The organism is Geodermatophilus sp. SYSU D01180 (assembly GCF_054050415.1).
Map to the genome: position 1 here is coordinate 55,939 of NZ_JBJGZH010000004.1, position 115,343 is coordinate 171,281.

Here is a 115,343-nt window from a genome sequence, read left to right on the forward strand (position 1 = left end):
GAAGTCGTCGCGCAGCGAGGCGTGCCCGGCGGTGAGCACCGGGCCGACCTCCCGCGGGTCGCCGCCGGCGCGCAGCAGGCCGACGACCTCCTCGACGCGGGCGTCCTCGGTGACCACGTGGCGGGCCCGGCGCAGCAGCAGCGCGCCGCGCGCGGTGCCGTCGTCCAGGACCGCGAGGGCGTCGACGCCGTGCACCTCGCAGAGCAGGCCGACGCCGAGCCGCCGGGCGGCCTCCTCGCACTCGCGGCGCCGGTCGCCGTAGCCGCCGTCGGCGTGGCTGTGGGTGGTGCCCGAGTCGACCACCAGCAGCGCCAGGCCGGCCGCCTCAAGGTCGAGGGGCACCTGCTCGCTGCCGCGGTCTCGGGTGTCCAGGTGCAGCGCGTGCCCGGCGGTGCACAGCACCGACGCGGACTGGTCGAGGATCCCGGTGGGCGCGCCGACGAAGTCGTTCTCCGCCCGCCGGGCGACGTCGACCAGCTCGTCGGGGCCGAGGCCGAGGTCCAGCAGGTCGCGCAGGGCCACGGCGACGGCGCACTCCAGCGCCGCCGAGGACGACAGCCCGGCGCCGGCCGGGACGTCGCCGTCGACCAGCAGGCTCAGGCCCCCGGGCACGGCCTCGCGCAGCTGGTGGACGACGCCGGCCGGGTAGCCGGCCCAGCCGCCGGGGGTGCCGGGCTCGAGGTCGGCGACCGCGACGTCGGCGTCGGCGCCGGGGTGCTGGGCGGAGACGAGGACGAGGCGGCCGTCGTCGCGGCGGGCGACCGCGGCCCGGGTGGTGTGCGGCAGGGCGACCGGCAGCACGTGCCCGCCGTTGTAGTCGGTGTGCTCGCCGATGACGTTGACCCGCCCGGGCGCGGCCCAGACGCCCTCGGGCGCGGCGCCGAACCGCTCGGTGAACGCGGCGACGGCGCGGGCCGCGGCCTCCTCGTCGGTCGGCAGCCCGCTCACGGGACCACCACGTTCCGCAGCTGCTCGGCGACGTCCTCCGGGTTGGTGTCGGTGATGAACGCGCCCATCCCCGACTCCGAGCCCGCCAGGTACTTGAGCTTGCCCGGGGCGCGGCGCAGCGAGAACAGCTGCAGGTGCAGCCACCAGTCCTCGCGGCCGGTGCGCACCGGCGCCTGGTTCCACGCGGCGATGTAGGGCATCGGGGTGTCCATGCGGTGCGCGAAGCGCCCCAGGACGTCGAGGTAGACCTCGGCCAGCGCGTCCCGCTGCGCGTCGTCGAGGGCGGGCAGGTCGGGCACCCGGCGGGTGGGGAACAGCTGCACCTCGTAGGGCCAGCGCGCCGCGGCCGGGACGAAGGCCACCCAGTGCTCGTTCGCCGCCACCACCCGCGGCCCGGTGCGCTCGGACTCCACCACCTCGGCGAACAGGTCCCCGCCGGTCTCCTCGCGGTGCCGGCGCACCGAGGCGAGCACCTTCTCCACCCGCGGGGTCACGAACGGGTAGGCGTAGATCTGCCCGTGGGGGTGCGACAGCGTCACCCCGATCTCCTCGCCGGAGTTCTCGAAGCAGAACACCTGCTCGACGCCGTCGATGCCGCCGAGCTCCGCGGTGCGGTCGGCCCAGACGTCGATCACCAGCCGCGCGCGGTCGCGGCCCAGCCCGGCGAAGTGCTGGTCGTGGTCGCTGGTGAACAGCACCACCTCGCAGCGGCCGAAGCCGGGCCGCAGCTCGGCCAGCGGGGCGCCGGGCGCGGTGGGCGGCACGTCGCGGTCGACGGCGGTGGACAGCGACGGGAAGCGGTTCTCGAAGACGGCGACCTGGTAGTCCGCCTCGGGCACCTCGGTGGGCCGGCCGGGCCGCGACGGGCACAGCGGGCACTGGTCGGCCGGCGGCAGGAAGGTGCGCGTCTGCCGGTGGGCGGCGATCACGACCCACTCGCCGAGCAGCGCGTCCCGGCGCAGCTGCGAGCGGGTGCCGACGGGCGGCAGGTCGCGGGTGTCCTCGGCGACGCGGGCGGGCGTGCCGTCCGCGTCGAAGTAGACGATCTCGCGGCCGTCGGCCAGCCGTCGACTGGTCCGGATCACCTGTGTCCGCCTCCGTTCCCGGCCCGGGATGGGGCCCTGGGAACGCTACGTCCGCTCGCGATCATGGGCCACTCGGGGTCCCCGGGACGGCGCAGGGCCCCCGGCCGGGTGGCCGGGAGCCCTGCTGCGCTGTAGCCCCGAAGGGATTCGAACCCTCGCTACCGCCGTGAGAGGGCGGCGTCCTGGACCGCTAGACGACGGGGCCGGACGGCGACCATCCTGCCACGCCCCCCGCCGGCGCCTGCGACCGGGGCCGCGCCGCGGGTCCCCGGGAACGGCGAGAGCCCCCGGTCGGTGACCGGGGGCTCTCGCTGCGCTGTAGCCCCGAAGGGATTCGAACCCTCGCTACCGCCGTGAGAGGGCGGCGTCCTGGGCCGCTAGACGACGGGGCCGTGCGGTGGTGCTGGTCGTGCTGTTGAGGAGGTGGTGCTTCCTCGCTGGGGTACCAGGACTCGAACCTAGACTAACGGAGCCAGAATCCGTCGGGCTGCCAATTACCCCATACCCCAAGGTTTGGCGGGCACCTCGCGGCGCCGGAGAAGACGATACCCGACGTTCCCGGAGCCCGTGTCACCACCCCCCGGTCCGCGGGTCGCCGGCCGGGACGCGCAGGTCCAGCGCCCCGGTCTGGGTCTCGACCCGCAGCCGGCGGCGGGAGGCGGCCACGACCGCGACGTAGGCGCCCATCGACACGAGCGTGACCAGCAGGTACAGCAGCCCGACGCCGGCCGGGACCTCCTCCGTGGCGACGTCCTCGCCGAGGGTCCCGGCCAGGACGAACACCAGCACGTTGTTGACCGCGTGCAGCACGATCGCCGCCTCGAGGCCGCCGGTGAGGAAGACCACTGCCGAGGCGGCCAGCCCGAAGGCGAACCGGTCGAGGAAGGTGACGACGTCGCCCGGCGCGTGGGCCAGCGAGAACAGCGCGGCGGTGACCACGGCGGCCACCACCGCGCCGGTGCGCGGACTGCGGATCCAGCCGGCGATCGCCTGGCTCAGGTAACCGCGGAAGACGTACTCCTCGGCCGCCGACTGCAGCGGTGTGGTGAGGACCACGACCAGCAGCAGCCAGCCCAGGTCGTCGACCGGCCCCGTGACCTCGCCGTCGTCGAGCAGGTAGCCGAAGGTGACCGACAGGGCGATCCCGACGCCGAGGGTGGCCAGCGCGCGCAGGGTGAGCGGCGCGAACAGCCGCCAGCGCAGCCGGGCGAGCACCGACGACGACCACCCCGGCGCCATGCCGTGGGCGGCCACCCAGGCCAGCCAGACGATGGGGATCGCCACGATCAGCGAGAGGTTGGTGAGCAGCAGCACGCCGGGGTCGACCAGGTCGAGCAGCTGCAGGTCCGGCGAGACGCCGGTGAGGAGCACGGCCAGGACGACGACGAACGCGGCGACGCCGTAGGCGACGGTGAACAGCAGCAGGCCCAGCAGCGGCCGCCACCAGCCCCAGTCCCGCGCGCGCATCGCGAGCAGGTAGGGCTGCGGCTCGTCGTGCGGCGGCGTCCCGGGCGGCGGCGCCAGCGCCACACCGGGCGGGAACGGCGCGGGCGGGAACGGCGCGGGCGGGAACGGCGCGGGCGGGGACGGGGCCGGCGGATACGGCCGGGGCGGGACGGGGCCGGGCGGGAACGGGCCCGGCGGGTACGGGCCGGCCCCGGCCGGGCCGTGCGGCCCGGGCGGAAGCGGCACCGGGCCCAGCGGCCAGGGCACCGGCCCGGCCCCGCCTCCCCCGGCGGGCGCCCACGGGGGCGCCCCGCCCCCGTACGGCGTGCCCGGGACCTGCGGCGGCGCCCCGTACGGGCCGGTGGCCGGCGGGCCGGTGTAGGGCTCGTCGTCCGGGGTCGGCGGGCGGTCCGGGGGCGGCGGTCCCCAGGGCGGGACGGTCACCCCGCCGTGTCCCCCGTCGTCGCCCGGGCCGCCGCCAGCCGGGCCAGGGTGCGCTCGCGGCCGAGCAGCTCGATCGACTCGTACAGCGGCGGGGAGACCGTGCGGCCGCTCACCGCCACCCGCACCGGCCCGAACGCCTGCCGCGGCTTGCGGCCCAGGCCCTCGACCAGCGCGGCCTTGAGCGCCTGCTCGATGCCGGCGGGGCTCCAGTCGGTCAGGTCGCGCAGCGCGTCGGCGGCGGCGTCGAGCACCGCGGCGTCGTCGGGCCGCAGGTTCTTGGCCGCCGCGGCCGGGTCGACGGCCACCTCCTCGGTGAAGAGGAACCCGAGCAGGCCGACGGCGTCGGAGAGGACGACCGTGCGCTCCTGCGCCATCGGGGCGATCGCCCTCAGCACCCGGTCCTGCTCGGCGGTCGGCGGGTCGGCGACCAGCCCGGCTCCGGCGAGGAAGGGCACCACGCGGGCCACGTACTCCTCCACCGGCAGCTCGCGGACGTGCGTGGCGTTGATCGCCTCGGCCTTCTTGACGTCGAAGCGCGCGGGGTTGGCGCTGACCCGGGTGACGTCGAAGGCCTCGACCATCTCGGCGGTGGAGAACACGTCCCGGTCCTCGGCGATCGACCAGCCCAGCAGCGCCAGGTAGTTGGCGAACCCCTCGGGCAGGAAGCCGCGCTCGCGGTAGACGTCGACGTTGGACTGCGGGTCGCGCTTGGACAGCTTCTTGTTGCCCTCGCCGGTCACGTAGGGCAGGTGGCCGAAGCGCGGGGTGCCGCCGGCGACGCCGACGTCCTGCAGCGCCGCGTAGAGGGCGAGCTGGCGGGGGGTGGAAGGCAGCAGGTCCTCGCCGCGCAGCACGTCGGTGATGCCCATCAGGGCGTCGTCGACGGGGTTGACGAACGGGTACAGCGGCACGCCGTTGCCGCGCACGAGGACGAAGTCGGGCACCGAGCCCGCGGCGAAGCGGACCTCGCCGCGGACCAGGTCGGTCCACACCAGGTCCTCGTCGGGCATCCGCAGCCGCAGCACCGGGTCGCGGCCCTCGGCGCGGAAGGCCCCCTTCTGCGCGTCGGTGAGGAAGCGGTCGGCGTTGTCGTAGCCGAGCTTGGGGTCCTGGCCGGAAGCCAGCCGCCGCGCCTCGACCTCCTCGTTGGTGGAGAACGACTCGTAGGCGTGCCCGGCCGCGAGCAGCTTCGCGGCGACCTCGCGGTAGACCTCGTGCCGCTCCGACTGCCGGTAGGGGCCGTGCGGGCCGCCGACCTCGGGGCCCTCGTCCCAGTCCAGGCCCAGCCAGCGCAGGCAGTCCAGCAGGTGCCGGTAGGACTCCTCGGAGTCGCGGGCGGCGTCGGTGTCCTCGATGCGGAAGACGAACGTGCCGCCGGTGTGCCGCGCGTGCGCCCAGTTGAACAGCGCGGTGCGCAGCAGGCCGACGTGCACCATGCCCGTCGGCGACGGGCAGAAGCGGGTGCGGACGCCGCTCATCGCGCGCCGCCGGCGGTGGAGGCGGTGTCGGCGCCGCTGACGCCGTTGGTCAGCGAGCCCAGGCCCTCGATCGCGCACTCCACGCGCTGGCCGGGGCGGATCGGCCCGACCCCGGCCGGGGTGCCGGTGAGCACGACGTCGCCGGGCAGCAGCGTCATCACCTGCGAGATGTAGGAGACCAGCGTCGGGACGTCGAACAGCAGCTGGCTGGTGCGCCCGGCCTGCCGCGGCTCCCCGTCGACGGTGCAGGTGATCTCCAGATCGGCCGGGTCCTTGCCCAGGCCGCGCAGGTCGGTCTCGATCCACGGGCCCAACGGGCAGAACGAGTCGAAGCCCTTGGCGCGGGTCCACTGCCCGTCGGCCTTCTGCATGTCCCGCTCGGTGACGTCGTTGGCGATCGTGTAGCCGAAGACGCTGCCCGGGACCTGCTCCGGGGTGAGGTTGCGGGCGCCGCGGGCGCCGACGACGACGGCGAGCTCCACCTCGTGGTGCACGTTGGTGCTGCCGGCCGGGATGCGGATGGCGTCGCCGGGGCCGATGACCGACGTCGAGGGCTTGAGGAACAGCAGCGGCCGCTCCGGGGCGTCGCCGGTGTTCATCTCCTTCACGTGGTCGGCGTAGTTCTTGCCGACGCAGACCACCTTGCTCGGCAGGATCGGCGAGAGCAGCCGGACGTCGGCCTGGGCGAACCGCTGGCCGGTGAAGGAGATGGTCCCGAACGGGTGGCCCTCGATCTGGGCGACCTGGCCGTCGCCGTCGAGGACGCCGAAGGACATGCCCGAGGGCGAGGCGAAGCGGACGATGCGCACGACGTCGAGGCTACTGACCCCGCGCGCACCCGCCGCCCGCCCTACGGTGACCGGGTGGCCTGCCGTCTGAGCGAGATCGTCGTCGACAGCAGGGACCCCGAGCGGCTCGCCGCCTGGTGGGCCGAGGTGCTCGGCTACCGGGTGCTCGGCCGCGACGACGACGGAGCGGTCGAGATCGGCCCGGAGGCCGGTTTCGGCGGCGCCGCCCCCACGCTGGTGTTCGCCCCGGTGGCCGAGCCCGACCCCGGCAAGCCGCGGCTGCACCTGGACGTCAACGCCACCGACCGCGACCAGGACGCCGAGCTCCAGCGCCTGCTGGACCTCGGCGCCACCCGGGCCGACGTCGGGCAGACCGGGGAGGAGAGCTGGCACGTGCTCGCCGACCCGGAGGGCAACCCCTTCTGCCTGCTGCGCCGCCGGCTCGACCCGCTGTGACGCCGGGCCCTCGAGCAGCCCACCCCCTGAGAAGCCGACCCCCGAGGAGCACCCGTGATCCTGATCGTCATCAAGTTCCCCGTCCGGCCCGACAAGATCGACGAGTTCCGGGCGAAGGCCGACGAGTACGCCGCGGCGGTGAACGCCGAGGAGGGCAGCCTGTTCTTCGAGTGGTCCCGCAGCGTGCTGGACCCGAACACCTTCGTCTGCATCGAGGGCTTCCGGGACGCCGACGCCGGCGCCTCGCACGTGGCCACCCCGCACGCCAAGGCCGCCTTCGACTGGATGTCGGACCTCGTGGCCGAGCAGCCGCAGATCATCTACATCGACGAGCCGTCGGTCCCCGGCTTCGGCCCGATGGGGGAGGTCGAGCCGAGGAGCTGATCCCCGACGGCGGACCGGTCGCGGGGCCGGAGGCTCCCGACCGGGACGTCGTGGCGTGGCTCAGCGGAGCAGGGGACGGCACCTGGCCGCGGTGTCGGCCGGAGGCCGGCGATGTGGTTGACCCCGGCGCGGCGACGGCGCGACAGTGACCGGGTGACCCGCGCGCTCGCGGTGCTGACCCTGCTGGCGCTGCTCACCGTCGCGGTCGAGGCCACCGACGACCCCCACCCGCTGCTCGCCGTCGCCCTCGGGACGACGTACGCGGCGCACAGCCTGGTGGCGTTCCCGTGGCTGTCCCGGCAGCCCGCCCCGCGCCGGTACTGGCTCACCGCCGGGCACGTCTGCCTGCAGCTGCCGCTCGGGGTCCTGCTGTTCGGCGCGGCCCACGCCGGCGTCGGGGCGACCCTCCTGCTGCTGGTGCTGGTGGCCCAGTGCGTGCTGCTGCTCCCCCTGCCCGCCGCCGCGGCCGTGACGCTGGTCGTGCCGCTGGTGCACCTCGGGATGGGGTGGGCCGACTTCGCCCGCAACGCGCTCGGGCTGCTCGGCGCCGCGGTGTTCACCGCCGTCGTGACCGCGCTCCTGCAGCAGGCGCAGCGGGCGCGGGCGGAGCTCGCCGAGGCCAACGAGCTGCTCCGCGGGTACGCCGCCCAGGCCGGGGAGCTCGCCACCACGCGCGAGCGCAACCGGCTGGCCCGCGACATCCACGACGGCCTCGGCCACCACCTGACCGTCGTCCAGATGCAGGTGCAGGCCGCCCGCGCGGTGCTGCCGACCGATCCCGCGCGCGCCGACGAGGTGCTCGCCAAGGCCCAGTCCCAGGCGAGCGAGGCGCTGGCCGAGGTGCGCCGGTCGGTGGCCACGCTGCGGGCGCCGGTCCCGCGCCCGCCGCTGCGCGTCGCGCTGGAGACGCTGACCGGCGAGGCCGCGGCCGCGGGGCTCCCCGCCACGCTCGAGGTCACCGGGCCCGAGCGACCGCTGCCGGAGGAGACCGAGGAGTCGCTGTTCCGGTCGGCGCAGGAGGGGCTGACCAACGTCCGCAAGCACGCCGGGGCGACCTGCGCGCGGGTGACGCTGACCTACGGCGGGGACGGCACCGTGCGGCTGGCGGTCCGCGACGACGGCCGCGGCATCGCCGACACCCCCGGGGACCGGCCCACCTTCGGCCTGCTCGGGCTGCGCGAGCGCGCCGCCCGCGTGGGCGGCCGGGTCACCGTCGGGCCGTGCGGCGGGTCGGGCACCGAGCTGCTGGTCGAGGTGCCCGGGTGAGCGCCGTCCGCGTGCTCGTCGTCGACGACCAGGCGCTGTTCCGGGAGGCGCTGGTCACCCTGCTCGGCGCGCGCCCGGAGGTCGAGGTGGTCGGCGAGGCCGGCGACGGGCACGAGGCGCTGGAACGGGCGGCGGCCGTGCGTCCCGACGTCGTCCTCATGGACCTGCACATGCCGGTGCTGGACGGGATCGGCGCGACCCGCCGGCTGCGCGTGGAGCAGCCGCACGTCCGGGTGCTGGCGCTGACCACCTTCGACGACGACGAGGACGTCTTCGCCGCGCTGCGGGCCGGCGCGCTGGGCTACCTGCTCAAGGACGTCTCCTCCGACCGCCTGGTCGAGGCCGTGCTGTCGGCCGCCCGCGGCGAGTCGGTGCTGCAGCCGTCGGTCGCGGCCAAGGTGGTGGCCCGCTTCGCGCAGCTCGACGACGCCCCGCGACCGCGCCCCCAGCCGCTGGTCGTGCCGCTGTCGGACCGCGAGCTCGACGTCCTCCGGCTGCTCGCCGAGGGCCGCAGCAACCGGGAGATCGCGCGGGCGCTGTACCTGGCGGAGGGCACGGTCAAGAACCACGTGACCAACGTGCTGGGCAAGCTCGGCGCCCGGGACCGCACCCAGGCGGCGCTGCGCGCCCGCGCGCTCGAGCTCATCTGAGACCGGTCACGCCGCGACCGTGACCGGCGGCCGTGACCTCCGGCACGTGGCGGGGACGGCGCCGCGCCCGAACCTCCCTGCATGACGACGCAGACCCCTCCCGAGCAGACCTCCACCCGCACGCGGCACACCTGGCACCTGGTCCGCCACTACCTGGAGATGGTCGTGGCGATGGTCGCCGGCATGGTGGTCCTCGGCCCGGTCGGCACCTGGCTCTGGCCGGGGCTGGACGACCGCGCCGACGTCCACGCGATCGTGATGGCGACCGAGATGGCCATCGGGATGGCCGCCTGGATGCGCTTCCGCCGGCACTCCTGGCCGGCGATCGCCGAGATGTCCGTGGCGATGTACGTGCCGTTCGTCGTCCTGCTGGTGCCGTACTGGACCGGGACGATCTCGGCGTCGGCCCTGTTCACCGCCGGGCACGTGCTGATGCTCCCGGCGATGGCGCTGGCGATGTGGTGGCGCCTCGACGAGTACGCCCACCACTGAGCCCTCGTCCCGCCTCTCGCGCGCGAAAGGCGGGACGGGCGCGTCGTCAGCGGTGGCGGACGGCGTAGGTCAGCGCGTCGACCAGCGCGTGCCAGGAGGCCTCGACGATGTTGTCGTGGACGCCGACGGTGGTCCACTCCCCCACGCCGTCGGTGGTGTCGACCAGCACCCGGGTGGTGGCGCTCGTGCCGCCCTTCCAGCCGAGGATGCGGACCTTGTAGTCGGCCAGCGAGACGTCGGCCAGCCGTGGGTACCGGCTGACCAGCGCCTGGCGCAGCGCGTTGTCCAGCGCGTTGACCGGGCCGTTGCCCTCGCCGGTGCTGATGATCCGCTCGCCGTCGACGTGGACCTTCACCGTCGCCTCGCTCATGACGACGCCGTTGGCCCAGTGCTCGACCGTCGTCCGGTAGCTCTCCAGCTCGAACAGCGGGGCGGGGGCGCCGGGGAGCTGGGAGCGCAGCAACAGCTCGAACGAGGCGTCGGCGGCCTCGAACGACCAGCCCTCGGCCTCGAGCACCTTGACCTGGTCCACCACCCGGCCGACGGCGTCGGCGTGCCCCTCGAGGTCGACGCCGAGCTCGCGGCCCTTGAGCTCCACCGAGGCGCGGCCGGCCATCTCGGTGACCAGGATGCGCATGTCGTTGCCGACGACGGCCGGGTCGAGGTGGTTGTACAGCTCCGGGCTGACCTTGATCGCGCTGGCGTGCAGGCCGGCCTTGTGCGCGAACGCCGAGGCGCCGACGAAGGGCTGGTGGTCGTCGGGGGCGATGTTGGCCAGCTCGGCGATCGCGTGGCTGACCCGCTGCAGCTCGGCCAGGCAGTCGGCGGGCACGACCGGCAGGCCCATCTTGGTGACCAGGTTGGCCACCAGCGCGAAGGTGTCGGCGTTGCCCGCCCGCTCGCCGTAGCCGTTGGCAGTGCCCTGCACGTGCGTCACCCCCGCCTCGACGGCGGCCAGCGAGTTGGCGACGGCGCACCCGGTGTCGTCCTGGCAGTGGATGCCCAGCCGGCCCTCCACCCGCGACCGGACGTCGGCGACCACCCGGGCCACGCCCATCGGCAGCATCCCGCCGTTGGTGTCGCACAGGACGCCGACCTCCGCGCCCGCGCCGAACGCCGCGCGCAGCACCGCCACGCCGTAGTCGGGGTCGGCGGCGTGGCCGTCGAAGAAGTGCTCGCAGTCGAGGAACACCCGCCGCCCGTGGGAGACCAGGTACGCGACGGTGTCGGCGACCATCGCGAGGTTCTCCTCGAGCGTGGTGCGCAGCGCGTCGCGCACGTGCCGGACGTCGGACTTGGCGACCAGGCAGACCACCGGCGTCTCCGCGTCGAGCAGCGCACGCACCTGCGGGTCGTCCCCGACGCGGACCCCGGCCTTGCGGGTGGCGCCGAACGCGACCAGAACCGCGTGCCGGAGCTTGAGCTCGTTGCGGGCGCGGGCGAAGAACTCGGTGTCCTTGGGCAGCGCCCCTGGCCAGCCGCCCTCGATGTAGCCGACGCCGATCTCGTCGAGCAGGCGGGCGACGGCGAGCTTGTCGGCGACGGAGAAGCTGATCCCCTCGCGCTGGGCGCCGTCGCGCAGCGTGGTGTCGAAGACGTGGAAGTCGGTGCTGACGGCGGTCGGGCTGTCGGTGGCCACGGGTGCTCCCGGGGGTTCGACGGCGATCAGGCCCCTGACACGAGAAAGACCCCCCGGGTACGGAGGGTCTGCGCGCGGTCGGGGGTGCTGACCGCGCGCTAGGCGATGATGATCGTGCCGGACAGGTGCATCGCCGCGGAGTCTAACGCCGTCAGCAGCGCGCGGCGGTGCCCGACCTCACCGTGCGGGGCGGGGCCGGGCACCACACGGTGCGGTCCGTGCCGGTCGAGCCGCGGGTGGAGCTGCCGGTTCAGCCGCCGGCGAGGGCGGCCAGGCGGTCGCCGACCTCGGCGGTGCGGACCTGCGCCTGCGGGTCGCGGGTCGACAGGTCGAAGGCCACGGCGGCGTTCACCTTGCGGGCGAGGTCGGCGGAGCCGAGGTGCTCGAGCAGCAGGCCCACCGACAGCACGGTCGCCGTCGGGTCGGCGATGCCCTTGCCCGCGATGTCCGGGGCCGAGCCGTGCACGGGCTCGAACATGCTCGGGTTGGTCCCCGAGGCGTCGAGGTTGCCGCTGGCGGCCAGGCCGATGCCGCCGGTGACCGCGGCGGCGACGTCGGTGACGATGTCGCCGAAGAGGTTGTCGGTGACGATGACGTCGTAGCGGCCGGGGTCGGTGATGAAGAACATCGACGCCGCGTCCACGTGCTGGTAGGCGACGGTGACCTCGGGGAACTCCGCCGACACCTCCTCCACCGTGCGCGACCACAGCGACCCGGCGTGGGTGAGCACGTTGGTCTTGTGGATCAGCGTGAGGTGCCGGCGCGGCCGCGCGGTCGCGCGCTCGAAGGCGTAGCGGACGACCCGCTCGACGCCGAAGGCGGTGTTGAGGCTGACCTCGGTGGCCACCTCGTGCGGGGTGTCGCGGCGCAGCACGCCGCCGTTGCCGACGTAGGGGCCCTCGGTGCCCTCGCGCACGCAGAGCATGTCGATGGTGCCGGGGTCGGCCAGCGGGCTGCGGACGCCGTCGTAGAGCTTGGCCGGGCGCAGGTTGACGTGGTGGTCGAGCTCGAAGCGCAGCCGCAGCAGCAGCCCGCGCTCGAGGATGCCCGGCGGCACGCCCGGGTCGCCGATCGCGCCGAGCAGGATCGCGTCGTGCCCGCGCAGCTCCTCGAGCACGGAGTCCGGCAGCAGCTCGCCGGTCCGCTGCCAGCGGGCGGCGCCGAGGTCGTAGGGCGTCGTCTCCAGGTCGGGGGCGACGGCGCCCAGGACCTTGAGGCCCTCGGCCACCACCTCGGGACCGATGCCGTCCCCTGCGATCACAGCCAGGCGCATGGCGACGACCCTAGGTCAGCGCGGGTCGAGGTCCGCGGAGCGGGCCTCGCGCGCCCCGATCCGGCCGGCGATGTCGGCGAGCAGGTCGGCGGCCACCGGGCTGTCGACGACGACCGCCATGAGCGCCTCGCCACCGCGGGTCGTGCGGCTGACCTGCGCCCCGGCGATGTTGATCCCCGCCTCCCCCAGCGCCGCGCCGACGGTGCCGACGACGCCGGGCCGGTCGGTGTAGACGAAGAACAGCAGGTGGCCGGACAGGTCGAGGTCCATGTCGAAGCCGTCGACCTCGACCAGCTTGGGCACCTGGTTCTTGCCGAACAGCGTGCCGGAGACGCAGATCTCGCGGCCGTCGGCCATCGCGCCGCGCACCCGGACGAGGTTGCGGTAGTCGGGGCTGTCGAGGTCGCTGGTGAGGGTCACGTCGAGGCCGCGCTGCTGGGCCAGGAGCGGCGCGTTGACGTAGGTGACCTGCTCCTCGACGACGTCGGCGAAGACGCCCTTGAGCACGGCCAGCTGCAGCACCGAGTCGTCGAACTCGGCGAGCTTGCCGCGCACCTCGACGGTGACCGACTGGGCCAGCCCGCCGGCGACCGCGGTGAAGACCGTGCCCAGCCGCTCGGCCAGCGGCAGGCCGGGCCGCACGTCCTCGGCGACGACGCCCCCGGCCTGGACGTTGACCGCGTCCGGCACGAACTCGCCCTGCAGCGCCAGCCGCACCGAGTGCGCGACGGCGGTGCCGGCCTTGTCCTGCGCCTCCGTCGTCGAGGCGCCCAGGTGCGGGGTGACGACCGTGTTGGGCAGCTCGAACAGCGGGCTGTCGGTGGTGGGCTCGGTCGCGAAGACGTCGATGCCCGCGGCGCGGACCCGGCCCGAGCGCAGCGCGTCGGCGAGCGCCGCCTCGTCGACCAGCCCGCCGCGGGCGGCGTTGACGACGATCACCCCGCGCTTGGTGGTGGCCAGCTGCTCGGCGCCGATCAGCCCGACGGTCTCCGGCGTCCTCGGCAGGTGGACGGTGATGAAGTCGGCCTCGCGGAGCAGCTCCTCCAGCGACACCATCCGCACGCCGAGCTGCGCCGCCCGGCCGGGCTGGATGTAGGGGTCGTAGGCGATGAGCGTGGTGCCGAAGGCGGCCAGCCGCTGGGCGACCAGCTGGCCGATCCGGCCCAGCCCGACGACGCCGACCACCTTGTCGGTGACCTCGACGCCCATGAACCTCGACCGCGCCCACCGGCCCTCGCGCAGCGACGCGTCGGCCGCGGGGATCTGTCGGGCGGCGGCCAGGAGCAGCGCGACGGCGTGCTCGGCGGCGCTGACGATGTTCGACGTCGGGGCGTTGACCACCATGACGCCGCGCTCGGTGGCGGCGGCGACGTCGACGTTGTCCAGGCCGATGCCGGCGCGGGCGACCACCTTGAGGTCCGGTGCGGCGGCGAGGGCCTCCGCGTCGATCCGTGTGGCGCTGCGGATCATGACCGCGGCCGCGTCGGCCAGCGCCGGCAGCAGGGCGGACCGGTCGGCGCCGTCGACGTGGCGGATCTCGACGTCGTCGCCGAGCACCTCCAGCACGCTCGGGGCCAGTTCCTCGGTGATCAGGACGACGGGCGCGCTCGCGGTCACGGGTCCACAGCCTAGGGACGCGGGTGACCGGGCGGGGTCGCGCGTCGCGGTCCCCGTGATCACCGGGCGGTGACGGTACGCACCAGCCGCCCCGACACCCCCGCCCCGGAGGGAGGGCCGCTTGCCCTGCCGGGTGGCCCCCCGCACGCTGGGGCGCGACGCGCCGGGACGAGCCGGCGCCTCCGGAGGAGACCATGACCGACTTCAGCAAGGACAGCGGCGGGGCCTCGGCCTCCGGCCAGGGTCAGCCCCAGGACCCGTCGTACGGCCAGCAGTACGGCCAGCAGGGCCAGGGGCAGGGCCAGCAGGGCTACGGCCAGCAGTACGGCCAGGGGGGCTACGGGCAGCAGCAGGGCCACGGCCAGCAGGGGTACGGCCAGACCCAGCCGTACGGGCAGCAGGGGTACGGCCAGCAGGGCTACGGGCAGGCCCAGCCCTACGGCCAGCAGTACGGCCAGTACGGGCAGCCGGGTCCCTACGGCCAGCAGTACGGGCAGTACGGGCAGGGCGGGGTCCCGGCCAAGCCGGGCGGCGTCGTGACCGCGGCCGTGCTGGGCTTCGTGCTGGGCGCGATCGGCGTCCTGATCAGCCTGCTGCTGGTCTTCGCGGGCGCCGTGGCCAGCAGCGCCGGCGACGAGCTGGACAGCGAGATCCCCGGCTTCGGGTCGGTCGCCGGCACGGTCGGCGGCGTGATCCTGGTGTTCGGCCTCATCGCGCTGGTGTGGACCGTCGTCACGATCTGGGGCTCGGTGTGGGCGCTGACCGGGCGCAGCCGCGTGATGCTCCTGGTCGGCGGCTCGATCGCGCTGGCCTTCACCCTGTTCGGCCTGATCGGCAACCTCGCCGACGCCGACACCGCCGGAGCCGGCGGGATCGTCACCAGCCTGCTGTTCTTCCTGGCCGCGCTGGCGATCGTCGTGCTGCTGTCCCTGAAGCCCGCCGCGGCCTTCTTCGCGGCACACCGCGCCCGCCGCGGTCGTTGAGTCCGTCCGTGGGGGGACGCCGCGTCGGCGGACCCCCACGGATGCCAGCGAGCCCCTACACTCCGCCGCCGACCGCCGACAGGGCGGAGCCACCTCCAGGAGGAACCCGAGCATGACCAACCCCAGCTTCGACAAGAACACGCCGCCGGGGGGGCAGCCCGGGTACGGCGCGCCCGGCGCGCAGCCCTACGGCCAGCAGCCCTACGGCGCCCAGCCGTACGGCCAGCAGGCGCCCGGCAACCCGGCCCCCTACGGCGGCGGCTTCGGCGGCCCCTCCCCCTACGGCGGCGCCCCGGCCGGGCAGCGTCCCGGGCAGGTCACCGCGGCTGCGGTGATCGGCGTCGTCATCGGCGGCCTGGGCTCGCTGTTCGGCCTGATCGCCATCCTGGGGATCGGCCTGCTGTTCGCGCTCAGCCCGCTGCTCGGGATCGTCACCCTGCTGGCGGTCGCCACGGCCGTCGTCGTCCTGGTCGGCGGCATCCAGGTGCTCACCGGCAAGTCGCCGCGGCTGCTGCTCCTCGGCAGCTACGCCTCGATCGGCATCCAGCTGCTGACGCTGGTCATCTCGCTGGCCGTCGGCGGCGGGTTCGAGTTCTCGGCGCTGCTCGGCTTCGTGCTGCCGGGCCTGATCGTCTTCTTCCTCCAGCAGCCGCAGTCCAGGCAGTACTTCGCCTCGCGGGGCCTGGCCTACTGACCTCCCCGCACACGCGAACGGCCCCCGCTGCCGGCAGGCAGCGGGGGCCGTTCGCGTTGCCGGACGCTACGAGCGGGCGGCGGTGCCGGTGTAGTCGTCGGAGGCCGACACCCAGCTCATCAGGCCGCGCAGCTTGCGGCCGGTCTCCTCGATCGGGTGCGCCTCGGCCTCGGCGCGGCGGCGCTTGAAGTCCGGCGCCCCGGCGTCCTGGTCGGCGATGAAGGCCGCGGCCCACGAGCCGTCCTTGATCGCGGCGAGGACCTCCTTCATCGACTCCTTGACGCGGGCGTCGATGACCTTCGGGCCGGAGGTGTAGTCGCCGTACTCGGCGGTGTCGGACACCGACCAGCGCTGCTTGGCGATGCCGCCCTCGTACATGAGGTCGACGATCAGCTTCAACTCGTGCAGGCACTCGAAGTAGGCGACCTCGGGCTGGTAACCGGCCTCGGTGAGGGTCTCGAACCCGGCGGTGATCAGCGCGCTGGCGCCGCCGCAGAGGACGGCCTGCTCGCCGAACAGGTCGGTCTCGGTCTCCTCGGCGAAGGTGGTCCTGATGACGCCGGCGCGGGCGCCGCCGATGGCCTTGGCGTAGGACAGCGCGAGCTGGAGGGCCTGCCCGCTCGCGTCCTGCTCGACGGCGACCAGGCAGGGCACGCCCTTGCCGTTCTCGAACTCGCGGCGGACGAGGTGGCCCGGGCCCTTGGGGGCGACCATCGCGACGTCGACGCCGGCCGGGGGCTTGATGTAGCCGAAGCGGATGTTGAAGCCGTGGCCGAAGAACAGCGCGTCGCCGTCCTGCAGGTTGGGCTCGATCGACTCGCTGTACAGCGTCCGCTGCACGTGGTCCGGCGCCAGGATCATGACCAGGTCGGCCTCGGCGGCGGCCTCGGCCGGCGTGACGACCCGCAGGCCCTCGGCCTCGGCCTTGGCCCGGCTCTTGCTGCCCTCGGGCAGCCCGACGCGGACGTCCACCCCGGAGTCGCGCAGCGACAGGGCGTGCGCGTGGCCCTGGCTGCCGTAGCCGATGACGGCGACCGTGCGCCCCTGGATGATCGACAGGTCGGCGTCGTCGTCGTAGAAGATCTCGGCCATGCGGTGCGTGCTCCTTCGGTTGTTCTCGTGCGGGGGTGCGGGGACTGGGCGCCGCGGGGACCGGGCGCTGCGGGGCTAGGCGCTGCGGTCGACCGGGCGCAAGGTACCGGCGCCGCTCATCGAGCGCGGACCCCGGCCGAGGGCCACGGTGCCCGACTGCGCCATCTCCTTGATCCCGAGCGGGGCGAGGACGGCGAGCAGGGCCTGCAGCTTGTCCGGGGTGCCGGTGGCCTCGAGGGTCACGGTGTCGGTGTTGACGTCGACGACGCGGGCGCGGAACAGCTCGGCGGTCTGCAGCACCGTGGTGCGCTCGGCCATCGGCGCGCGCACCTTGACCAGCAGGAGCTCGCGCTGGACCGCGGCGCCGCCGTCGAGCTCGACGATCTTGATGACCTCGACGAGCTTGTTGAGCTGCTTGGTCACCTGCTCCAGCGGCGCGGACTCGGCGTCGACGACGATCGTCATCCGCGACAGGTCGGGGTTCTCGGTGGGCCCGACGGCCAGCGACTCGATGTTGAACGCGCGCCGGCTGAACAGCGCCGAGACGCGGGCCAGCACACCGGCCTTGTTCTCGACCAGGACCGACAGGGTGTGGCGGGTCATCTGAGGGGAACCTGCTTCCGATTCGTCGTTCGGCCCGGTTCCAGGGGCCCGCCGCGAGCGTGCGAGCGGCGGGGAGGAACGGGGTCCTTCATCAGACCTGGTCGTCGCCGAAGACCGGGCGCAGGCCGCGCGCGGCGAGGATGTCGTCGTTGCTGGCGCCCGCGGCGACCATCGGCCACACCTGGGCGTCGTGGCCGACGACGAAGTCGATGACCACCGGCGCGTCGTCGATCGCCATGGCCTTCTGGATCACGGCGTCGACGTCGTCCTTGCTCTCGCAGCGCAGCCCGACGCAGCCCATCGCCTCGGCCAGCATCACGAAGTCGGGGATGCGCACCGGCTTGGGCCGGCCCTCGTCGTCCACCGGGTGCAGCTTGGTGTTGGAGTAGCGGCCCTCGTAGAAGAGGGTCTGCCACTGCCGGACCATGCCGAGGTTGCCGTTGTTGATGATCGCGATCTTGACCGGGATGCCCTCGATGGCGCAGGTGGCCAGCTCCTGGTTGGTCATCTGGAAGCAGCCGTCGCCGTCGATCGCCCAGACCGTGGTCCCGGGGCGGCCGTACTTGGCGCCCATGGCCGCGGGGACGGCGTAGCCCATCGTCCCGGCGCCGCCGCTGTTGAGCCACGTGCCGGGCTTCTCGTACCGGATGAACTGCGCGGCCCACATCTGGTGCTGACCGACGCCGGAGGCGTAGATCGCGTCCGGGCCGGCGATCGCGCCGAGCCGCTCGATGACGTACTGCGGCGACAGCGAGCCGTCCTCGGGCCAGTCGTAGCCCAGCGGGTAGCGGGCCCGCCAGTCGTCGAGCTGGGCCCACCAGGCGGCGAGGTCGGGCGTGCGGCCGGCGGCGTGCTCGGCGCGCAGCGCGGTCACGAGCTCCGCGATCGTCTCCTTCGCGTCGCCGACGATCGGCACGTCGGCCCGGCGGTTCTTGCCGATCTCGGCCGGGTCGATGTCGGCGTGGACCACCAGCGCGCCGGGCGCGAAGGAGGACAGCTGGCCGGTCACCCGGTCGTCGAAGCGGGCGCCGAGCGCGACGAGGACGTCGGCCTTCTGCAGCGCGGTGACCGCGGCGACGGTGCCGTGCATGCCGGGCATGCCCAGGTGCTGCGGCGAGCTGTCGGGGAACGCGCCGCGGGCCATGAGGGTGGTGACGACCGGCGCCCCGGTGAGCTCGGCGAGCTCGGCGAGCTCCTCGGTCGCGCGGGCCTTGAGCACCCCGCCGCCGACGTAGAGGACCGGCCGGCGGGCGCCGGCGATCAGCGCGGCGGCCTCGCGGACCTGCTTGCCGTGCGGGCGGGTGGTCGGCTTGTAGCCGGGCAGGTCCAGCCGCGGCGGCCAGGAGAAGTCGGTGGTCGCCTGCAGCACGTCCTTGGGGATGTCGACCAGGACCGGGCCGGGGCGGCCGGTGGCGGCGAGGTGGAAGGCCTCGGCGATCCGCTGCGGGATCTCCGCCGGGTCGGTGACCAGGAAGTTGTGCTTGGTGATCGGCATCGTGATGCCGCGGATGTCCGCCTCCTGGAAGGCGTCGGTCCCGATCGCCCCGCTGGGCACCTGGCCGGTGATCGCGACGATCGGCACCGAGTCCATGTAGGCGTCGGCCAGCGGGGTGACCAGGTTGGTCGCACCCGGGCCGGAGGTGGCCATGCAGACGCCGACCCGGCCGGTGGCCTGCGCGTACCCGGTGGCCGCGTGCCCGGCGCCCTGCTCGTGCCGGACGAGGACGTGCCGCACGCGCGAGTCGAACAGCGGGTCGTAGGCGGGCAGGATCGCGCCGCCCGGGATGCCGAAGACCACCTCGACGCCCGCGGCCTCGAGCGAGCGGACCAGGCTCTGCGCGCCGGTGATGCCGGTCGCGGGCTCGGCGGCGGACTCGGCGATCGAGCGGGCCGTCGTCTCGACACCGGCGAGGGCCGCGGCGGCCTCTCGGGTGGCGGACTCGCTCGGGGTGCTGGTCATGCGGGGCGTCTCCTGTGCCGGACGGGCGGGACGGGCGTGCGGTTCCGGGTGTCTGCTCGGTGTCGCCCGGGTGCGGGGAGGGTCCCGGCTGTCCGCCGGGCCGGCCCCGCCCCGGGCCTCGTGCCAACAAAAAACCCCTCGTGCCGTGGGCACAGAGGGGCGTAGCGCGTCGGTCGGGCGACCGGCGCGCTAGGCGACTACGAGGAGCAGGCGGGCGGAGGTCACGCGGACACTGTGCGCCTCGACCGCCGCGACGTCAACCAGGCTGTCCCACACAGTGGGATCGTGTCGTCCGTGTCATGGGACGGCGACGGGCACCGGGCCGGTCGGCAGGGCGGGATCGAAGGCGTCGACCAGCGCCGGCAGGGCGGCGCCGGGGACGGGCCGGCCGATCAGCCAGCCCTGCAGGAACCGGCAGCCGAGCGCGGTGAGGACCGCCATCTGCTCGGGGGTCTCCACGCCCTCGGCGACGACGTCCATGCCGAGCGTGCGGCCGAGGTCGACGACGCTGCCGACCAGGGCCGCGCCGCGCGGGTCGGTGTCGATGCCGGACACGAAGCCGCGGTCCATCTTCAGCACCTGCACGGGCAGCCGGGCGAGGTAGGCCAGCGACGAGTAGCCCTTGCCGAAGTCGTCGAGGGAGACGATGCAGCCCAGCGCCGACAGCTCGGCGAGCTCGGCGAGCAGCCGCTCGTCGTCGTCCATGAGGACGCTCTCGGTGACCTCGACCATCAGCAGGTGCGCGGGCAGGCCCGAGCGCTGCAGGGCGCGGGTGACGTCCTCGACCAGGCAGCGCGCCTGCAGGTGGCGCACGGAGATGTTGACGCCGAGCTTGAGGTCCCGGCCCTGTGCGACGAGGCGGGCGTGCTCGGTGGTCGCCGTCTGCAGCACCCACCGCTGCAGCGGCACGATCAGCCCGTCCTCCTCGGCCAGGCCGATGAACTCCTCCGGCGGCACCGGGCCGAGCACCGGGTGGTCCCAGCGCACCAGGGCCTCGACGCCCAGGACGCGGCGCTCCTCCACTCCGGCGACGGGCTGGTAGACCACCCGCAGCTGGCCCCGCTCGATGGCGGCGGGCAGGTCGCGGGCCAGCCGGCTGCGCCGAGCGGACTCCTCCACCAGCGCCTCCCCCGAGGCCCGGACGCCGTTCTTGCCCTGCGCCTTGACCGTGCGCAGCGCGAGGTCGGCCTCGCGGACGGTCGCCGAGGCGTCGGCGCCGGCCACCACCTCGGTGACGCCGACGCTCGCAGAGGTGCGCAACACCGGGCCGGCGCCCTCCGGGTCGCCCGGGGCGGCGTAGCGCTGGGTGCGGTCCAGCCGCGCGACCAGCCGCTCGGCCAGGGCCAGCGCCTCGTCAGGGCCGGCGTCGACGACGAGGGCGAACTCGTCGCCGCCGAGCCGGGCGACCAGGTCCCCGGCGCGGGCCTCGGCGCGCAGCGAGTCGGCCACCTCGCACAGCAGCCGGTCCCCCGCGTCGTGCCCGGCGACGTCGTTGACCGCCTTGAAGCCGTCGAGGTCGAGCAGCAGCACGCAGGAGCGCCGGCCGCGGGACACCTGGGTCAGGGCGCCGTCCAGGGCGGCCATGAAGCGGGCGCGGTTGGGCAGCCCGGTGAGCGAGTCGGTGTAGGCCAGGCGCTCGAGCTCGCGCTGCCCGGCGCGGCGCTCGGTGACGTCGCGCAGGTGCAGCACCAGCCCGTCGCCGGAACGGCGGCCCGCCGCGGGGGCGGCGCCGGTGACCTCGACGTCGCGCCACGTGCCGTCGGTGGCGCGCAGCCGGCCGGTGGCGGGCAGGCCGTCGGGCGTGCCGTCCCGGAGCGCGGCGGAGACGCGGTCGAGCAGGTCCCGGTCCCCCGGGTGCAGGAGGGCCAGCAGCACCTGGCCGCGCAGGTCCTCCTCCGCGACGCCGAGCCGCTCGGCGACCGGGCCGGTCGCGGAGGTGACGCGGCCGGAGCCGTCGAGGACCAGCGTGACGGCGTCGCCGCTGTGCACCAGCGCGCGGAACCAGCCCTCGGTCCGCTCGAGCCGGCGGGTGAGCGCCGCGGCGTCCAGGGCCCAGTAGAGCGTCCGCGCCGAGGTGAGCAGGAGGAGGACGACGGTCGCGGCGGCCTCGGCCGCGGGCAGCGGGCGGCCGGCGACGGCGCCGCCGGCGACCGCGAGCAGCGCGGCGGTGGCCGCGCCGTGGGCGAGGACGCCCCCGCGCAGGGGCAGCGCGCGGCGGCCGGCGCCGGTGTCGGCGTGCGCGCCGGCGTCGGCCCGGGCGGCGCACAGGCCGGCGGCGAGCATGGCCAGCCAGCCGAGCACGACGACCACGCCCCAGCCCGGGGCGGTGCCCGCCGAGGTGCGGCCCAGCGCGCCGGCGAGTGCGACCAGTGACATCGCGACGAAGGCGGCGAGCAGCCAGCCGGCGGCGCGGCGGCGGCCCTCGGGGACGGCGGTGAGGGTGACCAGGCCGATGCCGCACAGGAGCGCCCCGACCAGGGGGGAGCCGGCCGTGATCAGCCCGCTGCCCGGCCCGGTGGTCCGGGCGACGAGGTCGCCGAGCAGCACGCTGCCGAGCAGGGCGACGGCGACGGTGACGACCACGCCGTCGAGCAGCACCCGCGTGCCCAGCCGCCGGTGCGATCGCGGCGGCAGCAGCAGGAGCGCCACCGAGACGGCGACCGGGACGCCGAGCAGCGTCAGGAGGTCCTCGACGCCGCCGGTGGCGAGGTCGCGACCGGGTGCGGCGAGGGCCAGCGCCTGGCCGAGGGCGAGCAGCGCGCCGGCGGCGGACAGCGCCCGCCAGGGCCGGCCGGCGCGCCCGGGGAGCCGGGCGGCCCAGCGGGCGAGCACCGCGGCCGAGGCGGCGGACGCCGTCCCGAGCGCGGCGGGCACCAGCCAGTCGGGCGCACCGGTGAGCAGACCGGCGACGGCGGCGACGCCGAGGACTGCCAGCAGGACGTGGACCGCCGGGGCGGCGCGGTCAGCCACGGCGGCCGGCCCGGACGGTGGAGGGCTCGGCCGGCGCCGGGACCGGGTCGGCCGAGGACCCGACCAGCCCCGGCCACAGCAGGCCCGCGCCGTCGCGCAGCAGCGCCACGAGGTCGGCCAGCGGCAGCGGGCGGGACAGCAGGAAGCCCTGCGCCTGGTCGACGCCCAGGCCGCGGAGCACGCCGAGCTGGGCCGGCGTCTCGACGCCCTCGGCGACGACCTGCAGCCCCAGGGACCGGCCGACGGTCACGACCGCCTCGCACAGCGCGCGGCTCTGCCGGTCGCGGTCGACGCGGGAGACGAAGGACCGGTCGAGCTTGAGCACGTCGACCGGGAGCCGGGTGAGCAGGCCCAGCGACGACGAGCCGGTGCCGAAGTCGTCCAGGGCCACGTGCACGCCCATGAGCCGCAGCGCCTCGGCGTCGACGGCCACGGAGTCGCCCTCGGCCAGCACGGTCGACTCGGTGACCTCCAGGACCAGCCGCTCGGGCGCCAGGCCGGAGGCGGACAGCGCGCCGGCGACGTCGTCGACGAGGGTGCGCTCCGCCACGTGCGCGGCGGAGACGTTCATGCCGATCCGCAGGGGCCCGCCGTCGCCGGCCGGCAGCACGGCGGCGGCCGCGGTGATCTCCCGCAGCGCCCAGCGCTGCAGCTCGCCGACGACCCCGGCTCGCTCGGCGATCGGGACGAACTCCCGCGGCGGGACCTCCCCCAGTTCCGGGTGCCGCCAGCGCAGCAGCGCCTCGACGCCGGAGACCCGCTTGTCGGCCATCGACACCACCGGCTGGAACGCCAGCCACAGCTCCCCGCGGCCGGCGGCGCCGGGCAGGTCCGCGCGCAGCCGGTCGCGGCGGGCGGCGGCCGCGCCGAGCGCCGGTGTCCAGCAGGTGGCGCGCGCCGAGCGGGAGGCCCGGGCGGCCGCGACCGCGAGCTCGGCGCGGGCGCCGACCTCGGCGGCGCCGGTCCCCGGCTCGACGACGACCACGCCGACGGTGGCGGTGAGGTCGAAGACGCCGGCGGCGGTGGTCACCGGCTGCTCGAGCAGGGCCAGGCAGCGGTCGGCGAGCAGCGCGGCGGTGTCGTCGTCGCCCTCGGCCAGGACCGCGTAGGTGCCGCCGACCAGCCGGGCGACGACCTCGTCGCCGCGCACGGCGGCGCGCAGCCGCCGGCCCAGCTCGACGAGGACGGCGGCGACGGCGTCGCGGCCGGCGTGCTCGCGGACCTCGTCCAGGCCGGCGACCTCGACGAGCAGGACCGCGGACCCGGCGCGGGCGGTCGCGGGCTCCAGGGCTGCGTCCCAGCCGGCCCGGTTGGGCAGGCCGGTGAGCGCGTCGGTGAACGCCAGCTCCTCCAGCGCCCGCTCGCGGGCCTCCCGCTCGGTCACGTCGCGGCAGTGCAGCACCACCGAGGCGACCGCGGGGTCGCTGCGCAGGTCGGAGACGCTGGCCTCGAGGCAGCGCCGGGCGCCGCCCGCGTCGCGGACGTGCAGCGTCACCAGCCCGCCGGTGCCGGCGTCGGTGCCGGCGTCGAGGACCCGGCGCAGCGCGGCGGCGTCCGCGGGCTCCAGGGTCCCGGGCCGGCCGGCGGCGCCGGAGAGCACGTCGCGGCCGAGGAGCTGCTGCGGCGTGGCGCCGACGAGCGCGGCCATCGCCGGGGAGACCCAGCCGACGCGCAGCCGGGCGTCGAGGACGAGGACGGCGTCGCGGCCGGAGTGCAGCAGGTGGCGGAAGTAGGCCTCGTCGCGGCGCAGCCGGGCGCCGCGCTGGTGGTCCTCGCGGGCGGTGACCCAGCGGTGCGCGGCGGCCAGGCCCACGCAGGCCAGGGCCCCGGCGAGGGTGACCGCGGTCGGCCGGGTGCCCAGCGCCAGCGGAACGACGACGAGCGCCACCACGGCCACCAGCGCCAGGTGCGGCAGGACCGAGCGCAGCGGGTCGGCGCGGCCGTCGGCCGCGCGGCGCGGGACGTCCGGGCCGGTGCCGGGGTCGAGCAGGCGGGCGAGGACCAGCAGCGCCAGGCCGACGACGACGGCCACACGGGTGGCCGGGACGACCTCGTGCGCGCCGAGCAGCGTGGCGGAGGTGGCGGTGCCGCGCGCGGCGCACAGCAGGACGAGGCCGCCGAGCAGCACCGCGGCCATGCGCCGGCGGTGCGCCTCGACCGCCCCGAGGACGGTGAGGCCGGCGGCCATGGTGGCGGCCGCGGCCACGACCGCGGCGCCCAGGACGAGCTGCGCGCCCAGGGACAGCGCGGACCAGCTGTTTCCCGGGCCGACCAGCAGGAACTGCATGACGGCGAGCGCGGCGACGCCGAAGAGGGCGAGCTCGAGCGTCGTCCGCCGGCAGGTGCGCCGCAGGCTGGACCGCTCGACCATGCCGAGCAGGGCCACGACCACGAGGACGTAGCCGGGGACGGTGGGCAGCCAGCGCAGCACCACCGCGGACAGCACCGTCTCCGGCCGGGCCGCGGTGGCGAGGACCAGGCCGAGGACGGGGAACAGCGCCGCGGCGGCGAGCACCCGCCACGGCGGGGTGGAGGGGTCACCGGGCCGGCTCAGCGCCAGCAGCGCGAGCGCGGTGAGCACCCCGGCCAGGCCGGTGACGGCGTCGGAGACCGGGTCCAGCGCGGGCACGGCGACCGCCAGGGCGCACGCCGCTGCGGCCGGCACGGCACACGCCAGCAGCCACCTGATCCGCCTGTCCACACCGGGGGTGTCGGCAGCGGCGCTCCCCGGGACCAGTTCCCGGGGAGCGCCGTCACCCCATCGGGGGGACTAGCCGCAGATGGCGCCGTTGGCCGCGGAGCCGACCAGCTTGGCGTACTTGCCGAGGACGCCGGTGGTGTAGCGCGGGGGCAGCGGCGCCCAGTCCGCGCGGCGGCGGGCCAGCTCGTCGTCGTCCACCAGCAGGTCCAGCGTGCGGGTGGTGAGGTCCAGCCGGACCGGGTCGCCGTCGCGGACCAGCGCGATCGGGCCGCCCTCGGTGGCCTCCGGCGCGACGTGGCCGATGCACAGCCCGGTGGTGCCGCCGGAGAACCGGCCGTCGGTGAGCAGCAGGACGTCCTTGCCCAGGCCCGCGCCCTTGATCGCGCCGGTGACGGCGAGCATCTCGCGCATGCCCGGGCCGCCCTTGGGCCCCTCGTACCGGATGACGACGACGTCGCCGGCCTGCAGCGTGCCCTCGGTGACGGCGTCCATGGCGCCCTGCTCGCCGTCGAAGACCCGGGCGGTGCCCTCGAACACGTCGCGGTCGAAGCCGGCCGACTTCACCACGGCGCCCTCCGGCGCCAGCGAGCCGTGCAGGATCGTCAGGCCGCCGGTGCGGTGGATGGGCTGGGACATCGCGTGGATGATCGCGCCGTCGGGGTCCGGCGGGGCGATCTCGGCGAGGTTCTCGGCCATCGTCTTCCCGGTCACGGTGAGCGTGTCGCCGTGCAGCAGACCGGCGTCGAGCAGCGCGCGCAGCACGACCGGGACGCCGCCGATGCGGTCGACGTCGGTCATGACGTACCGGCCGAAGGGCTTGACGTCGGCCAGGTGCGGCGTGCGGTCGCCGATCCGGTTGAAGTCGTCGAGGGTGAGCTCGACCTGCGCCTCGTGCGCGATGGCCATGAGGTGCAGGACCGCGTTGGTGGAGCCTCCCAGCGCCATGACCACGGTGATCGCGTTCTCGAACGCCTGCCGGGTCATGATCTGCCGCGCGGTGATGCCCTTCCGCAGCAGGTTGACCACGGCCTCGCCGGAGGCGACGGCGAAGGCGTCGCGGCGGCTGTCGGGCGCCGGCGGGGCGGCGCTGCCGGGCAGGCTCATGCCCAGCGCCTCGGCGACGCTGGCCATCGTGTTGGCGGTGTACATGCCGCCGCAGGAGCCCATGCCGGGGCAGGCGGCCCGCTCGACGGCGGCCAGCTCGTCCTGGGTGATCAGCCCGCGGGCGCAGGCGCCGACGGCCTCGAAGACGTCGATGATCGTCAGGTCGTCGCGGTCGCCGAGCTTCCCGGGCAGCGTGGAGCCCGAGTAGAGGAAGACGCTGGCGAGGTCCAGCCGGGCGGCGGCCATGAGCATGCCGGGCAGGGACTTGTCGCAGCCGGCGAGCAGCACCGAGCCGTCGAGCCGCTCGGCGAACATGACCGTCTCCACCGAGTCCGCGATGACCTCCCGGCTGACCAGCGAGGCGCGCATGCCCTCGTGGCCCATGGAGATGCCGTCGGAGACCGAGATGGTGCCGAACTCCAGCGGGAAGCCGCCGGCGGCGTGCACGCCCTCCTTGGCCCGCTTGGCCAGCCGGTCCAGCGAGAGGTTGCACGGGGTGATCTCGTTCCACGACGAGGCCACGCCGATCTGCGGCTTGTCCCAGTCGTCGTCGCCCATGCCGACGGCGCGCAGCATCGCGCGGGCCGGGGCCCTGGTGATGCCGTCGGTCACCTCGCGGCTGCGCGGCTTGACGTCGGCGGTGGTGCGGGGGTCGTCCACGGTCGTCACGCCCGCGAGCGTAGGCGCGGTCCCGGGGCGCTCCCAGACGCCGTCGATACTGGTACCGACACCACCACCCGGGAGCCGCCGTGTCCGCCACCGCCCGCCGCGAGCTCGGCGAGTTCCTCCGCTCGCGCCGCTCCCAGGTCGACCCGCGCGACACCGGCCTGCCCGCCGGCGGCCCCCGGCGCACGCCGGGGCTGCGCCGCGAGGAGGTCGCGCTGCTGTCCGGGGTGAGCTCCACCTGGTACACGTGGCTGGAGCAGGGCCGCGACATCCGCCCGTCCCGGCAGGTGGTCGACGCGCTCGCCCGCACGCTGCGCATGACGCCGGCCGAGCACGGCTACGTGCTGCGGCTGACCGGCCACGGCGGCGCCGCGCCCGGCGACCCCGGGGGCGGGATGCCCGGGCACGTGCAGCGCCTGCTCGACGCGCTCGGCCCCTCCCCCGCCTACGCGATCACCGCCGACTGGTGGATCGCCGGGTGGAACCGCGCCTACCAGCGCTTCTACCCCGGGGTGGCCGCCGCCCCCGCGGACCGGCGCAACCTGCTGGAGCTGGTGTTCACCGACCCGGCGGTGCGGGCGCTGCTGGCGGACTGGGCCGGGGACAGCCGCCGCTTCCTCACCCAGTTCCGCGCCGAGGTGGGCCCGCGGCTGGCCGACCCGGCGGTCGTCGACCTCGTCGCCCGGCTCGAGGCGGCCAGCCCGGAGTTCCGTGCCGGGTGGGCCAGCCACGACGTCGACCGGTTCAGCTCCGCCGAGCGCCGCTTCGAGCACCCCGAGGTGGGCAGCCTGCTGCTCGAGCACCACCAGCTCACGCCGGCCGACGCCCCCGGGCTGCAGCTGGTCGTCTACACCGCGGCCGAGGGCAGCGAGTCGGCCGGGCGGCTGCGCGCGCTCGCGGGCTAGGCGGCAGGCGGCGCCGGGACGTCGAAGCGGCCGCCGGACCACCCGGCCAGCCGCGGCAGGTCGCGGGCGCGCAGGACCGGCAGCCGCACCTCCCCGCCGCCGGTGGTGACCAGCACCAGTCGGGCGTTGCGGCCGACGCGGATGCCGGCCAGGTCGTCCCAGGCCACGCGGCGCTGCCCGAGCAGCCCGCGCGTGGTGATCGCCTCCTCGTCGACGTCGACGCCCACTCGCAGCACCCAGACCGCCGCTAGCAGCGGCAGCAGCAGGACCAGCGCGGCCCACGGCGAGGCGGCGGCGAAGGGCAGCACGCAGACGGCGAGGAAGACGACGGGGAGCAGCGCGACCCGGCTCAGCCGCATGCGCGCGAGGGTTGTCACGTCCCCATGATCCCGCGTGGCCGGACCACGATCCCGAGGTCCGGCGTCAGTAGTCGCCGACGACGTCGGCCAGGGGCTCCCCGGCCAGAACCCGGCGCAGCTGCGCGAGGACGGCGGCCTCCGACCGCGCGGCCGTCTGCGGCACCGCCCCGCCCACGTGCGGGGTGAGCAGCAGTCCCGGCGCGGACCACAGCGGGTGCCCCTCGGGCAGCGGCTCGGGCTCGGTGACGTCGAGCGCGGCGCGCAGCCGGCCCGCGGTCAGCTCGGCCACCAGCGCGTCGGTGTCGACGACGACCCCGCGGGCGGCGTTGACCAGCAGCGCGCCGTCCTTCATCGCGGCGAGGAAGCCCGCGTCGACCAGGCCGGTGGTCTCCGGGGTGACCGGCACGACGAGGACGACGACGTCGGCGTCGGGCAGCAGCCGCGGCAGCTCGTCGGTGCCGTGGACGCCGTCGCGGGCGGTGCGCGCGACGTAGGTCAGCTCGACGTCGAAGCCGGACACCATCGCGCCGATCCGCCGGCCGATGTCCCCGGCGCCGACGACGAGCACCCGCGCCCCGACCAGCGAGGAGAACGTGCCCGGGCTCCACCGGCCGGCGTCCTGCGCGCGGACCAGCTCGGGCAGGCCGCGCTGGGCGGCCAGCGTCGCGGCCAGCACCCACTCGGCGGTCGAGGGCGTGTGCGCGCCGCGGGCGTTGCACAGCACGACGCCCTCGGGCAGCCGGCCGACGAACCGCTCGGCGCCGGCGCTGACCAGCTGGACCAGCCGCAGCCGTGGGAGCGCGGCGAGGAACGCCTCGTCGGGGCTCGCGCCGCCGCTGGGCGGCACCCACACCTGCGCCTGCGCGGCCTCCTGCGGCGGCGGGCCGTCGGCGGGGTCGGCGCGGAACGCGCGCACGCGCGGGGACAGCGCCTCCACCGCCGCGGCCATCGCCCGCGAGGGCACCAGGACGGTCAGGGTCTCGTCGGGGCCGACGACGTCGGTGCCGCGGATCTCGGGGGCCACGGCCCCCGACCCTAGGAGGCGCCGGCGGCGACCTCCGGGCCGGGAACCGCCTGCGGCGCGAGGCCCTGGGCGGTGGCGATGCGCGCGTCCTCGGGCCGGACGACCGACAGCTGGGTGGACTCCGGCGGCAGCACCGTCTGGAACAGCCAGTCGGCCGCGACCCGCACCCGGTTGGCCATCGCCGGCATCGCGTAGAGGTGGTAGCCGCGGGTGACGACCTTGGCCAGCGGCCCGGTCAGCGGCACGCCCAGCGGCCGGGCCACGGCGTCCCAGCCGCCGAGGTCGGCGACCAGGCCGAGGTCGCGGTGCCGGTACCGGCGGGGCCGGCCGACGCCGAGGCTGGCGGCGACGTTGCGGCCGAGGACGGCGCCCTGCCGCTGGGCGTGCTGCGCCGTCGGCGGGGTGTCCGGCAGCTCGCCGTCCTGCTCCCCGGCGGCGAGGTCGGGGACGGCGGCCGCGTCGCCCGCGGCCCACACGCCGGCCACGCCCGGGACGGCGAGGTCGGGATCGACGGCGAGCCGCCCCCGGCGCAGCGGCAGCCCCAGCCGGCCGACCAGCGGGTGCGCGACGACCCCGGCGCCCCACACCAGCGTGCGGGTGGGGATCGTCTCGCCGTCGGTGAGGACGACGGCGTCCTCGTCGGCGGAGACCACCGACGTGCGGAGCCGGACGTCGACGCCGCGGCGGGCGAGCACGTCCAGCGCGCGGCGGCCGAGCTCGGGGCCCAGCTCCGGCAGCACCGCGGGCGCGAGGTCGACCAGCACCCACCGCACCTCGGCGGCGCGGGTGCGGTCCCACCGGCCCTCGATCCGGCGCAGCCAGCGCTGGGTCTGGGCGACCACCTCGGTGCCGGTGTAGCCCGCACCGACGGCGACCACGGTGAGCCGCGCGGCGCGCTCCGCGCGGCCGGCCGGGGTGTCGGGCAGGGCGTCGGCGAGGTCGAGCTGCTCGAGCAGGTGGTCGCGGAGGAACACCGCCTCGACCAGCGTCTTGAGCGCCCGGCCGTGCTCGGGGACCCCGGGGACCGGCACCTGGCGGGTCACCGCGCCCGGCATGAGCAGGAGCCGGTCCCACGACATCGCCGTCGGCGTCCCGTGCGCGGGTCGCAGCGTGAGCGAGCGCGCGGCCAGGTCGACGTCCTCGACCCGGCCCAGCACCAGGCGCACCCGGGGCAGCAGCCGCCGCAGCGAGACCGCGATGTGCCGCGCCTCGACCACGCCGGTGGCCACCTCGGGCAGCAGCGGGCTGTAGAGCAGGTAGTCCGTCGGCGTGACCAGGACCAGGTCGGCGGCGTCCGGGGGGAGCAGCCGCTGCAGCCGGCGCAGGGCGGTGAGCCCGGCGAAGCCGCCGCCGACCGTGACCACCCGCGGCCGCCCGCCGCCGTCTCCCGCGATGCGCATGCCGGCCTCCGCTGCTCGCCCGGGTGAGGTCGGCAACCTACCGGGGACCGGCACCGCTCCGGGGCGCTGCGCGCGTGGCCGGACGGTGCCCGGCGTGCGGCTGCCGGCGGCGTTCCGCCCGTACTGTGGAGCGGGTGAGGCGGCAGCGGGGACGGCGCGGCGCCGCGGCGGGCTGCGCGGTCGCCCTGGCGCTCGTGCTCGCCGGGTGCGGCGAGGACGGCTACGAGCCGGCCGGGCCGTTCCGGCCGCTGCCCGAGGGGGCGCCGCCCGAGGTCGGGCCGCCCACCGAGTCCTCCCCCGCGCCCTCGCCCGGCGACCCGGCCGACCCCGGCTCGGGCACCACCGCCGGCGACCCGAACGTCGTCGCCACCGACCTGCTCGTGCCCACCGGGCTGGTCGTGCTGCCCGACGGCACCGCGGTCGTGGGCGAGCGCGAGACCGGCCGGCTGCTGCACGTCTTCCCCGACCGCTCGCCCGCGCAGGAGCTCATGGTCCTGCCGGGCGTGGACACCGGCGGCGACGGCGGGCTGCTGGGCCTGGCGCTGTCCCCCACGTTCGACGAGGACGGGCTGTTCTACGCCTACGTCTCGACGGCCACCGACAACCGCATCGTCCGCTTCCCGCTCGGCGGCACCCCGAACCCGGTGCTCACCGGCATCCCCCGCGGCGAGGTGCACAACGGCGGCGGGCTCGCGTTCGCCCCCGACGGCACGCTGTTCGTCGGCACCGGGGACACCGGCGACCCGGCGCTGGCGCAGGACCCGGCGTCGCTCGGCGGCAAGGTGCTGCACGTCGACGTGTTCGGCCAGCCCGCGACCGCCTCGGGCCCGGTCTACAGCCGCGGCTTCTCCGACGTCACGGCGGTCTGCCCGTCCGGCGACGAGGCGGGCACGCTCTACGCCGTCGACGAGTCCACCGCCGGGCCCGACGAGCTCAACGAGCTGGTCGAGGGCAGCGACCACGGCTGGCCGGCCGCGGGCCCCGGGACGATCGCGCCGCTGTTCGAGGTCGGCAACGCCGAGGGCGGCCTGGGCGGCTGCACCGCGGCGGGGACCACGGTGTTCCTCGGCGCCCTCGACGGGCAGCGGGTGCACGTCGTCCAGCTCGACGGCGACGGCGGGGTCAGCGAGGACCCGACCGAGCTCATCAGCGGGCGCTACGGCCGGCTGCGCACCGTCGTCCTCGACAGCGAGGGCGGGCTGTGGGTGACCACGTCCAACCGGGACGGCATCGGCGCCCCCGCCGAGGACGACGACAAGGTGCTGCGCATCCTGCCGCCGTCCTCGACCGGCTCCTCCCCCGTCTGAGGCCGCACCCCCGCGGACCTCCGCGGGGGGCTCCGGCCTCCGGCATCAGCCGCCGAGGACGCGCTCCTCGAGCATCCGCCGCACGGTCGGGGCGTCGGCCTGGCCGCGGGTGGCCTTCATGACCTGCCCGACCAGCGCGCCGAGCGCCTGGACCTTGCCCGAGCGCACCTTCTCCACGACGTCGGGGGCGCCGGCGATCGCGGCCTCGACGGCGGCGACGAGCTCGTCGGACTCCCCCATCACCGCCAGGCCGCGGGCCTCGACGACGGCGCGGGGGTCGCCCTCGCCGGCCAGGACGCCGTCGAGCGCCTGCCGGGCCAGCTTGTCGTTGATCGTGCCCTCGGTGACCAGCGTGGTCAGCTCGGCCACCTGGGCCGGGGTGACGGCGAGGTCGGCGAGCTCGACACCGGCGTCGTTGGCCCGGCGGGCGAGCTCGCCCAGCCACCACTTGCGGGCGTCGGCCGGCGTGGCGCCGGCGGCGACGGTCTGCTCGACCAGCCCGAGCGCCCCGGCGTTGACCAGCCAGGTCATCTCGGTGGCCGACAGGCCCCACTCCTCCTGCAGCCGGCGGCGGCGGGCGGCGGGCAGCTCGGGCAGCCCGGCGGCCAGCTTCTCCACCCACTCGGCGTCGGGCGCGAGCGGGACGAGGTCGGGCTCGGGGAAGTACCGGTAGTCGGTCGCCTCCTCCTTGCTGCGGCCCGGCGAGGTGCTGCCGGTGTCCTCGTGGAAGTGCCGGGTCTCCTGCAGCACCCGCCCGCCGGCGTCGAGGACGGCGGCCTGCCGGCGCATCTCGTAGCGCACCGCCCGCTCCACCGACCGCAGCGAGTTGACGTTCTTGGTCTCGGTGCGGGTGCCCCACTCCAGGCTGCCGATCGGCGCGAGCGAGGTGTTCACGTCGCAGCGCAGGCTGCCCTGCTCCATCCGCACGTCCGAGGCGCCGAGGGTCTGGATGATCTCGCGCAGCTCGGTGACGTAGGCGCGGGCGACCTCGGGGGCCTTGGCGCCGGCGCCGGCCACGGGGCGGGTGACGATCTCCACCAGCGGGATGCCGGCCCGGTTGAAGTCGACCAGCGAGTGGTCGGCGCCGTGGATGCGGCCGGTGGCGCCGCCGACGTGCAGGTTCTTGCCGGTGTCCTCCTCGAGGTGCACCCGCTCGATCTCCACGCGGTAGGTCTCGCCGTCCACCTCGACGTCGAGGTGCCCGGCGGTGCACAGCGGCTCGTCGTACTGGCTGGTCTGGAAGCCCTTCGGGATGTCCGGGTAGAAGTAGTTCTTCCGGGCGAAGCGCGACCAGGACGCGATCCGGCAGCCCAGCGCCAGGCCGATCCGGATGGTCGACTCGACGGCGGCGGCGTTGGCCACCGGCAGCGAGCCGGGCAGGCCGAGGCAGACCGGGCAGGTCTGGGTGTTGGGCTCGGCGCCGAACGTCGTCGAGCAGCCGCAGAACATCTTCGACTCGGTGCCCAGCTCGACGTGGGTCTCCAGGCCGATCACCGGCTCGTAGCGGGTGAGGACGTCGTCGAGGTCGACGAGAGACTCGGTCACGGGGTGGGCCCTCCCTTCGGGGTGGTGCTGCGGCCGGTGACCCAGGCACCGAGGCCGGTCAGCACGCCCAGGACGATGAAGACGGCGAAGACGGCCCGGCCGGTGGTCAGCCACAGCACCAGCCCGGCGAGGACGACGAACGCGGTCAGGCCCCAGGCGGCCTTGAGCGCGCCGTTCACGCGGCACGCTCCGGGAGCCGGTCGGCGAGCGGCGCGCCCTGGGCGGCCTCGACGGCGGCGGCGACGCGGTAGCAGCGGTCGTCGGACAGCGCCGGCGCCATCACCTGCAGGCCGACCGGCAGCCCCTCGGACAGCCCGCACGGCACCGAGATGGCCGGGACGCCGGCCAGGCTCGCGGGCAGCGTGCACAGGTCGGCGGCGTACATGGCCAGCGGGTCGTCGACGCGGGCGCCCAGCGGCCAGGCCACCGTCGGGCTGGTCGGGCTGACCAGCACGTCGACGCCGCCGTCGAAGGCGGCGGAGAAGTCGCGGGTGATCAGCGAGCGGACCTTCTGCGCCTGGCCGTAGTAGGCGTCGTAGTAGCCCGCCGACAGCGCGTAGGTGCCGAGGATGATCCGGCGCTTGACCTCGGCGCCGAAGCCCTGCTCGCGGGTGAGCGCCATGACCTCGTCGATGTCGCGGGTGCCGTCGTCGCCGACCCGGATGCCGAAGCGCATGCCCTCGAAGCGGGCCAGGTTCGACGACGCCTCGCTCGGCGCGATCAGGTAGTACGCCGGCAGGGCCAGCCCGAACGAGGGGCAGGACACCTCGCGCACCTCGGCGCCGGCCGCCTCCAGCAGGGCGACCGCCTCGGCGAAGCGCTCGAGCACGCCGGCGTCGTAGCCCTCGTGCGCGCCCTCGCCGCCCAGCTCCCGGACGACGCCGACCCGCAGGCCGGACAGGTCGCCGCCGGCGCCGCGGCGGGCGGCCTCGACGACGGTGGGCACCGGGGCGTCGATGCTCGTGGAGTCGCGCGGGTCGTGGCCGCCGATCGCCTCGTGCAGCAGGGCGGCGTCCATGACCGTGCGGGCCATCGGGCCGGCCTGGTCGAGGCTGGAGGAGAACGCGATCAGCCCGTAGCGCGACACGGAGCCGTAGGTGGGCTTGTGGCCGACCAGGCCGGTGACCGCCGCGGGCTGGCGGATCGAGCCGCCGGTGTCGGTGCCGAGCGCGAACGGGGCGAGCCGGCCGGCCACCGCGGCGCTGGAGCCACCCGACGAGCCGCCGGGGATGCGGTCGCGGTCCCACGGGTTGCGGGTGACCTGGTACGCGGAGTTCTCGGTGGACGAGCCCATCGCGAACTCGTCCATGTTGGTCTTGCCGAGCAGCACCGTGCCGGCCTCGTGCAGCCGGGTGGCGACGGTGGCCGAGTACGGCGGGCGCCAGCCCTCGAGGATCCGCGAGCCGCTGGTGGTGGGCACGCCCTCGGTGACGAAGACGTCCTTGAGCGCCACCGGGATGCCGGCGAGGCCCGTGCCGGCGGTGCCCGAGGCGTCGATCTCGCCGGCCCGCCGCAGCGCGGCCTCGGCGTCGACGTGCAGGTAGGCGCCGAGGTCGCCGTCCTCGGCGGCGATCCGGTCCAGGTGGGCGCGGGTGACCTCGACGGCGGAGGTCTCGCCGGCGGCGAGCGCGCTCTGCAGCGCGGTGACCGGCAGCCCGGTGAGGTCGCTCACTCCTCCTCCCCCAGGATGCGCGGCACGCGGAACCGGTCGTCCTCGGCGGCGGGCGCGCCGGCCAGGACGGCCTCGCGCGGCAGGCACGGGGTGGCGACGTCGTCGCGCAGCACGTTGGTCAGCGGGACGGCGTGGGTCATCGGGGCGACGTCCTCGACGTCGGCGCGCTGCACCTGGGCCACCGCGTCGAGGACCGCACCCAGCTGGCCGGCGAAGCGGTCGAGCTCCTCGTCGGTGACGGCCAGCCGGGCCAGTCGCGCGAGGTGCGCGATGTCCTGGCGGCCGAGGGCGGGCGACGCTCCGCGGTCGGGCGTGGTGGGGCTCATGCTGGGAGAGGACTCCTGTCGTCGGCGCCGGCCGGCGCCAGGGACGCAACCTGTTCACTGTACGTGGGGCGGGTGCGGCGCCGGTCCGGCCGGGCGCGGTGCTCGACCCGGGGCCGCGCATGCGGGAAGCTGCTCGGACCACGATCGACGGAGATCGGCTCACCTCGTCGCCTGCGGAGGCACCCGTGTCCTATCTCCTGCGGCTGGTCGTGCCCGACCGCCCCGGTCTGCTCGGTGCGGTGGCGACCGCCCTGGGCACGGCGGGCGTCGACATCGTCTCGGTGGACGTGCTGGAGCGCGGCGGGGGTGTCGCCGTCGACGACGTCGTGGTCGACCTCCCGCCCGGCCGGCTGCCGGACAGCCTGATCACCGCCGTGCAGTCGGTGCCCGGCGTGCAGGTGGAGACGCTGCGCCCCTTCGCCGGGCCGCTGGACACCCACCGCGAGCTCGACCTGCTCGAGGGGCTGGCGCGGGCGGCCGAGGGCACCGCGGTCAAGCTGCTGGCCGCCGAGCTGCCGCGGGTGTTCCACAGCGGCTGGGCCGCGGTGCTGCACGCCGACGGCGACGGCGGCTGCGAGGCGCTGGCCGCCTCCGACGCGGCGCCGGCGTTCGAGGGCATGCGGCCGCCGTGGCTGCCGCTGCCCTCGCCGCGGCTGCTGCCCAGCGAGGACGACTGGCTGCCCGAGCGCTGGCGGGAGATGGCCGTCGAGATGATGGCCGCGCCGTTCGGCGACCCGCGCACCGCCGTCGTCCTGGGGCGCTCGGGCGGGCCCGCCTACCGCCGGTCGGAGCTGCTGCGGCTGACCCACCTCACCGGGATCGCGGCGAGCGTCGCCCACCTGCCGCCGGCCTGACTCACTCCGCCGCCGGCTCGCTCCCGTCGCCGGTGGTCGCGACGGCGCGGGCGGCCTCGGGGCCCTCCTCGAGCAGCACGCGCAGGCCGTCGTCGTCGAGGATCGGCGCCTTGACCTGCACGGCCTTGTCGTACTTGCTGCCGGGGTCGGCGCCCACCACCACGAAGCCGGTCTTCTTCGACACCGAGCCGGTCACCTTGCCGCCGCGCGCCTGGATGGCGGCGATCGCCTGGTCGCGGCTGTGGTCCCGCAGCGAGCCGGTGACGACGACGGTGACGCCGGTCAGCGGCCCGGGCGGGGCGTCCTCGCCGGCGTCGGCCAGCTTCACGCCGGCCCGGCGCCACTTCTCCACGACCTCGCGGTGCCAGTCGACGGCGAACCAGTCGCGCACCGAGCGGGCGATGGTGGGGCCCACGCCGTCGGCGGCGGCGAGCTCCTCCTCCGACGCCTCGGCGATCCGGTCCAGCGAGCGGAAGTCGCGGGCCAGCGCCTGCGCGGCGGTCGGGCCGACGTGCCGGATCGACAGCCCGACCAGCACCCGCCACAGCGGGACGTCCTTGCGCGACTGCAGGTTGGCCAGCAGCCGCTGCCCGTTGGCCGAGAGGTTGCCGTCCTTCCTCGTGAAGAAGGACGTGCGGCAGAGCTTCTCCTCGGTCAGGTCGAAGACGTCGCCCTCGTCCTCGAGCAGATGCTCGGCCAGCAGCGCGATCGCGGCCTCGTAGCCGAGCACCTCGATGTCGAAGGCCCCGCGCCCGGCGACGTGGAACACCCGCTCCCGCAGCTGCGCGGGGCAGGACCGCGCGTTGGGGCAGCGGATGTCGGCGTCGCCCTCCTTCTCGTGCCGCAGCTCGGTGCCGCACTCGGGGCAGTGCGTCGGCATGACGAACTCGGTCTCGTCGCCGGTGCGCGCGGCGACCACCGGCCCGAGGACCTCGGGGATGACGTCGCCGGCCTTGCGGATGACGACCGTGTCGCCGATGAGCACGCCCTTGCGCTTGACCTCGCTGGCGTTATGCAGCGTGGCCAGCTGCACGGTGGAGCCCGCGACCTTGACCGGCTCCATGTAGGCGAACGGCGTGACGCGGCCGGTGCGCCCGACGTTGACCCGGATGTCGAGGAGCTTGGTGGTGGCCTCCTCCGGCGGGTACTTGAACGCGATCGCCCAGCGCGGCGCGCGCGACGTCGAGCCGAGCCGCCGCTGGAGCGCGACCTGGTCGACCTTGACGACGACGCCGTCGATCTCGTGCTCCACCGAGTGCCGCTGCTCGCGGTAGCGCTCGACGTAGGCCCACACCGCCTCGAGGTCGTCGACCACCGCGAACCGGTCGCTCACCGGCAGGCCGAGCGCGCGCAGCCGCTCGTAGGCCTCCGACTGCCGCTCCGGCTCGAAGCCGCGCCGCGCGCCGAGGCCGTGCACCACCAGCCGCAGCGGCCGGGAGGCGGTGACCCGCGGGTCCTTCTGCCGCAGCGAGCCCGCCGCGGCGTTGCGCGGGTTGGCGAACGGCGGCTTGCCCTGCTCGACCATGCCGGCGTTGACGTCGGCGAAGGCGGCCGTCGGGAAGTAGATCTCGCCGCGGACCTCGAGCAGCGCGGGGACGTCGTCGCCGGTGAGCTGCTGCGGGACGTCGGCCATCGTGCGCACGTTGGGGGTGACGTCCTCCCCCGTCGTCCCGTCGCCGCGGGTGGCCGCGCGGACCAGCCGGCCGTCCTCGTAGACCAGGGCGACCGCGACGCCGTCCACCTTGAGCTCGCACAGCCAGCGCACGCCCGCCCCGGCGTCGCGGGTGACCCGGCCGGCCCAGGCCGCCAGCTCGTCGCCGTCGAAGACGTTGTCCAGGCTCTGCATGCGCTCGAGGTGCTGGACCGGGGCGAAGGTGGCGGTGAACCCGCCGTTGACCTTCTGGCTCGGGGAGTCCGGCGTGACCAGCGCCGGGTGGTCGGCCTCGATGGCCTTGAGCTGGGCCATGAGCTCGTCGTACTGGCCGTCGCTGACGAGCGGCTCGTCGCGCACGTAGTACGCGAAGGCGTAGCGGTCGAGTTCCTCGGACAGGTCGCGGTGGCGCGTGCGCGCGTCGTCGGGGACCTCGGTGAGGTCCTCCCGGTCGGCGACCGCGGCGACCTGCGGGGTGTCCAGCTCGGCGTCCGTGCTCACGCGGGCACGGTATCCGCCGGGGGTGACTCCGACGCCGGTCTGCCCGATCGGGTGTCGGTCACTCCGGCAGCAGGTACCGCGCGGCCTCCCGGACGTGGGTCATGACCGCCCGCGCGTACGCGGGGCTGGCGCCGGCCAGCCCGCAGGCCGGGGTGAGGGTGACCGCCTCGTGCAGCGACTCGGCCGGGAAGCCGAGCTCGCGCCACCAGGCGCGCAGCCGCGAGGCGGTGGCCTTCGGCGCGGGCAGCGGCGCGTCGGTCCCGGGGACGACGCCGGGCAGCAGGTGGGTGCCGGCCTCGACGGCGGCGCCGACGGCGTCGAGGTCCTGGACCAGCCCGAGGTCGAACGACAGCCCGGCCGCGCCCGCGGCGCGCAGCAGGTCCAGCGGCGCCCGGTTGGCGCAGCAGTGCACGACCACCGGGCCGGGCAGCGCGGCCACGACGGCGGCGAGCTCCGCCTCGACGTCGGGCGCGGCGACGGCGGGCAGCCGGCCGAAGCCGCTCGCCGTCGGCAGCGCGCCCTGCAGGACCGCCGGCAGCGAGGGCTCGTCGAGCTGGACCACGACCCGGGCGCCGGGCACGCGCGCGGTCACGGCCGCGACGTGCGCGGCGATGCCCTCGGCCAGCGACTGCCCGAGGTCGCGCCGGGCGCCGGCGTCGACGACGGCCCGCTCGCCGCGCTCCCGCTCGAGACCGGCGGCCAGAGTCCACGGGCCGGTGGCCTGGACCTTGAACGGGCCGCGGTGGTCGCCGGCGACGTCGTGCAGGGCGTCGAGGTCGCGGGCGAGGAACTCCTGGGCGCGGCGCAGGTCCGTGCCGGGGCGCGGCACGAGGCGCCAGCCGGCGGGGGTCAGGTCGACGGCGAGGTCGACGAGGAGGGCGGCGCTGCGGCCGAGCAGGTCGGCGCCCGCGCCGCGGGCGGGCAGCTCGGGCAGGTGCGGCAGGCCGGGCAGCTCGCCCAGGACGACCCGCAGGGCCTCGGCCGGGTCGGTGCCGGGCAGCGACCCGACGCCGGAGGCCGGCCCCCACGGTGCGGGAGCCGGCCTCGGGTCGGTGCTGGTCGGGTCGGGCTCGGTCGGGGTGGCCACGGCGGCGACGGTAGTACCGCCGCCGCCGTGACCGGCCGCGCCCGGGGATGCGTCGGTCAGACGGTCAGCAGGGCTTGCGGCCGCTGAGGTCGTCGTCGTACGTGTTGGCCGGGTCGAGCGACACGGCACGGTCCAGCGCCGGCGGGGTGACCGGGGTGGTCTGCGCCGCCACGTACGCGTTGAACGCGTCGACGTCGTTCGGCCCGGTGGCCACGGTGGCGCCGGCCGGACGGCCGCTGACGAAGGCGCCGAAGGAGTCACCACCGGCGATCAGGAAGGAGTTCGCCACGACCGTGTACGTGGCGTTCAGGTCCAGCGGCTGGCCGCCGATCCGGATCGACGCCGGGTCGACCCGGCTGCCGGCCGGCAGGCGCGGGTCGAAGGAGTACGTCAGTCCGGACACCGACAGCTGCAGGAAGCTCGGCGAACCGCTGCGGACCGCCCACTGCTGCTCGAGGACCTGCTCGATGCCGGCGCCGGTCAGCTGGACGGTGTTGACCGTGTTGCTGAACGGCTGGACGGCGAAGGTCTCGGCGTAGGTGATCGTCCCGCTCGGGTCGGCCGGGCCGGAGGAGGCGCAGTTGATGTCGGCTCGCAGACCACCCGGGTTCATGAACGCGACGTCGGCGCCGGCGATTGCCGCCCGCTGCGCGTCCGCCACCAGGTTGCCCAGCGCGGACTCGGAGTCCCGCACCGGTTGACCGGACCGGTAGGCGCGATCCAGGTCCGCCGTCTGCCGGCCGACCGGGACGTTGCCGGCCTCGGCCGCGCGCGCCTCCCAGTAACTGACGATCGACTGGACCGCCGGGTCCGGCGAGGTCTGGCGCACCGGCACGTTGGTTGCGGTCGCGGTCGACCGGATGACGTCACCGTCGCTGCCGACGCGGAACCGGATGTCGGTCAGCGCCTTGCCGTAGAACCCGGCCTGAGTGACCAGGCGGGGGTTGCCGGCCGGATCGGGCAGCACGCAGTCGTAGGGCACGTGGGTGTGCGCGCTGATGATGACGTCGACCGCCGGGGCGACGGCGGCGTTGATCGCACCGATCGGGGTGCCGGCCATGTTCCCGACGCAGCGGTCGTAGCCAGCGCCGGTGCCCTGGGTGCCGCCCTCGTGCACCATCACGACGATCGCCTGCACGCCCTGGGCCTGCAGCTCGCGGGCGTAGCGGTTGATCGCGGTCGCCTCGTCGCCGAACGTGAGGCCCTCGATGCCGGAGGCGTCGACGATGTTCGGGGTGTCGTCCGTGACGACACCGATCAAGCCGACGCGCTTGTTGCCGGTGGTCTGCACGACCTCGTACGGCGGGAGGATCGGCTTCCCCGTGGCCGTGTCGGTGACGTTCGCCGCGAGGTAGGGGAACTGGGCGCCCTCGAACGCGTGCTCGCCCGCACCGAAGCACCCGTCGACGCCTGGGACGATCCCCTCGCAGGCGCTGACGTCGTCGGAGAACCGGCCGTCGGTGGCGCCGGAGATGCGGTACAGCTCCTCCTGGCCGCGGTCGAACTCGTGATTGCCGACGGCGGAGAAGTCGAGGCCGAGGGCGTTGAGCACCTCGATGGTCGGCTCGTCCTTGAAGACGCTGGAGTTGAACGGGGACGCGCTGACGAGGTCACCGGCGCCGACGAAGAACGTGTTCCTCTCGGGGCCACCCCAGTCCTCGCGGACGTCGGCGAGGGTGGTCGCGATGTTGGCCGCACCACCGACCTTGTCGACGACGTTGTCCGCCGCCGTGGCGTAGTCCCCGTCGGGACCCGGCGAGGTGGTGAGCTCGCCGTCACCGCCGGACTGCGGGCTGATCCGGCCGTGGAAGTCGTTCATGGCGACCAGCTGGACGGGCAGGCCGCCGTTGCCGCTGCCGGGTGCCGCCTGGGCGGCGGCCGGGACGGCCAGCAGGCCGGCCGTGGTGGCGGCCGCGAGGGCGGTCGCCAGCGTGGAGCGCGTTGGGCGCAAGGAGTCCTCCGGAGGACATGCGGAGCAGGCCACCGGAGACGATGGCCCGGGCGGGGGTGGCGAGCCGAGCTGTGTAGCCGTGCTCAGGAAGTGGCTCGGACGACACGGTAGGTGACGGACGGTTCCGACACCAGGTCCCCCGGGTGACGATCAGGTGACCGGCGATCAGCCGCTGACGGTCCCCTGACCGAGCACCAGGTCGCCCCGCTCGGGATCGGGCGAGTAGAGGACGGCCGACTGCCCGGGCGCGACGCCGCGCTGCGCCTCGTCCAGCGCGATGACCAGGCCGCCGTCGGGACCGGCGGTCACCGTGCACGGGACGGCGGTGGCGTGCGCCCGCAGCTGCACCTCCGCGCGCAGCGGGAGCTCCGGCGCCGCCCCGGTCCACGTCGGCCGGCCGGTGCGCACCTCGGCGACGCCGGCGAGCTCGGCGGTCCCCACGGTCACGGTCCGGGTGACCGGCTCGATGGACAGCACGTAGCGGGGCCGCTGGTCGCCGACGGCGATGCCCAGCCCGCGCCGCTGCCCGACGGTGAACCCGTGCGTGCCCTCGTGCGTGCCGACGGTGGCGCCGGTGGCGGCGTCGACGACCGGCCCGGGCGCCGTCCCCAGCCGCCGGGTGAGGAAGCCGCGGGTGTCGCCGTCGGGGATGAAGCAGATGTCGTGCGAGTCGGGCTTGGTGGCGACGGCGAACCCGCGCTCGGCGGCGATCGCGCGCACCCGCTCCTTGGTCATCGAGCCCAGCGGGAACACCGCCCCCGCCAGCTGGCCGGGGGTGAGCACGCCGAGCACGTAGGACTGGTCCTTGGCCGCGTCCACCGAGCGGCGCAGCCGGCCGTCCGCCAGCCGCGCGTGGTGGCCGGTGACGACGGCGTCGAAGCCCAGCGCCAGCGCCCGGTCGAGCACCGCGGTGAACTTGATCTTCTCGTTGCACCGCAGGCACGGGTTGGGCGTGCGGCCGGCGGCGTACTCGGCGACGAAGTCCTCGACGACGTCCTCGGTGAAACGCTCGGCGAGGTCCCAGACGTAGAACGGGATGCCGAGCTCGTCGGCGACCCGCCGGGCGTCGTGGGCGTCCTCGACGCTGCAGCAGCCGCGGGCGCCGCTGCGCAGCGTCTGCCGGTCCGGCGAGAGCGCGAGGTGCACCCCGGTGACGTCGTGGCCGGCGTCGACCGCCAGCGCCGCGGCGACCGCGCTGTCCACTCCCCCGCTCATCGCGGCGAGCACGCGCACCGCCGTCACCTCCCCGCCCCGCGGGCGCGCTCGACCACGGGGGCGATCACGGCCAGCAGCGCGTCGACGTCGGCGCCGGTGCTCGGCGAGCCCAGGCTGAACCGCAGCGAGCTGCGCGCCCGGGCGGCGTCGGCGCCGACGGCGGTGAGCACGTGGCTGGGCCGGGCCACCCCGGCGCTGCACGCCGACCCGGTCGAGCACTCGATGCCGCGGGCGTCGAGCAGCATGAGCAGCGCGTCGCCCTCGGCTCCGGGGAAGGACAGGTGCGCGTTGCCGGGGAGCCGGCCCGGCCCGCCGGCGACGACGTCCTCCAGCGGGGCGCCGTTGAGCTCGACGTCGGGGACCTGCTCGAGCACCCCGGCCACCAGCCGGTCGCGCAGCGCGGCCAGCCGGGCGGCGCGCTCGGGCCGGGAGCCGGCGGCGGTGGTCACGGCGACGGCAAGACCGACGATGGCCGCCACGTCGAGGGTGCCCGAGCGGACGTCGCGCTCCTGCCCGCCGCCGTGCAGCAGCGGCATGCACTCGGCGTCGCGGCGCAGCAGCAGCACGCCGGCGCCCATCGGGCCGCCGAGCTTGTGGCCGGTCATGGTGAGCGCGTCGACGCCGCTGGCGGCGAAGTCCACCGGCACCTGCCCGACGGCCTGCACCGCGTCGGTATGCAGCGGCACCCCCGCCGCGTGCGCCACCTGCGCCAGCGCGGCGACGTCGCTGACCGTGCCGATCTCGTTGTTGGCCCACATGACGCTGGCCATCGCGACGTCGGTGCCGTCGCCCAGCGCCTCGGCCAGCGCGTCCGGCGTCACCCGCCCGGTGGGCTCCAGGCGCAGCCAGGTGACCTCCGCGCCCTCGTGCTTGGCCAGCCACTCGGCGCTGTCGAGGACGGCGTGGTGCTCGGCGGGGCTCACCACGAGCCGCCGCCGGCGCGAGTCGGCCTCCCGCCGCGCCCAGTACAGGCCCTTCACCGCGAGGTTGTCGCTCTCGGTGCCACCGCCGGTGAACAGCACCTCCGACGGGCGGGCGCCCAGCGCCTCGGCCAGCCGCTCCCGGGACTGCTCGGCGGCCCGCCGCGCGGCCCGGCCGCTGGCGTGCAGCGAGGAGGCGTTGCCCACCCGGCCGAGCTGCTCGGTCATCGCGGCCAGGACCTCGGGGAGCACCGGCGTGGTCGCCGCGTGGTCGAGGTAGGTCACTCCGCCCAGGTTAGTCGCGCACGACGGACTCGCCCGGGTGACGCCGGTGACCCCGGAACGCCGACGGGCGCCGACCCCCGGAGGGGATCGGCGCCCGTCGGACGTGAGCGGGATCAGCCGCGGCGGGCCGCGATCTTCTCGGTGGCGGCCGGGACGACCTGGAACAGGTCGCCGACGACGCCGAAGTCGGCCAGCTCGAAGATCGGGGCCTCGGGGTCCTTGTTGACGGCCACGATGGTCTTCGAGGTCTGCATGCCGGCGCGGTGCTGGATCGCGCCGGAGATGCCGACGGCGATGTAGAGCTGCGGCGAGACGGTCTTGCCGGTCTGCCCGACCTGGAAGCTGTGCGGGTAGAAGCCGGAGTCGACCGCGGCGCGGGAGGCACCGACGGCGGCGCCGAGCGAGTCGGCCAGGGCCTCGATGATCGAGAAGTTCTCCGCGCTGGCCACACCGCGGCCACCGGAGACGACGATCGAGGCCTCGGTCAGCTCGGGCCGGTTGCTCTTCTGCTCCACGACCCGGTCGACCACGCGGGTCTGCTTCGCCTGGTCGGACAGGCTGACCTCGACCGGGACCTCCTCGCCGGCGGCGGGGGCGGGCTCGGGGGTGACCGAGTTGCCGCGCAGCGTGTAGACCGGCGTGCCGGTCGTCACCTTCGAGTGCACGATCTGCTGGCCGGCGAAGACCACCTGGGTGGCGGTGCCGTCGGCGGCGATCTCGCTGACGTCGGTCAGGAAGCCGCTGCCGGTCTTGAGCGCCAGCCGTGCGGCGATCTCCCGGCCCTCCGGGGAGGACGGGATGACGACGGCGGCCGGGGACGCCTGCTGCACCAGCTGGGCCAGCACCTCGGCCTTGGGGGCGACGAGGTACTCGTCGATCTCCGGGGACTCGGCGACGTAGACCTTCGCCGCGCCGTACTGGGCGAGCTGCTCGCGGGCGCCGGCGGCGACGCCGGGGCCGCCGGCGACGACCGCCGAGACCTCACCCAGCGCGCGTGCGGCGGTGAGTGCCTCGAGGGTGCCCTTGCGGACGGTGCCGTCGGCCGGGTTCAGCTCGACGAGGACCAGGACCTCTGCCATGGCTGTTCAGTCTCCTCTTCGCTTCGGATCCGGGCCGGGTCAGACGAGCTTCTGGCCGGCGAGGAAGCCCACGAGCTCCTCGGCGCCGTTGCCCTCGTCGGTGACCTTGACGCCCTCGCCCTTCGGCGGGCGGCCGGCGAAGTCGAGGACCTGGCTGGTGGCGGTGCCGAGGCCGACGGCCGAGGCGTCCACGCCCAGGTCGGCCAGGGACCGGCTCTCCACCGGCTTCTTCTTCGCGGCCATGATCCCCTTGAAGGAGGGGTAGCGCGGCTCGTTGATGGTGTCCCAGGTGGACACGATGGCCGGCAGCGGGGCCTCCAGGGCCCAGTAGCCGCCGTCGGTCTGCCGCTCCACCTTCACCGTCGAGCCCTCGACGGTGAGCTTGCGGGCGCCGGAGACCTGCGGGATGCCCAGCCGCTCGGACAGCAGCGCCGGCATGACGCCCATCTGGCCGTCGGTCGACGTGGCGCCCATGAGCACCAGGTCGTACTCGAGCTGCTGCAGCGCCGCGGCGAGGACCGCCGAGGTCTGGATGGCGCACGAGCCGTGGATGGCGTCGTCCTGCACGTGGACGGCCTTGTCCGCGCCCATCGAGAGGGCCTTGCGGATGGCGTCGGTGGCGCTGCCGGGGCCGACGGTCAGCACCGTGACCTCACCGCCCTGCGCCTCCTTGACCTGCAAGGCCTCCTCGATCGCGTACTCGTCGATCTCGTTGATGACGTTGTCCGCGGTGGCGCGGGCGACGGTGTTGTCCGACGGGTCCAGCGAGCGCTGGGTGCCCGAGTCGGGGACCTGCTTGACCAGAACGACGATGTTCATCGCCAGACCTACCTCCGCAGTCGGTCATGGGGGACGCGGGCCGCGGCCCGCCTGGCTCCGATAGTGGAGGTTACTGCGGGGTAACGGGGCGGCGGACCGGGGTGCCGGTGAGCCCGGTCACGCCGTCCAGCGGCCGGTGGCGGTGAACTCCTCGAGGACCGCCCGGTGGGGCTCGAGGTCCAGTCCGTGCTCGGCCACCCAGACGTCGGAGTGGTAGGTGTGCGCGTACCGCTCCCCGCCGTCGCAGAGCAGGGTGACCACGCTGCCGGTCCGCCCCTCGGCGACCATCTCCGCGACCAGCCGGAACGCGCCCCACAGGTTGGTGCCGGTCGAGCCGCCGGCCAGCCGCCCGGTCACCCGCTCCAGGTGCCGCACGGCGGCCAGCGACGCGGCGTCGGGGACGCGGATCATCCGGTCGACCACCGACGGCAGGAACGACGGCTCGACCCGTGGCCGGCCGATCCCCTCGATCCGCGAGGGCATCCCCGTCGTCCAGGCCGGCTCGTCCTCCACCCAGCCGGGGAAGAACGCCGAGTTCTCCGGGTCGACGACGGCCAGCCGGGTGGGGTGCCGCCGGTAGCGCAGGTACCGGCCGAAGGTCGCGCTGGTGCCGCCGGTGCCCGCCCCGACGACGACCCACTCCGGCACCGGGTGGCGCTCCAGAGCCATCTGCTCGAACACCGACTCGGCGATGGTGTTGTTGCCGCGCCAGTCGGTGGCCCGCTCGGCGTTGCTGAACTGGTCGAGGTAGTGCCCGCCGCACTCGGCGGCCAGACGGCGCGCCTCGTCGTAGACGTCGGGGGCGCGGTCGACGAAGTGGCAGCGCCCGCCGGCGAACTCGATGAGCGCGACCTTCTCCGGGCTGGTCGAGGCGGGCATGACCGCGACGAACGGCAGGCCCAGCATCCGGGCGAAGTAGGCCTCGCTGACCGCCGTCGACCCGCTGGAGGCCTCGACGACGGTGCTGCCCTCGGTGATCCAGCCCGAGCACAGCGCGTGCAGGAACAGCGAGCGGGCCAGCCGGTGCTTGAGGCTGCCGGTCGGGTGCGTCGACTCGTCCTTGAGATAGAGGTCGACGCCCCACTCCGGGGGCAGCGGGTAGACGAGCAGGTGGGTGTCGGCGCTGCGCACCGCGTCGGCCTCGACGACGGCGATCGCCCGCTCCACCCACGCCCGCCCGGCGGGGTCGGACCGGTCGACGTCGCTGACCTCGGGCTCCGGGCGCTGGCTCACCCGGCCATCCTCGTGCACCTCAGCCGGCGGCCGGGTCCTCCCCCGCGGGCTCGACCAGGGCGGGGCGCTGGGCCGGGGTGACGGTGACCGCCGTCCCGGGCGTGAGGCCCTGGCTCGCGGCGCTGGGGACGTCGGCCTGCACCTCGACGCCGTCGGGCAGCGCGACCGCCAGGCGGGTGGTGGCGCCGGAGAACGTGCGGGTGACCACCCGGCCCACCCCGCGCGGGTCCTCGACGACCTCCAGCGCCTCGGGCCGCACCAGCGCGAACGCCGGGCCGGACGGCGGAGCGGCGCCGAGCACCTCGCGGCGCACGCCGAGGAAGTCGACGTCGCCGTCGCCGAGGACGGCCGGGATGCGGTTCATCGTGCCGACGAAGCCCGCCACGAACGCCGTCGCCGGGCGCTCGTAAAGCTCGTCGGGCGTGGCCACCTGCTCCAGCCGGCCGGCCCGCATGACGCCGACCCGGTCGGCCACCGACAGCGCCTCGGACTGGTCGTGGGTGACGAACACCGTGGTGATGCCCAGCTCCAGCTGGATGCGGCGGATCTCCTCGCGCAACTGCACGCGCACCTGGGCGTCGAGCGCCGACAGCGGCTCGTCGAGCAGCAGCACCTGCGGCGCCACGGCCAGCGCGCGGGCCAGCGCCACCCGCTGCTGCTGGCCGCCGGAGAGCTGGTGCGGGTAGCGGCCGCCGCGGTCGGCCAGCCCGACCAGCTCCAGCAGCTCCGCGGCCCGGCCGGCCCGCTCGGCCCTGTCCCGGCGGCGCACCCGCAGGCCGTAGGCGACGTTCTCGGCCACCGTCATGTTCGGGAAGAGGCTGTAGGCCTGGAACACCATGCCGACGTCGCGCTTCGACGGCGGGATGCCGGTGACGTCGCGGCGGTCGAACCAGACGCGGCCGGCGTCGGGGACCTCGAAGCCGGCGATCGCGCGCAGCGCCGTCGTCTTGCCGCAGCCCGAGGGCCCCAGCAGGGCGAGGAACTCCCCGCCCGCGACGTCCAGGTCCAGCCCGTCGAGGGCGAGCAGCGAGCCGTAGCGGCGGGTCAGCCCCTCCAGGCGGACGCCGACGCCGGGTGCCTCCCGGAGGTCGGCGGGGGCGGCGGCGCGGACGGCGGTCATGCGGGGTCCTCCTCGCGGCGCCGGCGGTCCAGCGCGGAGATGAGCAGCAGCAGCACCCAGGTCAGCAGCAGCGAGAGCACCGAGACGGCGACCGACAGCCGCGGCTGCGAGCCGGAGATGCGCACGATCCAGGTGGGGAAGGTCTCGAAGCCGAGGATGGCGGCGACGGTGAACTCCCCCAGCACCAGCGCCAGGGTGAGGAAGGCGGCGTTGAGCACCGCGGTCCGCAGCACCGGCAGCACGACCGAGGTCATCACCCGCGGCCAGGAGGCGCCGAGCACCCGCGCGGCCTCGGTGAGCGTGCGCAGCTGGGCGCCGCGGACGCCGGCGTCCAGGGCCCGGTAGACGAACGGCAGCGCCAGGACGACGTAGACGAGCACGAGGATCCAGGGCAGCGCCGGCTCCTGGAGCGCGAAGAACGCCTCGGCGAGCGGGGTGCCGTAGAAGTGGTCCGGCGCCCAGGCCAGCACGCTGCGCACGCCGACCACCAGCGCGATCGGCGGCAGCAGCAGCGGCACGAGGGTGAGGAACTCGACCAGCGGGCGCAGCCGCGGCAGCCGCAGCTCCACGAGCACCACCGTGGGCACCATGAGCAGCAGCGCGACGAGGACGGTCAGCGCCCCGAGCAGCAGCGAGCGGCCGAAGGTCTCGGCGAACCCCTCGGCGGTGGGGATGCCCGTGTAGGCGTCGGCGGTGACCCCGTCGCGGCCCCGGACGGTGAACCACACCGAGGCGCCCAGCGGCACGAGGAAGTACAGGCCGAGGACGGCGAACACCGCCCACCGCCACCGCCCCCGTCCGCGCTGGACGGACCGGACCGGGGTCTCCGGCTCCACCCCGCCGGCGCCCGTCACCGCCGCGGTGGAGACGCCGGCCGTCGTCGCGCTCACGCCAGCCACCGCGACGTGCGCCGCTGCACCCAGGTGTAGAAGACCATCACCAGCCCGACGAGGACGACCATCCCCAGGGCCAGCGCCTTGCCGAGGTTCTCCGCGCCGACGACGACGTTGCTCGACAGCGAGTCGGCGATCTGCAGCGTCACCAGCGGCAGGCTCGAGCCGACCAGCGCCTTGGCGGTGGCGTAGGCGGCGAACGCGGAGGCGAACAGCAGCATCGTGGCGCCGAGCACCGGCGGGGCGAGGACGGGCCCGCCGACGTGCCGCCAGTACTGCCAGCGGCTGGCGCCGAGGACGTCGGAGGCCTCCCGCCACTGCGGCCGCAGCGCCTCGACCGCGGGGACGATGGTCAGCACCATCAGCGGCACGAGGAAGTACAGGTAGACCAGGGCGAGGCCGGTCATCGAGTACAGCGAGAAGCCGTCGAGGCCGAGGGTGTCGGTCAGCAGGGCGGTGACCACGCCGGAGGTGCCGATGGTGGCGATGAAGGCGAAGGCGAGCGGGATGCCGCCGAAGTTGGCCAGCACGCCCGAGGCGGTGAGCACCAGGCGGCGCAGCGTCCGGCCGCGGCGGGTGCCGACCACGGCGAAGGCCAGCGCCAGGCCGAGCACCGCGCCCAGCACGGCGGTGACCGCCGACAGCCGCAGGCTGCCGAGGTACGCACGGGCGTAGGCGCCGCCGGTGACCGTGCCGATGTTCGCCGTCGACCAGCTCTCCTCGAAGGTGACCGGGTCGGTGGCGCGGAACGCCTCCACGGCCAGCACGCCGACCGGCAGCAGCAGGAACACCGCGACGTAGAGCAGGAAGGGCAGGACGCCCAGGACGGGCAGCAGGCCACCGCGCCGGCGCCCCGTGCGGGGCGCCGGCGCGGCGGCGGCGGGTGCGGTGCTCAGCCGGACATCTCCTGGTTCCACCGGGTGGCGACCACCTGCTGGGCGGCGCTCTCCTGCTCCTGGGTCGGGAAGTCCGCGGTGCCCTCGACCGGCGGCAGGGCGGCCAGCGCCTCGGCGTCGGCGGTCCCGGCCTCCTCCATCACCGGCAGCCGGACCGGCCGGGCGCCGCCCCTCAGCCAGATGTTCTGGCCCTCGTCGCTGTAGAGGAACTCCTGCCACAGCCGCGCGGCGGCCGGGTGCGGGGCGTAGGCGCTGACGGCCTGGCTGTAGTAGCCGCCGAAGAGCCCGTCGGTGGGGACGTTCACCTGCCACTCGACGCCCTGCTCGGCGAACGTCGCTGTCTGCGCGGCGTTGAGGTAGTCCCAGTCGATCGCCAGCGGCGTCTCACCGCTCTGGACGGTGGCCGGGGTGATCTCGACCGGGTTCCAGTTGCCGGCCTCCTTGACCTGGGCGAAGAAGTCGATGCCCGGGCCGATGTCGTCGAGGCTGCCGCCGCTGGCCAGCGACGCCGCCCAGACGCCGGCGAAGGCCGCCGCGGCCTGGGTCGGGTTGCCGTTGAGCGCGACCTGGCCGGCGTACTGCGGGTCGAGCAGGTCCGCGAAGGTCGTCGGGCACTCGGCGATCACGCTGGCGTTGCAGCCGATGGAGACGTAGCCGCCGTAGTCGTTGTACCAGTGGCCCTCCGGGTCCTTCTGGTCCTCGGGGATGTCGTCCCAGGTCTCCACCTGGTAGGGCGCGAGCAGGTCCTGGGCCTGCGCCTGGCGGGCGAAGGCGGTGCCGAGGTCGAGCACGTCGGGCGCCCGGTCCTGGCCGCGCTGGCTCTCGACGGCGTTGAGCTCGTCCTGGCTGGAACCGGTCGGGTTGGCCTCGTTGACCTCGATGCCGTACTTCTCGCTGAAGGTGTCGAGCATCTCGCCGTAGTTGGCCCAGTCGCGGGGCAGCGCGATGACGTTGAGGGCGCCCTCCTCCTGCGCGGCCTCGATCAGCGCGTCCATGCCGCCGAGGTCCTCGGCCGAGCGGGCACTGGCCGCGTCCGAGCCGCCGCCACCCCCTCCCGAGCCGCCGTCGTCGCCGCCGCCGCAGGCGGTCAGCACGAGGGTCGCGGCCGCCAGGACGGTCGCGCTCCTCAGGGTGGGGGTGGATCGCACGGGGGTCCTCCTCGGGAGCTGTCGGACGGGCCCTGCCGGCAGGGCGGTGTGCCGTGCGGGGGGCCCGACGGATGGTGACAGAACCGGACCGTCCGGAGGGCCGGTTCCGGTGACGGTCCGGAGAACGTTCGGGGGACCGCGGGGGTCAGCGCCCGGTGAAGGTCGCCTTGCCGGGCCCGCTCTCGAGGAAGGAGCGCATCCCGGTCTTCTGGTCCTCGGTGTCGAACAGCTCCGCGAACAGCCGGCTCTCCAGCGCCAGGCCCTGCTCGATCGGCCCGTCGAGGCCCTCGTCGATCGCCTGCTTGGCCGCGGCCAGCGCCAGCGGCGGCCCGGCGGCGAACTTCCGCGCCATGGCGACGGCGGTGTCGTACACCTCGGCGTCCGGGACGACGGCGTCGGCCAGGCCCATCTCCAGCGCCTCCTCGGCGCCGACGTGCCGGCCGGTGAAGACGAGGTCCTTGGCCTTGGCCGGGCCGACCAGGCGGGCCAGCCGCTGGGTGCCGCCGGCGCCGGGGATGACGCCGAGCAGGATCTCGGGCTGGCCGACCTTCGCGCCGGCGCCCATGACCCGGAAGTCGGCGCAGAGCGCGAGCTCGTAGCCGCCGCCGAGGGCGTAGCCGGTGATGGCGGCGATGACCGGCTTGGGGATCCGGGCGACGGTGGTGAAGCTGTGGGTGAGCTCGCGGCCCCAGGCGACCATCGAGCTGCCGGTCAGCTGCGACATCGCCTTGATGTCGGCCCCGGCGGCGAACACCCGCTCCCCGCCGTACATCACGACGGCGCGCACGTCGGCGCGCTCGGTCGCCTCGATCGCCGCGGCGCGCACCTCGGTGTACAGCTGCTCGTCGATCGCGTTCATCTTGGGCCGGTCGAGGCGGATCGTGCCCACCCCGTCCTCCACCGACAGGGTCACGAACTCGGGCGCTGCCATGCACGGCCTCCAGCGAGGGGACGACGTCGTCGCCTGGACCCTAACCAGAGGACCGCAGGTCACCCCCGGCGACGGGCGGTGAAGCGGCCGTCGGAACGCTCGAGGGCCAGCGGCAGGCCGAACGTCTCCGACAGCAGCTCGGCGGTGATCACCTGCCCCAGCGGGCCCGCGGCGACCACCGCGCCCTGGCGCAGCAGCAGCGCGTGCGTGTACCCGGGCGGGATCTCCTCGACGTGGTGGGTGACCAGCACCTGCGCCGGGGCGTAGAGGTAGGTGGCGAGGTCCGACAGCCGGCTCACCAGGTCCTCGCGGCCGCCCAGGTCGAGGCCCGCGCCGGGCTCGTCGAGCAGCAGCAGCTCCGGGTCTGGCATCAGCGCGCGGGCGATCTGCACCCGCTTGCGCTCCCCCTCGCTGAGCGTGCCGAAGGGCCGGTGCGCGATCCGCTGCACGCCCCACTGCTGCATGAGCGTCGCGGCGCGGGTGAGGTCGTGGATGTCGTAGCGCTCTCGGGCGCGGCCGACGATCGCGTACCCGGCGGACAGGACGACGTCGCCGGTCCGCTCCCCCGACTCGATCCGCTGCGCCAGCGCCGCGCTGGTCAGGCCGATCCGCGGGCGCAGCTCGAACACGTCGACCGCGCCCATCGTCTCGCCGAGCAGCCGCACCTCGCCGCGCGTGGGGTGCATGTGCGCGCCGGCCAGCTGCAGCAGCGTCGTCTTGCCGGCGCCGTTGGGCCCGAGCACGACCCAGCGCTGCTCGGGCCGGACCGTCCAGTCCACCCCCCGCAGCAGGTGCGACTGCCCGCGGACGACGTCCACGCCGCGCATCTCGACGACCGGTTCTGCTCCGCCGACGGCGGCACTGCTCGACACGGCCCCATCCAACCAACCCGCCCGCCTGCACCCGGGGAGGTGGCGGTCTTGGCACGATCGCCGGGTGAGGACCACCAGCGAGGACGTCGAGGTCTGGCCGGGCTCCCCCGCCCCCCTGGGCGCGCACTGGGACGGCACCGGCACGAACTTCGCGCTGTGGTCGGCCGGCGCCACCGCCGTCGACCTGTGCCTGTTCGACGAGGGCGGCTTCGAGCACCGCCACCGGCTGCAGGAGACCACCCACCAGGTCTGGCACGGGCGGCTGCCCGGCGTCGGGCCCGGGCAGCGCTACGGCTACCGGGTGCACGGGCCGTGGGACCCCGGCGCCGGGCACCGGTGGAACCCGGAGAAGCTGCTGCTGGACCCCTACGCCCGCGCCGTCGACGGCGACCTGACGCTGCACCCGGCGCTGTTCGCCTACCGCGCCGACGGCCCCGACACCGGCCCGGCCGACCCGCGGGACTCCGCGCCGTACGTGCCGCACGGCGTCGTCGTCCACGACTCCTTCCCGTGGGACGGCGACCGGCGGCCGGCCACCTCGTGGTCGGACACCGTCGTCTACGAGGTGCACGTCAAGGGCGCGACCATGCGCCACCCGGGCGTGCCGCCGGCGCTGCGCGGCACCTACGCGGGGCTGGCGCACCCGGCGTTCGTCGAGCACCTGGTGTCCCTGGGCGTCACCACCGTCGAGCTGCTGCCGGTGCACCACTTCGTCAGCGAGCCGCACCTGCTGCGCCGCGGGCTGACCAACTACTGGGGCTACAACACCCTCGGCTACTTCGCCCCGCACGCCGCCTACAGCTCGGCCGGGTCCGGCGGGGCGCAGGTCACCGAGTTCAAGGCGATGGTGAAGGCGCTGCACGCGGCCGGCATCGAGGTGGTCCTCGACGTCGTCTACAACCACACCGCCGAGGGCGACCACACCGGGCCGTCGCTGTCGCTCAAGGGCATCGACAACGCCGGCTACTACCGGCTCAACGGCGAGAACCCGGCCCGCTACACCGACTACACCGGCTGTGGGAACACCCTCGACGTCCGCCGGCCGCAGGTGCTCGCGATGCTCATGGACTCCCTGCGGTACTGGGTCACCGAGATGCACGTGGACGGCTTCCGGTTCGACCTCGCCGCCGCGCTGGCCCGGTCCTTCCACGACGTCGACCGGCTCTCGGCGTTCTTCGACGTCGTCCACCAGGACCCCGTCGTCAGCCAGGTGAAGCTCATCGCCGAGCCCTGGGACATCGGCGAGGGGGGCTACCAGGTGGGCAACTTCCCGCCGCTGTGGACCGAGTGGAACGGCCGCTATCGCGACACGGTGCGCGACGTGTGGGCCGGCTCGCACGTCGGCGTGCGCGACCTGGCCTACCGGCTGACCGGCTCCTCGGACCTCTACCGCTCCGACGGCCGCCGCCCGTTCGCGAGCGTCAACTTCGTCACCGCCCACGACGGGTTCACCCTCCGCGACCTGGTCACCTACGAGCACAAGCGCAACGAGGCCAACGGCGAGGAGAACCGGGACGGCGAGAGTCACAACCGCAACTGGAACTGCGGCGTCGAGGGGCCGACCGACGACCCGGAGGTGCAGGCGCTGCGCGGCCGCCAGGTGCGCAACCTGCTGACGACGCTGCTGCTGTCGACCGGCGTCCCGATGCTCACCGCCGGCGACGAGCTCGGCCGCACCCAGGGCGGCAACAACAACGCCTACTGCCAGGACAACGCGGTGTCCTGGATCGACTGGGACGCCGCCGACGGGGACCTGCTCGCGTTCGTCCGCCGGCTGCTGCGGGTGCGCCGCGACGCGCCGGTGCTGCGCCAGGAGGCGTTCTTCGAGGGCCACGAGATCCCGGGCACCGGCGGCACCCGCGACGTGGCCTGGTTCGCGCCCGGCGGCGGGCAGCTGACCACCGCGGACTGGTTCGACACCGGCCTGCAGACGGTCGGCATGTACCTCGACGGCCGTGGCATCCGGCACCGGGACGAGCGCGGCCGCCCGGTGGTCGACGACTCCTACCTCGTGCAGCTGCACGCCGGGCCGGAGCCGGTGACGGTCCAGCTGCCGGGGGCGCCGTGGTCCGACGGCTACGAACTCGTGCTGAGCACCGAGTACCCGACCGGGGCGCCGCCGCGGCCGGCCGTCGTCGCGCCCGGGGCGATCGAGGTGCCGCCGCGCACCGTCTGGCTGCTGCGCGTCCTGCGCCGCCCGCACGATCAGGCGAGCTGATCGTGCGGCGTCCCGGCTCACCGTCGAGGCCGAGCCAGGACGCGTCCCGGTGAGCCAGGACGCGTCGAGGTGAGCCAGGAGACGCCGCGGGCCCGGTCCCCTCGGGGAACCGGGCCCGCGGCGGGCGGTGCGCTCAGTCCTGGGGCTGCTCGTAGGTGATGACCGTCCAGCCGAGCAGGAGGCGGTCGCCGTCGGAGAGCGGGTGGGCGACGCCGGGCTCCAGCTGGGTCCACTCGGTGGCCTCGGGGCCGGCGACGTGGGTGCCGTTGAGCGAGCCGAGGTCGGTGAGGGTGACCTCGCGGCCGGAACGCTGGATGGCGGCGTGCGCCGAGGAGAGCACGTTCTGCGTGTCGGCGATCGGCACCGGGCGGGCGTTGCCCGCGGTCACCAGCTCGTGGCTGTCGGGGCGGCGGCCGAGGACGAGGTCCTCGTCGACGGTGACGACCAGGCCGTCGTCGAAGCGCAGCACCGGCGCGGCGGCGGCGTCGGGCTTCCAGAACGCCGTCTCCTCGCCGCCGTCGTCGACGCGCGTGGACCCCTGCCCCGACGCCGAGGCCCCGACCGAGGCGCCGTAGGACGGCGCGGCGGCGAAGCCGGCGTCCGAGCCCGCGCTGAACGACGACGCCGGCGTGTGGGTGGCCGGCGGGACGGCGGCCGGGGCGGACGAGGCCGCCGCGAGCTGCAGCAGCGCACCGGCGCCGGGGACCGCGCCCTCGACGAGGTCGTAGGCGACGCCCGGCGGCATCTGCGGGGTGGCCTGGCCCGGGCCGACGTAGAGCGTGGCGCCGAGCGGGAACCCGGCGGCCAGGCTGCACCCGTCGGCCGGCTGACCGGAGACCGGGACGCCGTCGACGGCCGGCTGGCCCTTGCCGGACCACAGCGCGACGCCGGTGCCGGTGCCGCCGCTGGAGTCGACGAGGACGAGCGCGAAGGAGGCCGAGCCGCCCCCGAGCGCGGGCACCTGGGCGGCGACCGCCGCCAGGACGCGGTCGGCGCCGGGGCCGGACACGCCCAGGCAGGCGTGCAGGGCAGCGACCAGGGCCGGCGAGCCGGGTGCGTCGACCCAGAGCAGTCCCCCGCCGCGACGGGCCACGAGGGCGTCTCCGGGCAGGACTTCACAGCGGTCGGGCATGCGCGCCAGCCTAGTGACCGCGCGCGGCCGTGCGTGGTCCGGCCACGCCACCCGTGGGGACGCTGCGACCTGCGTGACTGGTGAGTTGCCGGGGCGGCCTCCCGCCCCCGCCGCGAGCCCGGGAGCGGTGGGGGCAGGGGGCCTCCGTCAGGCCGAGCGCACCAGGCCCAGCTCCGCGGGGTCGGCCAGGTGCTCGGAGTGCGGCAGCACGCGCACCGTGTACCCGAACGCGCCGGTGCGCTCGAGCGGCAGCGTCGCGGTGAACCAGTGCCGCGAGCCCTCGGTGTGCTCGTGCCGCATCGGCACCGTCGTCACCTCGTGCAGGCCGTCGGCGTCGTCGACCCGCCCGTAGGCCGCCTGCACCTCGACGTCGGCCGGGGTGAGGTGCGGCAGCTCCACCTCCGCGCGCAGCGCCAGCGTCGAGCCGATCTCCGGGGTGTCGCCGGCGCCGGTGGCCTCGACGTGCGCGACCCGCACGCCCGACCAGTTCTCCAGCAGGTGCGCCCGCCACTGCGCCTCGGCCCGCGCCGGCGCGTACCCGCCGTCGGCCATGGTCCGCGAGGAGCCCGCCGCCGGCACGTACAGCCGCTCGACGTAGTCGCGCACCATCCGGGTGGCCAGCACCTTCGGGCCGGTCTCGCGCAGCGTGTGCCGCACCATCTCGACCCAGCGGGTGGGGATGCCGTCCCGGTCGGTCTCGTAGAACCGCGGCAGCACCTGGGTGGACAGCAGGTCGTAGATGGCCCGCGCCTCGACGTCGTCGCGCCGCTCGTGGTCGGTGACGCCGTCGGCGGTGGGGATCGCCCAGCCGTTCTGGCCGTCGAACCACTCGTCCCACCAGCCGTCGCGGATGGAGAGGTTGAGCCCGCCGTTGAGCGCGGCCTTCATGCCCGAGGTGCCGCAGGCCTCCAGCGGCCGCAGCGGGTTGTTCAGCCAGACGTCGCAGCCCCAGTAGAGGTAGCGGGCCATCCCGATGTCGTAGCCGGGCAGGAACGCGATGCGGTGCCGGATGGCGGGGTCGTCGGCGAACTTCACCATCTGCTGGATCAGCTGCTTGCCGCCGTCGTCGGCCGGGTGGCTCTTGCCGGCGATGACCAGCTGGACCGGCCGCTCCTCGTCGAGCAGGAGGGCCCGCAGCCGGTCGGGGTCGCGCAGCATGAGGGTCAGCCGCTTGTAGGAGGGCACCCGGCGGGCGAAGCCGATGGTGAGGACGTCGGGGTCGAAGGCGGTGTCGGTCCAGCGCACCTCGGCCTCGGCCGCGCCGCGCGAGCGCGCCGTCTCGCGCAGCCGGCGGCGCACCTCCTCGACCAGCCGGCCGCGCAGCATCCGGCGGGTGTTCCACAGCTCCAGCGCCGGGATCCGGTCGACGCCGTCGAACGACGCCGGCCCGGTGCCCTCGAACGGGTCGCCGTCGCTGGAGGTCTGGGTGCCGAGCTCCACCAGCTCCCGGGCGGTCCAGGTGGGCGCGTGCACCCCGTTGGTGATCGAGGTGATCGGGACGTCGGCCTCGTCGAAGCCCGGCCACAGCGGGTTGAACATCGACCGGCTGACGTGCCCGTGCAGCTGGCTCACGCCGTTGGCCCGCTGCCCCAGCCGCAGGCCCATGTGCGCCATGTTGAACTTCGTCGGGTCGTCCTCGGCGCCGAGCGGGATAAGGTGCTCGAGCGGGACGCCGAACCCGGCGAAGTACCGCTCGATCAGCGCCCGCGGGAACCGGTCGATGCCGGCGGGCACCGGCGTGTGCGTGGTGAACACCGTGCCGGCGCGCACGGCCTGCAGCGCCTCGGTGAAGGACAACCCGTGCGACTCGGTGAGCTCCCGGATCCGCTCGACGCCCTGGAAGCCGGCGTGGCCCTCGTTGGCGTGGAACACCTCCGGCGCCGGGGTGCCGGTGAGCTGGCAGTAGGCGCGCAGCGCCCGGACGCCGCCGATGCCGAGCAGCATCTCCTGGCGCAGCCGGTGGTCCTCGTCGCCGCCGTAGAGCCGGTCGGTGACCCCGCGCTCGGCCGGGGCGTTCTCCTCGATGTCGCTGTCGAGCAGCAGCAGCGACACCCGGCCCACCTGCGCCCGCCACACGTGCGCGTGCAGGGTGCGACCCTCGGGCAGCGGGACGGTGAGGACGACGGCGGACCCGTCGGGCTGGCGCAGCAGCTTGACCGGCAGGCCGTGCGGGTCCAGCGACGGGTAGTGCTCCAGCTGCCAGCCGTCGGCCGACAGCCCCTGCTCGAAGTAGCCGGCCCGGTACAGCAGGCCGACGCCGATCAGCGGGACGCCGAGGTCGGAGGCGGCCTTGAGGTGGTCGCCGGCGAGGATGCCCAGGCCGCCGGAGTACTGCGGCAGGACCTCGGTGATGCCGAACTCGGCGGAGAAGTAGGCGATGCTGCGCGGCGCCTCCGGCCCCAGCGACTGGTACCAGTGCTCCGAGGACAGGTAGTCGTCGAGGTCGTCGACGACGTCCTGGAGGCGGCGGAGGAACCGGCGGTCGGTCGACAGCGTGGCCAGCCGCTCGGCCGACACCTCGCCCAGGACCTTCACCGGGTCGTTGTTGCAGGTCCGCCACAACTCGGGGTCCAGCGCCTCGAACAGGTCGCGGGTCTCCGGGTGCCACGACCAGCGGAGGTTCATGACCAGCTGGGACAGCGGCATGAGGGCCTCGGGGAGGGCCGCCCGGACGGTGAACCGACGCAGAGCTCGCACGCGGGGAGCCTAGCCAGCGGGACGCGTCCGGACAGGTCGGACGCACCACACGAACGGGGGGCGCGCACCCGGTGGGGGACGTCTCGGCGGCCGAGGTGTGACGGGTGCCGGAGGTGGATAGCGTGGCCGGGATGACTCGCCGCGCTGACCTCCGCCTCGGCATCACCGATGTCGCCCCCGTCGTGTCCTGCGGGTCGTTCTCGGCCCGCGCCGTGGTCGGCGAGCACCTGCCGGTCACCGCCACCGTCTTCCGGGAGGGCCACGACGCCGTCGCGGCCGACGTCGTCTGGACCGCTCCGGACGGCACCCGGGGGCCCCTCAACCGCATGCGCCGCTTCGGCGCGGAGCCCGACCGGTGGATCACCACCGTGGTGCCCGACCGGGAGGGGCGGTGGACGTTCCGGGTCGAGGCGTGGAGCGACCCGCTGGCCACCTGGCACCACGCCGTCGAGGTGAAGATCGAGGCCGGCCAGGGCCCCGGCGAGCTGGCCAACGACCTCGAGGAGGGCGCCCGGCTGCTCGAGCGGGTCGCCGAGGGCGCCGACGACGAGTGGCGCGGCCGCCTCGGCGACGCCGTCGCGGCGCTGCGCGACACCTCCCGCACGCTGCCCGACCGCGTCGCGCCGGCGCTGGCCGCCGGGCTGCAGCGCTACCTCGACGAGCACCCGGTGCGCGAGCTGGTCACCCCGACGCCGGAGTACGAGGTGTGGGTCGACCGGCCGCGCGCGCTCTACGGCTCCTGGTACGAGTTCTTCCCCCGCTCCGAGGGCCCCGTCGTCGGCGGGCAGCCGGCGCACGGGACGTTCCAGACCGCGGGCGACCGGCTGCCGGCGGTCGCCGAGATGGGCTTCGACGTCGTCTACCTGCCGCCGGTCCACCCGATCGGCAAGGTCAACCGCAAGGGCCCGAACACGCCGCAGTTCCCCGGCGGCAACCCGCACGAGGTCGGTCCGGACGACGTCGGCTCGCCGTGGGCGATCGGCAGCGACGAGGGCGGCCACGACGCCGTCCACCCGCAGCTGGGCACGATGGAGGACTTCCGCGCCTTCGTCACCCGCACCCGCGGCCTGGGCATGGAGGTGGCGCTGGACCTGGCGCTGCAGGCCGCGCCGGACCACCCGTGGGTCAAGGAGCACCCGGAGTGGTTCACCACCAAGCCCGACGGGTCGATCGCCTACGCGGAGAACCCGCCGAAGAAGTACCAGGACATCTACCCGGTCAACTTCGACAACGACCCCGAGGGCATCTACGCCGAGGTGCTGCGGGTGGTGCGGGTGTGGATGGACGCCGGCGTGCGGATCTTCCGGGTCGACAACCCGCACACCAAGCCGCTGGACTTCTGGCACTGGCTGATCTGGAAGGTCAAGGAGACCGACCCGGACGTGCTCTTCCTCGCCGAGGCCTTCACGCGGCCGGCGATGATGCACCAGCTGGCGCGGATCGGGTTCACCCAGTCCTACACGTACTTCACGTGGCGGACCGCGCGCGGCGAGATCGAGGACTACGGCCGCGAGCTCGCCACCAACGCGCACTACATGCGGCCGAACTTCTTCGTGAACACCCCGGACATCCTGCACGCGAGCCTGCAGTACGGCGGCCCGCCGATGTTCAAGATCCGCGCGGTGCTCGCGTCGATGATGAGCCCGACCTGGGGCGTCTACTCCGGGTACGAGCTCTACGAGCACGTGGCGGTGCGGCCGGGCAGCGAGGAGTACCTCGACAGCGAGAAGTACCGGCTGCGCCCGCGCGACTGGGCCGGCGCCGAGGCGGCCGGCCGGAGCCTGGCGCCCTACCTGCGCACGCTCAACGAGGTCCGCCGCCGGCACCCGGCGCTGCAGCAGCTGCGGACGCTGCGGTTCCACCAGGTCGACAACCCGAACCTCATCTGCTTCACCAAGACCGACCCGGCCTCGCAGGACGCCGTCCTCGTGGTCTGCGCCCTCGACAGCCAGAACCGGCAGATCGGGACGACGGCGCTGGACATGCCGACCCTCGGGCTGGACTGGCACGAGCGGTTCGCCGTCACCGACGAGATCACCGGCGCCCGCTACGACTGGGGCCAGTTCAACTACGTGGAGCTCGACCCCTACTGGGAGCCGGCGCACGTGTTCTCGGTCCACCTGCCCCGGCCGGTGACCTGGCCGCCGCCGGTCTCCTGACCCCTTCCCCAGCACCGACGACCAGCGAGGGCTTCCCGCACCGATGACGCTCCCCGTGCCCGACTCCGCCGACGCGGGCTCCGCGCTGCCACCGCGGGGCACCGACCCGCTCTGGTACAAGCGCGCCGTCTTCTACGAGGTGCTCGTCCGCGGCTTCGCCGACAGCAACGCCGACGGCGTGGGCGACCTCCGCGGCATGATCGACAAGCTCGACTACCTGCAGTGGCTCGGGGTCGACTGCCTCTGGCTGCCGCCGTTCTTCGCCTCGCCGCTGCGCGACGGCGGGTACGACGTCAGCGACTACACCGCGGTGCTGCCGGAGTTCGGCGACATCGAGGACTTCCGCGAGCTGCTCAACGCCGCCCACGCCCGCGGCATCCGCGTGATCATCGACTTCGTCATGAACCACACCTCGGACCAGCACCCCTGGTTCCAGGCCAGCCGCAGCGACCCCGAGGGCCCCTACGGCGACTTCTACGTGTGGGCCGACGACGACACCGGCTACGCCGACGCGCGGATCATCTTCGTCGACACCGAGTCGTCCAACTGGACGTTCGACCCGGTGCGCAAGCAGTACTTCTGGCACCGCTTCTTCTCGCACCAGCCGGACCTCAACTTCGAGAACCCGAAGGTGCAGGAGGCGATCATCGACGCCCTGCGCTTCTGGCTGGACCTGGGCATCGACGGCTTCCGGCTGGACGCGGTCCCCTACCTGTTCGAGGAGGAGGGGACCAACGGCGAGAACCTCCCCCGCACCCACGAGTTCCTCAAGCACGTGCGCAAGGTGGTCGACGCCGACTACCCCGACCGCGTGCTGCTGTGCGAGGCCAACCAGTGGCCGGCCGACGTCGTCGAGTACTTCGGCGAGGACGGCGACGAGTGCCAGATGGCCTTCCACTTCCCGGTGATGCCGCGCCTGTTCATGGCCGCGCGCCGGGAACAGCGGTTCCCGATCTCGGAGATCATGGCCCAGACGCCGCCGATCCCCGACAACTGCCAGTGGGGCATCTTCCTGCGCAACCACGACGAGCTGACCCTCGAGATGGTCACCGACGAGGAGCGCGACTACATGTGGGCGGAGTACGCCAAGGACCCCCGCATGAAGGCCAACATCGGCATCCGCCGCCGGCTGGCGCCGCTGCTGGAGAACGACACCAACACCCTCGAGCTGTTCAACGCGCTGCTGCTCTCGCTGCCCGGCTCGCCCGTCCTGTACTACGGCGACGAGATCGGCATGGGCGACAACATCTGGCTCGGCGACCGCGACGGCGTCCGCACGCCGATGCAATGGACGCCCGACCGCAACGGCGGCTTCTCCACCGCCGACCCGCAGCGGATGTACCTGCCGCTGAACCAGGACCCGGTCTACGGCTACCAGACCACCAACGTCGAGGCGCAGCTGCGCAACACCAACTCGATGCTGCAGTGGATCCGCCGGATGATCGCCGTCCGCAAGGAGCACCCCACCTTCGGCCTGGGCAGCTACGAGGAGGTCGGGTCGCGCAACCCCACGGTGCTGTCGTTCGTCCGCGAGTTCGGCGACGACGTGGTGCTGTGCGTCAACAACCTGTCCCGCTTCCCGCAGCCGGTGGAGCTGGACCTGCGCCGGTTCGAGGGCTACACCCCGATCGAGCTCACCGGCCGGGTGGAGTTCCCGCAGATCGGCGTGCTGCCCTACATGCTCACCCTGGCCGGGCACGGCTTCTACTGGTTCGAGCTGGCCAAGCCGGTGGAGCCGGTCGAGGAGCCGGCCGCGGAGCCGGAGGGCGCCACCAGCCCGGTCGCCGACTCGCTGCTGGCCGCCGGCCTGGTCAGCGAGGCCGAGGAGATCCCCGGCGACAGCGACACCCGGACCGGCGACGACGTCCCGCCCGGCAGCGGAGGACCCCGATGAGCGGAGCAGCCGAATGAGCAAGGCCCTGGCCGACGTCCTGCGCGAGTGGATGCCGCACCAGCGCTGGTTCGGTGGCAAGGGCCGGGAGTGGGCCGACGTCACCGAGGAGGGCTTCTTCCTCTCGCGGTCCGAGCCGGTCCTGTCGGTGCACCGCGTGCGGGTGACCTACGCCGACGGCGCCGTCGAGACCTACCTGGTGCCGCTGTCGTGGCGGGCGCACCCGGAGGAGGAGCTGTCCTCGGCGCTCGTGGGCGCCGTCCCGGCCAAGGGCGCGGACGGGACCGACCGGGAGAACTACGCCTACGACGCGATGCGCGACCGCGACGCCACCCCGCCGTGGCTGACGCACCTGGTGGCCGCCTCGACGGTGGGGCCGATGCACTTCCACCCGGCCGGCGTCGCGCCGATCCCCGAGGGCGTGCCCGGTGACGTCGTGTCGACCGAGCAGAGCAACACCTCGCTGGTCTACGGCCAGGACGCGATCTTCAAGCTGTTCCGCCGGCTCGAGCCCGGGCTCAACCCCGACGTCGAGATCGGCGAGGCGCTGCGCAAGACGGAGAACCCGCACATCGCGCCGCTGCTGGGCTACATCGAGATCGACGACCCCGACGGCGGCGAGCCGGCGACCGCCGCGATGCTGCAGACGTTCGTCCGCGGCGCCAGCGACGGGTGGCGGCTGGCCACCGCCAGCGTCCGCGACCTCTACGCCGAGGGCGACCTGCACGCCGACGAGGTCGGGGGCGACTTCGCCGCCGACAGCGAGCGGCTGGGAGCGGCGACCGCCTCGGTGCACGCCGACCTCGCCCGCGTCCTGGACACCGAGCCGGCCGACCGCGAGTGGTTCGCCGCCACCGCGCGGGCGATGAGCGACCGGCTGGAGGCGGCGCTGGCCGTCGTCCCCCAGCTGGAGGAGCACCTCGAGGGCCTGCGCGCGGTGTACGCCGCGGTGGCCGACAGCCCGGAGCAGGTGGTGCGCCAGCGGGTGCACGGCGACTTCCACCTGGGCCAGGTGCTGCGGACGGCGACCGGCTGGGTGGTGCTCGACTTCGAGGGCGAGCCGGCCCGGCCGCTGGCCGAGCGGCGGCAGCTGGACAGCCCGCTGCGCGACGTCGCGGGCATGCTGCGCAGCTTCGACTACGCCGCCCGGCACATGCTCGTGGAGCAGCCCGACGACCCCCAGCGCGCGTACCGGGCGCAGGAGTGGGCCGAGCGCAACCGCGGCGCGTTCTGCGCGGGCTACTCGGCGGCCAGCGGCATGGACCCGTGCGGGGACTCCCCGCTCCTGCGGGCCTTCGAGGCGGACAAGGCGGTCTACGAGTGCGTCTACGAGGCGCGCAACCGGCCGAACTGGCTGATGATCCCGCTGAACTCGCTGTCCCGGATCACCGCCGCGAGCACCTGACCACCACACCAGACGACGACGCAGCAGACGACGAAGCAGACGACGAAGAGGACGGCAACGCGACGATGACGACGAGCGACCCGACACCCGCGAGCGGGGCGGCCGCCGAGACCGCTGACTCGCCGGCCACCAAGGAGCAGCTGCAGCAGGCGGTCGAGGAGATGAGCGCGCAGGCCGAGGCCGCCGAGGCCGAGCCGGTCGTGAACCCGACGCCGGCCCGCAAGCGGGCGCCGGCCAAGAAGGCCGCCGCGAAGAAGGCCCCGGCCAAGAAGGCCACCGCGAAGAAGGCCGCCGCCACGGACGCGGCCACCGCCGCGGTGGCCGGCGGCGACGGGGCCGCCGAGCCCGCCGCGGCGAAGAAAATCACGAAGCGGGCCGCGAAGAAGGCCGCGCCGGCGGCCGACGGCGAGGCGCCGGTCAAGGCCACCCGGAGGCGGGCGCCGCGCAAGACGGCCGCGGAGAGCGCCGCCGAGCCCGCCGCCGAGGTCGTCGCCGAGCAGGGCGGCACCGCGACGCCGGTGGTCGCGCCCGCGCCGATCGCCGAGCCCGGCTCCCCCTCGGGCGCACCGGCCCCCCAGCCGGAGCCGCCCTCGCCCGACCCGGCCGAGCCCTCGACGCCGCAGGCGCCCGGGCAGGACGCGGCTGCCGGGACCGCCGTCGCGCAGGTGCCCGAGCCGACGCCGCCGGGCGTCGAGGAGGGCGGACTCACCAGCGGCGCCGGCGGCGGGGGCGAGCACGACGCCCCCGAGCGGGTCACCGACGAGGACCTGCGGGCGATCGTCGACGGCTGGTCCCGCGACCCGCACCGGGTGCTCGGCGCGCACGCCGCCGCCGAGGGCTGGGTGGTGCGCACGCTGCGGCCCGACGCGTCCGCGGTGGTCGTCGTCGACCAGGACGACTCCCGCTACGAGGCCCGGCGGATCCACGGCGGCGGCATCTACGAGGCCGCGCTGCCGCAGCAGCCCGGGGACTACCGCCTCGAGGTGACCTACGGCGGGGACACCTTCACCGTCGACGACCCCTACCGCTGGATGCCCACCCTCGGCGAGCTCGACCAGTACCTGATCGGCGAGGGCCGGCACGAGCGGCTGTACGAGGCGCTCGGCGCGCACGTGCGGCGCTACGAGACCCCGCGCGGCACCGTCGAGGGCGTCTCCTTCGCCGTCTGGGCGCCCAACGCGCAGGGCGTGAAGGTCACCGGCGACTTCGACTACTGGGAGGCCCGCGCCTACCCGATGCGGCAGCTCGGCTCAATCGGCGTCTGGGAGGTCTTCATCCCGGGCGTGCAGGCCGGCACCCGGTACCGCTTCCACGTCCTGGGCGCCGACGGCGTCTGGCGGGAGAAGTCCGACCCGATGGCCTTCGCCACCGAGGTGCCGCCGGCCAACGCCTCCGTCGTCGTCGAGTCCACCCACGAGTGGAACGACGACGCGTGGCTCGCCGAGCGCGCGAGCGGCAACTGGCACGAGCGGCCGATGAGCGTCTACGAGGTGCACCTGGGCTCGTGGCGGCAGGGCCTGTCCTACCGCCAGCTGGCCGAGGAGCTCGTCGACTACGCCGTGGCCGCCGGGTTCACCCACCTGGAGTTCCTGCCGGTCGCCGAGCACCCGTTCGGCGGCTCGTGGGGCTACCAGGTCACCAGCTACTACGCCCCGACGTCGCGGTTCGGCAGCCCCGACGACTTCCGCTACCTCGTCGACCGGGCGCACCAGGCCGGCCTCGGCGTCATCGTCGACTGGGTGCCGGCGCACTTCCCCAAGGACGCCTGGGCGCTGGGCCGGTTCGACGGCACCGCGCTCTACGAGCACGACGACCCGCGCCGCGGCGAGCAGCCGGACTGGGGCACGTTCGTCTTCAACTTCGGCCGCACCGAGGTGCGCAACTTCCTGGTCGCCAACGCGCTGTTCTGGGCCCGGGAGTTCCACGTCGACGGGCTGCGGGTCGACGCCGTCGCCTCGATGCTCTACCTCGACTACTCGCGTGAGGAGGGCGAGTGGATCCCCAACGTCCACGGCGGGCGGGAGAACCTCGAGGCGGTGTCGTTCCTGCAGGAGGTCAACGCCACCGTCTACCGCGAGGTGCCGGGCGTGGTGACCATCGCCGAGGAGTCGACCGCCTGGCCCGGGGTCACCCGGCCCACCTACCTCGGCGGCCTGGGCTTCGGGTTCAAGTGGAACATGGGCTGGATGCACGACTCGCTGGCCTACGTCCAGCGCCAGCCGGTGCACCGCAGCTACCACCACAACCAGCTGACGTTCTCGATGATGTACGCCTACTCCGAGAACTACGTGCTGCCGATCAGCCACGACGAGGTCGTCTACGGCAAGGGCTCGCTGCTGCGGAAGATGCCGGGCGACCGGTGGCAGCAGCTGGCCGGCGTGCGCGGCTACCTCGCCTACATGTGGGCCCACCCCGGCAAGCAGCTGCTGTTCATGGGCTCGGAGTTCGCCCAGGACGGCGAGTGGGCCGAGAGCCGCTCGCTGGACTGGTGGCACCTCGACGACCCCGCGCACCGCGGCGTCCTGCAGCTGGTCACCGACCTCAACGCCCGGTACCGGGAGACCGAGGCGCTGTGGTCGCTCGACGTCGACCCGGCCGGGTTCCAGTGGATCGACGCCAACGACGCCGGCGGCAACGTCATCACCTTCCTGCGCTACGGCCGGCCGAAGGTCGCCGACGTCCCGACGCCGACCGAGGCCGCCGAGAGCGGCACCGAGGCCGCGGTCGTCGAGGGCAGCGGGCAGACGCCGGGCCAGGTGCTCGCCGTCGTCTGCAACTTCGCCGGCACCCCGCACCACGGCTACCGGATCGGCCTGCCGCGCGGCGGGCGCTGGCGCGAGGTGCTCAACACCGACGCCGAGGGCTACGGCGGCTCCGGGGTCGGCAACTACGGCGGGGTCGACGCGGTCGAGGAGCCCTGGCACGGCCAGCCGTTCTCGGCCACCGTCTCCGCCCCGCCGCTGGGCACCCTCTGGCTGCTGCACGAGGGCTGATCCACCCGGTCTGACCGGCGACGGCCGGGCCGCTCCACACGCTGGAGCGGCCCGGTCACGTCCCGTGCGCGGACCCGTTCCCCGCTGCCGCCTGCCCGTGCATCATGACCCGGCTCCGCGCCCCGGTGGCGCGGGCCGGCCCCGGCTCCCTCGGGCGCCCGCACCCCGGCAGAGAAGGAACCCCAGCTCCATGAGGCATGGTCTGCGCCGCGCGATCGTCGCGGCAGCGGCGGGCAGCGTGCTGCTCACCGGTTGCTCGAGCACCGTCGTCGGCGCCGCCTCCCGCGGGCCGAGCGTCCCGGTCGACGTGTCCGACGACGAGTTCCCCATCACCGGTTCCGCGGACACCGAGGCCGACCGGCTGGCCCGCAACGCCCTGGCCGACCTCGACACCTTCTGGAGCGAGGCCTACCCCGCGTTCTTCGGCGAGGAGTACCAGCCGATCACCGGCGGCTACTTCTCGGTCGACTCCACGAACATCGACGAGTCCGCCTACCCGAGCACCGGCATCGGCTGCGAGCGGGCGCCCGAGGACCCCGACGGCGTGGCGAACAACGCCCACTACGACCCCAACTGCGACGCCGTCGCCTACGACCGCGCGCTGCTCGACCAGCTCAGCGCCGAGTTCGGGCCCTACCTCGGCCCCGCCGTCATGGCGCACGAGATCGGCCACGCCATGCAGGGCCGGTTCGGCTTCGCCGACTCGACGATCGTCGTCGAGACGCAGGCCGACTGCCTGGCCGGCGCCTTCACCCGGTGGGTGATCGACGGCAACGCCGAGCACATCGCGCTGCGCGTCTCGGAGCTCGACCAGGTGGTGCTCGGCTTCATCGGCCTGCGCGACCCGGTCGGGTTCTCCCCCGACGACGACCGGGCGCACGGCTCGGGCTTCGACCGGCTGTCGGGCTTCTACGCCGGCTACGAGGGCGGCGTCGGCACCTGCCGGGACGACTTCACCGAGCAGCGGCTGTTCGTCGCCACCGAGTTCCTCACCGAGGACGACCTCGACAACGAGGGCAACGCCCCGTACGAGGACATCGCCGGGCTGACCGAGCAGTCGCTGCCGCTGTTCTACGAGCAGGTGTTCCCCGGCCTCGGCCAGGACTTCACCGCGCCGACCATCGAGGTCTTCGACGGCACCGCGCCCGACTGCGGCGACATGGGCGCCGAGGACCGCGACCTCGGGTTCTGCGAGGCCGACGGCACCGTCTACGTCGACGAGACCGACCTGCTCGGCCCGGCGTACGAGGGCATCGGCGACTTCGCCGTCGCCACGGCCGTCTCCCTCGCCTACGCCCAGGCCGCGCGCGCCGAGCTCGGCCTGTCCATCGACGACGCCACCGCCGTCAGCTCCGCGGTCTGCCTGACCGGCTGGTACGCCGGGCGGTTCTGGACCGGCGACTTCCAGGACGTCGGCGCCCTGTCCCCCGGCGACGTCGACGAGGCGGCGATCTTCCTGCTCACCTACGGCCAGCAGGAGAGCGTCTTCCCGAACACCGACCTGTCCGGCTTCGAGATGGTCGACGCCTTCCGCGACGGCTTCCTCGACGGCGGCGCCGGCTGCGAGATCGGTCTCTGACGACGCACCACCCGTGACGGCGCCCGTCTCCGCGGGGGAGGCGGGCGCCGTCCGCGTTCACGCAGGCCGATGGCGGGTAGAGGCTCCCGCGATGGACCTCCGCACGCGCTCCCGGGGCGCACTCGCCGTCGTCGTGGCGCTCGGCGTCCTCCTGACGACGGGGTGCTCGTACGTCGTCATCGGGCAGGCGCGCTCGCAGGGTGCGCCGTCGCAGTCGGTCGGCGACGACACCCTGCGCGTCGTCGGCGCCACCGACGGGCCGATCGACACCCTCGCCCGCAACGCCCTGGCCGACCTGCAGACGTTCTGGTCGGACACCTTCCCCGCCGTCTTCGGGCAGCCGTTCCAGCCGCTGACCGGCGGCTACTTCAGCGTCGACCCGAACGACGTCGACCCGGCGGCCTACCCCGAGGGCATCGGCTGCGGCACCGACCCGCTCGACCTGGAGAACAACGCCTTCTACTGCTCCTCGCAGGGCGTGCCCAACTCCGACTCGATCAGCTACGACCGCGCCTTCCTCGGCGAGCTGGCCGCGCAGTACGGCGAGGTCCTGCCGCAGCTGGTCATGGCCCACGAGTTCGGCCACGCGGTCCAGGCCCGGGTCGGCTACCCGCGGACCTCGATCGCCACCGAGACCCAGGCCGACTGCCTGGCCGGCGCGTGGACCGCGTGGGTGGCCGACGGCAACGCCGAGTTCTCCTCCGTCGACACTCCCGACCTCGACCAGCTGCTGCGCGGCTACTTCCTGCTCCGCGACCCGGTGGGCACCGGCACCGGCGAGCAGCAGGCACACGGCTCCTACTTCGACCGCGTCTCGGCGTTCCAGGAGGGCTTCGACGACGGCGCCGAGGCCTGCCGCGACCGCTACGGCTCCGACCGCGTCTTCACCCAGGGCGAGTTCACGTCCGACGAGGACTTCGTCAACCAGGGGAACGCGGACCCCGCGACCACGCAGAGCATCATCGAGGAGTCCCTGCCGGAGTTCTGGACCCGCGCGTTCACCGAGGTGCTGGACGCCGAGTTCACCCCGCCGCAGCTGGAGACCACCTCGAGCCCGCCGGACTGCGCCCCGGCCGACGTCGCGCTCGTCTACTGCCCCGACGGCGGCAGCTCCGGGCTGGTCGCCTACGACCGGGACTTCGCCGGGCAGGCCTACGAGCTGGGTGACTTCGCCGTCGTCACCGGGGTGGCCATCCCCTACGCGCTGGCGGCGCGCGACCAGCTCGACCTGTCCACCGGGGACACCGCCGCCCTGCAGTCGGCGGTGTGCCTGACCGGCTGGTACTCCGCGCAGGTCTACAACAACCAGCTCGACACGGTGCGGATCTCACCGGGCGACATCGACGAGAGCGTGCAGTTCCTGCTCACCTACGGCAACGACCCCGACGTGCTGGCCGACGTCGACCTGACCGGCTTCCAGCTCGTCGACGTGTTCCGCGCCGGGTTCCTGCAGGGCGCCGGCGCCTGCGACGTCGGGGCCTAGCGCCTCAGTACAGCGCGGCCATCAGCTGGCGCCGCGCGGCGATCACCCGCGGGTCCTCGGCGCCCACGACGTCGAACAGCTCGACCAGGTGCTTCCGCGCCGCGTCGCGGTCGTCGCCGGCGGTGCGGCGGACGACGTCGACCAGCCGGGTGAAGGCGCCCTCGACGTCGCCGGTGCCCAGGAGGAAGTCGGCGGCCCGGGTCTGCGCGGCGACGTCGTCGGGGGCGGCGTCGGCCTTGGCCAGTGCGTCGGGGCCGGCGGCGTCGGCGCGGCGGAACAGCTGCACCTGGCGCAGTGCGAGGCCGGCGACCGGATGGTCGGGCTCGACGTCGACGATCGCCCGGTAGGCGGCCTCGGCGGCCTCCAGGTCCCCGCGCTCGAGCGCCGCCTCGGCGGCGTCCAGGCGCGGGTCGTCGAGGCCCTCGTCCTCGGCGCCCTCCGCGCCCGGCACCGCCCCGCCGGTGGTGGCGCGCACGAGCTCGGTGACGAACTGGCGGGCCTGCTCCTCGGGGATGGCGCCGGTGAACTCGGCGACCAGCTGCCCCTGCCAGACGGCCTTGACCGCCGGGATGCCCTGGACCCGCAGGCCCTGGGCCAGCGCGGGGTTGGCGTCGACGTCGACCTTCGCCAGCACCCACGAGCCGCCGCCCTCGGCGGCCAGCCGCTCGAGGACCGGGGACAGCTGCTTGCACGGCCCGCACCACTCGGCCCACAGGTCGAGGACGACCGGCACCTGGAAGGAGCGGTCGAGGACCTCGGTCTGGAAGGTGGCCTCGGTGACGTCCACGACGGCGGAGCCGGGGGCACCCGCCGGCGCGGCGGCGCTCGGCGGCGGGGCGGCCTGGGCCCGAGCGGCGGCCTCGGAGCGCGCCTTGACGGCGGCGAGGTCGACCGCACCGGCCAGGGAGGCGGCCAGCTGTGCCTGCTGGGCCTGCGCGCGCGGGTCGGGGCGTCCGGGACGGGTGGGCTGCATGGCGTCCATGATCCCACCGGCGGGCCGGTGTGGTGTCAGCCCTCGGCGGACGGGGCCGGGTCGACCTCCGCGACGTCGCCGGCGCCGAGGCGGACCCGGCGCAGCAGGTCGAACAGCTGCGCCTGCTCGGCCTCGGGCAGGTCGCCCAGGCCGAAGTCCAGCGCCATGAGCTGGCCGGTGGCCGCCTCGACGACCTCCCGGCCGCGGTCGGTGATGCCGGCCAGGACGCCGCGCCCGTCGGCGGGGTTGGGCCGGCGGTCGACGAACCCGGCCGCGACCAGCCGGTCGATCGCGTTGGTGACGCTGGTCGGGTGCACCATCAGCCGGCTGCCGATCACCTTGAGCGGCAGCTGCCCGGTGCGGCTGAAGGTCAGCAGCACGAGCACCTCGTAGCGGGCGAAGGTCAGCCCGTGCGGGCGCAGCACCTCGTCGAAGCGGGCGAGCAGGATCTGCTGGACCCGGAACACCGACGTCGCGGCGCGCATCGCCGACGCCGGCCCGAAGCGGTGTTCCCAGGTCTCCCCCGCGCGCTCGATCGGGTCGAACGGCAGCCCCAGCGCCCGGACCATGCGCCCGACGCTACCTGTGCTCGGCGTCCGTACCGCGGTGAGATGCGGCTCAGGGTCGTCTCCGGGCGACAGATGACCGCGCTGAGGCGCATCTCGGTGCCCGGCTGTGGACGACGCGAGCGGCGCGGTGGCCCGGCGCGGCAGCATGCCCGCCCGTGCCCCGGCCGCCGGTCCGTCCACCACAGCTGGCCGGCCGGGTCTTCCGCGGCTCCGCAGTCGTCCGGGCCGGCCTCCTGACCCGCTCGCAACTGCGGACCTCGGCCTGGCGGCGCGTGTTCCCCGACGTCCACGCCTGCACGACCGCGCGGATCGACCACGCCGTCCGCGCCCTGGCGGTCAGCCGGCTGCTGCTCCCGGGCGCCGTCGTGAGCGGACGCAGGGCCGCCGTCCTGTGGGGCGTGGACCTGGCCGACGCCGATGACGACGTCACCTGCACCGTCGCGGCCCCCGTCCGTGCGGGCGCGGTGGCCGGTGTGGCCCTCACCCGACGGGACCTCCGCACGGAGGAGACGACGACCCGGCGGGGTACCCGGGTCACCACGCCGCTGCGGACGGTCCTGGACCTGGCGCGCACGCGCCCCCTCGATGACGCCGTCGTCGACGTCGACCGGTTCCTGCGCAGCGGGCTGGTCGACCTCGGGTCGGCGCGGGAGGCGGCGGGGACCCTCACCGGCCGGGACTGCCGCCACGTCCGGCGCGTCCTGGCGCTGAGCGACGGACTGGCCGAGTCACCGCAGGAGACCAGGCTGCGGCTGCTCCTGCTCCGGTCCGGGCTGCCCCGGCCGGTCGCCCAGCACGTGGTGCGTGACGGCCCCCGGTTCGTCGCCCGGGTCGACCTCGCCTGGCCCGGACAGCGCATCGCGGTCGAGTACGACGGCGCCTGGCACGCCGATCCTGCTCAGTTGCGCGCCGACCGGGCGCGGCTCAACCGGCTCACCGCGGCCGGCTGGCGCGTCGTCTTCGTCACCGCCGCGGACCTGCACCGTCCCGAGGTCCTGCTCGCCCGGCTGCGGGCGCTGCTCGCCTCACCGAGACCCGCTTGAGGGTCGCCATCCGGGCCCGGACGACGACCCTCAGCCGCATCTCGGCGCAGCCGGCGGGCGGGCTCAGGCGGCGGGGCGCAGGCGGGGCACCTCGCGGACGCCGAACACCTCGCGCAGCGCCACCTTCGCGGCGTTGTCCCCGCACGCGCCGTGCACCGCGGGACCGGGCGGGGTGGCCGAGGAGGCGAGGTACACGCCGTCGACCGGCGTCTTGTACGTGTTCCACCGCGGCACCGGGCGGAACAGCATCTGGCGCAGGGTCGCCTGGCCGTTGGAGATGTCCCCGCCGATGTACATCGGGTTCCACGCCTCCATCTGGACGGCGTTCTTGGTGACCCGGTCGACGATCGTGTCCTTGAACCCCGGCGCGAACCGCTCCACCTGGTCCTCGATGGCCGCGGTCATGTCGACGTCGGAGCCGTGCGGCACGTGCACGTACGCCCAGAACACGTGCCCGCCCGCGGGTGCGCGGGTCGGGTCGGGGACGGTCGGCTGGACGGCGAGCACGTACGGCCGCTCGGCGGCCCTCCCCTGGTTCGGTGCGCGCTCGCCGGCGATCGTCTCCTCCAGCGTCCCGGCGACGTGCAGCGTCCCGGCCCGCCGGACGTCGGGGTTGGTCCACGGCACCGGCTCGGACAGGATCCAGTCGATCTTGAACACGCCCGCGCCGTGCTTGTACCGCCGCACCCACCGCCGGTAGCCCTCGTTGACCCGGTCGCCGGCCATGGACACGAACGCCTCCGGCGAGGTGTCCAGCAGCACCGCGGGGACGCCGTCGAACTCGCGCAGGTCGGTGACCAGGTGCCCGGTGACCACCTCGCCGCCCTGCTGCTCCAGGGCGGTGACCATCGCGTCGGCGAGGTTCTGCGACCCGCCCTCGACCAGCGGCCACCCGACGTGGTGGCCGAGCATCGTCAGCAGCATCCCGAGCGCGGACGTGAGCGGCTGGCTGAGGTCGAGCATGCCGTGCGCGGCGGCCCCGCCCAGCAGCGCGCGGGCCTCCTCGGTCTCGAAGTACCGGTGCGCCAGCCAGCTCACGTTGGGCAGCCCGTTGAGGCCGAAGTGCGCGATCTGCGGCACGCTGCGGGTCGGCAGCCGCCGCAGCCGGCTGGTCAGGAAGAAGTCGACGACGTCCTGCCCGTGCTCCACCAGCGGCTCGAACAGCCGGCGGTAGGCCGCGCCGTCGGGCCCGAGCGCGTCCGCGGTCTCGTCCAGCGAGCGGTACTGGACCGCGGCCCGCCCGCCGTCGAGCGGGTGCGCGAAGTTGACCTCCGGCTGCACCAGCCGCACGCCGCGGCTGGGCAGGTCGAACTCGCGGAAGAAGGGCGCGGCCGCGGCCATCGGCTGCACGATCGAGCAGACGTCGTGCCGGTAGCCCGGCCGCATGAGCTCCTCGGTCCGCATCCCGCCGCCGGGCCTGCCGGCCGCCTCGACCACCTGCACGCGCAGGCCGGCGGCGGCCAGCCGCAGGGCGGCGGCCAGGCCGTTCGGCCCGGCCCCGACGACGACGGCGTCCGCCTTGCCGTTCACAGACTCAGCCCGTTCACCGGGCCAGTCTGCCCGGGGCAGGTCAGAGCTGCGCGAGGAGCCGGTCGGCCGCGCGGTAGGGGTCGGTCGCCCCCGCCACGACCTCGCCGGCGAGCGTGGCCAGGGCCGCGGACCCGTGCACCTCGCCCATCCGCGCCCGCAGGCCGGCCAGCGCGATCGCCTCGATCTCCCGCGCGGCCCGCTCGGCGCGGCGCCGGGTGCCCTCACCGGAGTCGGTGAGCCACCGCCGGTGCGCCTCGACCTCGGCGAGGACCCGGTCGATCCCCTCGTCGCGGGCGGCCACCGTGCGCAGGATCGGCGGCTTCCACGCGCCCGGGCCGGCGTGCCGCCCGCCGAGGGACTGCGCGTACCGCAGGTCCCGCACGGTGGAGTCGGCGCCGTCGCGGTCGGCCTTGTTGACGACGAACACGTCGGCCACCTCGAGGATCCCGGCCTTCGCCGCCTGGATGCCGTCGCCCATCCCCGGCGCCACGAGCACCAGCGTGGTGTCGGCCAGCGAGGCGATCTCCAGCTCCGACTGCCCGACGCCGACGGTCTCGATCAGCACCACGTCGCAGCCGGCCGCGTCGAGCACCCGCAGCGCCTGCGGCGTCGCCCAGGCCAGCCCGCCCAGGTGCCCGCGGGAGGCCATCGAGCGGATGTAGACGCCGGGGTCGCCGGCGTGGTCCTGCATCCGCACGCGGTCGCCGAGCAGCGCCCCGCCGGAGAACGGTGAGGACGGGTCGACGGCGAGCACGCCCACCCGCCGGCCGGCCGCCCGCAGCGCGCGCACCAGCGCCGTCGTCGTCGTGGACTTGCCCACGCCCGGGGAGCCGGTCAGGCCGATGACCTGCGCGTGCCCCGTGTGCGGGGCCAGCGCGGCGGCGACCTCGCGCAGCACCGGGCTGGCGTCCTCGACCAGCGAGATCAGCCGCGCCACCGCGCGGGCCTCGCCGTCGCGGGCGCGGGCGACCAGGTCGGGGACGTCGACAGCGCGCCGGCCCCGCCGCCCGCGGGGGGCGACGGGGCCGGGCGTCCGTACAGCCGTCCCCTGCGGGGACTCCGTCACGCCGAGGCGGGCGCGGGCACGTGCAGGACCAGCGCGTCGCCCTGGCCGCCACCGCCGCACAGCGCGGCGGCGCCGACCCCGCCACCGCGGCGGCGCAGCTCCAGCGCCAGGTCCAGCACGATGCGGGCGCCGCTCATGCCGACCGGGTGGCCGAGCGCGATCGCGCCGCCGTTGGGGTTGACCTTCTCCGGGTCGATGCCGAGCTCGCGGGTGGAGACGATGCCCACCGCGGCGAAGGCCTCGTTGAACTCGACCAGGTCGAGGTCCTTCGGGTCGATGCCCTCGCGCGCGCAGGCCTTCTGGATGGCCCGGGACGGCTGGCTCTGCAGCGTGGCGTCCGGGCCGGCGACGACGCCGTGCGCGCCGATCTCCGCGAGCACCGTGCAGCCGAGCTCGGCGGCCTTCTCCGCGGACATGACCACGACCGCGCACGCGCCGTCGGAGATCTGCGAGGCGGTGCCGGCGGTGATCGTGCCGTCCTTCGCGAAGGCCGGCTTCAGCTTGGCGAGGGTCTCGACCGTGGTGTCGGCGCGGATGCCCTCGTCCTCGCGGAACTCGATCGGGTCGCCCTTGCGCTGCGGGATGAGGACGGGGGTGATCTCCTCGTCGAAGACCCCGTTCTTCGCGGCGCGGGCGGCCTTCTGGTGGCTCTCCGCGGCGAAGGCGTCCTGCTCCTCGCGGGTCAGGCCGTAGCGCTCGTTCGCCCGCTCGGTGAGGGCGCCCATGGCGATCTGGTCGAAGGTGTCCGACAGCCCGTCGTGGGCCATCGAGTCGACGAGCGTGGCGTCGCCGTACTTGGTGCCGGTGCGGGAGCTGGGCAGCAGGTGCGGCGCCTGGGTCATCGACTCCATGCCCCCGGCGACGACGACGTCGAACTCGCCGGCGCGGATGAGCTGGTCGGCCAGGGCGATCGCGTCGAGGCCGGACAGGCAGACCTTGTTGAGCGTGAACGACGGCACCGACATCGGGATGCCGCCGGCGACCGCGGCCGGGCGGGCCGGGTTCTGGCCGGCGCCGGCCTGGATGACCTGACCCATGATCACGTAGTCGACCTGGTCGCCGGAGATGCCGGCCCGCTCGAGGGCGGCCTTGATGGCGATGCCGCCGAGGTCGGCGGCGGAGAAGTCCTTGAGGGAGCCGAGGAGCCGGCCCATGGGGGTCCGGGCGCCGCTGACGATGACCGAGCGGGACATGCTGCCTCCAGTGCGGGTCGCCGTCGATGGCGACCGCGGGTCGGGCCGCGCCGGGCGGACGGGTCGCGGCGGTCGGGCTGCCGGTCAGGATAGATCGGTTCTCGAACCGGGAGCGTGATGGTGACCACACGGGGGAGTCGTCTCAGACGTCTTGCGTCAGGATGACGCGGTGACCGACGACGCGACCGCTCCCGCGGGCCTGCCCGCCGAGCTGTTCACCACCATCGACCACGTGGGCATCGCCGTCCCCGACCTGGACGAGGCGATCGCCTTCTACGCCCAGGCCTTCGGCGTGCGCTCCGTGCACGAGGAGACCAACGAGGAGCAGGGCGTCCGCGAGGCGATGCTCGCCGTCGGCTCCGGCGACACCCGCATCCAGCTGCTCGCCCCGCTGACGCCGGAGTCGACGATCGCCAAGTTCATCGGCCGGTCGGGCCCGGGGCTGCAGCAGCTCGCCTTCCGCGTCGACGACGTCGAGGCGGTCAGCGCCACCCTGCGCGAGCGCGGCCTGCGGCTGCTCTACGACACCCCCAGGCGCGGGACGTCGGACAGCCGCGTCAACTTCGTGCACCCCAAGGACGCCGGCGGCGTGCTGGTCGAGCTGGTCGAGCCCGCCCGCACCCCGCACTGACCACCCGGGGCCAGAGCCGCCCCGACCTGCGCGCGACCCGCGGGTTACCGGCCGGTAACCTGCCGCGCACCCGCCCTACCACCCCTCCGAGCCGACGAAGACCCGGGAGAGACACGTGGACGAGATCAGGGACGCCATCCTCGCCGACCAGCTCAGCGACATCGGCGGTCTGCCGGTGCCGGAGTCCTACCGGGCGGTCCTCGTCCGCAAGGACGAGCAGGACATGTTCGCGGGGATGCCCACCAAGGAGAAGGACCCGCGCAAGTCGCTGCACGTGGAGGAGGTCGCCACCCCGGAGCTGGGCCCGGGCGAGGCGATCGTCGCCGTCATGGCCTCCTCGGTGAACTACAACACCGTCTGGACGTCGATCTTCGAGCCGGTCAGCACCTTCGGCTTCCTCGAGCGCTACGGGCGGCAGAACGACCTGACCAAGCGGCACGACCTGCCCTACCACGTCGTCGGCTCCGACCTGGCCGGCGTCGTCCTGCGGGTCGGCCCGGGCGTGAACAAGTGGAAGCCCGGCGACGAGGTCGTCGCGCACTGCCTGTCGGTCGAGCTCGAGGACCCGGCCGGCCACGACGACACGATGATGGACCCGCAGCAGCGGATCTGGGGCTTCGAGACCAACTTCGGCGGCCTCGCCGAGCTGGCGCTGGTCAAGAGCAACCAGCTCATGCCCAAGCCCGCGCACCTGTCCTGGGAGGAGGCGGCCGCCCCCGGGCTGGTCAACTCCACCGCCTACCGCCAGCTGGTGTCCCGCAACGGCGCGGACATGAAGCAGGGCGACGTCGTCCTGATCTGGGGCGCGTCGGGTGGGCTGGGCTCCTACGCCACCCAGATGGCCCTCAACGGCGGCGCCATCCCCGTCTGCGTCGTGTCCAGCCCGGAGAAGGCCGACATCGTGCGGCGGATGGGCGCCGAGCTGGTCATCGACCGCTCCGCCGAGGGCTACCGGTTCTGGAAGGACGAGCAGACCCAGGACCCGAAGGAGTGGCAGCGGTTCGGCAAGCGGATCCGCGAGCTGACCGGCGGGGACGACGTCGACATCGTCTTCGAGCACCCGGGCCGGGAGACCTTCGGCGCCAGCGTCTACGTCGCCAAGAAGGGCGGCACGATCGTCACCTGCGCCTCCACCAGCGGCTACATGCACTCCTACGACAACCGCTACCTGTGGATGAACCTCAAGCGGATCGTCGGGTCGCACTTCGCCAACTACAAGGAGGCGTGGGAGGCCAACCGGCTCATCGACAAAGGCCTGGTCCACCCGACGCTGTCGAAGACCTACGCGATGGACGAGGTCGGGCAGGCCGCCTACGACGTCCACCACAACCTGCACCAGGGCAAGGTCGGCGTGCTGACCCTCGCCCCGGAGGAGGGCCTCGGCGTCAAGGACGCCGAGAAGCGGGAGAGGCACCTGCCCGCGATCAACCGCTTCCGCGGCATCTAGTCCCAGCAGCCCCTGGACGGGGGTGCCCGGACGCCGGCCGGCGTCCGGGCACCCTGGGGGGAGCCGCCTCGTTGTCCGACGGGGCGCGGTCCGGGGGCCCACCGGCACCACCCGGGGCGCCACACGCCGAACGGCGGGACCCGCCTCGACACGCTGACGACCCTCCCCCGACTCTGCGAGGATGACCCGCATGACCGATCCCCGCCGCGACCTGCTGCCGATGCGCGAGGCCCAGCACTCGTTCGACGTGGTGCTGCGGGGTTACGACCGCCACCAGGTGGCCGAGACCATCGAGCGCCTCGAGGCCGACATCCGGGTCGCGCTGGCCGACCGGGACGCCGCGGCCGCGCGCGTCAGCGACCTGGCCGGGCAGCTGTCGGCGATGCACGCGGAGATCGACCAGCTGCGCCGCAAGGCCGCGAACTCGGGCCCCGCCACGTTCGAGAACATGAGCGAGCGCATCTCGCACATGCTCCGGCTGGCCGAGGAGGAGGCCGCCGACATCCGCGCGGCCGCCGAGCAGGAGGCCCGGGCGCTGCGCGAGCAGACCGCCGCCGAGGAGCGCGCGATGCTCGAGCGGCACGCGGCGGGCCAGGCCGAGGTGGAGCGGATGCTCGCCGAGGCCCGCCAGAACGCCGAGCAGATCTCCAGCAAGGCGCAGATCCGCGCCGACGAGCTGGTCGCCAAGGCGCAGGAGAAGGTCGCCCGGCTCGACGCGGAGTCGCAGGCCCGCCGCGCCAAGGTCGAGGAGGACTTCGAGATCGCGCAGCGCGCCCGCCGGGCCGAGGCCGCGCGGATCGAGGAGGAGCGCGACCAGCAGTCGGTGCGGGCCGCGCAGGAGCGCGTCGCCGCCGCCGAGGCGCACGCGGCCGCCGTCGTCTCCGACGCCGAGGCCTCCGCCGCCGCCGTCCGCCGGGTGCGCGACGAGCTCACCGCGCGGCTCAACGAGGCCCGACGGGTGCTGTCCACCCTGCCGGACCTGGCCGACCGGCCCCAGCCGCAGGCGCAGCGCCCGGGCCAGCCGGCGCAGCAGACCGCCCGCCGGCCGGCCGCCCCGGCACCCCAGCCCGCCCCGCAGCCGCCGGCCTCGGCCCCGCAGCCCTCGCCCTCGGCCCCGCAGCCGTCGCCGCAGGAGCAGCAGCCCGCGGCCCGCCGCGACGCCGATGGCCCGCAGACCGCGGTGCAGCCGGCCGTCGGCCGCCCCGCCGGGGAGCCGCAGACGCTCGTGCAGCCCGCCGTCGGGCCGCAGACCGCCGTGCAGCGCGCCGTCGGCCCGCAGAGCGGCGGGCAGCCGGCCGCACCGCGCCCGACCCCGCCCGCCCGGCCCGCCGAGGCCCCGGCCGGCGAGGCCGCCGCCGCCCGGCAGCCCACGCGGCCCTCCTCGCCGCAGACCATGCCCGCCGTGCAGCCGCCGGCCGCGCAGGGGTCCGCGTCCGGCCGGCCCGTGGGCGAGACCCAGCAGATCCGCCCGGTGCACACCACGGGCCGGGAGGAGGGCCGGCAGGTCGGCGGGTCGGGCCGCGCCGAGCAGCCGTCCCCCGACGCCGCCCCGGAGCCCCAGGGCCCGCAGACCGCGGTGCAGCCCGCCGTCCGCAGCGGCGACACCGGCGGCCAGCCCGCCGTCCCCGGGAACCGCTGACCTGCTGCCCGCGCGCCGCGGACCGCGGCGAGGTAGGCAGGACGCGTGACAGACGCGTCAGGACCGGTCACTCCCGGTCCGGACGCACCGCCCGCCGCCCCGCACGGCCGACGGAACCGGCACCGGCACCGCGCAGCCCTCGGGTCCGCGGCGTCCCGCCGTCCGCGGCACGCTGCTGGCCGCCGGCCTGGCCGTCCTCCTCGGCGGCGTGGGACTGGGGCAGGCCGCGCTCGGCCGCGACGACGCCGGCCCGGCCGAGCGCCCGCCCGCCGCGAGCTCGCCGGGTCCGGGCGACGACGCGACTCCCCCGGACGGCGCCGAGCCGGTGGCCGGCTGGCTCGGCGCCGCGCTCCCGCCGGAGACCGACCTGGCCGCCACGGCCGCCGTCCGGCAGGAGCTGGCCGGCGCCGGCGTCCCCGCCGACCGGCTGCGCCCGGCCGAGGACGGCGTCCCGCCCGGCACGCTGCTCGCCGTCGTCGGGGCCGCGCCGGCCGGCTCGCGGGTGGTGGCCCGCTTCGACCGGCACGGGGACGGCAGCGAGCTGCTCGTCGTCGACCCCGCGCCCGGCGAGCCCACGGCCGGGGAGGTCACCCGCCGGCAGGAGCTCGCCCGGGCGCTGCTCGCCAACCCGACCACCCGGGCCGAGGGCGCCGCGACCGCCCTCCTCCAGGATGCCGCCGTCGACGAGCGGCTGCTCACCGTGCTGGCCGCCGTGGCCGCCGCCGACGGCGTCGGCGTCGCGTCGTTCCCCGCGCTGCCCGGCGAGGACGGCGCCGCGACGCCGGCCCGCCGGGCGCTCGTCGACGCGGTCGGCGGCGCGCCGGTGCCCGGGGACCCGGAGGCCACCGAGCGGCTGCGGGCGTGGCTCGCCGCCCAGCTCCCGCCGTTCGCCCCCGACGACGTCGAGGTGACCGACGCCGGGGTGCTCGTGTCCTTCCGCTACGCCTCCGCGCCGGAGGCCCTGGTGACCGCCGCCACCGGCTGACGGCGCGCCCGGCGGACCCCGCGGGTGTGGCCCGCGGACCGACGAGGTAGACGTGGGGTCATCACCTGACGACGGCGGGGTCCGACCCTGCACCGGGAGGCGTGAGTGAGCAGGACGAGCCGGGTCCTGGCGGTGGTGGCCATGACCGCGGCGGTGGCGGGGCTGCCCGCCGGCCCGGCGACCGCGGACGACGGCGGCCTGCTCCGGCTGGCGCACCTGTCCCCCGACACCCCCGCCGTCGACGTCTACGTCGACTCGGTGGCCGACCCCGCGGCCGGCCAGGTGTTCCCCGCGGTCGGCTACGGGACGGTGTCGGACTACCAGCCGGTCCCGGCCGGCACCTACGCGGTCAGCATGCGCGCGGCCGGCGCGGACCCGGGGAGCCCGCCGGTGCTGTCGACGACGGTGCAGGTCGGCGCGGACAGCGCGCACACCGTGGCCGGCGTCGGCCCCTTCGCCGACCTGGGCCTCGAGGTGCTCGACGACGACCTCACCCCGCCGCCGCCGGGCGCCGCGCGGCTGCGGGTCGTCGCGGCGGCGGCCGGCGCGCAGACGCTCGACGTCGCCGTCCCCGGCGGGCCGTCCCTGGCCACCGGCCTGGCCTTCGCGGACACGACCGGCTACGTCGACGTCCCCGCGGGCGCCACCGCGGTCACCGTGACGCCGCAGGGCGGCCAGGCCACGGACCTGCCGGTGCAGGTCGACGCCGGGTCTGTGTACAGCGTGCTGGTGCTCGACCGGGCCGACGGGGGGCTGACCGTGCGGACCGCCCTCGACGCCGCGAGCCCCGCCCTGGTCCCCGTCGGCGGGGTCGAGGCCGGTGCCGGTGGCACGGCGGGGTCCGTGTCCACGCCCGCCCTCGTCGCGGTCGCGGCCGCCGTCCTCGCCGCCGCGTCTGGCCTGGTCCTGCTCACCACGCGGCGGACGGCGGCCGGCGCGGCTGCGGGCCGGCACGCCGCGGGCCGCCGGCGCCGGTGAGCAGGCCGCCGGCCCGCCACCGCGCACGCACGTCCCGGCACCGCGCGCCCCGCTGGAGCCGGGGAGGCCTGCTGCGGCTGGTGCTGGCCGTCCTCGCGCTCGTCGCGGGGGCGGTCGCGCTGCTGTCCCCCGCCGCTCCCCCGCAGGCCGCCGCCGCCGGGACGCCGGCCGCGACCGTCCCGGGGCCGGTCGCGCTCGCCCAGGGGACCGCTCCCGCGGCCGTGCGGCCGGTCCGGGTGCGGGCCCCGGCCGTCGGCCTCGACAGCAGGCTGGTCGACCTCGACCTCGACGCCGCCGGCGCGCTGGCGGCCCCGGCCGACCCCGCGACGGCCGGCTGGTACGCCGGCGGCCCGGCGCCGGGCGAGGTCGGCCCGGCGGTGCTGGCCGGGCACGTCGACTCGCGCAGCGGCCCGGCGGTCTTCTGGCACCTGCGCGAGCTCGCCCCCGGGGACGAGGTGCTCGTCGACCGCGCCGACGGCAGCACCGCCGCGTTCAGCGTCACCCGGGTCGAGCGGCACCCGAAGGACGCCTTCCCCACCGACGCCGTGTACGGGCCGACGGCGGACGCCCAGCTGCGGCTGGTCACCTGCGGCGGCGCCTTCGACCGCTCGGTGCGCAGCTACGAGGACAACGTCGTCGTCTTCGCCACCGCGACGGCCTGAGCCCTCGTCAGCGCCGGCGGTCGCGGGCCTGCCAGCATGCGGTGTGCCAGTGCCGGCGCAGGTCGGCGGCGGAGTCGGTGTCCCAGGGCTCGAGGTCCGAGTCGCGGGCGTAGGCCGGCCAGCTGACCACGTGCGGCGTGCCCGGCCGGATCTCCTGGTCACACCCCGGGCAGCGGTAGGGCTTGGTGCTCGCCGCCCCGGTCAGCCGGCGGACGACCCAGTCGCCGTCGGCGGCCTCCTCGACGTCCTCGCGCCGACGCGAGAGCGGGGGGCGGCCGGCCGGCCGCCCCCCGCTGCTCCGTCGTCCCCTGCGGGGCACCTCAGCGCCGGGAGTAGTCCCGGAACCCGCGGCCGGTCTTGCGGCCCAGGTAGCCGGCGGTGACCAGGTGCTCGAGCAGCGGCGCGGGCGCGAACCCGGGCTCGCGGAACTCGGTGTACAGCTCCCGCTCGATGGCCAGCGAGACGTCGAGTCCGACGACGTCGAGCAGCTCGAACGGGCCCATCGGGTAGCCGCAGCCGACCTTCATGGCGGCGTCGATGTCGTCGGCGGTCGCGTAGTGCGCCTCGAGCATCTTCACCGCGTCGTTCAGGTACGGGAACAGCAGCGCGTTGACGATGAACCCGGCCCGGTCGGTGCAGGACACCGCGTGCTTGCCCAGCTGCGCGCAGACCGCGTGCGCGGTGGCCTCGACGTCGGGGGCGGTGGCGATGGTGCTGACCACCTCGACGAGCTTCATCACCGGGGCGGGGTTGAAGAAGTGCAGGCCGACGACGTCGGCGGGGCGCTCGCTGGCCTTGGCGCACTCGATGACCGGCAGGCTGGACGTCGTCGTGGCCAGCACCGCGCCCGGCTTGCAGATCTCGCCGAGGTTGGCGAACAGCGCCTGCTTGGTGGCCAGGTGCTCGACGACGGCCTCGATGACCAGGTCGACGTCGGCGAGGTCGTCCAGCGACGCCGACCCGGTGACCCGGCCGAGGACCTCGTCCCGGCCGGCCTCGTCGAGCCGCCCGCGGGCCACCTGCTTGTCCAGCGACTTGCGCAGCGCGGTCTGCACGGCCTCGACCTTGTCGAGGGTGCGGGCGACGAAGACGACCTCGTAGCCGCCCTTGGCGACGACCTCGATGATGCCGGTGGCCATCGTCCCGGAGCCGACGACGCCGACCTTCGACACCGGGCGGGCGCCCTCGGCGGCGCCGCCGGCGACCGGGGTGCGCTCGTCGGGCACCACCTCGGCCGAGCCCTCCTCGGCGTAGGTGTAGAACCCGCGGCCGGACTTCCGGCCCAGCAGGCCCGCGGTCATCATCTGCTTGATGACCGGGCTGGGGGCGTGCAGCCGGTTGCGCGACTGCTTGTACATCGTGTCGAGGATCTCGTAGGCGGTGTCGATGCCGATGAGGTCCATGAGCGCGAGCGGGCCCATCGGGAGGCCGCAGCCCAGCCGCATGGCGGCGTCGATGTCCTCGCGGCTGGCGTAGCGGTTCTCGTACATGGAGACCGCGTGGTTGAGGTAGCCGAACAGCAGCGCGTTGGCGATGAAGCCGGCCTTGTCGCCGATGGTCACGTCGACCTTGCCCAGCCGCTCGGCCAGGGCCTCGACGTCCTCGATGACCGCGGGCTCGGTGACGACGGTGCGCACGACCTCGACCAGCTTCATGACCGGCGCCGGGTTGAAGAAGTGCATCCCGATGACCTTGCTCGGCCGGCCGGTGGCCACCGACAGCTCGGTCACCGACAGGCTGGAGGTGTTGGTCGCGAGGATGGTGTCCGGCGGGCAGATCTTGTCCAGCTTCGCGAACAGCTCGGTCTTGAGCTCCATCCGCTCCGGGACGGCCTCGATGACCAGCTCCGCGGCGGCGAGGTCCTCCAGCGAGGTGGTGAAGCGGATCCGCCCGAGGATCGCCTCGCGCTCGGCGTCGTCGAGCTTGCCGCGTGCGACCGCCTTCCCGGTGGACTGCTCGACGTGCCCGCGGCCCCGGACCAGCGCGTCCTCGCTGATCTCCACGGCCGTCACGGACAGGCCCGCACGGGCCAGCACCTCGGCGATGCCCGCACCCATCGTGCCCAGGCCCACCACGCCGACCTCGGTCAGTTCTCTGGCCACGCTGCCATCTCCTCCCGTGCGTTGACCGGGGCAGTCTCCCACCCGGACGGCGCGCGCCTGCTACCGGCCGGTAGGTCCCTCCCTGGGCCCGTCCAGGGTCCCGCCCTGAGCTCGCGAAGGGTGGGGAGGACGGGGTCCTCCCGCGGTGGGTAGCGGTCTCAGAACAGGCGCTGGGTGGGGTCGTCGGTGCCCTTGAGGACGGCGTAGTCGACGGTCACGCACTCGATGCCGCGGTCGCCGGCGAGCACCCGCGCCTGCGGCTTGATCTCCTGCGCGGCGAACACGCCCTTGACCGGGGCCAGCAGCGGGTCGCGGTTGAGCAGCTCGAGGTAGCGGGTCAGCTGCTCGACGCCGTCGATCTCGCCGCGCCGCTTGACCTCGACGGCGACGGTGCGGCCGTCGGCGTCGCGGCAGAGCAGGTCGACCGGGCCGATCGCCGTCGGGTACTCGCGGCGGACCAGCGACCAGCCCTGCCCGAAGGTCTCCACGTGCAGCGCGAGCAGCCGCTGCAGCTCGGCCTCGACGCCGTCCTTCTGCAGGCCGGGGTCCACGCCCAGCTCGTGCGCGGAGTCGTGCTCGACCGACTCGATGGTGATGACCAGCTGCTCACCGGCCTTGTTGGTGACCGTCCAGGTGCCGGACCCGTCGACCAGCTCGTCCCTGAGCGTGCACGGCGGGCTCATCCAGTTCAGCGGCTTGTAGGCGCGGTCGTCGGCGTGCACAGACACCGAGCCGTCGGCCTTGACCAGCAGCAGCCGCGGGGCCATGGGCAGGTGGGCGGTCAGCCGCCCGATGTAGTCGACCGAGCAGCGGGCGATGACCAGACGCACGGGGGCCGACGGTACCGGTCCGGTCACGACGGGAACCGCCGAGCCGGGTCGCGCGTCCGCAGGACCGTGACGACGACGTCGACGGTGCGCGCGGCCGCCCTGCTGGCCGGCGCGCTGGCACTCGCCGGGTGCGCGCAGGACGGGACCGACGCCGCGGCCCCGTCGCCCGACCCCCTGCCCGCGGGCCCCGTGCTGCAGGTGGAGCACACCGGCGGCTTCGTGCCCCCGGAGGACCTGGCCACCCGGCTGCCGCTGGTCACCGTCTACGGCGACGGCCGGGTGTTCACCGAGGGCCCGCAGATCGAGATCTGGCCCTCGCCCGCGCTGCCGAACGTGCAGGTGACGGAGGTCGACGAGGCCACCGTCCGCGACCTGCTCGACCGCGCCCTCGACGCCGGCGTGGCGGAGGACGCCGACCTCGGCGAGCCGCCCGTGGCCGACGCGCCGACCACCCGCATCACCCTGACCACCGGCGAGGGCACCGCGGTCCGCGAGGTCTACGCGCTGGCCGAGACCCCTGACGGGTCGCTGGCCCCGGAGCAGGCGCAGGCCCGCGCCCGGCTGCAGGACCTCGTCGACGAGCTCACCGGCCTGGCCGGCGCGGGCCCGGCGGAGTCCTACGTGCCGCAGACGGTCGCCGCGGTGGTCCAGCCGCATCCCGGCGGCGACCCGGAGTTCCCCCAGCCCGACGTCACCTGGCCGGGTCCCGAGCTGCCCGGCACGCCGCTGGGCGCCGGCCTGACCTGCGTGAGCGCCACCGGGCAGCAGGCCGCCGACGTGCTGGCGACCGCCGCCCCGGCGAACGTGCTGACGCCGTGGGTCACCGCCGACGGAGCCCGCTGGTCGATCGCGTTCCGGCCGGTGCTCCCGCACGAGACCGGCTGCGCCGACCTGACCGGCTGACCCGGCCTCGGTCGGTCCAGCTCAGTCGGTCCAGGCGGGCGGGCGCTTCTCCAGGAATGACCGCATGCCCTCGCGGGCGCCGTCGATCTGGCTGGCCGACGCCATCACCTCGACGGCGACGGCGTAGGCGTCCCGCTCGGTCCGGTCGAGCTGGGCGTACATCGTCTGCTTGCCCCAGGCCTTGCTCGCCCGCGAGCCGCGGGTGGCGCGCGCCATCAGCTCGTCGACGGCGGCGTCGAGCTCGCCGTCGGGCACGACCCGGTTGACCAGCCCCCAGTCCAGCGCGGTCCGCGCGTCGACGACGTCGCCGGTGAGCGCGAGCTCCATGGCCCGCTTGCGGCCGACGTTGCGGGCGATGGCCACCATCGGCGTGTGGCAGAACCAGCCGGCCTTGCCGCCCGGGGCGGCGAACCCGGCCGACTCCGCGGCCACCGCCAGGTCGCAGGAGGCGACCAGCTGGCAGCCGGCGGCGGTGGCCAGCGCGTGCACCCGGGCGACGACGACCTGCGGCACGTCCTGCAGCGTCTGCATCAGCTCGGTGCACAGGGCGAGCAGGCTGCGCACCTCGGTCACCGGCCGGTCGAGGACGTCCCGGAAGTCGTGCCCGGCGCTGAACACCGGCCCCTCCGCGCCCAGCACGATGCCCGCCGCGTCGCTGCCGCCGGCGTCGGTGACGGCGGCCAGCAGCTGGGTGAGGTGGTCGCGGGACAGCGCGTTGCGCCGCTGCGGGCGGCACATGGTGATGCGGACGACGTCGCCGTCGCGCTCGACGCGGGGAGCTCCCTCGGCGGTCACGTGACCGACCTCACCACGGACGGCCGGTCGGCGGCAACGCGGCTGGGGACGCTGGAGGGGTGGACGCCGAGGAGGTCACCGACACCGCGCCCCGCGCCGCCGGGCGGACGCTGTTCACCCAGGGCTGGCGGGACGTCGCGTTCCTCCACTGGGCGGTCGACCCGGACATCGTCGCGCCGCTGCTGCCGCCGGGCACCCGGCCGGACACCACCCCGGACGGGCGCAGCTGGGTGGGGCTGGTGCCCTTCCGCATGCGCCGCATCGGCGTCCTCGGCTCGCCCGGCCTGCCCTGGGTCGGCTCGTTCCTCGAGACCAACGTGCGGCTGTACTCCGTGGACGGGCAGGGCCGGCGCGGCGTCGTCTTCGCGTCCCTCGACGCCGACCGGCTGCTGCCGGTGCTAGTCGCCCGCGCCGCGGGGCTGCCCTACCTGTGGTCGCGGATGCGCCTGACCCGTGACGGCGACCTGCTCACCTACACCTGCCGGCGGCGCTGGCCCGGGCCGCGCGGCGCCGGCGGCCGGGTCGGGGTGCGCGTCGGCCCGCGGCTGGAGCGGCCCGGCCCGCTGGAGCGCTTCCTCACCGGCCGCTGGGGCCTGCACCAGACGAGCCGGGGCCGCACGCGCTACTGGCCCAACGAGCACCCGGCCTGGCCGCTGCACCGCGCCGAGCTGCTGACCTGGGACGGCGACCTGCTCGCCGCGGCCGGGCTGCCCGGTGTCGGCGGCCCGCCGGACAGCGTGCTGTTCTCCCCCGGCGTCGACGTCCGCTTCGGCCCCCGCGTCTGACGCACGGAGTCGTTCCGCAACCCCCTGGGCAAGACGGCGCCCAGCGGCGACACTGCCCGGGTGGGAGCACCGCAGCCCGTGGCGACCGCCGACCCGACGACCGACGACGCCGGCGAGGACTGGGTGCACCGCCTGCTCGACCTCGCGCGCGCCCGGCTCGGGATGGACGTCGCCTGGCTGTCGGTGTTCACCCAGGACCGCCAGGAGATCGCCTCGGCCACCGGCGAGCTCGGCGCCATGAACGTCTCCGAGGGCATGTCGATGCCGCTCGAGGAGTCCTTCTGCGTGCGGGTGCTGTCCGGCCAGCTGCCGCCGGTGGTCACCGGCGCCGACCGCAACCCGGTCACCCGCGAGCTCGCGGTCACCCGGCAGCTCCGGATCGGCTCCTACGTCGGCGCCCCGGTGCGCGGCGACGACCGGCGCCCGCTGGGGATGCTGTGCTGCATCAGCCGGGACGCCGGGGAGCAGCTGGACGGCTCGTCGGTGCGGACGGTGGAGCTGCTCGCCGAGCTGATCGGCGAGCGGCTGACCGCCGAGGAGGCCGCCGTCGCCGAGCTGGCCGCCCGGCGCGCGCGGGTCTGCGACGTCCTGGAGCGGCGCGCGGTGGAGGTGCACGTCCAGCCGGTCGTCGACATGCACAGCGGCACCGTCGTCGCGCACGAGGCGCTGTCCCGCTTCCCCGGCAGCGAGGGCGGCCCGGCGACGCTGTTCGCCGACGCCGCCGTCGTCGGCCTGGGCGTGGACCTGGAGCTGCTGGCCGTGCACGCCGCGCTGGAGGCCGGGGACCGGCTGCCGCGGCGCCTGCGGCTGGCGGTCAACCTCTCCCCCGAGGCGCTGCTCGCCCCCGAGGTCGGTGAGGCGCTCCTCGACGGCGTCCGGCGGACGGCGTTGACCGTGGAGATCACGGAGCACAGCCCGATCGCGGACTACGGGCCGGTCCTGGGTGCGCTGGCGCCGCTGCGGGCGGCCGGGATCCGGCTCAGCATCGACGACGCCGGCGCCGGCTACGCGAGCCTGCGGCACATCCTGCGGCTGCGGCCGGACACCATCAAGCTCGACATCGCGCTGGTGAGCGGGGTCGACGTCGACCCGGCCCGGCAGGCGATGACCGCGGCGATGGTGGCCTTCGCCGCCGACACCGGCGCCACGCTGGTGGCCGAGGGCATCGAGACCACCGCCGAGCGCGACGCCCTGCTCTCCCGTGGCGTCCGCTACGGCCAGGGCCACCTGTTCGGCCGGCCAGCGCCGATCTCCTGAGCGGCGCCGGCCGGCCGCACCTCACACGGAGGCGGGCACCTTCTCGTCCAGGCCGTTGGCCTCGCGGACCACGTCGACGACCTGGCCCATGATGTCGGTGAGCCCGAAGTCCTTGGGCGTGAACACCCGGGCCACGCCCTGCTCGCGCAGCCGGCGTGCGTCGCTGTCGGGGATGATCCCGCCGACGACGACCGGGACGTCGTCCAGGCCGGCCTCCTGCAGGCCGCGCAGCACCGCCGGCACCACCTGCAGGTGCGAGCCGGACAGCACCGACAGCCCGACGACGTGCACGTCCTCCTCGACCGCGGCCGACACGATCTGCGCGGGCGTGAGCCGGATGCCCTGGTAGACCACCTCGAAGCCGGCGTCGCGGGCGCGGACGGCGATCTGCTCGGCGCCGTTGGAGTGCCCGTCGAGGCCGGGCTTGCCGACCAGGAACCGCAGCCGCCCGCCCAGCTCCTCGCCGGTGGCGCGCACCCGCTCGCGGACCTGCGCCAGCGTCTCGTCGGCCTCGCCCCCGCCGGTGGCCGCGGCCACGCCCGTGGGGGCGCGGTACTCGCCGAACACCTCGCGCAGCACGCCGGCCCACTCCCCCGTCGTCACGCCCGCGCGGGCGCACTGCAGGGTCGCCTCCATGAGGTTGACGTCGCCGCCGGCGGCCTCGCGCAGCGCGGCCAGCGCGGCCTCGACCGGCGCCGGGTCGCGCTCGGCCCGCCACCTCCGGACCGCCTCCTGGGCGGCGTTCTCGACGGCGGGGTCGACGACCTGGATGGCGGCGTCGAGGTCGGCCAGCAGCGGGTTGGGCTCGGTGCCCTCGAACCGGTTGACGCCGACGACGACGTCGTCCCCGTTCTCCATCCGGCGCCGGCGCTCGGCCAGCGAGGCGACCAGCTGCCCCTTCATGTAGCCGGACTCGACGGCGGCCACCGCCCCGCCCATCTCCTGCACCCGGGCGATCTCGGCGCGGGCGCCCTCGACGAGCTCGGCGACCTTCCGCTCCACCACGACCGACCCGGTGAACAGGTCGTCGTACTCGAGCAGGTCGGTCTCGTAGGCGAGCACCTGCTGCAGCCGCAGCGACCACTGCTGGTCCCACGGCCGGGGCAGGCCCAGCGCCTCGTTCCACGCCGGCAGCTGCACCGCGCGGGCGCGGGCGTCCTTGGACAGCGTGACGGCGAGCATCTCGAGCACGATCCGCTGCACGTTGTTCTCCGGCTGCGCCTCGGTCAGGCCCAGGGAGTTGACCTGCACGCCGTAGCGGAAGCGGCGGTGCTTGGGGTCCTGCACGCCGTAGCGCTCCTGCGTCAGCTCGTCCCAGAGCTGGGTGAAGGCGCGCATCTTGCACATCTCCTCGACGAAGCGGACGCCCGCGTTGACGAAGAAGGAGATGCGCGCGACCACCTCGCCGAAGCGCTCCTGGGGCACCTGGCCGGAGTCCCGCACCGAGTCCAGGACGGCGATCGCGGTGCTCATCGCGTAGGCGATCTCCTGCACCGGCGTCGCCCCGGCCTCCTGCAGGTGGTAGCTGCAGATGTTGATCGGGTTCCACTTCGGCATCGCCGTCACCGTGTAGGCGACCATGTCGGTGATCAGCCGCATCGAGGGCCCGGGCGGGAACACGTAGGTCCCCCGCGACAGGTACTCCTTGATGATGTCGTTCTGCGTCGTCCCGGCGAGCTTCGCGACGTCGTGCCCGTGCTCCTCGGCGACCGCCTGGTAGAGCGCGAGCAGCCACATGGCGGTGGCGTTGATCGTCATCGACGTGTTCATCTCGTCGAGCGGGATGCCGTCGAACAGCGCGCGCATGTCGCCGATGTGCGTGACCGGCACGCCGACCTTGCCGACCTCACCGGCGGCGAGCTCGTCGTCCGGGTCGTAGCCGGTCTGCGTCGGCAGGTCGAAGGCGACCGACAGGCCGGTCTGCCCCTTCGCCAGGTTCCGGCGGTAGAGCGCGTTGGACTCGGCCGGCGAGGAGTGGCCGGCGTAGGTGCGCATGACCCAGGGGCGGTCGCGCTCCTTCGGCGATGAAGGGAACGGCATGCCCGCGGAGTGTAAGGGTGTTACCGGCGAGTAGCAGCACCGGTCCGGGAGCCCCGCGGTGGCACACTCGATCGCGTGCGACCGGGCTGGTCGGGGCCCGGACGCCGCCCGCCGAGGGGAGGCGCCGTGCTGCAGCCGGGCAGTCTGAGCTACATCGCCGGACCGGTCATCGCGATCGTCGTCATGGTGCTGCTCGCCCTCTTCATGCGCTGGGCCTTCGGCGGGAGCTCCACCGGCGGCATGCGCCGGCGCCGCCCCGCGCCCACCGACGACGGCCTGCTCACCCGGGTCGCCACGCTGTCCCGCCGCGAGTCGGCGCTGGCGCTGCGGGCGGTGCTCTCCGACGCCGGGATCCGCTCGACGGTCCGCTTCCCCGAGGCGCACCGCGCCGACGTGCTGGTCTTCCCCGAGGACGCCGACCGGGCCCGCGCGCTGGCGTCGTCCTTCCCCGCGGCCTAGCTAGAGGTCGCTGGGGCGCTCGACCCGCTCGATCTGCACGCCGAGGCCGCGCAGCTGCTCGACGAAGTCCGGGTAGCCGCGGTCGACGTGGTGCACGTCCTGCACCTCGGTGACGCCGTCGGACAGCAAGCCGGCGAGCACCAGCCCGGCGCCGGCTCGGATGTCGGTGGCCACCACCGGCGCCGACGAGAGCCGCTCCCGGCCGCGGACGACGGCGTGGTGGCCGTCGATGCGCACGTCGGCGCCCAGGCGCACCAGCTCGTTGACGAACATGAACCGGCCCTCGAACACGTTCTCCGTGATCAGCGCCGTGCCGGTGGACACCGCGGCCAGCGCGACCGCCATCGGCTGCAGGTCGGTCGGGAAGCCGGGGAACGGCAGGGTGACGACGTCGACCCCGCGCGGCCGCTCGTCCATGGCGACCCGGACGCCGTTCTCGACGACCTCCACGGTGGCGCCGGCGCTCACCAGCTTGTCCAGCGGGACGGCGAGGTGGTCGGGGACGGCCCGCTCGACGACGACGTCGCCGCGGGTCATCACCGCGCCGATCGCCCACGTCCCGGCCACGATCCGGTCCGGCACCGTCGAGTAGGTCACCGGCGACAGCGCGTCGACGCCCTCGACGGTGAGCGTCGAGGTGCCCGCGCCGTCGATGCGGGCGCCCATCGCGGTGAGCATCGAGCAGATGTCGACGATCTCCGGCTCGCGGGCGGCGTTGTCGATGACCGTCGTCCCCTCGGCCAGGACCGCGGCCATGAGCAGGTTCTCCGTGGCGCCGACCGACGGGAAGTCCAGCCAGATCGACGTGCCCACCAGCCGCGGCGCGGAGGCGACGAGGAAGCCGTGCTCGCTGTGGATCGAGGCGCCGAGCCGCTCCAGGCCGGAGATGTGCATGTCCAGCCCGCGGGAGCCGATCGCGTCGCCGCCGGGCAGCGCCACCCGGGCGCTGCCGCAGCGCGCGACCAGCGGGCCGAGCACGCTGATCGAGGCGCGCATCTTGCGGACCAGGTCGTAGTCGGTCTCGGTGGCGGGGTCCTCCGGCACGTCGACGACGACCCGGCCGCCGCCCCCGGGCTGCCCCGAGCGCTCGTAGCTGACGCCGCAGCCCAGGCGGCGGAGCACCTCGCTCATGATCGCGACGTCGAGGATGTCGGGGACCTCGTCGATCGTCGTCCGCCCGGAGGCCAGGAGCGCGGCCGCCATGAGCTTGAGGGCACTGTTCTTCGCCCCCGTGACCCGTACCTGGCCCCTGAGGGCGGTGCCGCCGGTCACCTCGAAGCACTGCACCCGACCACCCTACGGCGGGTGCGCGGGCGGCTCCGGGCAGCGTCCTAGGCTCGGCCCATGACGGTCCGGCTCACCCGCATCTACACGAAGACCGGTGACGCCGGGCAGACGCACCTGGGTGACATGAGCCGGGTGGCCAAGACCGACCCGCGGCTGGTCGCCTACGCCGACGTCGACGAGGCCAACAGCGTGCTCGGCGTGGCCCTGGCGCTCGGGGCGCCGCCGCCGGAGCTGGTCGAGCTCGTGCGCAGCGTGCAGAACGACCTGTTCGACGTCGGCGCCGACCTGTCCACGCCCGTGGTGCCCGACCCCGCGCACCCGCCGCTGCGGGTGACCGCCGCCTACACCGAGCGGCTCGAGGCGGCCTGCGACGAGCACAACGAGGCGCTGCCGAAGCTCACCAGCTTCGTGCTGCCCGGCGGGACGCCGCTGGCCGCGCTGCTGCACCAGGCGCGGGTGGTCGTCCGGCGGGCCGAGCGGAGCGTGTGGGCGCTGCTGGAGGCCGACGGCGAGCGCACCAACCCGGAGACCGCCCGCTACCTCAACCGGCTCTCGGACCTGCTGTTCATCCTCGCCCGCGAGGCCAACCCCGACGGCGACGTGCTGTGGGAGCCCGGCGCGCACAGCGGCGTGCACGCGCAGCGGGCCGCGCGGGGCTGACGCCGGCCCTCAGTGCACGGGCGGGGCCGACTCCACCCAGGAGAGGAACCCCGTCACCGTGGAGGGGTCCATGGCCAGTTCCTTGCGGCCGCTGCCGGTGACGCAGGTCAGGACGACCGCGTCGTCGGGCAGGGCGACGTCGTCCCGGCCCGGCGGCCGCCGGCCCTCGACCTGCACCTCCGTGCGGCACAGCCGCTGCTGCGGGCGGACCGACAGCGACAGCGCGCGGTACCAGAGCAGCGCCTCTCCCCCGTACCAGGCGACGCCCACCGACCACCGGGAGCTGCCGGCCGGGCGCAGCCACATCGTCACCGCGCCGAGGCCGGAGAGCAGCAGCCGGCGGCGGATGAGGAAGGCGACCACCAGGACGACGACCAGCACCCCGGCGAGGACGAGCAGGGCGGTGGTCACCGTCGGCTGGGGCGGGCGCGGTCCGGTCGGGTCAGTCGGCCTGTCCGGCGGCCCGCAGGCGGGACTGGGCGCGGCGGGCGGCGGCGAGGGCCTCCGGGTCGTCGCCGGCGGACTCGGCGCGGCGCAGCGCCTCGCGGGCCCGCTCGACGTCGATCTCGGAGGAGATCTCCGCGGTCTCGGCGAGGATGGACACGCCCTTCGGCGTCACCGACAGGAACCCGCCGTGCGCGGCGACGACCATGTCGGGGCCCTCGGTGGTGCGGACGGTGACCACGCCACCGGGGGCGAGCTCGCCCAGCAGCGGGGCGTGGCCGGGCAGGACGCCGATCTCGCCCTCGGTCGTGCGGGCGATGACCATGCTCGCCTCACCGGACCAGATGGTCCGCTCGACGGCCACCAACTCGACCTGCAGGGTCGCCACGACACTCCTCCGGGTCCACCGACGGGCGGTGCTGGGACGCCGGCCGGGAAGCGGGCACGGCGACGGTCGCCGCCCACTCTAGTCGCGGGACCCGGGACACCCGGCGCGGGCCGTCCGGCGGTCACCCGGGCGGGCGGCAGGCCCGGTGAGGGTCTAGGCGGCGCGGCGGTAGAGCAGGGTCCAGCGACCGACGCGGACCCACGGGTGGCGCACCGTCGAGGCGGGCGCCCACTCCTCGGTGTCGTAGGCGATGTCGTGCACGTGCGGTACGGACGTCGACGGCCAGGTCCACCCTGGATCGGCGGTCCCGGCCGGCAGGCGGGTCACCGTGCCGTCGGTGCTGGTCGCGTCCAGCCACTCCATGGTCTTCTCCCACACGACGCGTCCGGTCCCTCCGGGCGCCACCCTCTCCGATCGGCAGCAAGGCTCCCGCTCTTAAGGTGCGCCCGGAAGGCACCTGCCCACGACGCCGGGTACGTCAACCACCTGGCGCGCCACGCCCTGGCCCGTCCCGACCGTCCGTGACCGGTCCTGCACGGGGAGGCGGCCCCCGACGCACGACGGCCGGGTGCCCCCCGCAGGGACACCCGGCCGTGACGTGGTGTGGCCCCGTCCAGAGGCTCACCCCGAGCGTGCGAGGGGTGAGGAGGACGGGGTCCTTCCTCAGCCGCGCTTGAGCTTCTCCGCGTTGCGCTCGAGGTCCTCGAGCCCACCGCACATGAAGAAGGCCTGCTCGGGCACGTGGTCGTAGTTGCCCTCCGTGAGCGCCTTGAAGGCCTCGAGGGTCTCCGACAGCGGCACGAACGAGCCGGGCTGACCGGTGAAGGCCTCGGCCACGAACATGTTCTGCGAGAGGAACCGCTCGATCCGCCGCGCGCGCTGCACGGTGACCTTGTCCTCCTCGGAGAGCTCGTCGATGCCGAGGATCGCGATGATGTCCTGCAGCTCCTGGTAGCGCTGGAGGATCTGCTTCACCGTCTGCGCGACCTGGTAGTGGTCCTGCCCGACGTACTGCGGGTCGAGGATCCGGCTGGTGGAGTCCAGCGGGTCGACGGCCGGGTAGATGCCCTTCTCCGAGATCGGCCGGGAGAGCACCGTCGTCGCGTCGAGGTGCGCGAAGGTGGTGTGCGGCGCCGGGTCGGTGATGTCGTCGGCGGGCACGTAGATCGCCTGCAGCGAGGTGATCGAGTGACCCCGCGTCGAGGTGATCCGCTCCTGCAGCTCGCCCATCTCGTCGGCGAGGGTCGGCTGGTAACCCACGGCGGAGGGCATGCGGCCCAGCAGCGTGGACACCTCGGACCCGGCCTGGGTGAACCGGAAGATGTTGTCGATGAAGAGCAGCACGTCCTGGTTCTGCTCGTCGCGGAAGTACTCCGCCATCGTCAGCGCCGACAGCGCCACCCGCAGCCGGGTGCCCGGCGGCTCGTCCATCTGGCCGAAGACCAGCGCGGTGGACTCGATGACGCCCGACTCGGTCATCTCGGTGATGAGGTCGTTGCCCTCGCGGGTGCGCTCGCCGACGCCGGCGAACACCGACACGCCACCGAACTCCTGGGCGACCCGGCGGATCATCTCCTGGATCAGCACGGTCTTGCCCACGCCGGCACCGCCGAACAGGCCGATCTTCCCGCCGGCCACGTACGGGGTGAGCAGGTCGATGACCTTGATGCCGGTCTCGAGCAGCTCGGTGCGGCCCTCGAGCTGGTCGAACCGCGGCGCGTGCCGGTGGATCGACCAGCGCGGCAGGTCCTGGCCGTAGCCCGGCTTGTCGAGGCACTCGCCGAGGGCGTTGAACACGTGGCCGGTGACCTCGTTGCCCACCGGGACGCTGATCGAGGCGCCGGTGTCCCGGACCTCGGCGCCACGGACCAGACCGTCGGTCGGGGCCATGGAGATGGTGCGGACCACGTTGTCGCCCAGGTGCTGGGCGACCTCGAGGGTCAGCGTCTTGCCCAGGTCGGCGAGGGTCACGTCGACGTGCAGGGCGTTGAACAGGTCGGGCATCGCGTCGCGCGGGAACTCGACGTCGACGACCGGCCCGGTGACCCGGACGACGCGGCCGGTCGTCTGGGTGGTCGGACGGTCCTCGGTGACGGTCATGAGTGCTCCTGGGATCTCAGGTCCGGTGTCCCGCCGCCGGCGGGGCCGGGGTGGTCAGTCGTCGGCGTTGGCTGCGACCAGCGCGTCGGCGCCACCGACGATCTCGCTGATCTCCTGGGTGATCTCGGCCTGGCGCGCCTGGTTGGCCTGGCGGGAGAGGCTCTTCGCCAGCTCCTCGGCGTTGTCCGAGGCCGACTTCATCGCCCGCCGCCGCGACGCCGACTCGGAGGCCGCGGCCTCGAGCAGCGCCGCGTAGATGCGGGTGGTGACGTACTTCGGCAGCAGCGCGTCGAGCAGCGCGTCGGCCGAGGGCTCGAACTCGTACGAGGTGGGGACCCCGGAGTCGCCGGTCCGGCCGGCCTCGCGGTCCTCCCGCTCGAAGTCGAACTCCTCGACCTCCTCGACCTCCAGCGGCGCCAGGCGCTTGGCGACCGGGACCTGCGCGAGCAGCGACCGGAACTCGGTGTAGACGATGTGCAGCTCGTCCACGCCGGCCACGCCGTCGGCACCCGGGCCACCGTCGGCTTCGGCCCCGGCGGTGAACGCGTCGATGAGGACGCGCCCGACCTCCTGGGCGTCGGGATAGGCCGGCTGCTCGGAGAACCCGGTGAAGGTCTGCGCCACCGGCCGGTTGCGGAAGGAGTAGAAGGTCTCCCCCTTGCGGCCGATGACGTAGACCTGCGGCTCCTTGCCCTCCTGCCGCAGCAGCGACAGCAGCTCCTCGGTCCGCCGCAGCACGTTGACGTTGTAGGAGCCGGCGAACCCGCGGTCGGAGGTGACCACCAGGACCGCGGCCCGCCGGGTCGCCTGCCGCTCGGTGAGCAGCGGGTGCTCGAGCGAGGCCGACGACGCCAGCGCGGACAGGACCCGGGTGATCTCCCGGGCGTACGGCTTGGACGCCTCCACCCGTGCCTGGGCGCGCACGATGCGGGCGCCGGCGATCAGCTCCTGGGCCGAGAAGATCTTCTTCGTCGACTGCGTGGAGCGGATGCGGCGCCGCAGCGCGCGAAGGGAACCGGCCACCGGTCAGGCCTTCTTGACCTGGACGCGCTCCTGGCCACGCTCGGACGCGTCCATGGCCTCGGCCTCGGGCTCGTTGACCAGCGAGGTGCCGTCGGAGGTCGTGAACTGCTGGTAGAAGCTCTCGACGGCGCGCTCGAGGCTGCTGACCGCGTCGTCGCCGAGGGTCCGCGAGGTGCGGATCTCGTCGAAGACGCCGCCCTCGGCCCGGGCGATGTGGTCGAGGAACTCCGACTCGAACCGGCGGACGTCGGACACCGGCACGCGGTCGAGCTTGCCGGTGGTGCCCAGCCACAGCGAGACGACCTCGCGCTCGACCGGGTACGGCTGGTACTGGCCCTGCTTGAGCAGCTCCACCAGACGCTGGCCGCGGTCGAGGGTGGCCCGGCTGGAGGCGTCCAGGTCCGAGGCGAACGAGGCGAAGGCCTCGAGCTCGCGGTACTGGGCGAGGTCCAGGCGCAGGCGGCCGGCGACCGACTTCATCGCCTTGATCTGCGCCGAGCCGCCGACCCGGGACACCGAGATGCCCACGTTGATGGCCGGGCGGACACCGGAGTTGAACAGACCGGTCTCGAGGAAGATCTGCCCGTCGGTGATCGAGATGACGTTGGTCGGGATGTAGGCCGACACGTCGTTGCCCTTGGTCTCGATGAGCGGGAGGCCCGTCATCGACCCGGCGCCCAGGTCGTCGGAGAGCTTGGCGCAGCGCTCCAGCAGCCGGGAGTGGAGGTAGAAGACGTCGCCCGGGTAGGCCTCGCGGCCCGGCGGGCGGCGCAGCAGCAGCGAGACCGCGCGGTAGGCCTCGGCCTGCTTGGACAGGTCGTCGAAGACGATCAGGACGTGCTTGCCCTCGTACATCCAGTGCTGGCCGATCGCCGAGCCGGTGTAGGGGGCGATGTACTTGAAGCCGGCGGCCTCCGACGCGGGAGCGGCGACGATCGTCGTGTACTCCATCGCGCCGGCCTCCTCGAGGGAAGCGCGGATCGCCGCGATCGTCGAGCCCTTCTGGCCGACGGCGACGTAGATGCAGCGCACCTGCTGCTTCGGGTCACCGGTGGCCCAGGCCTGCTTCTGGTTGATGATCGTGTCGAGGACGATCGCCGTCTTGCCGGTCTGGCGGTCGCCGATGACCAGCTGGCGCTGGCCGCGGCCGATCGGGGTCATGGCGTCGATGGCCTTGATCCCGGTCTGCAGCGGCTCGTGCACCGACTTGCGCTGCACGACCGTGGGGGCCTGCAGCTCCAGCGCGCGGCGGCCGGTGGTGGCGATCTCGCCGCCGCCGTCGATCGGGTTGCCGAGCGGGTCGACGACGCGGCCGAGGTAGCCGTCGCCGACCGGGACCGACAGGACCTCGCCGGTGCGGCGGACCTGCTGCCCCTCCTCGATGCCGGCGAAGTCACCGAGGATGACGACGCCGACCTCGCGGACGTCGAGGTTCAGCGCGAGGCCGCGGACGCCGCTCTCGAACTCGAGCAGCTCGTTGGTCATGACCGAGGGCAGGCCCTCGACCCGGGCGATGCCGTCGCCGGCCTCGGTGACGATCCCGACCTCTTCCCGGGACACGTCCGGGGAGTACTCGGTGACGTAGTTCTGGATGGCACTGCGGATCTCGTCTGCGGAGATCGTCAGCTCGGCCATGGCGCGCGTCCTCTTCCCTGCTGGGTCGTGCTGTCTGTGGTCTGGGGTGGGGCGGGTCAGCCGGCGAGCCGGCGGCCGGCGGACTCGAGCCGGTTGGCGATGCTGCCGTCGATGACCTCGTCACCGACGCGCACGACCAGCCCGCCGAGCACCTCGGGGTCGACCGTCACCTGGAGGCCGATCGTCCGCCCGTAGATCCGGCCGAGCACGTCGCGCAGCCGCTGCTCCTGCGTCACGGTCAGCGGCACCGCCGTCGTCACGTGGGCGACCGAGCGGCCGCGCCGGGCGGAGGCCGCCACGGACAGCCGCTCGACCCGGTTCTCCGCGTTCCCCACGTGCCGGGCGGTCAGCGAGTTCCGCAGCAGCTGCTCGGTGACCGGGCTGACCCGGCCCGACAGGAGCCGGTCGAGCAGCGCCGCGCGCCCCTCGGCCGGTGCCGAGTCGTCGGAGAGGATGCGGGACAGCTGCGGGTCGCCGCCGACGATCCGGCCGAAGCGGAACAGCTCGTCCTCGACGCCCTCGAGCTCACCGCGCGCCTCGGCGGCGTCCAACGAGGCCTCGGTGGCCAGCATCTCGGCGGCCTCGACCAGGTCCAGCGGCCGCGACCACCGCTGGCGGGCGGCGGTCTCGACCAGGTCGACGGCGACCTCGGAGACCCGCCCGCCGAGGATCCGGCGGGCCAGTCCGGCCCGGTCGGCCGGCTTGGCCGCCGGGTCGGACAGGGCCCGGCGCAGCGCCACGGTGCCGTCGAGCAGCCGCGCCACGGCGAACAGCTCGTCGGCCAGGGCCAGCAGGCCCGGGCCGGCGGCACCGGCCGTGGTCGCGGCGAGGCGCTCGCGGGTGACCGCGAGCGCCTCCCGGCTGGAGGCGTCCATCAGCGGTCGCCGCCGGGGACGAACACGGTGCTGCCGGTGCGGCCGTTGCCCGCCGCCCCGCCGGCCATGCCGTCGAGCTGGTCGAGGAACCGGTCGACGGTGCCGCGGCGCCGGGCCTCGTCCTCCAGGGACTCGCCGACCACGCGGCCGGCGAGGTCGACGGCCAGCGTGCCGATCTGGCCGCGCAGCTCGTTGACGACCGACTGGCGGTTGGCGGCCAGCTGCTCCTCGCCGCGGGCGACGATCCGCGCCGACTCCTCCTGCGCCTGGGCCCGCAGCTCCTCGAGGATCTGCTGGCCCTCGGCCCGGGCCTGGTCCCGGATCTGGGCTGCCTCGGTGCGTGCCTCGGCCAGCTGGGCGCGGTACTGCTCCAGCGCGGCCTTGGCCTCGGCCTGCATGGCCTCCGCCCGCTCGATGCCGCCCTCGATCGCCTCGCGGCGCGCCCGGAAGACCTGCTCGAAGCGCGGCGCGACGAACTTGAAGAGGACCAGCAGCACGATCGCGAAGGCGATCAGGCCGATGATGATCTCGCCGAGGGGCGGGAGGAGCGGGTTCGCGCTCTCCGCTGCGAGGATGCTCATGGTCTCAGTGTCCCTGTCCGAGTGGGTACCCGTGTCCGGAGACGCGGATCAGGTGCCGAAGACGAAGGGGACGACGAAGCCGATCAGCGCGAGCGCCTCGGAGAGGGCGAACCCGAGGAAGGCGTAGGTACGGGTCAGGCCGGCCGACTCGGGCTGCCGCGCCGTGGCCTGGATGTAGGCGGCCCACACGATGCCGACGCCGATGCCCGGGCCGATGGCGGCCAGGCCGTAGCCCACGGAGCCGATGCTGCCGGTGAGCTCAGCGAGAAGATCCATGACGGGGTGTTTCCTCCTGTGTCGTCGCCCGGAGTCCTCCGGGCGGCTTGCGGGGGTCGTGCGGGTGGTGCGGTCCGGGGTGCGGCAGGCCGGGCCCGGAGGTCAGTGCTCCGCTTCGATGGAGCCGTTGAGGTAGGTCCCCATCAGCACGGTGAAGACGTAGGCCTGGAGGAAGATGACCAGCAGCTCGAAGAAGGTCATCACGATGGCCATGAGCGCCGAGACGGGACCGAAGATGATCGAGAAGTTGTCCCGGCTGAGCAAGTACACGGCGCCGAGCGAGAAGACGACCAGCAGCATGTGGCCGGCGAACATGTTCGCGAAGAGCCGGACCGCGAGGGTGAACGGCCGCACGACGAAGTTCTGCAGGATCTCGATGGGCGTGACCAGGATGTACATCGGCTTGGGCACGCCCGGCAGGAACAGGATGTCCTTGAAGTAGCGGCCGGCGCCCTGCTCGCGGATGCCGATGTAGATGTAGATGACCCAGCAGATCGCGGCCAGCACCAGCGGGAACGCGAACTTCGACATCGGGGAGATCTGCGCGAACGGGATGATCGCCATCAGGTTATTCGCGAGGATGAAGAAGAACAGCGAGGCCAGGAACGGCGCGAACGGCAGCCCCTTGGGGCCGACGACGTCGCGCGCGATGCCGTCGCGGACCAGCGAGTAGCCGCTCTCGCCGACGAACTGCAGCTTGCCCGGCACGATCTGCGGCTTGCGCACGGTGGCGATCAGGAACGCGATCAGGAGCGCCGTGGCGACCCAGAGGATGATGGTGATGCGGGTGATCGCGAAGTCCACGCCCAGCAGCGAGAACTCGGCGACCGGTTCCGGGTAGAACTCGCCCAGGCCGGGAGCCTGGAAGCCGTCGCCGGACCCGCCGCCCTCGGCGGCGAGCACGTCCACGAGCGCGAGGGCGCTGGAGGTCACCGTTGTCCCTTCTGCGTCCTGGGCCGGCTCCGTCGTCCGCCCGGGGTGTTGCCGTCTCCGGGTGCACCAGGGTCTGGTGGCAGCCCGCCGAACCGTTTGACGACCAGGTAGATGGCCGCCGAGATGCCGAGGAGGATCCCGACCGGCAGGAACACCCGTGTGTCCAACCACCGGTCGAGCAACCACCCGGCACCGCCCCACACGGCCATCCCGGAGATCATGGTCCCGATGACGGCCCAGCCGGTCTCGGCACCGCTGCCCCGAGGGGCTGGTCGCGCAGGTCGGGGCCGGGGCTCCCCACGGGTGGGGTCGTCCTCGGCCATCGCCGGGACACTATCAGCCGCCAGTCGGGGCGCCTCCCGGTGCCGGGGGGACCGTCGCCTGACCGGGTGGCGCGGGCGGCGTCACGTAGTAGAGCGGGCGGGTCCACACCCACCGCAGCTGCACGCCGCTCCACAGCAGCGCGCCCACGACCACCGCCCACGCCAGCGTCCGGCGGTCGAGCCAGCCGTCCTCCGGCAGGGCGCTGAGGATCCCGAACAGCACGACGGCCTTGACGAAGAAGGTGCCCAGCGCCGCCGGCAGCGTGAAGGTGTCGTTGATCCGCCCGGCCCAGGCGATGACCACGCCGGAGACGACGAAGAACGCCGTCACGACCAGGGCGCCGACCAGCACCCCGACGGCGTCGGGCCAGCCGAGCACCAGGCCGACGACCAGGGCGGCGACGACGGCGACCGATCCCGTGACCAGCGTGCCGACCCTGAGGAACGACAGGTCCCACGGGACCTGCGCGGCCGGGCGGGGGGCGCTCACCGGAGCCCCCGGCCGGCGCCGGCCGCACGGGGCGCGGTCGGGGTGGTGGTCGCCGCGGCCGGCCCGGGTGCCGGTGCGGGCGCCGCCGGGGCGGTGGCCGTCGACCGGCGCCCGGCGCGGTGCGCCCGCGAGGTCGGGTGGGCGGCGCGGCTGCGGCGGCGCAGCTCGGCGATCTCGGCGGCCCGGGCCTCGCGGGCGGCACGCCGGGCGTGCGGGGCCAGGACGACGACGACACCCACGACGAGCAGCACCCCGATCACGACGAGCAGCTCGACCGTCCCGCCGGTGACCGACAGGGCCACCGCGCCGAAGGACAGGAGAGCCGCCCAGAAGTACATGGTCAGCACCGCCCGGCGGTGCGAGTGCCCGATGGACAGCAGCCGGTGGTGCAGGTGCATCTTGTCGGGCGAGAACGGCGACTGCCCGCGCCGGGTCCGGCGGACCACCGCCAGGAGCAGGTCGACGAACGGGATGAAGAGCACCGCGATCGGCACCAGCAGCGGCAGGGCCAGCGGCAGCAGGCTGGCGGCGGAGTCGAAGGACTGGGCGTCGACCCGGCCGGTGGCGCTCACCGCGGCGGCCGAGAGCATCAGGCCCACGAGCATCGACCCCGAGTCGCCCATGAAGATGCGCGCCGGGCTGAAGTTGTGCGGCAGGAAGCCCAGGCAGGCGCCGGCGAGCACCGCAGTCACCAGGGCCGGGGCGCTGGCGACCTCGTCGTAGCCGACGCGGCTGAGGTTGTAGCTGTAGGCGAAGAAGGCCAGCGCCGCGATGGCGGAGACGCCCGCGGCCAGCCCGTCGAGGCCGTCGATGAAGTTGAGCGCGTTGACCGTGAGGACGGTCAGCAGGATGGTCAGCGGCACGCCGACGTCCGGGCCGAACGAGATCGTCCCGATGTCGGCCACCGGCAGGAACAGGAACGCCAGCTGGACGCCGAGCAGCACCATGACGCCGGCGGCGGCGATCTGACCGGTGAGCTTGGTGAGCGCGTCCAGGCCGAACTTGTCGTCCAGCACCCCGAGCAGGCAGATCAGCCCGCCGGCGACGAGGACGGCGGCGGTCTGCGAGTCGTCGAAGGTGCGCTGCAACGCGGGCAGCCGGGTGGCCACCAGCACCGCCGCCGCGACCCCGAGGTACATGGCCACTCCCCCGCCGCGCGGGGTGGGGATGACGTGCACGTCGCGCTCGCGGGGGGCGGCCATCATCCGCAGCCGCACCGCGGCGATCCGCACCACCGGCGTGGCCAGGAAGGTGACCAGGCCCGCGGTCAGCAGGACGACGGCGTACTCGCGCACGGCTCAGCCCCCGTGCGGACCGCGCGCGGTCCCGGCCGGGCGCGCGGCGGGCGTGCTCATCGCGACGGTGCTCCCGGGGGCGAGACGGCGGGCGGACGGGACGGGCGGTACCCCCACGGTATCCCCCCGTCACCGGACGGAGCGGGATCCGCAGCCGCCGGCGACCGGGCCCTAGTCCGTGACCTCGGGCACGACCTCGCGCAGCCGCTCGACCGGCACCGCGCCCACCCGCAGGACGCGCGGCACCGGGCCGGTGCAGTCGACGATCGTGCTGGCCGCCGAGCCCGCGCGCGGGCCGCCGTCGAGGACGACCGCGGCGTGCTCGCCGAGCTGCGCGTCCGCCTCCTGCGCGCTCGTGGCGGCGGGCCGGCCGGAGCGGTTGGCGCTGGAGACGGCGAGCGGGCCGGTGCGGCGCAGCAGGTCGCGGGCGACGTCGTCGTCGGGGAGGCGGACGGCGACCGTCCCCTCGGCGTCGCCGAGGTCCCAGGCCAGCGACGGCGCGTGCTCGACGACGATGGTCAGCCCGCCCGGCCAGAAGGCCTCGGCCAGCCGCTGCGCCACCCGGGGCACGCTCATCGTCAGCCCGGCCATCGTCGACGCCTCGCCGATGAGCACGGGGACCGGCATGGCGCGGCCGCGGTTCTTCGCCGCCAGCAGGCCGGAGACCGCGACGGGCGAGAAGGCGTCGGCGCCGACGCCGTAGACGGTGTCGGTGGGCAGCAGGACCAGCTCGCCCCGGGCGATCGCGGAGGCGGCGGCGTCGAGACCCGCGGCGCGCTGCTCGGGGTCGGTGCAGTCGTAGAGGTCGGCCACGGGCGGTCAGTCTCCCCCAGCCCGGACGGCGGTCGTGAACCGCGGCCTCCCGGCGAGGTCGGGGTGGTCCGCGACGGACGTGAAATCGCCGGTGCCGCGCACCAGCGCGGGCAGCGCGTCCCCCTGCGCGTCGGCGTGCTCGATGCCGAGCCCGCCGCCGGGGCGGAGCAGCCGGGCCGCGGTGCGCAGCAGGCCGCGGACGACGTCGAGGCCGTCCGGGCCGCCCCACAGCGCGAGCGGCGGGTCGTGGTCGGCGACCTCGCGGGGCACCCGCGCGCCGTCGGGGACGTAGGGCGGGTTGGACACGACGAGGTCGACGGCGCCGTCGAGGTCGCGCAGCAGGCCCGGGTCGGTCATGTCGCCGGCGAGCACGGGGACCGGCCGGTCCCCCGCCGCGGCGCGCAGGTCGGCGTTGTGGCGGGTCCACTCGACCGCCTGCGGGTCGCGCTCGACGGCGGTGACCCGCGCGCCAGGGTGCTCGTGGGCGATGGACAGCGCGATGGCGCCGGACCCGCTGCCCAGGTCGACGACGACCGGCGACGCCACGCCGGCCAGCCGCGCCAGCGCCCACTCGACGAGCTGCTCGGTCTCCGGCCGGGGCACGAACACGCCGGGGCCGACGGCGAGCTCGAGGTGGCGGAACGGCGCGCGGCCGGTGAGGTGCTGCAGCGGGACGCGGGCGGCGCGCTGGTCGAGCAGCGCGGTGAAGCGGGCGGCGGCGTCGTCGTCGACGTCGACCCGGGTGAGCAGCGCCGTCCGGGAGGCGCCGAGGACGTGGGCGAGCAGCAGCTCGGCGTCCACGCGGGGCGACTCGACGCCGGCCTCGGCCAGGCGGCGGGCGGCGCCGGCGAGCAGCGTGCGGGTGTTCAGGACCCGGCCGCCATGAGCTCGGCGGTGTGCGCGCGGGTGAGCGCGTCGATGACCGGGTCGAGCTCGCCGTCGAGGACCTGGTCGAGGTTGTGCGCCTTGAAGCCGACCCGGTGGTCGGAGATGCGGCTCTCCGGGAAGTTGTAGGTGCGCACCCGCTCGCTGCGGTCGACCGTGCGGACCTGGCTGCGCCGCTGGTCGCTGGCGGTGGCCGCGGCCTCCTCGCGGGCAGCGGCCAGCAGCCGGGAGCGGAGCACGCGCAACGCCGACTCGCGGTTCTGCAGCTGGCTCTTCTCGTTCTGCGAGCTGACCACGATGCCGGTGGGCAGGTGGGTGATGCGCACGGCGGAGTCGGTGGTGTTCACGCTCTGCCCGCCGGGGCCGGACGAGCGGAAGACGTCGATGCGCAGGTCGTTCGGGTCGACGGTGACGTCGACCTCCTCGGCCTCGGGCAGCACGAGCACGCCGACGGCGGAGGTGTGGATGCGGCCCTGCGACTCGGTGACCGGCACCCGCTGCACCCGGTGGACGCCGCCCTCGAACTTCAGCCGCGACCAGATGCCCTCGTCGGTGCGGGACTTCACCGCGATCGCGACGTCCTTGTAGCCGCCGAGCTCGGCGGGGACGGCGTCGAGCACCTCGGTGGCCCAGCCGCGGCGCTCGGCGTAGCGCAGGTACATGCGCACCAGGTCGCCGGCGAACAGCGCGGACTCCGCGCCGCCCTCCCCCGCCTTGATCTCGAGGATGACGTCCTTGTCGTCATCGGGGTCCTTCGGCAGCAGCAGCTCGCGCAGCCGGTCGGTGAGCTCGTCGATGCGCGTCTCGAGGCCGCGGGCCTCCTCGGCGAACGACGGGTCCTCGGCGGCCAGCTCGCGGGCGGCGTCGAGGTCGTCGCGGGCGGCGTCGAGCGCGCGGGCGGTCTCCACGACGGGCGCCAATTGGGCGTAGCGGCGGCCCAGGCGCCGGGCGCGGCCGGCGTCGGCGTGCACCGCGGGGTCGGCGAGCTCGGTCTCCAGCGCGGCGTGCTCGTCGAGCAGCCCGCGCAGCCGGTCGGGCGCGGCGAAGGTCGGGCTGCTCATCGGGGTACCTCTCGTGCGGGAGCGGCGGAAACGGCCATTTCTGCCGGAGGGTGGGGCGGACACGACGACGGCGCCCGCCCCACGCGAGGTGGGACGGGCGCCGTCGGGGGTGCTACTTGCCGGCGGTGGCGCCGCGCTTGCCGAACCGCTTCTCGAAGCGGGCCACGCGGCCACCGGTGTCGAGGATCCGCTGCTTGCCCGTGTAGAAGGGGTGGCAGGCGGAGCAGGTCTCGACGGTCAGCGTGCCGCCGGGGGCGGTGCTGCGGGTGGTGAAGGTGTTCCCACACCCACAGGTCACCGTGGTGGTGTGGTAGTCGGGGTGGATACCGGACTTCATGATGCGGGCCTCTTCCGGGGACGTCTCGGTGCTGTTGTCGTGAACGCCGGCGGCCGGCCGGTCATTCCAGGCGCGCAGCGGGGCTCGGCCGTCCAGTGTCCCAGACGGCCGGGCCCTGCCGCAGCGGTGGTGCTCAGTCGCGCTCGGGGCCGAGCGTCGTCTTCTGGATCTGCATGAGGAACTCGATGTTGTTGCGCGTCTTGCGCAGCTTGTCGAGCAGCAGCTCCAGCGCCTGCTGCGGCTCGAGCGCGGACAGCACCCGGCGCAGCTTGATGACGATGGCCAGCTCGTCGGGCGAGAGGAGGATCTCCTCCTTGCGGGTGCCCGACGCGTTGACGTCGACGGCCGGGAAGACCCGCTTGTCCGCCAGCCGGCGGTCGAGCTTGATCTCCGCGTTCCCCGTGCCCTTGAACTCCTCGAAGATGACCGTGTCCATCGTCGAGCCGGTCTCGACCAGCGCCGACGCGAGGATGGTCAGCGAGCCGCCGTTCTCGATGTTGCGGGCGGCCCCGAGGAAGCGCTTGGGCGGGTAGAGCGCCGTCGAGTCGACACCGCCGGACAGGATGCGCCCGCTGGCCGGGGCGGCCAGGTTGTAGGCGCGGCCCAGGCGGGTGATCGAGTCCAGCAGGACGACGACGTCGTGGCCCATCTCGACCAGGCGCTTGGCGCGCTCGATCGACAGCTCCGCGACGGTCGTGTGGTCCGACGGCGGCCGGTCGAAGGTCGAGGCGATGACCTCGCCCTTCACCGAGCGCTGCATGTCGGTGACCTCCTCGGGCCGCTCGTCGACGAGGACGACCATGAGGTGGCACTCGGGGTTGTTCGTGGTGATCGCGTTGGCGATCGCCTGCAGCACCATCGTCTTGCCGGCCTTGGGCGGCGACACGATGAGCGCGCGCTGCCCCTTGCCGATCGGCATGACCAGGTCGATGACCCGGGTGGTCAGCTGGTGCGGATCGGTCTCCAGCCGCAGCCGCTCCTGCGGGTAGAGCGGGGTCAGCTTGGTGAACTCCGGCCGGTTGCGGGCCTGCTCGGGGTCCAGGCCGTTGACCGAGTCGAGGCGGACCAGCGCGTTGTACTTGTCCTTGCGCTCGCCCTCGCGCGGCTGGCGGACGGCGCCGGTGATCGCGTCACCGCGGCGCAGGCCGTGCCGGCGCACCTGGGACAGCGACACGTACACGTCGTTGGGGCCGGTCAGGTAGCCCGAGGTCCGGACGAACGCGTAGTTGTCCAGGACGTCGAGGATGCCGGCGACCGGCAGCAGGACGTCGTCCTCGCTGACCGTCGGCTCGCTGGGCTGGTCGAAGCGGTCCCGGCCGTTGCGGCGGTTGCGGTCCCGGTAGCGGCGCCCGCGGCGGCCGCGGCCGCCCTCGAAGTCGTCGTCGTCCTCGTCGTTGCGGCTGTCCGCGCGGTCGTTCCGGTCGGCGCGGTCGTTCCGGTCGGCGCGGTCGTTCGGCCGGGCGTTGCGGTCGGCGCGCTCGCCGCGGTCGGGGCCGCGCCCGTCCCGCTGGCCGTCGCGGTTGCCGTCCCGCTGGCCGTCACGGTTGCCGTCACGGTTGCCGTCGCGGTTGCCGCGCTCGCCGTCGCGGCTGTCGCGGCCGTCCCGGGTGCCGTCGCGCTGCCCGTCGCGGTTGCCGCGCTCGGCGCGGTCGCCGTCGCGGCTGTCGCGGCCGTCCCGGGTGCGGTTGCGATCCCGGTTGCGGGCCGGGCGGTCGCCCTCGGCCCGGTCGCCCTCGGCCCGGTCGCCATCGCCGCGGTCGCCGTCGGTGCGGTCACCGGCGGGACGCTCGCCCTCGGTCCGCTCCGCGGGCGGGGCGGCCGGCGCGGAGGCAGCGGCGGGGGCCTCGGCGGCCGGGGCCTCGGCGGCGGGGGCGGCGGGCGCCTCCGCGGTGGGGGCACCGGCGGGGCGGCTGGCGGCACGCCGGCGGCGCGGAGCGCCCTCGGCGGGGGCGGCGGCGGCGGGGGCCGTCACCGGACCGCTGTTGGCGCCCCCGGTGACGGGGGCCTCGACCGGCGTGGCGGTGGCGGCGACGGCGTCGGCGCCCCGCGAGGCCGGGACGTTCGGGGCCGCGTCGGCCGGGGCGCCGGGCGCCGGGACGCTGCCCGGCGTCGCGCCGCCGACCTGGCGGGCGGAGATGGCGGCGACGAGGTCGCCCTTGCGCATGCGGCCGGTACCGGGGATGCCCAGCTCGGCCGCGAGCCGCTGCAGCTCGGGGAGCAGCATGCCGGCCAGCCCGCTGCCGCGGCGGCGGGAGCGGCCCGCCGTGCCGGAGGCCGCAGGTGCCTCGCCCGCAGCGCCCTCGGGGGCGCCGGTGGTGGCGAGGTCGGTGGTTTCGCTCACGTACAGGTCCTTCCCTGCGGTGACCTGCGCCTACCAGCGCAGGAGGTGACCCGGCGCCGCCCCGTCCGGCTGTTCCGGGGCAGGGGGGACGGCGGATCGCGTGGGTGCGGAGCGGGATCAGCGTCGACAGGAAGGTCGTCTGCAACGTTCCGCGCGAGGCTCGCCCCAGGGGCGGCTACGCAGCAAGCCTAGGACTCGCCCCACGGACGGGACAACACCGCTGACCAGCGGAGTGTTCCTCGTTACGAAGACGATACCCCAGGCGTCACTCCCACCACGCGGGCGCCGCCGTGGTCCACCTCGAGGGGGTACACGCGCCACCCGTCCGGGGTGATCCGGCTCACCTCGCGCACGACCGCCACGTCGCCGGGGACGTCGCCGAGGTGCCGCCGCCCGAGCACGAGGACGCTGGGCCCGGCCCCGGAGACGACGGCGGCGTGGCCGGCCGCACGCAGCCGGTCGACCAGCTCGACCGTGTCCGGCATCGCGGGCGCGCGCTGCCGCTGGTGCAGCCGGTCGTCGGTGGCCTCGAGCAGCATCGCCGGCTCCGCGGTCAGCGCGTGCACCAGCAGCGCGGCGCGGGCGGCGTTGAACGCGGCGTCGGCGTGCGGCACCAGGTCCGGCAGCAGCGTGCGCGCGGTGTGCGTCGACAGGGTCGCCTCCGGCACCAGCACCACCGGCACGACGTCGTCGCTCACCGGCAGCCGGTCGGCCCGCGCGCCGGCGGGCGTCGTCCACGACAGCGTCGCGCCGCCGAGCAGGCAGGCCGCGACGTTGTCCGGGTGCCCCTCGAGCTCGTCGGCCAGCCGCAGCACCGCGTCGTCGTCCCGGACGTCGACGTCGGGGCACAGCTCGAACGCGCCGACCACCCCGGCGACGACGGCCGCGGCCGACGAGCCCATCCCCCGGCCCTGCGGGATGGCGTTGTCCGCGCGCACGCACAGGCCCGGCGGGGTCCAGCCCAGCCGCTCGCACGCGGCGCGGAACGCCCGCACGACCAGGTGCCGCTCGTCGGCGGGCAGCTCCCCCGCGCCGACGCCGGACACCTCGACGGTGAGCCCGGAATCGGCGACGGCGAACTCGACGACGTCGTGCAGCGTCAGCGCGAGGCCGGCGCAGTCGAACGCGGGACCGAGGTTGGCGCTGGTCGCGGGCACGCGGACCCGCACCGAGGACCGAGCGGCCACTCAGAGACCCAGCTGCGCGGCGGCCGCGGCGGCGTCGACCGGCACGGTGACCGGGGCGGGCGCGCCGGAGATCGCCCACTCCGGGTCCTTGAGCCCGTTGCCGGTGACGGTGCACACGACGCGCTGCCCCGGCTCCAGCTCCCCGGCCGTGGCCACCTTCAGCAGCCCGGCGACCGAGGCGGCCGAGGCGGGCTCGACGAAGACCGCCTCGCTGCGCGCGAGCAGCCGGTAGGCGGCGAGGATCTCGCGGTCGGTGACGGCGTCGATGCGGCCGCCGGACTCGTCGCGGGCGGCCAGCGCCTTGGTCCACGACGCCGGGTTGCCGATGCGGATCGCCGTCGCGATGGTGCTCGGGTTCTCCACGACCCGGCCGGTGACGATCGGCGCGGCGCCGGCGGCCTGGAAGCCGAACATCCGCGGCCGCCTCGTGGCCGGGCCGTCGGCCTCGTACTCGCGGTAGCCCTGCCAGTAGGCGGTGATGTTGCCGGCGTTGCCGACCGGCAGGCAGTGCACGTCGGGGGCGTCGCCGAGGACGTCGACGATCTCGAACGAGGCCGTCTTCTGCCCCTCGATGCGGTACTGGTTGACGCTGTTGACCAGGCTGACCGGGTAGTCGATCGCCAGCTTGCTGGCCAGCGCGAGGCAGTCGTCGAAGTTGCCCTCGACCTGCAGCAGCTTCGCGCCGTGCACCAGCGCCTGGGCGAGCTTGCCGAGCGCGATCTTCCCCTGCGGCACGAGGACGGCGCAGACCATCCCGGCGCGCGCGGCGTAGGCGGCGGCGCTGGCGCTGGTGTTGCCGGTGGACGCGCAGATGACCGCCCGCGAGCCCTCCTCGAGGGCCTTGGTGATGGCCATCGTCATGCCGCGGTCCTTGAACGACCCGGTCGGGTTCGCGCCCTCGACCTTGAGGAACACCTCGCAGCCGGTGCGCCGGGACAGCTCGACGGCGGGCACCAGCGGGGTCGCGCCCTCGTGGAGGGTGACCACCGGCGTGGCGGCGCTGACCGGCAGCCGGGACCGGTAGGCCTCGATCAGCCCGGGCCAGACCGGCGAGACGGCACCGCGCAGTGTCCCCGTCATGACAGACCCTCCACCCTCAGCACGCTGGTCACCCCGCGGACCGCGGGGACCTCCCGGAGCGCGGCGATCGTCGCCGACAGCGCCGCGTCGGGGGCGCTGTGGGTGACGATGACCAGCGTGGCGGCGTCGCCGTGCCCGTCCTGGCGGACGGTGGCGATGCTCACCCCGTGCTCGGCGAAGGCGGTCGCGACGGTCGCCAGCACACCGGGGACGTCGGCCACGTCGAGGCTGACGTGGTACCGGGTGGGCGTCTCGGCGATCGGCCGGGCCGGGAGCTCGGCGTAGGCGGTGGGCCCGGCCCCGGCGGCGCCGGCCACCCGGTTGCGGGCGACGGCGACCAGGTCGCCGAGCACGGCGCTCGCGGTGGGCTCGCCGCCGGCGCCCTGCCCGTAGAACATCAGCTGCCCGGCGGCCTCGGCCTCGACGAAGACGGCGTTGAACGCCCCGCCGACGGCGGCCAGCGGGTGCGACGTCGGGATCATCGCCGGGTGCACGCGGACGGCGACCGACTCGCCCTCCCCGTCCCCGTTGGCCGGCACCCGCTCGCAGATGGCCAGCAGCTTCACCGTGCAGCCGATCTCGGCGGCGCGGGCGACGTCGGTGGCGGTGACCGCGGAGATGCCCTCGCGGTGCACGTCGGCGGCGGTGACCGCGGTGTGGAACCCCAGCGACGCGAGGATCGCGGCCTTCGCGGCGGCGTCGAAGCCGTCGACGTCGGCGGTGGGGTCGGCCTCGGCGTAGCCGAGCTCGGTGGCCTCGGCCAGCGCCTCGGCGAAGCCGTGCCCGGTCTCGGCCATCCGGGACAGGATGTAGTTGGTCGTGCCGTTGACGATGCCGACCACCCGCCGGATCTGGTCACCGGCCAGGGACTCGCGCAGCGGGCGCAGCAGCGGGATCGCCCCGGCCACCGCGGCCTCGTAGTAGAGGTCGACGCCGGCCTTGGCGGCGGCGGCGTGCAGCGCGACGCCGTCCTCGGCCAGCAGCGCCTTGTTCGCGCTGACCACCGACTTGCCGGCCTCGATCGCCGCCTGGATCAGCGTGCGGGCCGGCTCGATCCCGCCGATGACCTCGACGACCAGGTCCACGTCGTCGCGGGTGACCAGGCCGAGCGCGTCGGTGGTGAGCAGGTCCGCGGGCACGTCGGGGTGCCGGTCGGGCCGGCGGACGGCGACCCCGGCGACCTGCACCGGGCGCCCGACGCGGGCGGTGAGGTCGGCGGCCTGCTCCTCGACCAGGCGCAGCACCGCGCTGCCGACGGTGCCGCAGCCGAGCAGGGCGACCTTGAGCGGTTTCACGAGCGGGCTCCCACCGGGTGCTCGGGCGCGGGCTGGTCGATCGCCGGGGACGGGGCGGGCGTCGCGGCCAGCACGGCGTCGAGGGCGAACACGTCGGACAGTGTCTGACGCCGCACGATCTCGGTGGCGGCGCCCTCCCGCACGGCCACCACCGGCGGCTTGAGCAGGTAGTTGTAGTTGCTGGCCATCGACCAGCAGTACGCGCCGGTGGCGGCGACGGCGAGCAGGTCGCCGGGCTGCACGTCCGAGGGCAGCCACAGGTCGCGGACCAGCACGTCCCCGCTCTCGCAGTGCTTGCCGACGACGCGGCACAGCGCCGGCGGGGCGTCGGAGGTGCGGTTGGCCAGCACGCAGGTGTAGCTCGCGTCGTAGAGCGCGGTGCGGATGTTGTCGCTCATCCCGCCGTCGACGGAGACGTAGTTGCGCACCTGCGGCCCGCCGTGGCCGCCGCCGCCCAGCCGGACCGGCTTGATCGTGCCGATCTCGTACAGCGTCACCGTGCCGGGCCCGGCGATCGCGCGGCCGGGCTCGACGGCCAGCCGCGGCACCGGCAGGTCCAGCGCGTCGCACTCGGCGGCGACGACGGTGCGCAGCCGGCGGGCGACGTCGGCGGGGGGAACCGGGTCGTCGTCGGACAGGTAGGCGATGCCGAACCCGCCGCCGAGGTTGAGCTCCTCCAGCACCTCGCCGGTGGCCTGGTGCACCTGCCCCATGAGCCCGACGACGCGGTGCGCGGCGGCCTCGAAGCCCGCGGTGTCGAAGATCTGCGAGCCGATGTGGCTGTGCAGCCCGGACAGGTGCAGCGCGGGCTCGCGGATGACCCGCACGGCCGCGGTCAGCGCGTCGCCGGTGGCCAGCGAGAAGCCGAACTTCTGGTCCTCGTGGGCGGTGGCGATGAACTCGTGGGTGTGCGCCTCGATGCCGACCGTGGTGCGCACCAGCACCGGCACCGGGCTGCCGCCGGCGGCGACCCGCGCCTCGGCCATGGGCACCAGCCGGTCGATCTCGTCGAAGGAGTCGAGCACGACGTGGCCGATGCCGGAGTCCACGGCCAGCTGCAGCTCGACCAGCGACTTGTTGTTGCCGTGCAGCGCGATCCGGTCGGCGGGGAAGCCGGCGGCCAGCGCGACGGCGAGCTCGTTGCCGCTGCAGGCGTCCAGGTGCAGGCCGTCGTCGGCGATCCAGCGGGCCACCTGGCCGCAGAGGAACGCCTTGGAGGCGTAGTGCACGTCGGCGCCGTCGAAGGCCGCGGCGAAGTCGGCGGCGCGGCCGCGGAAGTCCTCCTCGTCGAGGACGAACAGCGGGGTGCCGTGGGTGCGGGCGAGGTCGGTGACCGGCCTGCCGCCCAGGTGGAGCTCGCCGTCGACCCGGCGGGCCGTGCGGGGCCAGACCTGTGGGTCGAGCGCGCCGAGGTCGGCCGGGGGCATCCCGGCCGAGGGCTCCGGGGCGAAGGCGCCGTGGAGCGGCCCCGCCGGGTGGGCCCTCACATCCGCTCCGGCGCGGAGACGCCGAGCACGCCCAGGCCGTTGCGCAGCACCACCGCCGTGGCCGCGCACAGCCACAGCCGCGCGGTGGTCAGCGGCGTCGCCTCCTCGTCGCCGCGGGGCAGGACCCGGCAGGCGTCGTAGAAGCGGTGGTAGGTGCCTGCCAGCTCCTCGAGGTAGCGGGCCACCCGGTGCGGCGCGCGCAGCTCGGCGGCCGAGGTGACCACCCGCGGGAACTCGCCGATCGCCCGGAGCAGGTCGTTCTCCCGCTCGTGGGCGAGCAGCCCGGTGTCGACGCCGTCCGGCTCGCCCAGCGCCAGGCCGAGGTCGGCGGCGTTGCGCAGCACCGAGGAGATCCGGGCGTGCGCGTACTG

At 74.9% G+C, this 115,343-nt stretch carries 100 protein-coding genes and 3 tRNA genes (2 of these 103 only partly in view); 29 read left to right on the forward strand and 74 right to left on the reverse strand.

The window, feature by feature from the left end:
• From galK to ACI8AA_RS05420, 8 genes are all read right to left on the reverse strand, one after another.
• A protein-coding gene (gene galK / locus ACI8AA_RS05385) for a galactokinase (RefSeq protein WP_457043482.1) crosses the window boundary here: on the reverse strand, positions 1-948 show its 5' portion. It extends 216 nt beyond the left edge of the window; 948 of the gene's 1,164 nt are visible here — the first part of the coding sequence; the start codon lies at positions 946-948; its stop codon lies off the left edge, out of view.
• A complete protein-coding gene (gene galT / locus ACI8AA_RS05390; protein ID WP_457043483.1) occupies positions 945-2,033 on the reverse strand; it encodes a galactose-1-phosphate uridylyltransferase in 1,089 nt (362 codons plus the stop codon). Before galT ends, galK begins: the two co-directional genes overlap by 4 nt.
• 132 nt (positions 2,034-2,165) lie before the next feature.
• Positions 2,166-2,238 (reverse strand) — tRNA-Glu (locus ACI8AA_RS05395).
• 114 nt (positions 2,239-2,352) lie between these two features.
• A tRNA-Glu gene (locus tag ACI8AA_RS05400) sits at positions 2,353-2,425 on the reverse strand.
• 45 nt (positions 2,426-2,470) lie between these two features.
• Positions 2,471-2,542: transfer RNA gene (locus tag ACI8AA_RS05405), tRNA-Gln, on the reverse strand.
• A gap of 61 nt (positions 2,543-2,603) precedes the next feature.
• Entirely contained in the window at positions 2,604-3,923 is a 1,320-nt protein-coding gene (locus tag ACI8AA_RS05410; protein WP_457043484.1) for a CPBP family intramembrane glutamic endopeptidase, read from the reverse strand.
• Positions 3,920-5,401, reverse strand: coding sequence for a glutamate--tRNA ligase (gene gltX / locus ACI8AA_RS05415; RefSeq protein ID WP_457043485.1), 1,482 nt, complete (start codon positions 5,399-5,401; stop codon positions 3,920-3,922). The genes ACI8AA_RS05410 and gltX overlap by 4 nt, the downstream gene beginning before the upstream one ends.
• Positions 5,398-6,210, reverse strand: coding sequence for a fumarylacetoacetate hydrolase family protein (locus ACI8AA_RS05420; protein WP_457043486.1), 813 nt, complete (start codon positions 6,208-6,210; stop codon positions 5,398-5,400). The genes gltX and ACI8AA_RS05420 overlap by 4 nt, the downstream gene beginning before the upstream one ends.
• 54 nt (positions 6,211-6,264) lie before the next feature.
• On the opposite strand from ACI8AA_RS05420, the gene ACI8AA_RS05425 reads away from it, so the two are divergent.
• From ACI8AA_RS05425 to ACI8AA_RS05445, 5 genes are all read left to right on the forward strand, one after another.
• Positions 6,265-6,645, forward strand: coding sequence for a VOC family protein (locus ACI8AA_RS05425; RefSeq protein ID WP_457043487.1), 381 nt, complete (start codon positions 6,265-6,267; stop codon positions 6,643-6,645).
• Between the two features lie 54 nt (positions 6,646-6,699).
• On the forward strand, positions 6,700-7,029 hold the full coding sequence (locus ACI8AA_RS05430; protein ID WP_456935882.1) for a putative quinol monooxygenase: 330 nt from the start codon (positions 6,700-6,702) through the stop codon (positions 7,027-7,029).
• 153 nt (positions 7,030-7,182) lie between these two features.
• Positions 7,183-8,295, forward strand: coding sequence for a sensor histidine kinase (locus ACI8AA_RS05435; RefSeq protein ID WP_457043488.1), 1,113 nt, complete (start codon positions 7,183-7,185; stop codon positions 8,293-8,295).
• A complete protein-coding gene (locus ACI8AA_RS05440; RefSeq protein WP_457043489.1) occupies positions 8,292-8,945 on the forward strand; it encodes a response regulator in 654 nt (217 codons plus the stop codon). Before ACI8AA_RS05435 ends, ACI8AA_RS05440 begins: the two co-directional genes overlap by 4 nt.
• Positions 8,946-9,026: 81 nt before the next feature.
• Positions 9,027-9,437 carry a hypothetical protein gene (locus ACI8AA_RS05445; protein WP_457043490.1) on the forward strand — a complete coding sequence of 137 codons (411 nt, stop codon included), beginning with the start codon at positions 9,027-9,029 and terminating at the stop codon, positions 9,435-9,437.
• A gap of 46 nt (positions 9,438-9,483) precedes the next feature.
• On the opposite strand, the gene cimA is transcribed toward ACI8AA_RS05445, so the two are convergent.
• From cimA to serA, 3 genes are all read right to left on the reverse strand, one after another.
• Positions 9,484-11,076, reverse strand: coding sequence for a citramalate synthase (gene cimA / locus ACI8AA_RS05450; protein WP_457043491.1), 1,593 nt, complete (start codon positions 11,074-11,076; stop codon positions 9,484-9,486).
• Between the two features lie 250 nt (positions 11,077-11,326).
• Positions 11,327-12,349, reverse strand: coding sequence for a 3-isopropylmalate dehydrogenase (locus tag ACI8AA_RS05455; protein ID WP_457043492.1), 1,023 nt, complete (start codon positions 12,347-12,349; stop codon positions 11,327-11,329).
• A gap of 15 nt (positions 12,350-12,364) precedes the next feature.
• A complete protein-coding gene (serA, locus tag ACI8AA_RS05460; RefSeq protein ID WP_457043493.1) occupies positions 12,365-13,966 on the reverse strand; it encodes a phosphoglycerate dehydrogenase in 1,602 nt (533 codons plus the stop codon).
• A 194-nt stretch (positions 13,967-14,160) separates the two neighbouring features.
• Here serA and ACI8AA_RS05465 point away from each other — a divergent pair, with 194 nt between their 5' ends.
• A complete protein-coding gene (locus tag ACI8AA_RS05465) occupies positions 14,161-14,949 on the forward strand; it encodes a hypothetical protein (protein ID WP_457043494.1) in 789 nt (262 codons plus the stop codon).
• Positions 14,950-15,061: 112 nt separating this feature from the next.
• Entirely contained in the window at positions 15,062-15,643 is a 582-nt protein-coding gene (locus ACI8AA_RS05470) for a hypothetical protein (RefSeq protein WP_457043495.1), read from the forward strand.
• Positions 15,644-15,709: 66 nt separating this feature from the next.
• Here ACI8AA_RS05470 and ilvC read toward each other — a convergent pair whose 3' ends face one another.
• From ilvC to ilvD, 6 genes are all read right to left on the reverse strand, one after another.
• Positions 15,710-16,735: a ketol-acid reductoisomerase gene (gene ilvC, locus ACI8AA_RS05475; protein ID WP_457043496.1), complete on the reverse strand. Its 1,026-nt coding sequence runs from the start codon at positions 16,733-16,735 to the stop codon at positions 15,710-15,712.
• Between the two features lie 75 nt (positions 16,736-16,810).
• The gene (gene ilvN, locus ACI8AA_RS05480; protein ID WP_456929174.1) at positions 16,811-17,338 is read right to left on the reverse strand and encodes an acetolactate synthase small subunit; all 528 of its coding nucleotides are present in this window, start codon (positions 17,336-17,338) and stop codon (positions 16,811-16,813) included.
• Between the two features lie 91 nt (positions 17,339-17,429).
• On the reverse strand, positions 17,430-19,298 hold the full coding sequence (locus ACI8AA_RS05485) for an acetolactate synthase large subunit (RefSeq protein WP_457043497.1): 1,869 nt from the start codon (positions 19,296-19,298) through the stop codon (positions 17,430-17,432).
• Between the two features lie 297 nt (positions 19,299-19,595).
• Positions 19,596-22,268: a putative bifunctional diguanylate cyclase/phosphodiesterase gene (locus ACI8AA_RS05490; RefSeq protein ID WP_457043498.1), complete on the reverse strand. Its 2,673-nt coding sequence runs from the start codon at positions 22,266-22,268 to the stop codon at positions 19,596-19,598.
• On the reverse strand, positions 22,261-24,933 hold the full coding sequence (locus tag ACI8AA_RS05495) for a putative bifunctional diguanylate cyclase/phosphodiesterase (RefSeq protein ID WP_457043499.1): 2,673 nt from the start codon (positions 24,931-24,933) through the stop codon (positions 22,261-22,263). The genes ACI8AA_RS05490 and ACI8AA_RS05495 overlap by 8 nt, the downstream gene beginning before the upstream one ends.
• Before the next feature lie 105 nt (positions 24,934-25,038).
• A complete protein-coding gene (gene ilvD, locus ACI8AA_RS05500) occupies positions 25,039-26,742 on the reverse strand; it encodes a dihydroxy-acid dehydratase (protein WP_457043500.1) in 1,704 nt (567 codons plus the stop codon).
• An 80-nt stretch (positions 26,743-26,822) separates the two neighbouring features.
• Here ilvD and ACI8AA_RS05505 point away from each other — a divergent pair, with 80 nt between their 5' ends.
• Complete coding sequence (locus tag ACI8AA_RS05505; protein ID WP_457043501.1) at positions 26,823-27,644, forward strand: helix-turn-helix transcriptional regulator; 822 nt, start codon at positions 26,823-26,825, stop codon at positions 27,642-27,644.
• On the opposite strand, the gene ACI8AA_RS05510 is transcribed toward ACI8AA_RS05505, so the two are convergent.
• Genes ACI8AA_RS05510 through ACI8AA_RS05520 form a run of 3 tightly spaced genes read right to left on the reverse strand, consistent with a single transcriptional unit; the run spans position 27,641 to position 30,427 of the window.
• A complete protein-coding gene (locus tag ACI8AA_RS05510; RefSeq protein ID WP_457043502.1) occupies positions 27,641-28,021 on the reverse strand; it encodes a PH domain-containing protein in 381 nt (126 codons plus the stop codon). The two genes, ACI8AA_RS05505 and ACI8AA_RS05510, sit on opposite strands and share 4 nt — an antisense overlap.
• Before the next feature lie 46 nt (positions 28,022-28,067).
• Positions 28,068-29,027, reverse strand: coding sequence for a 2-hydroxyacid dehydrogenase (locus ACI8AA_RS05515; RefSeq protein ID WP_457043503.1), 960 nt, complete (start codon positions 29,025-29,027; stop codon positions 28,068-28,070).
• Positions 29,028-29,038: 11 nt separating this feature from the next.
• Positions 29,039-30,427 carry an NAD(P)/FAD-dependent oxidoreductase gene (locus ACI8AA_RS05520; RefSeq protein ID WP_457043504.1) on the reverse strand — a complete coding sequence of 463 codons (1,389 nt, stop codon included), beginning with the start codon at positions 30,425-30,427 and terminating at the stop codon, positions 29,039-29,041.
• 134 nt (positions 30,428-30,561) lie between these two features.
• Between ACI8AA_RS05520 and ACI8AA_RS05525 the strand changes: the two genes are divergently transcribed.
• Entirely contained in the window at positions 30,562-31,734 is a 1,173-nt protein-coding gene (locus ACI8AA_RS05525) for a PQQ-dependent sugar dehydrogenase (RefSeq protein WP_457043505.1), read from the forward strand.
• Between the two features lie 45 nt (positions 31,735-31,779).
• Here ACI8AA_RS05525 and gatB read toward each other — a convergent pair whose 3' ends face one another.
• The 4 genes from gatB to gatC are packed head-to-tail and all read right to left on the reverse strand — an operon-like array spanning position 31,780 to position 35,277.
• Entirely contained in the window at positions 31,780-33,279 is a 1,500-nt protein-coding gene (gene gatB, locus ACI8AA_RS05530) for an Asp-tRNA(Asn)/Glu-tRNA(Gln) amidotransferase subunit GatB (protein ID WP_457043506.1), read from the reverse strand.
• Positions 33,276-33,458: a hypothetical protein gene (locus ACI8AA_RS05535; protein WP_457043507.1), complete on the reverse strand. Its 183-nt coding sequence runs from the start codon at positions 33,456-33,458 to the stop codon at positions 33,276-33,278. Before ACI8AA_RS05535 ends, gatB begins: the two co-directional genes overlap by 4 nt.
• A complete protein-coding gene (gene gatA, locus ACI8AA_RS05540) occupies positions 33,455-34,951 on the reverse strand; it encodes an Asp-tRNA(Asn)/Glu-tRNA(Gln) amidotransferase subunit GatA (protein WP_457043508.1) in 1,497 nt (498 codons plus the stop codon). The genes ACI8AA_RS05535 and gatA overlap by 4 nt, the downstream gene beginning before the upstream one ends.
• Positions 34,948-35,277, reverse strand: coding sequence for an Asp-tRNA(Asn)/Glu-tRNA(Gln) amidotransferase subunit GatC (gene gatC / locus ACI8AA_RS05545; protein ID WP_457043509.1), 330 nt, complete (start codon positions 35,275-35,277; stop codon positions 34,948-34,950). The genes gatA and gatC overlap by 4 nt, the downstream gene beginning before the upstream one ends.
• Positions 35,278-35,462: 185 nt before the next feature.
• Here gatC and ACI8AA_RS05550 point away from each other — a divergent pair, with 185 nt between their 5' ends.
• Positions 35,463-36,131: an ACT domain-containing protein gene (locus ACI8AA_RS05550; protein ID WP_457043510.1), complete on the forward strand. Its 669-nt coding sequence runs from the start codon at positions 35,463-35,465 to the stop codon at positions 36,129-36,131.
• 1 nt (position 36,132) lies between these two features.
• Here ACI8AA_RS05550 and ligA read toward each other — a convergent pair whose 3' ends face one another.
• The 14 genes from ligA to ACI8AA_RS05620 form a co-directional block, all read right to left on the reverse strand.
• Entirely contained in the window at positions 36,133-38,283 is a 2,151-nt protein-coding gene (ligA, locus tag ACI8AA_RS05555; protein WP_457043511.1) for an NAD-dependent DNA ligase LigA, read from the reverse strand.
• A gap of 58 nt (positions 38,284-38,341) precedes the next feature.
• Positions 38,342-39,370 carry a methionine synthase gene (locus ACI8AA_RS05560; RefSeq protein WP_457043512.1) on the reverse strand — a complete coding sequence of 343 codons (1,029 nt, stop codon included), beginning with the start codon at positions 39,368-39,370 and terminating at the stop codon, positions 38,342-38,344.
• A 64-nt stretch (positions 39,371-39,434) separates the two neighbouring features.
• Positions 39,435-41,321 carry a bifunctional metallophosphatase/5'-nucleotidase gene (locus ACI8AA_RS05565; protein WP_457043513.1) on the reverse strand — a complete coding sequence of 629 codons (1,887 nt, stop codon included), beginning with the start codon at positions 41,319-41,321 and terminating at the stop codon, positions 39,435-39,437.
• Positions 41,322-41,486: 165 nt separating this feature from the next.
• A complete protein-coding gene (mnmA, locus tag ACI8AA_RS05570; RefSeq protein ID WP_457043514.1) occupies positions 41,487-42,554 on the reverse strand; it encodes a tRNA 2-thiouridine(34) synthase MnmA in 1,068 nt (355 codons plus the stop codon).
• A 5-nt stretch (positions 42,555-42,559) separates the two neighbouring features.
• Positions 42,560-43,741 (reverse strand): cysteine desulfurase family protein, encoded by a 1,182-nt coding sequence (locus ACI8AA_RS05575; RefSeq protein ID WP_457043515.1) that lies wholly within the window; start codon positions 43,739-43,741, stop codon positions 42,560-42,562.
• A gap of 113 nt (positions 43,742-43,854) precedes the next feature.
• Positions 43,855-44,820: an electron transfer flavoprotein subunit alpha/FixB family protein gene (locus ACI8AA_RS05580; RefSeq protein ID WP_457043516.1), complete on the reverse strand. Its 966-nt coding sequence runs from the start codon at positions 44,818-44,820 to the stop codon at positions 43,855-43,857.
• A 39-nt stretch (positions 44,821-44,859) separates the two neighbouring features.
• Entirely contained in the window at positions 44,860-45,639 is a 780-nt protein-coding gene (locus ACI8AA_RS05585; protein ID WP_457043517.1) for an electron transfer flavoprotein subunit beta/FixA family protein, read from the reverse strand.
• Positions 45,640-45,756: 117 nt separating this feature from the next.
• Positions 45,757-46,872 (reverse strand): L-cysteine desulfhydrase Cds1, encoded by a 1,116-nt coding sequence (cds1, locus tag ACI8AA_RS05590; RefSeq protein WP_457043518.1) that lies wholly within the window; start codon positions 46,870-46,872, stop codon positions 45,757-45,759.
• Between the two features lie 19 nt (positions 46,873-46,891).
• Positions 46,892-47,992, reverse strand: a complete 1,101-nt coding sequence (locus tag ACI8AA_RS05595; RefSeq protein ID WP_457043519.1) for an ABC transporter ATP-binding protein — start codon at positions 47,990-47,992, stop codon at positions 46,892-46,894.
• A complete protein-coding gene (locus tag ACI8AA_RS05600; RefSeq protein ID WP_457043520.1) occupies positions 47,989-48,882 on the reverse strand; it encodes an ABC transporter permease subunit in 894 nt (297 codons plus the stop codon). The genes ACI8AA_RS05595 and ACI8AA_RS05600 overlap by 4 nt, the downstream gene beginning before the upstream one ends.
• The gene (locus tag ACI8AA_RS05605) at positions 48,879-49,802 is read right to left on the reverse strand and encodes an ABC transporter permease (protein ID WP_457043521.1); all 924 of its coding nucleotides are present in this window, start codon (positions 49,800-49,802) and stop codon (positions 48,879-48,881) included. Before ACI8AA_RS05605 ends, ACI8AA_RS05600 begins: the two co-directional genes overlap by 4 nt.
• Entirely contained in the window at positions 49,778-50,929 is a 1,152-nt protein-coding gene (locus ACI8AA_RS05610) for an ABC transporter substrate-binding protein (RefSeq protein ID WP_457043522.1), read from the reverse strand. The genes ACI8AA_RS05605 and ACI8AA_RS05610 overlap by 25 nt, the downstream gene beginning before the upstream one ends.
• Before the next feature lie 145 nt (positions 50,930-51,074).
• Positions 51,075-51,860, reverse strand: a complete 786-nt coding sequence (locus tag ACI8AA_RS05615; protein ID WP_457043523.1) for an enoyl-CoA hydratase/isomerase family protein — start codon at positions 51,858-51,860, stop codon at positions 51,075-51,077.
• 59 nt (positions 51,861-51,919) lie between these two features.
• Complete coding sequence (locus ACI8AA_RS05620; RefSeq protein WP_457043524.1) at positions 51,920-52,732, reverse strand: ABC transporter ATP-binding protein; 813 nt, start codon at positions 52,730-52,732, stop codon at positions 51,920-51,922.
• A gap of 64 nt (positions 52,733-52,796) precedes the next feature.
• On the opposite strand from ACI8AA_RS05620, the gene glgX reads away from it, so the two are divergent.
• Positions 52,797-54,950 (forward strand): glycogen debranching protein GlgX, encoded by a 2,154-nt coding sequence (gene glgX, locus ACI8AA_RS05625; protein WP_457043525.1) that lies wholly within the window; start codon positions 52,797-52,799, stop codon positions 54,948-54,950.
• A 133-nt stretch (positions 54,951-55,083) separates the two neighbouring features.
• Here the strand turns inward: glgX and ACI8AA_RS05630 are convergent, their stop codons facing one another.
• Together ACI8AA_RS05630 and glgP are read right to left on the reverse strand one after the other, a co-directional pair.
• Positions 55,084-56,082 carry an FHA domain-containing protein gene (locus ACI8AA_RS05630; RefSeq protein ID WP_457043526.1) on the reverse strand — a complete coding sequence of 333 codons (999 nt, stop codon included), beginning with the start codon at positions 56,080-56,082 and terminating at the stop codon, positions 55,084-55,086.
• 147 nt (positions 56,083-56,229) lie between these two features.
• Positions 56,230-58,779 carry an alpha-glucan family phosphorylase gene (gene glgP / locus ACI8AA_RS05635; RefSeq protein WP_457043527.1) on the reverse strand — a complete coding sequence of 850 codons (2,550 nt, stop codon included), beginning with the start codon at positions 58,777-58,779 and terminating at the stop codon, positions 56,230-56,232.
• A gap of 131 nt (positions 58,780-58,910) precedes the next feature.
• On the opposite strand from glgP, the gene ACI8AA_RS05640 reads away from it, so the two are divergent.
• The 6 genes from ACI8AA_RS05640 to ACI8AA_RS05665 all read left to right on the forward strand — a co-directional run bounded on the left by ACI8AA_RS05640 (position 58,911) and on the right by ACI8AA_RS05665 (position 70,289).
• Complete coding sequence (locus tag ACI8AA_RS05640) at positions 58,911-60,938, forward strand: alpha-1,4-glucan--maltose-1-phosphate maltosyltransferase (protein ID WP_457043528.1); 2,028 nt, start codon at positions 58,911-58,913, stop codon at positions 60,936-60,938.
• 55 nt (positions 60,939-60,993) lie between these two features.
• Positions 60,994-62,832: a maltose alpha-D-glucosyltransferase gene (gene treS, locus ACI8AA_RS05645; RefSeq protein ID WP_457043529.1), complete on the forward strand. Its 1,839-nt coding sequence runs from the start codon at positions 60,994-60,996 to the stop codon at positions 62,830-62,832.
• A 13-nt stretch (positions 62,833-62,845) separates the two neighbouring features.
• Complete coding sequence (locus ACI8AA_RS05650; protein WP_457043530.1) at positions 62,846-64,234, forward strand: maltokinase N-terminal cap-like domain-containing protein; 1,389 nt, start codon at positions 62,846-62,848, stop codon at positions 64,232-64,234.
• Positions 64,235-64,299: 65 nt separating this feature from the next.
• A complete protein-coding gene (glgB, locus tag ACI8AA_RS05655; RefSeq protein ID WP_457043531.1) occupies positions 64,300-67,227 on the forward strand; it encodes a 1,4-alpha-glucan branching protein GlgB in 2,928 nt (975 codons plus the stop codon).
• A 190-nt stretch (positions 67,228-67,417) separates the two neighbouring features.
• Positions 67,418-68,806, forward strand: a complete 1,389-nt coding sequence (locus ACI8AA_RS05660) for a neutral zinc metallopeptidase (RefSeq protein ID WP_457043532.1) — start codon at positions 67,418-67,420, stop codon at positions 68,804-68,806.
• Positions 68,807-68,897: 91 nt separating this feature from the next.
• Positions 68,898-70,289 carry a neutral zinc metallopeptidase gene (locus tag ACI8AA_RS05665; RefSeq protein WP_457043533.1) on the forward strand — a complete coding sequence of 464 codons (1,392 nt, stop codon included), beginning with the start codon at positions 68,898-68,900 and terminating at the stop codon, positions 70,287-70,289.
• A 4-nt stretch (positions 70,290-70,293) separates the two neighbouring features.
• Here ACI8AA_RS05665 and ACI8AA_RS05670 read toward each other — a convergent pair whose 3' ends face one another.
• Positions 70,294-71,262 (reverse strand): tetratricopeptide repeat protein, encoded by a 969-nt coding sequence (locus ACI8AA_RS05670; protein ID WP_457043534.1) that lies wholly within the window; start codon positions 71,260-71,262, stop codon positions 70,294-70,296.
• A 35-nt stretch (positions 71,263-71,297) separates the two neighbouring features.
• Positions 71,298-71,831, reverse strand: a complete 534-nt coding sequence (locus ACI8AA_RS05675; protein ID WP_457043535.1) for a MarR family winged helix-turn-helix transcriptional regulator — start codon at positions 71,829-71,831, stop codon at positions 71,298-71,300.
• 155 nt (positions 71,832-71,986) lie between these two features.
• Here ACI8AA_RS05675 and ACI8AA_RS05680 point away from each other — a divergent pair, with 155 nt between their 5' ends.
• Complete coding sequence (locus tag ACI8AA_RS05680) at positions 71,987-72,874, forward strand: endonuclease domain-containing protein (RefSeq protein ID WP_457043536.1); 888 nt, start codon at positions 71,987-71,989, stop codon at positions 72,872-72,874.
• Between the two features lie 63 nt (positions 72,875-72,937).
• Here the strand turns inward: ACI8AA_RS05680 and ACI8AA_RS05685 are convergent, their stop codons facing one another.
• From ACI8AA_RS05685 to ACI8AA_RS05695, 3 genes are read right to left on the reverse strand one after another with little or no spacing between them, the layout of a single operon-like run.
• Positions 72,938-74,404, reverse strand: coding sequence for a phytoene desaturase family protein (locus ACI8AA_RS05685; protein WP_457043537.1), 1,467 nt, complete (start codon positions 74,402-74,404; stop codon positions 72,938-72,940).
• A 40-nt stretch (positions 74,405-74,444) separates the two neighbouring features.
• The gene (gene meaB / locus ACI8AA_RS05690; protein WP_457043538.1) at positions 74,445-75,470 is read right to left on the reverse strand and encodes a methylmalonyl Co-A mutase-associated GTPase MeaB; all 1,026 of its coding nucleotides are present in this window, start codon (positions 75,468-75,470) and stop codon (positions 74,445-74,447) included.
• A complete protein-coding gene (locus tag ACI8AA_RS05695) occupies positions 75,467-76,663 on the reverse strand; it encodes an acetyl-CoA C-acetyltransferase (protein ID WP_457043539.1) in 1,197 nt (398 codons plus the stop codon). Before ACI8AA_RS05695 ends, meaB begins: the two co-directional genes overlap by 4 nt.
• A gap of 169 nt (positions 76,664-76,832) precedes the next feature.
• Here ACI8AA_RS05695 and mce point away from each other — a divergent pair, with 169 nt between their 5' ends.
• The 6 genes from mce to ACI8AA_RS05725 all read left to right on the forward strand — a co-directional run bounded on the left by mce (position 76,833) and on the right by ACI8AA_RS05725 (position 83,005).
• Positions 76,833-77,294 carry a methylmalonyl-CoA epimerase gene (gene mce / locus ACI8AA_RS05700; RefSeq protein ID WP_457043540.1) on the forward strand — a complete coding sequence of 154 codons (462 nt, stop codon included), beginning with the start codon at positions 76,833-76,835 and terminating at the stop codon, positions 77,292-77,294.
• A gap of 115 nt (positions 77,295-77,409) precedes the next feature.
• Positions 77,410-78,741, forward strand: coding sequence for a crotonyl-CoA carboxylase/reductase (gene ccrA, locus ACI8AA_RS05705; RefSeq protein ID WP_457043541.1), 1,332 nt, complete (start codon positions 77,410-77,412; stop codon positions 78,739-78,741).
• A gap of 190 nt (positions 78,742-78,931) precedes the next feature.
• Positions 78,932-80,380 (forward strand): hypothetical protein, encoded by a 1,449-nt coding sequence (locus tag ACI8AA_RS05710; RefSeq protein WP_457043542.1) that lies wholly within the window; start codon positions 78,932-78,934, stop codon positions 80,378-80,380.
• 208 nt (positions 80,381-80,588) lie between these two features.
• On the forward strand, positions 80,589-81,365 hold the full coding sequence (locus tag ACI8AA_RS05715; protein ID WP_457043543.1) for a hypothetical protein: 777 nt from the start codon (positions 80,589-80,591) through the stop codon (positions 81,363-81,365).
• Between the two features lie 105 nt (positions 81,366-81,470).
• Positions 81,471-82,343, forward strand: coding sequence for a DUF4397 domain-containing protein (locus tag ACI8AA_RS05720; protein ID WP_457043544.1), 873 nt, complete (start codon positions 81,471-81,473; stop codon positions 82,341-82,343).
• An 80-nt stretch (positions 82,344-82,423) separates the two neighbouring features.
• The gene (locus tag ACI8AA_RS05725; protein WP_457043545.1) at positions 82,424-83,005 is read left to right on the forward strand and encodes a class F sortase; all 582 of its coding nucleotides are present in this window, start codon (positions 82,424-82,426) and stop codon (positions 83,003-83,005) included.
• Between the two features lie 7 nt (positions 83,006-83,012).
• Here the strand turns inward: ACI8AA_RS05725 and ACI8AA_RS05730 are convergent, their stop codons facing one another.
• The 3 genes from ACI8AA_RS05730 to nucS form a co-directional block, all read right to left on the reverse strand.
• Positions 83,013-83,324 carry a hypothetical protein gene (locus tag ACI8AA_RS05730; protein WP_457043546.1) on the reverse strand — a complete coding sequence of 104 codons (312 nt, stop codon included), beginning with the start codon at positions 83,322-83,324 and terminating at the stop codon, positions 83,013-83,015.
• A 1-nt stretch (position 83,325) separates the two neighbouring features.
• Positions 83,326-85,107, reverse strand: coding sequence for a 3-hydroxyacyl-CoA dehydrogenase family protein (locus ACI8AA_RS05735; RefSeq protein WP_457043547.1), 1,782 nt, complete (start codon positions 85,105-85,107; stop codon positions 83,326-83,328).
• Positions 85,108-85,265: 158 nt separating this feature from the next.
• The gene (gene nucS / locus ACI8AA_RS05740) at positions 85,266-85,937 is read right to left on the reverse strand and encodes an endonuclease NucS (protein WP_457043548.1); all 672 of its coding nucleotides are present in this window, start codon (positions 85,935-85,937) and stop codon (positions 85,266-85,268) included.
• A 66-nt stretch (positions 85,938-86,003) separates the two neighbouring features.
• Here nucS and ACI8AA_RS05745 point away from each other — a divergent pair, with 66 nt between their 5' ends.
• Positions 86,004-86,840 carry a hypothetical protein gene (locus tag ACI8AA_RS05745; RefSeq protein WP_457043549.1) on the forward strand — a complete coding sequence of 279 codons (837 nt, stop codon included), beginning with the start codon at positions 86,004-86,006 and terminating at the stop codon, positions 86,838-86,840.
• Between the two features lie 21 nt (positions 86,841-86,861).
• Here the strand turns inward: ACI8AA_RS05745 and ACI8AA_RS05750 are convergent, their stop codons facing one another.
• The gene (locus tag ACI8AA_RS05750) at positions 86,862-87,635 is read right to left on the reverse strand and encodes an enoyl-CoA hydratase-related protein (RefSeq protein ID WP_457043550.1); all 774 of its coding nucleotides are present in this window, start codon (positions 87,633-87,635) and stop codon (positions 86,862-86,864) included.
• A 59-nt stretch (positions 87,636-87,694) separates the two neighbouring features.
• On the opposite strand from ACI8AA_RS05750, the gene ACI8AA_RS05755 reads away from it, so the two are divergent.
• Together ACI8AA_RS05755 and ACI8AA_RS05760 are read left to right on the forward strand one after the other, a co-directional pair.
• Positions 87,695-88,420 (forward strand): YqjF family protein, encoded by a 726-nt coding sequence (locus ACI8AA_RS05755; protein ID WP_457043551.1) that lies wholly within the window; start codon positions 87,695-87,697, stop codon positions 88,418-88,420.
• A 60-nt stretch (positions 88,421-88,480) separates the two neighbouring features.
• Entirely contained in the window at positions 88,481-89,677 is a 1,197-nt protein-coding gene (locus ACI8AA_RS05760) for a sensor domain-containing phosphodiesterase (protein WP_457043552.1), read from the forward strand.
• 21 nt (positions 89,678-89,698) lie between these two features.
• On the opposite strand, the gene ACI8AA_RS05765 is transcribed toward ACI8AA_RS05760, so the two are convergent.
• The gene (locus ACI8AA_RS05765; protein WP_457043553.1) at positions 89,699-91,717 is read right to left on the reverse strand and encodes a protein meaA; all 2,019 of its coding nucleotides are present in this window, start codon (positions 91,715-91,717) and stop codon (positions 89,699-89,701) included.
• 126 nt (positions 91,718-91,843) lie between these two features.
• Between ACI8AA_RS05765 and ACI8AA_RS05770 the strand changes: the two genes are divergently transcribed.
• On the forward strand, positions 91,844-92,176 hold the full coding sequence (locus ACI8AA_RS05770) for a hypothetical protein (protein WP_457043554.1): 333 nt from the start codon (positions 91,844-91,846) through the stop codon (positions 92,174-92,176).
• On the opposite strand, the gene murA is transcribed toward ACI8AA_RS05770, so the two are convergent.
• Positions 92,177-93,463, reverse strand: coding sequence for a UDP-N-acetylglucosamine 1-carboxyvinyltransferase (gene murA / locus ACI8AA_RS05775; protein WP_457043555.1), 1,287 nt, complete (start codon positions 93,461-93,463; stop codon positions 92,177-92,179).
• A gap of 57 nt (positions 93,464-93,520) precedes the next feature.
• Between murA and ACI8AA_RS05780 the strand changes: the two genes are divergently transcribed.
• On the forward strand, positions 93,521-94,123 hold the full coding sequence (locus ACI8AA_RS05780; RefSeq protein ID WP_457043556.1) for a cob(I)yrinic acid a,c-diamide adenosyltransferase: 603 nt from the start codon (positions 93,521-93,523) through the stop codon (positions 94,121-94,123).
• Positions 94,124-94,132: 9 nt separating this feature from the next.
• On the opposite strand, the gene ACI8AA_RS05785 is transcribed toward ACI8AA_RS05780, so the two are convergent.
• From ACI8AA_RS05785 to argS, 23 genes are all read right to left on the reverse strand, one after another.
• Entirely contained in the window at positions 94,133-94,534 is a 402-nt protein-coding gene (locus ACI8AA_RS05785; protein WP_456929342.1) for a DUF2550 domain-containing protein, read from the reverse strand.
• Between the two features lie 31 nt (positions 94,535-94,565).
• Positions 94,566-94,955, reverse strand: coding sequence for a F0F1 ATP synthase subunit epsilon (locus tag ACI8AA_RS05790; protein ID WP_387992473.1), 390 nt, complete (start codon positions 94,953-94,955; stop codon positions 94,566-94,568).
• A 153-nt stretch (positions 94,956-95,108) separates the two neighbouring features.
• Positions 95,109-95,333 carry a hypothetical protein gene (locus ACI8AA_RS05795; RefSeq protein ID WP_456929341.1) on the reverse strand — a complete coding sequence of 75 codons (225 nt, stop codon included), beginning with the start codon at positions 95,331-95,333 and terminating at the stop codon, positions 95,109-95,111.
• 285 nt (positions 95,334-95,618) lie between these two features.
• Positions 95,619-97,055 carry a F0F1 ATP synthase subunit beta gene (atpD, locus tag ACI8AA_RS05800; protein ID WP_457043557.1) on the reverse strand — a complete coding sequence of 479 codons (1,437 nt, stop codon included), beginning with the start codon at positions 97,053-97,055 and terminating at the stop codon, positions 95,619-95,621.
• A 54-nt stretch (positions 97,056-97,109) separates the two neighbouring features.
• Positions 97,110-98,078: a F0F1 ATP synthase subunit gamma gene (locus ACI8AA_RS05805; RefSeq protein ID WP_457043558.1), complete on the reverse strand. Its 969-nt coding sequence runs from the start codon at positions 98,076-98,078 to the stop codon at positions 97,110-97,112.
• 3 nt (positions 98,079-98,081) lie between these two features.
• Positions 98,082-99,713: a F0F1 ATP synthase subunit alpha gene (gene atpA / locus ACI8AA_RS05810; protein WP_457043559.1), complete on the reverse strand. Its 1,632-nt coding sequence runs from the start codon at positions 99,711-99,713 to the stop codon at positions 98,082-98,084.
• Between the two features lie 56 nt (positions 99,714-99,769).
• Entirely contained in the window at positions 99,770-100,588 is an 819-nt protein-coding gene (locus tag ACI8AA_RS05815; RefSeq protein WP_457043560.1) for a F0F1 ATP synthase subunit delta, read from the reverse strand.
• Positions 100,588-101,169 carry a F0F1 ATP synthase subunit B gene (locus ACI8AA_RS05820; protein WP_457043561.1) on the reverse strand — a complete coding sequence of 194 codons (582 nt, stop codon included), beginning with the start codon at positions 101,167-101,169 and terminating at the stop codon, positions 100,588-100,590. Before ACI8AA_RS05820 ends, ACI8AA_RS05815 begins: the two co-directional genes overlap by 1 nt.
• 48 nt (positions 101,170-101,217) lie before the next feature.
• On the reverse strand, positions 101,218-101,445 hold the full coding sequence (atpE, locus tag ACI8AA_RS05825) for an ATP synthase F0 subunit C (RefSeq protein ID WP_029432783.1): 228 nt from the start codon (positions 101,443-101,445) through the stop codon (positions 101,218-101,220).
• 102 nt (positions 101,446-101,547) lie between these two features.
• The gene (gene atpB, locus ACI8AA_RS05830) at positions 101,548-102,378 is read right to left on the reverse strand and encodes a F0F1 ATP synthase subunit A (RefSeq protein WP_457043562.1); all 831 of its coding nucleotides are present in this window, start codon (positions 102,376-102,378) and stop codon (positions 101,548-101,550) included.
• Positions 102,375-102,701, reverse strand: coding sequence for an AtpZ/AtpI family protein (locus tag ACI8AA_RS05835; protein WP_457043563.1), 327 nt, complete (start codon positions 102,699-102,701; stop codon positions 102,375-102,377). Before ACI8AA_RS05835 ends, atpB begins: the two co-directional genes overlap by 4 nt.
• A gap of 13 nt (positions 102,702-102,714) precedes the next feature.
• Positions 102,715-103,191, reverse strand: coding sequence for a hypothetical protein (locus ACI8AA_RS05840; protein ID WP_457043564.1), 477 nt, complete (start codon positions 103,189-103,191; stop codon positions 102,715-102,717).
• Positions 103,188-104,486, reverse strand: coding sequence for a glycosyltransferase family 4 protein (locus ACI8AA_RS05845; RefSeq protein WP_457043565.1), 1,299 nt, complete (start codon positions 104,484-104,486; stop codon positions 103,188-103,190). Before ACI8AA_RS05845 ends, ACI8AA_RS05840 begins: the two co-directional genes overlap by 4 nt.
• Before the next feature lie 171 nt (positions 104,487-104,657).
• Positions 104,658-105,299, reverse strand: a complete 642-nt coding sequence (locus ACI8AA_RS05850; protein ID WP_457043566.1) for an L-threonylcarbamoyladenylate synthase — start codon at positions 105,297-105,299, stop codon at positions 104,658-104,660.
• Positions 105,300-105,305: 6 nt separating this feature from the next.
• Positions 105,306-106,169 (reverse strand): peptide chain release factor N(5)-glutamine methyltransferase, encoded by an 864-nt coding sequence (gene prmC / locus ACI8AA_RS05855; RefSeq protein WP_457043638.1) that lies wholly within the window; start codon positions 106,167-106,169, stop codon positions 105,306-105,308.
• Complete coding sequence (gene prfA / locus ACI8AA_RS05860) at positions 106,166-107,245, reverse strand: peptide chain release factor 1 (RefSeq protein ID WP_457043567.1); 1,080 nt, start codon at positions 107,243-107,245, stop codon at positions 106,166-106,168. The genes prmC and prfA overlap by 4 nt, the downstream gene beginning before the upstream one ends.
• Before the next feature lie 112 nt (positions 107,246-107,357).
• Entirely contained in the window at positions 107,358-107,582 is a 225-nt protein-coding gene (gene rpmE, locus ACI8AA_RS05865; RefSeq protein ID WP_387992433.1) for a 50S ribosomal protein L31, read from the reverse strand.
• Between the two features lie 133 nt (positions 107,583-107,715).
• The gene (rho, locus tag ACI8AA_RS05870) at positions 107,716-109,923 is read right to left on the reverse strand and encodes a transcription termination factor Rho (protein WP_457043568.1); all 2,208 of its coding nucleotides are present in this window, start codon (positions 109,921-109,923) and stop codon (positions 107,716-107,718) included.
• 242 nt (positions 109,924-110,165) lie between these two features.
• The gene (gene thrB / locus ACI8AA_RS05875) at positions 110,166-111,080 is read right to left on the reverse strand and encodes a homoserine kinase (protein ID WP_457043569.1); all 915 of its coding nucleotides are present in this window, start codon (positions 111,078-111,080) and stop codon (positions 110,166-110,168) included.
• Positions 111,081-111,110: 30 nt separating this feature from the next.
• A complete protein-coding gene (gene thrC / locus ACI8AA_RS05880) occupies positions 111,111-112,190 on the reverse strand; it encodes a threonine synthase (RefSeq protein WP_457043570.1) in 1,080 nt (359 codons plus the stop codon).
• A complete protein-coding gene (locus ACI8AA_RS05885) occupies positions 112,187-113,485 on the reverse strand; it encodes a homoserine dehydrogenase (protein WP_457043571.1) in 1,299 nt (432 codons plus the stop codon). The genes thrC and ACI8AA_RS05885 overlap by 4 nt, the downstream gene beginning before the upstream one ends.
• Positions 113,482-114,972 (reverse strand): diaminopimelate decarboxylase, encoded by a 1,491-nt coding sequence (lysA, locus tag ACI8AA_RS05890; RefSeq protein ID WP_457043572.1) that lies wholly within the window; start codon positions 114,970-114,972, stop codon positions 113,482-113,484. Before lysA ends, ACI8AA_RS05885 begins: the two co-directional genes overlap by 4 nt.
• Positions 114,969-115,343: the 3' end of an arginine--tRNA ligase gene (gene argS / locus ACI8AA_RS05895; RefSeq protein ID WP_457043573.1), read on the reverse strand. The gene runs 1,287 nt beyond the window's last position; only the last 375 of its 1,662 coding nucleotides appear in the window; its start codon lies beyond the right edge, outside the window; it ends in the stop codon at positions 114,969-114,971. The genes lysA and argS overlap by 4 nt, the downstream gene beginning before the upstream one ends.

Excerpts from the sequence above, each read along its gene's own strand:
- gltX (WP_457043485.1), bottom strand. The coding sequence starts at position 5,401 with ATGAGCGGCGTCCGCACCCGCTTCTGCCCGTCGCCGACGGGCATGGTG.
- ACI8AA_RS05445 (WP_457043490.1), top strand. The coding sequence starts at position 9,027 with ATGACGACGCAGACCCCTCCCGAGCAGACCTCCACCCGCACGCGGCAC.
- ACI8AA_RS05455 (WP_457043492.1), bottom strand. The coding sequence starts at position 12,349 with ATGCGCCTGGCTGTGATCGCAGGGGACGGCATCGGTCCCGAGGTGGTG.
- ACI8AA_RS05465 (WP_457043494.1), top strand. The coding sequence starts at position 14,161 with ATGACCGACTTCAGCAAGGACAGCGGCGGGGCCTCGGCCTCCGGCCAG.
- ACI8AA_RS05470 (WP_457043495.1), top strand. The coding sequence starts at position 15,062 with ATGACCAACCCCAGCTTCGACAAGAACACGCCGCCGGGGGGGCAGCCC.
- ilvC (WP_457043496.1), bottom strand. The coding sequence starts at position 16,735 with ATGGCCGAGATCTTCTACGACGACGACGCCGACCTGTCGATCATCCAG.
- ilvN (WP_456929174.1), bottom strand. The coding sequence starts at position 17,338 with ATGACCCGCCACACCCTGTCGGTCCTGGTCGAGAACAAGGCCGGTGTG.
- ACI8AA_RS05485 (WP_457043497.1), bottom strand. The coding sequence starts at position 19,298 with ATGACCAGCACCCCGAGCGAGTCCGCCACCCGAGAGGCCGCCGCGGCC.
- ACI8AA_RS05520 (WP_457043504.1), bottom strand. The coding sequence starts at position 30,427 with ATGCGCATCGCGGGAGACGGCGGCGGGCGGCCGCGGGTGGTCACGGTC.
- gatC (WP_457043509.1), bottom strand. The coding sequence starts at position 35,277 with ATGAGCCCCACCACGCCCGACCGCGGAGCGTCGCCCGCCCTCGGCCGC.
- ACI8AA_RS05580 (WP_457043516.1), bottom strand. The coding sequence starts at position 44,820 with ATGGCAGAGGTCCTGGTCCTCGTCGAGCTGAACCCGGCCGACGGCACC.
- ACI8AA_RS05585 (WP_457043517.1), bottom strand. The coding sequence starts at position 45,639 with ATGAACATCGTCGTTCTGGTCAAGCAGGTCCCCGACTCGGGCACCCAG.
- ACI8AA_RS05595 (WP_457043519.1), bottom strand. The coding sequence starts at position 47,992 with ATGACCGCCGTCCGCGCCGCCGCCCCCGCCGACCTCCGGGAGGCACCC.
- ACI8AA_RS05615 (WP_457043523.1), bottom strand. The coding sequence starts at position 51,860 with ATGGCAGCGCCCGAGTTCGTGACCCTGTCGGTGGAGGACGGGGTGGGC.
- ACI8AA_RS05630 (WP_457043526.1), bottom strand. The coding sequence starts at position 56,082 with ATGCCCGACCGCTGTGAAGTCCTGCCCGGAGACGCCCTCGTGGCCCGT.
- ACI8AA_RS05640 (WP_457043528.1), top strand. The coding sequence starts at position 58,911 with ATGACTCGCCGCGCTGACCTCCGCCTCGGCATCACCGATGTCGCCCCC.
- ACI8AA_RS05650 (WP_457043530.1), top strand. The coding sequence starts at position 62,846 with ATGAGCAAGGCCCTGGCCGACGTCCTGCGCGAGTGGATGCCGCACCAG.
- glgB (WP_457043531.1), top strand. The coding sequence starts at position 64,300 with ATGACGACGAGCGACCCGACACCCGCGAGCGGGGCGGCCGCCGAGACC.
- ACI8AA_RS05660 (WP_457043532.1), top strand. The coding sequence starts at position 67,418 with ATGAGGCATGGTCTGCGCCGCGCGATCGTCGCGGCAGCGGCGGGCAGC.
- ACI8AA_RS05665 (WP_457043533.1), top strand. The coding sequence starts at position 68,898 with ATGGACCTCCGCACGCGCTCCCGGGGCGCACTCGCCGTCGTCGTGGCG.
- ACI8AA_RS05670 (WP_457043534.1), bottom strand. The coding sequence starts at position 71,262 with ATGCAGCCCACCCGTCCCGGACGCCCCGACCCGCGCGCGCAGGCCCAG.
- ACI8AA_RS05675 (WP_457043535.1), bottom strand. The coding sequence starts at position 71,831 with ATGGTCCGGGCGCTGGGGCTGCCGTTCGACCCGATCGAGCGCGCGGGG.
- ACI8AA_RS05695 (WP_457043539.1), bottom strand. The coding sequence starts at position 76,663 with ATGTCCCGCTCGGTCATCGTCAGCGGCGCCCGGACCCCCATGGGCCGG.
- ACI8AA_RS05710 (WP_457043542.1), top strand. The coding sequence starts at position 78,932 with ATGACCGATCCCCGCCGCGACCTGCTGCCGATGCGCGAGGCCCAGCAC.
- ACI8AA_RS05765 (WP_457043553.1), bottom strand. The coding sequence starts at position 91,717 with ATGCCGTTCCCTTCATCGCCGAAGGAGCGCGACCGCCCCTGGGTCATG.
- ACI8AA_RS05780 (WP_457043556.1), top strand. The coding sequence starts at position 93,521 with ATGACGGTCCGGCTCACCCGCATCTACACGAAGACCGGTGACGCCGGG.
- atpD (WP_457043557.1), bottom strand. The coding sequence starts at position 97,055 with ATGACCGTCACCGAGGACCGTCCGACCACCCAGACGACCGGCCGCGTC.
- atpA (WP_457043559.1), bottom strand. The coding sequence starts at position 99,713 with ATGGCCGAGCTGACGATCTCCGCAGACGAGATCCGCAGTGCCATCCAG.
- ACI8AA_RS05815 (WP_457043560.1), bottom strand. The coding sequence starts at position 100,588 with ATGGACGCCTCCAGCCGGGAGGCGCTCGCGGTCACCCGCGAGCGCCTC.
- ACI8AA_RS05820 (WP_457043561.1), bottom strand. The coding sequence starts at position 101,169 with ATGAGCATCCTCGCAGCGGAGAGCGCGAACCCGCTCCTCCCGCCCCTC.
- atpE (WP_029432783.1), bottom strand. The coding sequence starts at position 101,445 with ATGGATCTTCTCGCTGAGCTCACCGGCAGCATCGGCTCCGTGGGCTAC.
- ACI8AA_RS05835 (WP_457043563.1), bottom strand. The coding sequence starts at position 102,701 with ATGGCCGAGGACGACCCCACCCGTGGGGAGCCCCGGCCCCGACCTGCG.
- prfA (WP_457043567.1), bottom strand. The coding sequence starts at position 107,245 with ATGAGCAGCCCGACCTTCGCCGCGCCCGACCGGCTGCGCGGGCTGCTC.
- rpmE (WP_387992433.1), bottom strand. The coding sequence starts at position 107,582 with ATGAAGTCCGGTATCCACCCCGACTACCACACCACCACGGTGACCTGT.
- thrC (WP_457043570.1), bottom strand. The coding sequence starts at position 112,190 with ATGACGGGGACACTGCGCGGTGCCGTCTCGCCGGTCTGGCCCGGGCTG.